Origin of the sequence: Bradyrhizobium sp. 199, assembly GCF_023073355.1 — a bacterium.
Lineage (GTDB): Bacteria > Pseudomonadota > Alphaproteobacteria > Rhizobiales > Xanthobacteraceae > Bradyrhizobium.
In genome coordinates, this window is record NZ_JADPJI010000002.1 from 285,919 (window position 1) to 400,661 (window position 114,743).

Consider the following 114,743-nt stretch of genomic DNA (forward strand, 5'->3'; position numbering starts at 1 on the left):
GGTGCGCTGCAACCTTACGGCCTCGACAAGACGCTGCGGGTGCAGGAGCTCGCGCTGGAGAACAAGCTGCCTTATGTCCAGCTGGTCGAAAGCGCCGGCGCCAATCTCTTGCGCTACCGCGTCGAGGACTTTGTCCGCGGCGGCAACATCTTTCGCAATCTCGCGCGGCTCTCGGCGGCAGGCCTGCCTGTCGTCACCGTCACGCATGGCTCTTCGACGGCCGGCGGCGCCTACCAGACCGGCCTGTCCGACTACATCGTCATGGTGCGCGGCCGCACCCGCGCGTTCCTTGCGGGTCCGCCGCTGCTGAAGGCAGCGACCGGCGAGATCGCGACCGAGGAAGAGCTCGGCGGTGCCGAGATGCACACGCAAGTGTCCGGCCTTGGCGACTACCTCGCCGAAGACGATCGGGACGCGCTTCGCATCGCGCGCGAGATCATGGCGGCGATGGAATGGGAGCGGCCGGGCAAGGCGGCTCCGCAATTCAAGCCGCCGCGCTACGACCAGGAGGAGCTGCTTGGCATCATGCCGATGGACCACAAGCGCACCGTGGACATGAAGCAGGTGATCGCGCGCATCGTCGACGGTTCCGATTTCACGGAGATGGCTCCCAATTACGGCCCAGCCACCGTCTGCGGCCATGCCCGCATCGAGGGCCAGGCCATCGGCATCATCACCAATAACGGCCCGCTCGATCCCGCCGGCGCCAACAAGGCGACACATTTCATCCAGGCCTGCTGCCAGACCCGCACGCCGCTGCTCTATCTCAACAACACCACCGGTTACATGGTCGGCAAGGCCTATGAGGAAGCCGGCATGATCAAGCACGGCTCGAAGATGATCCAGGCGGTGACGTCGGCCACCGTGCCTCAGATCACCATCTATTGCGGCGCTTCCTTCGGCGCCGGCAATTACGGCATGTGCGGCCGCGGCTTCCATCCGCGCTTCTGCTTCTCCTGGCCCAACGCCAAGACCGCGGTGATGGGCGGCGAGCAGGCCGCTGAAACCATGGCGATCGTGACCGAGGCCGCTGCCGCGCGGCGCGGCAAGCCGATCGAGCAGGACAAGCTGAATGCCATGAAGGCGCAGATCATCGGCGTGTTCGACGGCCAGATGGACGTGTTCTCCACCAGCGCACGCGTGCTCGACGACGGCGTGATCGACCCGCGCGATACCCGCGGGGTGCTGTCCGAAGTGCTCGCGATCTGCCGTGAGGGCGATGCGCGCGCGCCCCAGCGCATGCAGTTTTCGGTGGCCCGCCCATGAGGAACGGATCAGTGCAGCACCGGCCGTTCTTCAAGGTCCTGGTCGCCAATCGCGGCGAGATCGCATTGCGCGTGATGCGCAGCGCGCGGCAGCTCGGCCTTGGCGTTATCGCGGTCTATTCGGATGCCGATCGCGATGCGATCCACGTCAAGCAGGCCGACCAGGCCGTGCGTATCGGCGAGGCGCTGCCCGCGCAATCCTACCTCAACATCGCCGCGATCATTGCCGCCGCCAAGGCAAGCGGCGCGGACGCCGTCCATCCCGGCTACGGTTTCCTCGCCGAGAACGAAGACTTCGCGCAGGCGTGCAAGGATGCCGGGCTTGTCTTCATCGGTCCGTCGCCGCAGGCGATCGGGGCGATGGGCAACAAGGCCGGCGCCAAGGAGATCATGAAGAAGGCCGGCGTCCTCGTCGTGCCCGGCTATCAAGGCACTGAGCAGGGCGACGAGATCATGCTCACGGAGGCCAGGAAGATCGGCTTCCCCGTGATGATCAAGGCGGTCGCCGGCGGCGGCGGCCGCGGCATGCGGCTCGTCACCGATGCGGCATCGTTTCCCGACGCCCTGCGCAGCGCGCGGTCGGAAGCGAAGGCTGCGTTCGGCGATCCCACGGTGATCCTCGAACGCGCCATCCAGAACCCGCGCCACATCGAGATCCAGGTATTCGGCGATAGCCACGGCAATGCCATTCATCTCGGCGAGCGCGATTGCTCGGTGCAGCGACGTCACCAGAAGCTGATCGAGGAGGCGCCATCTCCGGCGGTCACGCCCGAGCTGCGGGCCAAGATGGGTGACGTCGCGGTCGCCGCTGTCAAGGCGCTGCGCTACGAAGGCGCGGGCACACTGGAATTCCTGCTCGATGCGAGCGGCGAGTTCTACTTCATGGAGATGAACACGCGGCTTCAGGTCGAGCATCCTGTGACCGAGGCGATCACCGGGCTCGATCTCGTCGAGCTGCAGCTGCGCGTCGCGCGCGGCGAGCCGTTGCCGGTGAAGCAGCAGGACATCAGGTTCTCAGGCCATGCCATCGAGGTGCGGCTCTGCTCGGAAGACGCCGAGCACGACTTCATGCCGCAATCGGGCCGCATGGCGCGCTGGCAGGTGCCTGGCAGCATCCGTGTCGAGCACGCGCTGCAATCGGGCTCGGAGATCCCGCCGTTCTACGATTCCATGATCGCCAAAGTGATCAGCCATGGCGCCACGCGCGAGGAGGCGAGGGGACGGCTGATCGTCGGCCTGGAGCAGCTCACCGCTTTCGGCGTGACCACCAATCAGGCGTTCCTGCTGTCGTGTCTGCGTCATCCCGGCTTTGCCAAGGGCGAGGCGACGACGGCCTTCATCGGCGCATACCGCGACGAACTGTTGGCGCCACGTACGGGCGCTGTATTCGATACGGTGCTGGCGGGCCTGCTGCTCTACGTCACAAATCCGCGCGCGCCTTCCTGGCAGAGGGGCCGGAGCCTGTCGGCAACGTTTCCGCTGCCGGCAAGAATCGAGATCGCCGGCCAGACGCGGGAGCTCGAAGTCACGCGCGAACGCGACGGCAGCTACACCGTTGCCTCCGAAGGCCGGCACAACAGGTTTGAGATCGACCAGCTCGATGCCGACGCCATCCGCTTCCGCCATGATGGCGTGATGGACAGCGCAAACTTCCTGCGCGACGGCGATCGGCTCTATCTCCGGCACCGCGGCATCCCGCTCGCCGTCACCGATCTCACCCTTGCCGCGCCGAAGGTCGCCACGTCCAACGGCGGTGACGGCAAGGTCCGCGCTGCCCTGAACGGTCGTGTCGTCGCCGTCCTGGTCAAGCCGGGCGAGCGCGTCACCGCGGGCCAGCCGGTGCTGACGCTGGAGGCGATGAAGATGGAGCACGTCCACAAGGCCGGCATAGACGGCGTCATCGCCGCAATCGACGTTGCCGAGGGCGAGCAGGTGACCACGGGCAGGATCGTGGCGGAGATCGGGGCAGGCTAAGGCGGCGAACGTAGTCTCGTCGGGTGAGCAAAGCGCGAAGCGACGTGTCCACCATCGTGGCATTGCTCCTGAGGTGGGCACGTTCGCTTCGCCCCCTACAACATCTCAAAAAACTAAGCTGTTTCAATAAGTTATGCGTAGCGCGGCTGCGGCTTTCATCCGCATTGAACTTTGTTCATTCTATAGCTACTAATGTTGAACAACGTTCATTTCGACGGAGAGCCCCGCATGTTGCGCGCAAATGATCTCACCGAAGCAGCCAAGGCCACGCCTCCCGCCCTGTCCCGTCGCCTCGCCCCATCGCACCTGCGCGAGAAATATCTGATCGGTGCGCTTTTCGTTCTGATGCTGGTGGCGCTGCTGGCGCCCGCGCTGCCTGCCTCCGCCTGGCACATCCCGCACTTCGTCGACACCCGGACGTGGCTCGGCCTGCCCAATGCCGGCGACGTGTTGAGCAATCTCGCGTTCCTGGTGATGGGCATTTGGGGTCTGGTGCGGTTGCGCGCGCGCCGTGATACGCCCGCGGGTGCGAGCTGCCTCTTCCTGGGATTGATTCTCACGAGCGTAGGGTCGAGCTTCTATCATCTGGACCCGGACGCGCCGCAGCGGCTCGCCGCCGATCGTCTTGGCATGGCGGTGGCATTCGCGGGCTTTCTCGGCATCGCGGCCGGCGAGCGCATCAGCGTGCGCGCCGGTCACGCGGTGGTGGTACTGGTGGCGGCTGCAGGTCTGCTCGCCGCATGGATCGCACGCGAGAACCTCACGCCGTGGGTGGTGGTGCAGTTCGGCGGTATGGCGCTCGCGGTGGGCTTGGCGTTGACCCCGGCCCGGCCTGGTGCGCTCGGCGTGCCGCTCGGCGGCGTGATCTTCTTTTACGTACTGGCCAAGCTTTTCGAACTCGGTGACGAGGCCATCTTCGAAGCGACCGGGCACATCGTCTCTGGCCACACGCTCAAGCATCTTGCCGCCGCGCTCGCGGCTTGGCCGGTGATCCGAATGTTGAGGCCTACTGACTCCGCCCCGTGCCCTCGTTGAGCAGACACGCCACCTGATGCCCGTTGCCGGCATCCAACAGCGCCGGCCGCTCGGTTTTGCACCGCTCCATCGCAAACCGGCAGCGGGTGTGAAACGCGCATCCGGACGGCGGATTCACCGGGCTCGGCACGTCGCCGTCCACCAGCGGTACGAGCTTCTTCGCGAGCGGGTTGGCGACCGGGACGGAGGCGAGCAGGGCCTGGGTATAGGGATGCCGGGGATTGCGGAACAATTCGTCCTTGCCGGCGATCTCGACGATGCGGCCGAGATACATCACGGCGACGCGGTGGCTGATATGGGCGACCACGGCGAGGTCGTGCGCGATGAAGAGATAGGAGAAGCCGTGCTGCCGCTGCAGGTCGATCAGCAGATTGATCACTTGCGCCTGGATCGAGACGTCGAGCGCTGAGACCGGTTCGTCGCAGACGATCAGGCGCGGCCCGAGCGCCAGCGCACGCGCAATGCAGATGCGTTGGCGCTGGCCGCCGGAGAATTGATGCGGGAAATTGCCCATCTGGTCGGGCCGCAAGCCCACCTGCTCGAACAGCTTTGCGACGCGTGCTCCCAGTTCCTTTCCGGTTGCAAGCCCGTGCACGGCGAGCGGCTCACCGACGATGTCGCCGGCGGTCATGCGCGGATTGAGCGAGGCAAACGGGTCCTGGAACACGATCTGCATCGAGCGGCGGTGCGGGCGCAGTGCCGACTTGGACAAATGAGTGATGTCCTCACCATCCAGACGAATCTGGCCCGAAGTCGGCTCCACCAGCCGCAGCACGCTGCGCGCCACCGTCGACTTGCCGCAGCCGGACTCGCCAACGAGCCCAAGCGTCTCGCCGGCACCAACGGAGAACGAGACACCGTCGACCGAGTGCACGGTGCCGACCTGACGCCGCAGCAGGCCGGCGCGCACCGGGTAATGCTTTTTGAGATCGGTGACCTCGAGCAGTGCCTTGGTCATGCCACCTCCGCGACTTCTTCCGCACGCCAGCAGGCGGCGAGATGGCCGCCACCCCAATCGGCAAGCGGCGGATATTCGGCCTCGCAGCGCTTGATCGCGAGCTTGCAGCGCGGCGCGAAGGCGCAGCCCCTGGGCAACCGGACCAGCGACGGCACGGTGCCGGGAATTTCGTTCAGCCGCGCCTGCGCGGGAGCGCCGGAGGCGGGCACGGCCGGGATCGAGGCCATCAGGCCCCGCGTGTAGGGATGCTTTGGCGAGGCGAACAGCGCCTCGACGCTGGCTTCCTCGACCTTCCGTCCCGCGTACATCACGATCACGCGCTGCGCCGTTTGCGCGACCACGCCGAGATCATGCGTGATCAGCAAGAGCCCGGTGCCGAGCTCCTTCTGAAGGTCGAGGATCAACGCGAGGATCTGCGCCTGGATGGTGACGTCGAGCGCGGTGGTCGGCTCGTCCGCAATCAGCAGCGCCGGCCGGCACGCCAGCGCCATCGCGATCATCGCGCGCTGACGCATGCCGCCGGACAGTTGATGCGGATACTCGCGCGCACGTCGCGCCGGCTCGGGGATACGCACCAGGCGCAGCATCTCGACGGCGATATCCCGGGCTTCTTTGGCCGAGATGTTCCGGTGCAGTCGCACGGCCTCGACGATCTGGTCGCCGATCCGCATCACCGGATTGAGCGAGGTCATCGGCTCCTGGAAGATCATGGAGATGCGATTGCCCCTGACAGCGCGCATGTCCGCTTCATCCAGCGCCAGCAGGTCGGTGCCTTCGAGCGCGACGGAGCCGCCCACGATGCGGCCGGGCGGATCCGGCACCAGCCGCATCAGCGAGAGCGCGGTGACGCTCTTGCCGCAGCCGGATTCGCCGACGATCGCCAGCGTCTCGCCCCGCTTCACTTTGAACGAGAGATCGTCCACGGCCTTGAACAGGCCGGAATTGGTGAAGAACACCGTCTTCAGGTTCTTCACCTCGAGCACGAGATCAGAGTTTTGCGTCATCAGCCGCGTTGCCTCGGGTCGAGGATGTCGCGCAGGGCGTCACCGAACAGATTGGCGCCGAACACTGCGAGGCTGATGGCGATGCCCGGGAAGATCACGAGCCAGGGCGCGGTGCGAACATATTCGGCGGCGGACTCCGAGAGCATGCGGCCCCATGACGGATAAGGCTCGGGGATGCCGAGGCCGAGAAAGGACAGCGAGGCTTCGGTGAGGATGGTCGAGCCGAGCTGGGCGGTGGCGAGCACGATCAACGGCGCCAGCGTGTTCGGCAGCACATGGCGGAGCGCGATGCGGACCTCGCTCATGCCGATCGACTTGGCCGCTTCGACGAAGGGCTGTTCGCGCAGAGCCAGCGTGTTGGCGCGGGTGACGCGCGACACGGTCGGGATCAGCGGAATGGCGATGGCGATGATCACGTTCGGCAAGGACGGGCCGAGAGCTGCCGTCATGATCAGGGCGAGGACCAGCAGCGGCAGCGCCTGAAGAACGTCGGAGACACGCTGGATGACGAGATCGACCCAGCCGGACAGATAGCCTGATGTCAGCCCGACGATGACGCCGATGCTGCCGCCGAGCGCGGTCGAGCCGATGCCGACGGCCAGCGATATGCGTGCGCCGTGGATGATGCGGCTGAACACGTCGCGGCCGAATGAATCCGTTCCCATCCAGTGCGTCAGGCTCGGCCGGGCCAGCGCGCGCGCGGAATCGACCGTCAGGGGATCATAGCGCGCGATGAAGTCGGCAAAGATCGCGGTGAGCACGAACACCGTCATGATGGCGAGCCCGGCGGCGCCGAGCACGTGCCGCTGCGCCAAAAACAGCACGCGCCGCCAGCCGCCGGTGGCATGCGCGCCGGCCCGCCGTAGCTCGAGATCGTAGTCGATTGCTGCCAAGCTGGTCTCCTAGTCCGTGTACCTGATCCGCGGGTCGAACACCGCGTAGAGCATGTCGACGACGAAATTCGCGACCACCACGACCACGGCGATCAGCATCACGAGATTTTGCACGATCGGATAATCGCGCCAGCGGATCGCCTCCACCAGGAAGCGGGCGACGCCAGGGATGTTGAACACCGTCTCGGTGACGATCAGGCCGCCGATCAGGAACGCCGCCTCGATGCCGATCACGGTGATGACGGGCAGGACCGCGTTCTTCAGCGCGTGGTGATAGTTCACCGCGGCCTCGGAGGCACCCTTGGCACGCGCCGTGCGGATGTAGTCCTGCCGCAGCACTTCCAGCATCGAGGAGCGGGTGATGCGCATGGTCAGCGCCGCGCTGCGGAAGCCGACGGCGGCGGCCGGCACGGCGTAGGTTGCGAACGCCTCGAGCCAGGTCTGCGGATTCGGATTGAAGATCGGCATCTGGCCGAACATTGCCACCGACGCGGTGAGGATCAAAAGCCCGAGCCAGAACGAGGGCAGCGACAATCCGCTGAGGCTGACGACGCGCAAGAAGTAGTCGAGCCGCGTGCCCTGTTTCACGGCGCTGATGACACCTAAGGGAATGCCGATCGAGGCCGAGAACAACAAGGCAAGGCCAGCGAGCCGCGCCGTGATCGGGATCCGCGGCAATATCTCCTGCAGCGCCGGCTTCTCGGAGACGTAGGAGTAGCCGAAGTCGCCGCGCAGGAAACCGCTGATCCAGTGCCAATATTGCACGATCAGCGGTCGGTCGATGCCGAGCTCCTTCTCCAGATTGGCCTTGTCGGCGGGATCGACATAGCCGGCGGCGGCGAACAGGATGTCGACGATATTGCCGGGCACGATGCGCAGCAGGAGGAAGATGACGATTGAGATCCCGAACAGGGTCACGAGCATCAGGAACAGGCGTCGCACCAGATAGGCAAACATGCTTCGCCCTCCGCGAGCCGCTAGAGCATGATCCGGAAAAGTGCGTAGCGGTTTTCCGAGAAGATCATGCTCAAAACCGAAAAGTCCTCAGCCAGGCGGGTTACTTGTCGAGCCACAAATCCTCGTAGCGAAAGCCGTTATAGGAGCTGTTCGACATGATCGTGACGCCCTTGACATAGGGCTGCCAACACGTGCCGGCCCGTGCATGGAAGATGATCGGGCGGGCGACGTCCTCCTGCAACTTCTTGTCGATGTCCCACACCAGCGGCCTGCGCTTGGCGAGGTCGGTCTCCTGCGACTGTATGTCGAACAGCTTCTCGATCTCCTTGTTGCAGTAATTGGTGTAGTTCCGTTCCGAGCCGCAGGAATAGTTCTCGTAGAACGACTGGTCGGGATCGTCGACCGAATTGCCGGTCAGATTGAGGCCGAGCATGTAGTCCTTGCGCGCGACTTTTGGGAACCAGTTCGCGGTTTCCACGACGTCGAGTTCGCCGTCGATATAGATGCTCTTGAGCTGGTCGATCAGGATCACGGCGGGATCGCGATATTCGGCGATGTTCCGTGTCGAGACTTTCACCGCAAGATGCTTGTCGGGTCCGTAGCCCGCCTTCTGCATCAGCTTCTTCGCTTCCTCCCGGTTTGCGTTCAGGTCGCGGCCATAGCCCGGAATGGTCTCCAGCTTGTCTTTGGGCATGCCCCAGATGCCCTGGGGCGGCGGCAGCATGGTGCCGCCGATATCCCCCTGGCCTTCGAACAGGATGTCGATGAAGGCTTTGCGGTCGAGTGCAAGTGCTACCGCCCGGCGAATATCGACATTGTCGAACGGCGCGGAGCTCGAATTGACGATGATGTTGGTCGAAACGTTGGTCGGCTCGACGACGCAAGTTGCGTTCGGCGCCTGCGACTTGATGTCCTTCAGGAGCGGGATCGTGATGTGGGTCGGGAAGGTCATGTCGAACTTGCCGGCGACGAAAGCGAGAATCGCGGTCGAGCGGTTCGGGATGATCGTGTACTCGATGCCGTCCAGGTGGGGCAGGCCCTTCTTCCAGTAGTCCGGATTCCGCGTCAGCTTGATCGATTCATTGGCCTTGAACTCGACGAATTTGAACGGTCCGGTCCCGATCGGATGGGTGCGCATATCCGCCGGCGAGACGTGGCAGGGATAGACCGGCGTATAGCCGGACGCGAGCATCGCCAGCAGCGAGGGTTGCGGTCGCTTCAGGTCGAAGGAGACCTCGAAATCGCCGCTGGTCGTGATCTCGTTGACTTCGCTGTACCAGGCCTTGCGCGGATTCTGCCGCAGCTTCTGCTGCGATTTGCCCATCAGCAGATCGAAGCTGCATTTGACGTCGGCCGATGTGAACGGCTTGCCGTCGTGCCATTTCACGGCCTGGCGCAGTTTGAACGTCAGTTTCTTGTTGTCGCTGCTCCAGGACCAGCTTTCGGCGAGCTCAGGCCTGAGGGTGTCGGGACTGTTCTGCGCGATGTGCTGGTCATAAATGACGAGATTGTTGAAGACCCCCATGAACGGCACGTTGACCGAATAGGTCGCGCCTTCGAGAATGGATGCGTTGGCCGGGCTGTCCCGGTGATACATCCGCAAGGTCCCGCCCTGCTTGGGCTCGCCTGCGAGCGTGGTGGTTGAGGCCGTCAGCACAGATAGCGCCGCCATTGCGGCGAGCGCCCACACGCTCCGCATGCTCATCCTCCCTGGACATCGGCCTTTTGCAGCCTGTTGAGCTGACGATAGCACGCAAGTCGAGGGAGGCAACCCGTAACGCCGCATGCCGCCTCGACAATTCGGATGACGCAAGGCCGAAAGGATTTCATAGCCTCACAATGTGAGTGCAGGTGCGAAGAGATGGTTGCCGTGCTGCTGTTGTGCAGATGTTGCGCGCAACGGCAGCGCCAACCTCCGCTGTCGTCCCGGTGCGCGACGAAGTCACGAACCGGGGGCATAACCACGGAAAGACGTTGTGGCGTGCGCTCGCAACTCCGAATTGTCGCCGAACTCCTCCCTATGGCTATGGTCCAGGATCTGCGCTTCGCTTGTCCGGGACGACAGTGGGGTTTGTAGACGCCGCGCCGCTCACACGATCCGCGACGCCTTGTTCCCCCAATACCGATCCCGCAACAGGCGCTTGTACAGCTTCCCGGTCGGCAGACGCGGCAATTCCTTCTCGAAATCGACCGAGCGCGGCACTTTCTGTCGCGACAGCGATTTTGCGCAGAATGCGATCAGCTCTTCGGCGAGCGCCTCGCCCGGCATCACGCCCGGCATCGGCTGCACCACTGCCTTCACCTCTTCGCCGAGATCTGGATTGGGCACGCCGAACACTGCGGCATCGGCGACCTTCGGATGGGTGATCAGGAGATTTTCGCACTCCTGCGGATAGATGTTCACCCCGCCGGAGATGATCATGAAGGTCGCGCGGTCGGTCAGGTACAGGAAGCGGTCGGCGTCGACATAGCCGACATCACCGACCGTGCTCATGCTGCCGTCGGCCGAACGCGCCTCCCTGGTCTTCTCGGGGTCGTTGAAATATTCGAACGGCGAGGCGGTCTTGAACCAGACTTGACCCGGCGTGCCGGTCGGGCACGCCCGCATGTTCTCGTCGAGAATGTGGAGGTCGCCGAGCAGCACCTTGCCAACAGTGCCGCGGTGGCTAAGCCATTCCTCGCTGTTGCAGGCGGTGAAGCCGAGGCCTTCGGTCGCGCCGTAATATTCGTGGATAATCGGCCCCCACCATTTGATCATGTCGTCCTTGACCAGCGCCGGGCAGGGGGCAGCGGCGTGGATCGCGATCTCCAGCGACGACAGATCATAGCGGCTGCGCACCTCCTCCGGCAACTTCAGCATGCGCGAGAACATCGTCGGCACCAGCTGGGTATGAGTGATGCCCCACCGCTCGACCAACTCGAGGTAACGCTCGGGATCGAAACTCTCCATGATGATCACGGTGCCGCCCATGCGGATCGTGAGGTTCACGGCAGCTTGCGGCGCCGAGTGATAGAGCGGGGCAGGAGAGAGGTAGACCATGCCTTCACGGTAGTGCCAGAGCTTGGTCAGAAAATCGAACAGCGGCAGATTGTGCCTCGGTGGTTCCTCCGGTAGCGGCCGCAAGATGCCTTTCGGCCGTCCCGTCGTGCCGGACGAATAGAGCATGGCCGTGCCGAGCCACTCATCCGCGATCGGTGTGGTCGGCATGTTCGCGGTCACCTCCGCAAGACCAACGATGCGCTCGCTCTCGCCCGGACCGTCGGCGACGATGCAGAGCTTGATGTCGGGGCAGGCCTTGATCGCCTCACGGGCGATATCGAGTTTCGCCACCGACGTGATCAGAATCCGGGACTGGCTGTTGACGAGCAGATAGGCGAGCTCGCCCGGCGTCAGGAAGGAGTTGATGCAGGTGTAGTAGAGACCGGCGCGTTCGCCGGCGCCGCAGGCCTCAAGATAGCGCGAATTGTTCTCCATGAAGATCGAATAGTGGTCGAGCCGCTTCAAGCCGTGCTTGCGGAACAGATGGGCCAGCCCGTTGCTGCGCGCATCGAGCTCGCGATAGGTGACGGCCTCGCCCGTCCCCGCCACGATGAAGGCGGGCTGCAGCGGACGTAGGCGGGCATGCTGACCTGGATACATCTATCCTCCGGCTTTAATTTATCCGGCGAGAAGCAGGATTTCGCGCACCTGCGCCGGAGCTTCGATCTTGCGCGGATTGCGCGGCACCCAGGGCGTGCGCATCGCCTGTTCGGCGATGGCGTCGAAATGCTCGGGCAACACCTGCACTTCGGTGAGGCTGCGTGGCATGCCGAGCGAGCGAATGAATGCATCGAGCACATCGGCGGCGTCGTGGCCGGGGAAGCCCATCGCGGCTGCGACGATCATCTGCCGCTCGGCATTGTCGCGGGCATTCCAGCGCATCACCGCCGGCAGCATGATGCAGGAGGTGTAGCCGTGCGGCACGTCGAAGGCTGCTCCCAGCACATAGCCGATGCCGTGGCTCGCGCCCATCGGTACGCCGGCGGCGAGCGCACCCATCGACAGCCATGTGCCGATCTGCGCGTCCATCCGCGCGTCAAGATCGGACGGATCGGCCTTCACCCGCGGCAGCGCGTCGGCGAGCATGGCAAGGCCCTTCACCGATTGCGCATCGGCGTAGGGGTGCGTCTCGCGCGAGCAGATCGCCTCGACGCAATGATCGATAGCGCGGATGCCGGTCGACAGGAACAGCCATTCCGGCGTGTGTACGGTGATGGCAGGATCGAGGATGGTCGCGCGCGGGACCGTGAGCGGGTGGCGCAGCATCTGCTTCACATGCGCAGATCGGTCGGTCACGCCGGCGATCGCGCTGAACTCGCCGCCTGCGATCGTGGTCGGCACGCTGATCTGCCGCACGTGAGGGGCGGTCATCTCGGGCGCCACGCCCTTGTGGACGCGGATGCGTTCGATGCCGTCGATATCCTCGATGTCGTTGGCGAGGCAGAGCTGCACCGCCTTGGCGCCGTCAGTGATCGAGCCGCCGCCGACGGTGACGATCAGGTCGGCACCCGCTTCGCGTGCGGCATGGGTGGCGGCGATCACCGCCTCGCGCGGTGTATGCGCCGGCATGGCATCGAACAGGCCGGCGCAGCGCGAGCCCAAAGCTTGCTTGATCTTTTCGATCTCGTCGGTCTGCCGGTTGAGCGTGCCCGAAACCATCAGGAAGGCACGATTTGCTCCCAGCCGGTCCATCTGCGCGACGATGGCATCGGCCGCAGGATGCCCGAACACGACCTCCTCGATCGCGCCGAAAACGACACGTCCCTGGTGCACGCCTGTCCTCCCGGACCATTCGTCTTGTTCTTGTAAGGATAATCTAACCGAGCCCCGCGCGCCCGTCATGTGCGAAGACGCTGGGGGCTTCTTATCCTCCCTCTCTTGGGCAGGGTGAGCAGAACCGTTGCATCGTTCCGCCCAATTCATGAGCACGGCGAATAACTCGATTCGCAATTCGCCCGCTAATCACCTCATGCGAAGCCAGGTATTTGACTGTCAACCCGCCATTCGGTCGGGCCATGCATCGAAGCATTGCGCGTGCGGCGGTCTTGAAGAGTTCATCTTTGCCACCCATCTTGTGCCGCCCGCAGGTAGAGGCGTACCCTGCCTTTTCCGCGGCTTTTAGCGAGGACCTGGGATGAGCGGACCGGACGGAAGCGAGCAATTTGTCAAAAAGCACGATTTCGTTTTGGCTCGACTGGGCGCAATCGCCGCGCTAGTCGGCGCGACATTCACGCTCACCGGTTGCGGGCAGCCGACCTCGCAGGCAGCCGCCCCGCCGCCCGCGCCCGTGACAGTCGCCCAGCCGGTCAAGCGCACCGTCACCGATTGGGACGAATTCACCGGCCGCTTCGAGGCAGTGGAGGAGGTGCAGGTGCGCCCCCGCGTCGGCGGCTTCGTCAACTCCGTCGAATTCCAGGACGGCGCCATCGTGCATAAGGGCGATCTGCTCTACGTGATCGACGCGCGTCCGTTTGAGGCCGTGGCCGCGCAGGCGGAAGGCCAATTGTCGGATGCCCGTGCCAAGGTGGAGCTTGCCAAGCGCGAGCTCGATCGCGGCCTCAGCCTGGTGCAGACCAGCGCGGTCTCCGAGCAGGTCGTCGATCAGCGCCGTCAGGCCTTGCAGGCCGCGCACGCCGCCGAGGTGCAGGCCGAAGGCGCGCTCAAGGCTGCCAGGCTCAACATTGAATTCACCCACGTGACGGCGCCGTTGACGGGCCGCGTCAGCCGCCATCTCGTCAGTCCCGGCAATCTCGTGCAAGGCAGCGACAATGGTTCTTCAACCCTGCTGACATCGATCGTGACCCTCGACCCGATCTACGTCTATTTCGACATGGATGAGGCGACCTTCATCAAATACAGCAAGCTGTGGTTCGAAGGCCGGCGCCCGAGCTCGCGTGACACGGCGAACCCGGTGCAGGTGACTCTTGCCGGCGAGACCAAGCCGTCGCATGAAGGCACCATCAACTTCCTCGACAATCGCCTCGACGTCTCCACCGGCACTCTGCGCAGCCGCGCCGTCGTCAAGAACACCGATCTGTCGATCCTGCCCGGCCAGTTCGGCCGCGTCCGCCTGGTCGGCAGCGCGCCCTACGAGGCCCTGCTGATTCCGGATGCTGCCGTCGCGACCGACCAATCCCGCAAGATCGTGTTCGTGGTCAAACCTGACGACACGGTCGAGGCACGTCCCGTCGTGCTCGGGCCACTGGACGAGGGCCTGCGCGTGATCCGCGAAGGATTGAAGGCGGAGGACCGCGTCGTCGTCAACGGCATCCAGCGTGCGCGTGTCGGCGCCAAGGTCGCCCCGCAGACTGCGCCAGCGCCGGCCGGTGGCAAGCCGGGTGACAAGTCATGAATCTCGGCCGTCTCTCCATCAACCAGCCCATCCTCGCGATGGTGCTGTCGATCGTGCTCCTGATCGTCGGCGCGCTCGCCTACACCACGCTGCCGGTCTCCGAATATCCGCAAGTGGTCCCGCCGACCGTGGTCGTCACCACGCAATATCCCGGCGCTTCCGCGCAGACCGTGTCCGACACGGTCGCAGCTCCCATCGAGCAGGAGATCAACGGCGTCGAGGACATGCTGTATCTCTACAGCCAGGCGACCTCGAACGGCCAGCTCACCATCACCGTCACCTTCAAGCTCGGCACCGATCTCGACAAGGCCCAGGTGCTGGTGCAGAACCGCGTCGCGATCGCGCAGCCGCGCCTACCGGAGGAAGTTCAGCGCAACGGCGTCACAACGCGCAAGAACTCGCCCGACATCCTGATGGTCGTGTTCATGCTGTCGCCCGACGACACGTTCGACCAGCTCTACATCTCCAATTACGCGTTGCTTCAGGTCCGCGACCAATTGCTGCGCCTCGACGGCGTCGGCGACATCCAGATCTTTGGCGCGCGCGATTACTCAATGAGGCTGTGGCTCGATCCTGACCGCATCGCCAATCTCGGCCTGACCGCGGCCGAGGTGCTGGCGGCGATCCGTGCCCAGAACGTGCAGATCGCGGGTGGCCAGATTGCCGAGCCGCCGATCTCCGACCGCGCCTTCCAGCCGAACCTCACCTTCACGGGCCGCCTGAAGGACCAGAAGCAGTTCGAGGACATCCTGATCAAGGCCGGCTCCGACGGCCGCGTCGTTCGTCTGCGCGATGTTGCCCGCATCGAGCTCGGTGCGCTGGCGTACTCCACGAACAGCTTCTTGCTGCGCAAATCCGCGGTCGCGATGCTGGTGACGCAGCGGCCGGGATCGAACGCGCTCGCCACGGCAAAGAACATCAACGATACCATGACGAAGCTGAAAGAAAGCTTCCCGAAGGGCCTCGATTACAATATCGGCTACAACCCGACGGAATTCATCGCGCAGTCCGTCCACGAGTTGATCAAGACCATCTATGAGGCCATGCTGCTCGTGGTCCTCGTGGTGCTGGTGTTCCTGCAGGGATGGCGGCCTGCGATCATTCCGATCATCGCGATCCCGGTATCGCTGGTCGGCACTTTCGCGGTGATGGCGGCGCTGGGCTTCTCCATCAACAATCTCACCCTGTTCGGCCTTGTCCTCGCTGTCGGTATCGTGGTCGACGACGCGATCGTGGTGGTCGAGAATGTCGAGCGGCATCTCGAGCACGGCATGAGCCGGCGCGACGCCGCGCTCAAGACCATGGAGGAGGTCGGCGGCGCGCTGGTCTCGATCGCGCTGGTGCTATGCGCGGTGTTCGTCCCGACGGCCTTCATCGGCGGCATTTCCGGGCAGTTCTTCCAGCAGTTTGCCGTGACCATCGCGGTCGCAACCGCGATCTCCTGCTTCTGCTCGCTGACGCTGTCGCCGGCGCTGGCCTCGCAGATTCTCACGCCGCACGAAGAGAAACGTCCGCCGGCAAGCTGGAACGTCATCGCGCGGGCGTGGGGTGGCTTCACCGGGGTCTTCAACCTCGTTTTCGACCGGCTGGCGCACGGATATGCCGGCCTTGCCGATTTCGTGATCCGGCATTCGGTGCTGATGATCCTGATCTACGTCGTGCTGATCGGGAGCGCCGGCTGGCTGCTCGTGACCACGCCGCAAGGCTTCATCCCGGCGCAGGATCGCGGCTACGTCATCGTATCCGTGCAATTGCCAGGTGCGGCCTCGCTGGCGCGCACCACGGAGGTCGTGCGCGAGATCGAGCGGATCTCGCTGGATACGCCGGGTATCGTCCGCGTCGCCGCCTTTGCCGGCTTCTCCGGTGCCACGAGAACGCAGGCCGGCAATGCCGCGGCGCTCTTCCCGGTGTTCGACGAGCCCGAGGCGCGGATGAAGAAGGGATTGTCCGCGAACGCCATCACGGTCGAGCTGCGCAAGCGCCTGTCGGCGATCCAGGGCGCTTTCATCATCGTGATTCCGCCGCCGGCCGTGCCCGGCATCGGCACCGGCGGCGGCTTCACCATCCGCATCCAGGACCGCCAGGGCCGCGGGCCTGAGATGCTCGCGGCCGCCACCGACGAGCTTGTCGCCGCGGCGCGCAAATCGCCACTGCTGCTCGGCCCCTCGGTGTTCTCGCCGTTCACCGCCAACACGCCGCAGCTCTTCGTCGACATCGACCGCACCAAGGCGCAGAAGCTCGGCGTTCCCATCGCCAACATCAACGATACGATCCAGAGCTATTTCGGGTCGACCTATGTCAACGACTTCAACCTGTTCGGCCGCACCTATCACGTCACCGCCCAGGCCGACTTTCCGTTCCGGAAAGAACCCAGCGATCTAGCGCGCCTGCGCACGCGCAATGCCTCCGGCGATATGGTGATGCTCGGCAGCGTGGTCGAGTTCAAGGATGTCTCCGGCCCCGACCGCGTCGCGCGCTACAATCTCTATGCTGCGTCCGAGCTTCAGGGCGAGCCGGCGCCGGGCACCAGCTCGACCACCGCGCTCGACGCCATCAAGCAGCTCGCGAATGACACCTTGCCGAGCGGCTTTACCTTCGAATGGACGGACCTGTCCTATCAGCAGGTCACCGGCGGAAACGCCGGGCTCTACGTGTTCCCGATCTGCGTGCTGTTCGTCTACCTCGTGCTCGCCGCGCAATATGGCAGCTGGACCCTGCCGTTCGCGGTAATCCTGATCGTGCCGATGTGCCTGCTTGCCGCCACCATCGGTGTGCGCATCATGGGGCAGGACGTCAACATCCTCACGCAAATCGGCTTCGTTGTGCTGGTGGGACTGGCGGCCAAGAACGCGATCCTGATCGTCGAGTTCGCGCGCGACATCGAGAACGAAGGCAGACCGCGGCTGGAGGCCGTGATCGAGGCCTGCCGCCTGCGGCTGCGGCCGATCCTGATGACCTCCTTCGCCTTCATTCTCGGCGTGCTGCCGCTGGTGATCTCTACCGGCTCCGGCTCCGAGATGCGGCAGGCAGTCGGCGTCGCCGTGTTCTTTGGCATGATCGGTGTCACCCTGTTCGGCCTGTTGTTCACGCCGATCTTCTACGTGGTGGTGCGGAACCTGGCGGAAGGACGGAACGAGGGGAAGAAGCCGGAGGTCGTGGCCTGACGCTGCCTCTATGGCCATCGGCGCCTTCACACCCTCCGCTGTCATCCCCGCGAACGCGGGGATCCATACCCCCGGGAGAAGTTGCGAGCGAGCTGGTAGCTCCGAGTCTTCGCCAACCGCTCCCTGTGGTTATGGATCCCGGATCTTCGCTTCGCTCGTCCGGGACGACAGCCCATTTGTCGCGCCGCCCACAGGGCCAATTGGCCCACGCCCATACTAACGTCCAACATGCAATGGATGGGCAGGCGCGGGGTTCTTCACTACCATCCGGGCGATTTCAAAACAGAAACTACTGGGAGCTAACAGATGAAATCAGCACTTTTGGCCGCCGTCGCAACTTCTGCTTTGGTGCTGGCGGCGCCGGCCACCGCGCAAGGCGTCAAGATCGGCATCCTCAACGACCAGTCCGGCGTCTATGCCGATTACGGCGGCAAATGGTCGGTCGAGGCGGCCAAGATGGCGATCGAGGACTTTGGCGGCGAGGTGCTGGGTCAGAAGATCGAGCTCGTCACCGCGGATCACCAGAACAAGCCCGACCTCGCGGCCTCGATCGCGCGGCGCTGGTACGACGTCGAGAACGTCGACATGATCACGGAGCTGACGACCTCCTCGGTCGCGCTCGCGATCCACGAGCTGTCCAAGGAGAAGAAGAAGATCGACATCGTCGTCGGTGCCGCGACCTCGCGACTGACAGGCGATGCCTGCCAACCCTACGGCTTCCACTGGGCCTACGACACCCGCGCGCTCGGCGTCGGCACCGGCGGTGCGCTGACCAAGGCCGGCGGCGACACCTGGTTCTTCCTCACCGCCGACTACGCCTTCGGCTATGCGCTGGAGAAGGACACCAGCGAGATCGTCGCCGCCAATGGCGGCAAGGTGGTCGGCTCGGTGCGCGTGCCGCTCAACTCCTCGGACTTCTCGTCCTTCCTGCTGCAGGCGCAGAGTTCGAAAGCGAAGATCGTCGGCCTCGCCAATGCCGGCCTCGACACCACCAACTCAATCAAGCAGGCCTCCGAGTTCGGCATCGTCGCCAGTGGCCAGAAGCTCGCCGGCCTCTTGATGACGCTGGCGGAAGTGAACGGCCTCGGCCTCCAGGCCGCGCAGGGCCTGGTGCTGACCGAGGGCTACTACTGGGATGTCAACGACAAGTCGCGCAATCTCGGCGAACGCTTCCTCAAGCGGACCGGCCGGATGCCGAACATGATTCAGGCCGGCACCTATTCGGCGACGCTGAGCTATCTCAAGGCGGTCAAGGCCGCCGGCACCAAGGATTCGGATGCGGTCGCCAAGAAGCTGAAGGAGCTGCCGGTCGACGACGACTTCGCCCAAGGCGGCAAGGTGCTCGAGAACGGCCGCATGGTCCACGACATGTATCTGTTCGAGGTCAAGAAGCCGTCGGAATCGAAGAAGCCCTGGGACTATTACAAGCTGCTCGCCACCGTCCCCGGCGACAAGGCGTTCTTCACTGCCAAGGACAGCGGCTGCCCGCTGACGAAGTGATGCTCTTCTGTCCCGGACGCCCTGCAGCGTGAAAGGCTGATGCGCAGAGCCGGGACCCACATTTCTCCACGGAGTGAAACCAGATTGGGTCCCGGTTCAGCGGCGCAGCGTGACACGCTGCACCGCGCCCGGGACACGAGCGCGCGCGATGTGGCCCTCACACCAGCCGCAACACCACCGCGCCCAACGCTCCCGCCCACAGCGCAATCGCGGCGATGCCCTGGATCATGAAGCCCGGGCCACGCTTTGCGGCCGCCTTCGAATAGCCGATGAAGTAGACGATGCGGCCGATGATCCAGATCGCGCCGAGGCCGGCTGCGATGCCGTCGCTGATATAGATCGCGAACAGCCACAGCGCCGGCAGGAAAATCGGCATCCATTCCAGCGTGTTCATCTGGATGCGGAAGGCGCGTTCGAAATCCGGATGTCCCGACATCGCAGGCACCTTGACGCCGGTCTTGGTGCGCGAGCGCGAGACATTGATGCTGGCGAAGAAATAAAATGCGATCGCCAGCAGCGTGACGAGGGCGGTGAGATGGTACATCGCGGCATCCCTTTGAAGAGGTTGCGCTTCAATAGCCGGTCAGCTCGAGATAGCCAACGCCATCATGCGTGCCGGCAAAGCTGATCGGTCCCTCCCAATAGGAGAAGCCGGTCCCCATCCAGGCCCTGGGATTGAGCGGCTTGCAAGCAATCGAGAACGAGCGCGAGGGGATCACGATCTGCCATTCCACCGGCAGCTTGCGTCCGGCGACCTCGGTCGTCGCCTTCGGGATCATCTGGATATCGCCACCCGCAATCATCTGCGTCTCGCCGGCGGCGCTGATCCAGTTGCCGAACGGATCATCCTTTCCGTCCTTCTGCCGCAGCCGGTACAGCATCAGCTTGTCGCCGGACGACAGATGCAGCGACAGCCAATCCCAGCCGGTCTGATCGGCATCGAGCGGCTGGCTGCTCCATTCGCGGTCCATCCAGGCCTGGCCGGAGACATCGACGGACTTGTCGTCGATGGTGAGGGTGCCGCGGGCACGGTAGAACGGCTGGCTGTAATAATAGGACGCCTGGCCGCGCTCCGACTTGCGGCTGTAGCCGCCATCGCCCTGCAGCACCACAGGCCGATCGGCCTCCAGTGTCAGTGCGTAGCTGAAATCGGTGCTGGACGCCTTCAGCGTCAGCGGTGCCAAAGTGCGATCGTCCGTGCGCTCGAGACCCTTCACCTCCCAATCGTCGATCCAGGCCGCAAACGGTGTTGCGGCGACGCTGGCCTGCCCGATGCCACCGCGTGAAAAGATTTCGTTGAAGCGGTGGGTGTCGACGCGCGTCACCGCGGCATGCGCCATCCACACCTGCTGATTGGCCCAGCCTTCGCCCTGCGGGCCCGGCTGCGCCGCCTGTCGGAACAGAGTCCATTGCAGGCCGCAGGCCGCGCCGCTGCCGTCGACGAGATTTGCCGTGAGATACCACCACTCGATGCGAAACTCCGGATGCGGCCCGTGATCGGCCGGAAAGGCGAACAGCTTTCCCGGCGTGACCTTCGCAAAGCCATCCGCTTTCTCGCCGAGTCCGGCATAGCCCTGCGCACTGGCGCGGCTTGCGAGCGCCAGCGCAGCGATGCCGCCGGCAAAGGCACGGCGAGATATCCGGTCAGCGCTCATTGGCGAACACCTTGACGAGATTTGCCGGTTGCATCCGGGCCAGCCGTGCCACCGGCAACAGAGCCGCAAGCACCGACGCAAACAGCGCCACCGCGACCAGCTCGACCAGTTGCAGCGGAAACACATGGAACGGCAGCCGCCAGCCGAACGCCTTCACGTTCACGATCGCAATCAGGCACCAGGCCACCAGCAGCCCGAGTGGCACGGCGAGCAGAGACGTGAACATTGCCATTGACAGTGTCTTGGTCAATTCGATCGCGGCGAGGCGCGGCCTTGCGATGCCGATCGCCCACAGCGGCGCAAGTTGCGGCAGACGGGAATTTGCCAGCGTCAACAGGCTAGTGAACAGCGCGATTCCGGCGACGCCGAGCGTGAACGCATTCAGGGCCGAGGTCACCGCAAAGGTGCGGTTGAAGATGCGGATCGATTCCGCCTTCACTGTCGCCTGATCCGCGACACTGCGGTCGCCGAGCGCAAACTGTTTTTGCAGGGCCGAGATCAGGCCGGAGATATTCTCGCTGGCGACGATCAGGCCGGTCCGGGTCTGCGGCGTCTGCGGGAACTGCCGCATCAGGGCCGCGACGTTGACGGCGAGCTGCCCCTTGGGATTGCCGTAATCGGCATAGACACCGACGATGTCGAGCTCCCACGTTCCGCCCGGCGCCGGCACCTCGATGACGTCGCCGATGCGGACGTTCAGGCGGCGGCTCAATTGCTCGCTGATGAAGGCGGCATTACCAGGAACGAGCCGGTTCCAGGCGCGTGGCGCGGCATCCAGCAGCGGCCAGCGTTCGCGATAGAGCGTGTGGTCGGGCAGGCCCAGCAATTCCACCGGCTGGCCCTGAACCTGCGCATCGGCGCGGCCGCCCGACAGGATCGCCTGCACCTCGCTGCGCTCCTTCAGCCAATTCCGGATCGCGACGCCTTGCGCGTTGTCGGAGGCGCTGATGTAGACGTCGGCTGCGAGCCGTCCGTTCAGCCAACCGATGAAGGTGCGGCTGAACGTCTCCACCATGGTGGAGACGCCGACATTGACGGCGAGGGCGAGCAGCAGCGCCATCAGCGCCAGCGACAAGCCGGAGAGCTGCTGCCGGCTGTCCGCCCAGAACCACAGCGCAAGCGGTCTTCGCGCGGCGCGCTGACCTGCGAGCAGGATGATCTCGAGCAACGCCGGCAGGATCAGGGCCGCACCCAGCATCAGCGCCGCCAGCAAGCCAAAGCCCGCGATCAGCGATTCGCCATAGCGAAGCAACAGCAGTGCGACCGCGAACACGGCGCAGGCGGCCAGGCTCTGCAGCATCAGCCAGCGGCGCTGCCGCTGCTGCCACGCGCGCGGCTGCGCCGTCGCCAGCACCGGCATCCTGACCGCCTTGATCAGGCTGGTCGCCGCCGCCACTAGCGCGCCCGCAATGCTGATGCCGACGCCGGCGAGCCACCATTCAGGCCGTAAGGAGAGCTGCCCCGGGATCTGTGCGCCATAGAGCCCGCGCAGTGACGCCGCGACGTCGGGCAGGAGCACTGCCGCGATGAAATAGCCGCAGACGAGCCCGATCACCCCGGCGATGAGGGCCAGCGCCACGAGCTCGACCACCAGCACGGTATTGACCAGCCGCGCCGAGGCGCCGCAGGCTCGCAAGGTTCGCAGCATCGGCATCCGCTGCTCGAAAGCCAGGCCGACGGCCGAATTGACGATGAACAGACCGACGAAGAACGACAACAGGCCGAACGCCGTGAGGTTGAGATGGAAGCTGTCGGTGAGGCGCTCCAGCTCGGTCTCTGCAGTCGGTTCGATCAGCTGCAACTGATCGCCGACGACGCTTGCCAGCGGCGCAGGCTTGCCCTTCGGCTTGCCGACCAGAAGCCGCGACACCTGATCCGGCTTGTTCAGCAGGCGCTGCGCCACGCCGATATCAACCACGAGCACGTCGGGCGCGAGCTGCGGCAGCACGCGCAGCGGCGGCAATGTTGCGCCGTCGCTGGTCGGGGGCGCCGCGCCCTCCTGCACCTGCAGATCGCTCAGCGTTTCCCGCGCCGCCAATGTCTGGCCCGGCGGTGCAACAAAACTGCTCAAATCCACAGCACCAAGGCGCGGTGCGTTGCCGATTTCGATCGGCAGTGTCACGGGCTCGATCCCGAGCAGCCGGACCGAGCGCCCGTTGATCTGAACCCGGCCCTCCAGCGCCGGCGACACCGGCCAGCCGGCACGACGGAGTTTGACGAACAACTCCTGGGGGAAGGTCGCGCTCGCAGGCGCAACCAGCATCGCCGTGCGGGCACCGCCGAACGTCGCGGCGGCGCGGTCATAGGCGTTGCGGGCCTGCTGGTTGATGGCCTGCACGCCGCTCCACAATGCGGTCGCCGCGATCAGCCCGACCAGCAGCGTCGCGAACTGCATCTTGTGACGCCGCCAATGGCTGAGCAGCACGGCAAGGACCCACAGCGCGCGCCTCATGCGATCCGCCCCGCATGCAGGGTGACGTGGCGATCGAGCGTCGCTGCCAGATGCAGGCTGTGCGTCACCATCAGGAAACCGCAGCCGGTGCGCGCGACGAGATCGCGCGTCAGCGCCAGCACGTTCTCGGCGGTGGCTTCGTCCAGATTGCCGGTCGGCTCGTCCGCCAGCAGCAGCAACGGCTTCGTCGCCAGCGCACGGCCGATTGCGACCCGTTGCTGCTGTCCGCCGGATAATTGTTCTGGATAGCGCTTGAGCAGGCTGCCGAGCCCGAGCCGCTCGATCAGCTCCCTGGACCAGGCCGCATCATGCCGGCCGGCGATCCGCGCCTGGAAGGCGAGATTGTCCGCGACCGACAGGCTCGGGATCAGGTTGTACTGCTGAAAAACCAGGCCGATCCGGTCGCGCCGAAGACCCGCGCGTCCCGCATCGGACAGCTTGGTGAGCTCGGTGTCTTCCAGCCGGATGGTGCCACCATCGGCCGCATCGAGCCCTGCGATCAGGTGCAACAGCGTGCTCTTGCCGCTGCCGGACTCGCCGGTCAACGCGACGCGTTCGCCGTTCCTGAGGTCGAGGTCAACGCCGCGCAGCACATGGACCGGTTCGCCGGCCGACGAGAAGGTCTTGGAGAGGTTTCGGATGCTCAGCACGATCGATGGCGCCGGACGAAATTAACGGAATTGCTGCGTAGCACACCCGCCGGGGAAATGCTGGTTGCGTTGGTCTTGAAGCCGTTGTTAGCTTCCAGGACGGCCAAATCACAAAAGTGCCAAAAGACCGAAAAGACAAAGACGGGGAGATTCATGAGCGCTCAGGGAACGCCAGAGGTGGCGGGCAAATCGGCGACGGTGTCAAGCGCGACGCCGAAGGGCGCCTGGACCGTCACCTTTCTCCTCTTCCTCTTCATGCTTGTGAACTTCGCCGACAAGATCGTCGTCGGTCTTGCCGGCGTTCCGATCATGACCGAGCTGAAGCTCGAGCCGGAGCAGTTCGGGCTGCTCGGCTCGTCGTTCTTCTTCCTGTTCTCGATCTCGGCAATCGTGGTCGGCTTCATCGTCAACAAGGTGCCGACCCGCTGGGTGCTGTTGACGCTCGCGGTGATCTGGGCGCTGACGCAGTTTCCGATGGTCGGCACCGTCTCTTTCACCACACTCCTGATCTGCCGCATCGTGCTCGGCGCCGGCGAAGGCCCGGCGGCCGCGGTGGCGATGCATGCGATCTACAAATGGTTCCCCGACGAGAAGCGCACGATGCCGACCGCGATCCTGTCGCAGGGTTCGGCCTTTGGTGTCATCCTGGCGGTCCCGGCGCTGAACTGGGTCATCGTCAATCATTCCTGGCATTATGCGTTCGGCGCCCTCGGAATCGTCGGCCTGGTCTGGGTCGCCGCCTGGCTCATACTCGGCAAGGAAGGCCCGCTGGACACCCACGCATCGGCCGTGATCGAACCGAAAATACCCTATCTCCAGCTCCTGACATCGCGCACCTTCATCGGCTGTGTGACCGCGACCTTCGGTGCCTATTGGGCGCTGTCGCTCGGGCTCACCTGGTTCACGCCCTTCATCGTCAAGGGCCTCGGCTTCTCGCAATCTCAGGCGGGCTTCGTCTCGATCCTGCCCTGGGTGTTCGGGGCAACCATCGTCATTCTCACGGGCTGGATCTCGCAGGTGATGTTGGCGCGCGGCTACACGTCGCGGATCTCCCGCGGCGTCCTCGGCTCGGTGCCGTTGATCGTCGGCGGCCTGATCCTCGCGATGATGCCGCACGTCCAAGGCGCGGGCCTCCAGATCGCGCTGCTCGTGGTCGGCTCCGGGCTGTGCGGCGCGATCTACGTGGTCTGCCCGCCCATGCTCGGCGAGTTCACGCCGACGTCGCAGCGCGGCGCGGTCCTCGCGATCTACGGTGCGCTCTATACGCTTTCGGGCATCATCGCGCCGCTGGTGATGGGCAGCGTGATCCAGCGCGCCGGCAACATGCTCGACGGCTACATGACCGGCTTCACCATCAACGCCGCGATCATGGTCGGCTCCGGTCTGCTCGGGCTGCTTCTGCTCTGGCCGAACACGGAAAAGGCCAGGCTGATTGGTGGTGCTGCTTCCCAAGCCGCGCCGCTGAAGAGCGCGGTGTCGCCGACGTAAGGGGCCATTTCCGCCAACCCAATCACAATCGTCGTCCGGGCCTGTGCGCGATTGCGATCCAGGCCGGGCTACGACTAGGTTTGTGGCCGCGGCTTCCGCTCGGTGAACGGCGACAACACCACGGTGGCGACCATGAAGATCACGGACGCGCCGAACACCCAGTGCGGCGCGTGCTGGTCCATGATCCAGCCGAACAGCAGCGGTGAGACGATGCCGCCGAGATTAAAGCCGGTTGAGACGATGCCGAAGGCGCGGCCGGCTGCGCCCGCCGGCGCGGCATTGCGCACCAGCATGTCGCGCGAGGGGGCAATCACGCCGGAGAGGAAGCCTGCGAGCGTCATGGCGGCGGTCAGCGCCCAACCCGGCAACATCACGAGCGCAATCAGCAGCACGATCGCCGCGTTCACGGCAAAGCAGGCCGCGGCGACATAGCCGTGGCGTTCGGTGTGATCGGCGAGGAAACCGCCTGCCAGCACGCCGGCGGCGCTGGCGCCAAGGAATGCCGTCAACATGACGTTGGCGGCCGAGTAGGACGTCCCATACCCGCTCATCAGCGCGACGACGCCGAAATTGTTGATGCCGGCGACCGACAGGCTGAGCAGCATGAATAGCGCCGTCAGCACGATCAGCGCCGGCGTGATGACGGCCTGCTTCGGCGCGCTCTCCGCGCCCGGCTTCTTCTTGCTGGCGCCGGCGTCGGGAATGTTCATGACGAGCAGCAGCAGCGCCACGAGAACGCCGATCACGCCGGATGCGATCAGCGCGCCGGCGCCTCCGGACAAGGTGACGAGCGCAGCCACGATCGCCGGCGCCACGGCTCCGCCGAGAAAACCGGCAAAGGTGTGGATCGAGAAGGCGCGGCCCATCCGCGCCTCGTCCATGTGCTCGGCCAGGATGGCATAATCGGCGGGATGATAGACGCTGTTGGCGAGGCCCAGCAGCACGGCGCAGGCGATCAGCGAGACGTAGCTGAGATGCAGGCCGAGCAGGATCAGCGCGAAGCCGCCGAGCGTGAGTCCAGCCAGCAGAATTCGCCGCGCGCCAAAATGGTCGACGAGATAGCCGGTCGGCGCCTGTGTCAGTCCGGACACCACCGCGAACACGGTGAGCGCGAAGCCGAGCTCGATGTAGCCGACGCCGAGCTGGCCCTTGAGGAACGGGAACAGCATCGGCAGCACCAGCAGATGGAAATGGCTGACCCAATGCGCGATCGAAATTCCCGTCAGCGTGCGCAGCGCGCTGTCTGCCTTGCCTTGCTGCGGTGCGGCGAGAACATCGACCATTGCAGTTCCGTTTCACTCCTGGAAGCGTGGAAACTATCGGGGAGAGCGGTTATTTGTCCATGAACGCAGCCGCATGGCAGGTAGCGCGGCCCATCTGTCGTCCCTGCGAACGCACGCCCATACCGCGCGATGTCTCGATCGTGGTCGGTCCCAGTACCGAACGGCGATCCCCGCCAAACTACTCCCTGTGGCTATGGGTCCCTGCTTCGCAGGGACGACAGCGGAGTTTGGGTCGCTAAAGCGCGATGCGATTAGGAGGAATCGCAATCGCGCTTTAGGTTGTTGTTTAAGCGTGATCTTTTCGGAAAACCGCTGCGCACTTTTCCGGATCATGCTTTAGCACGTGATCAAAATCAGCCCACCTTCACAACGGCTCGTCGTCCGAACCGTAGCGGTCGCGTTTGGGCGTTGCGATGTCGCCGTCTTCGTAACCGTCATCATCGCGCGGCGGAGGCGGCTTCTTCGCCTTGTTGTCCGTCCTCTGATTCTCGGCGATTTTTGGCGGCGCGCTCGGCTTTCCGATCTTTGCCATGGCTGTTCCCGGATGGTGCCGCATCCGTCCTTGCCTGAATATATGGGCCCTTCCTGATCTATCTCAAGAACGGCGACGAGGCCGTCAATGCACCAGCGGTCCGCCCGCCTTCTTCCAGGCATCAATGCCGCCCGCGAGATGAGCGGTGTTGGAGAGGCCGGCCTCCTTGGCGGCGGCCACGGCCATCGCCGAGCGCTCGCCGAAGGCGCAGAAGAACACGATGCGGCGGCCGGTGGCAGCGGCGACCTCGCGCAGCATGCCGCCGGGCTTGAGGCTCTCCTCGACGGACGGATAGGGCGTGTGCAGCGCGCCTTCGAGCATGCCGTGCTTCATCCGCTCGTTGGTCTCGCGCAGATCGACCAGCAGCATGTCCGGCCGGCCAAGGCTCCGGATCGCCTCGGCCGCGCTGAGCGCGCGGCCCTCCTTCTCCAGCGCTTCCTGATGCAGGCCGACATGCATGTTGGCAGGCACCGCCACATCCATCATCTTCGGATTGGGCAGCTTCAGGTTGGCCATCAGCTCGATATATTCGTCGACCGAGCGCACCTGAAGCCTGGGATTGTAGCGCTTCTCCTCGCCGATGGTGGAGACGGTATCGCCCTTGTAGTCGTGCGCCGGGAAGACCATCGTCTCGTCGGGCAGCTTCAAAAGCCGGTTGAAGATCGAATCATACTGTGCGCGCGAAGAACCGTTCTGGAAATCGGTGCGGCCGGTGCCACGGATCAGCAGCGTGTCGCCGGTGAAGACGCGATCGCCCATCAAATAGGAATAGGAATCGTCGGTGTGGCCGGGCGTGTACATCACGTCGAGCGACAGGCCCTCGATCGTCACCTTGTCGCCGTCGGCGACCCGCATCGCCACCACGTCGGCCTTGGTCTGGTCGCCCATCACGGTCATGCAATGGGTGCGGTCGCGCAACTCGCCGAGGCCGGTGACGTGGTCGGCATGCAGATGGGTGTCGACCGCCTTGACCAGCTTGAGGTCGAGCTCGCGCAGCAACTGGCAGTAGCGGTCGACCTTCTCCAGCACAGGATCGAGAATCAGCGCCTCACCGCCGGGACGGCTGGCGAGGACGTAGCTGTAGGTGCCTGAAACGCTGTCGAAGAGCTGGCGGAAGATCATGGCAGGACCCGGCATGGAACTGATTTCGAGAATTCTACTACGCCCGGGGCCCGGAAGAGAAGTAATTGACTGTATGAATGGGAATATTTGGAAGATTTTTATTTCGATGCCAGCTGTAATTCCGTAGTTCGATGCTTCGCATCGCACCGGAATGATAGCGAAGCCCTACGGCCGCACAACCGTGTACCGGTTCTCCGCCAGGAACAGGATCTGCCCGACCCCGACCTGCACCGGTGTGGCGGCCTGGGTGAACTCCGGCCGTTTGCCCGTCTCGCGCTCGATCGTATCCACCGTGTTGAGGCAAATGTCGAAACGCACGCCCTGCGCGATCAGGCTTTCGACCTGCTTGCGACGCTCGCTGCCCGACAGCAGCAGGTCGATGCCGGGACCGAACGCCACCACTTCGATCGCGATCTTGTCGGGGTCGTAGGCTTTCAGCAGATTATTGGCAACGCTCAGCACCAGTGCCTGCTTCCTGGCGTCGGCGTCGGAGAGTTGCAGCACGACCTTGTGCTCGGCGAACGGCTTGTCCTGGAGCGGCACCTGTTGCGCCGAGGCCGGCAGGATCACGGCGAAGGCGAGCAGTGCCAGCAAAAGCACAGATAGGATCTGCGCCCGCGTCATCCTTGTCCCGCAATTCCTGGATTATCGTCGACGCCCCTTAGCGTGACACCGGAGCCAAGCCGCTCCTGAAACATCCGGCCCGAGCGCAGATATTTGCCGACGACGTCCCACACCGGCGCGCCTTGCTGGCCGTTGATCGAAGCCCAGCCTGCGACCTTGTAGCGGTGGCTGGCACTGAGCGCCTTGCCGCTATTGAGCTTCAGCTCCGAAATGCGGCTGCCGATCGCGGCGGTCGGCGTGCAGGTGTAGCTGAGCCCGCCGGCGCGCACCATATCGCCGCCCTGCTGGTAATAGGGATCGGTGTTGAAGAGATTGTCGCAGATGTCCTCCAGCACGTCCTTGATCTGGGCTCCCGTCATCTCCTGCACATAGGTCTCGGGATAGGTGATCGCGGTCTCCGCGAGCAGATCCTCCACGGTCAGCGCCTGGCCCGACAGCGCGGTGACGCCCCAGCGAAAGCCCGGCGACAGCGCGATCTCGGCATCGAGCTCGGTGCGGAGCGCGGTGCAGATCAGTTCGTCGACGGGCCCGGAGAAATTGCCACGCCGATAGAGCAGGCGGTCGGGCGTTGCGATCTTCGCCGACCAGTCGGTCACATGCGGCGCGCGCAGCCGGCCGATCAGCTCGGCCATTCCAGGATCGGGCTTCAGCAACTCGGAATAAACAGGCAGCAGATGATAACGAACGTCGCCGACCTTGCCCTTGTCGATCGCGAGATCGACTACGGCGAGGAATTTTCCGTTGGAGCCGGCATTGGTGACCAGCGTGATCCCGCCGGCGTTCTTCACGGGAATCGGCTGCGGCACCGCGTCGTGGGTATGACCGCCCAGAATGACGTCGATGCCGGTGACGCGGCTCGCGAGCTTGAGGTCGACATCCATGCCGTTGTGCGACAGCAGGATGACCGCATCGACCTTGTCGGTCCCGCGCAAGGCATCGACGTGCTTCTGCAATTCCTCCTCGCGGATGCCGAAGGTCCAGTTCGGCGTGAACCGCTTGGGATGGGCGATCGGCACGTAGGGGAAGGCCTGGCCGATGATCGCGACCCGATGACCGCCGATCTCCTTGATGACAGAAGGCTTGAACACGCGCCCCGTGCCCTTGTCGAATGCGGGGGCATCGTTGAACGCTGCTTCCTCGGTCAGGAAAACGTTCTGGGCCAGGAACTCGCCCTTGAAGCGCTCGAGATTGTCGCGCAGCGTCTGCTCACCATAGGTGAACTCCCAATGCCCGGTCATCGCTTCGATACCGAGCAGATTGGCGACCTCGACCATGTCGCGGCCCTGCATGACATGGGCAAGCCCGGTGCCCTGCCAGAGATCGCCGCCGTCGAGGAGCAGCGAACGTTTCTCGCCGACATCGCCACGCAAGCGGTCGACCAGCGTCTTCAGATGGGAAAAACCGCCGAGCTTGCCGAAGCGGCCCGCGGACTTTTCGAACTCGAGGCAGGTGAAGGCATAGGCATCGGCGCTGTCGGAACGGATGCCGAAACGTTCGAGGAAGGCGCGGCCGACCAGATGCGGCGGCCGTCCGGCCATCTCGCCGACGCCGATATTGACGCTGGGCTCGCGAAAATAAACCGGGTTGAGCTGCGCATGGGTGTCGGTGATGTGCAGGATTCGCGCGTTGCCGAACCGCTCGAGGTCGTAAATGCTCGCGGTGTCAGTGCCCCGGGCAAGCCGGGGCAGGCTGAGCGATGCGGCGGCAAGGCCTGCAGATTTCAGGAAATCGCGGCGGCGGATCGCCATTCAAAATTCTCCGCGCCTCTCGTGATCGCTGGCCATTCCACCATGAAACAGTCTAGCGGATTTCCATCGCCTTCCAGGCTTCTTTTTCAGACGTCGCCTGGAAGATCGACGCCTTTGCCAGCGCCTTGGCCTCTTTGGCTGCGGCGGTGGCGCGGTCGAAATCGCCGCCATCCGCCGCCTTCTTCGCCGTTGCGAGCGTGGAAATGGTGGTGGTCCATTGGTGACGCAGGCTGGCCGCCTCCTTGGCCGCGGCTTCCGCGGCGGCATAGGCCGCCTTGTAGTCTGCTTCATTTGCCGCGCGCGCCGCTGGCGCGAGGCCGAGGGCGAGCAGCATGGCGAGAGGAATTGCCCGCTTCATGGCCGCGCTCCCGGGCCTGAGATCGGCAGGCCATTGGCAACGTAGGACAGGAAATATTCGACGTCGCGATACTCGTCCGCCTGAGGCTCCAGCGGAACCGCGCGGGTCTGGCTGTTGCAAGTGACGAAGCGGCGGCTGGTCGTGCCCATGCCGCTCCATTCGGAGCGGTAGATCGGCATCGCGTTCACGATGCCCAGCGCCGGCGCCAGGATTTCGGCGCGGATGCGCTCGCCCGGGCTCTGCACATGGCAGCTCGCGCAGGAGAAGTTCATCTGGCCGCGCCGGGTGTAGAAGTAGCGCTTGCCGTTTTCGAACGCCGCGAGCGCACGCGGATCGTCTGGAATCTTGATGTCCATCGGCTTGCCGCGCGAGGTGAAGGCCATGTAGGCGGTGAGCGAGGCCATCTCGTCCTTGACGTAGGAATAGGGCGCCTCGCCATTGGCCTCGCGGCAGCGGTTGAGCGCGAGCTCCAGCGTGACGACCCTGCCTTCCTTCTCGTCGAAATAGGGATAGTTCTGGCGGATGCCGATGCCGCCGTTCGGGAAGCAGTCGGCATAGGTCTTGCCGTTCTTGAACGGGGTCGCGAACATCTCCTTGCCGGCATCGAGCGCGAACTCGTAAGGCGGGAATTCCTCCTTCTCCTGCCACTGCCGCTTCAGATCCTCGTTCATGGAATAGGGACCGTTGACGAAGTCCTCGTGCTTCACGTTCGGAAACTTCTGGAAGAAGAAATTCTGGAACGCCTTGGCGTCGGCGACAGGATCGACCTTGTCGGCCGCGACGACGTGCGCAGAGGTGAGGGCGAACGCGACGAGTGCCGCGCTGATCGCGCCGAGCAGGAGGGAGAGGCGGGCCCTCATCACGCGATCTTCGCGGTGGTGGTATCCGACGCACCCTTGTTGTCGGTCCAGGAGATCTTGAGCTCGTCGCCCTTCTTGGCGCCCTTGAAGCTGAACTTGACGTAAGGGTCCTTGGAGACCGCGGTGCCCCAATTGGCGACGAAGACGTCCTTGCCGTTACATTCGAACTTCAGCTCCTGGATGAAATGCGCCGGGATCAGCTCGCCCTTGGAATCCTTGACGAGGCCGGTGTCCATGGGGTGCTGGATCAGTGCCTGCACCTCGGTGATGTCGCCGTTGGCGTTGGCGCGGACGCGAATGCTGGATGCCATCTGTTTCTCCCTCGCCGTTAGCCGCCGCAGCCGCCGACGGTGACCTTCACGTCTTTGGTCGCGCTGTAGAGCTTGCCGTCGGCTTCGACGATCGCGACCAATTTGGTGGACTTGGCCATCTTCAGCCTGTTGGCGACTCCCGGAATCGTGCCGTCGGCGATCTTGTAGGACGCTGCGAGCGCAAACGGGTTCTCGGCCACGAGGAACGAGATCGAGGTTACCTTGTCGAGTGTTGTCGTCACCGAGACCGGCACCACGCCGCCGTTCTCGGCAATCTCCGGCGCATCGAGCTTGACCTTGTCGGAGGGCTCGGCGTTCCTGCCATAGAGCGCCTTGATCGCGTCGGCCTCGCTCTTCTGCTTGAAGGCCTCTTCCGGATATTTGTCGTTGGCCGCGGCATGCGCAGCTGCGAACGGGAGATTGCCAAGGCCGATCAGCGCGACCGAGGCCGCGCCCTGAAGGATCAGGCGCCTTGTCGGGTGAGGGCCGGTGGTCGTGGTCATCGGAGGTCTCCTGGCGTGCCGGCCGTTACAGGGTGTGCAGGAAATCAACGATCGCGCTGATCTCCTGCTCGGTCAAAATCCGGTTCCGGCCGAACGGCGGCATCATGGTCTGCGGATTGCGCTTGGTCTCGTCGAAGATGATCGCGGTAAGCTCGTTGCGATCGGGATACTTGGTCTTGAGGTCCTTCAGTTCCGGCCCGATCGTTCCCGGCAGGTCGCCGCCTTTGATGGCGTGGCAGGTCAGGCAATTGCCCTTGCCACGGTCGAAAGCGAGCTTCTGGCCGTCGGCGACGGCGGATTGCGCCTGTGCCGCGCGGGCGAGGCCGGCGGCAATGGCCAGCAGGAGGAACAGCACGGGCATCCGGGATAAGGCGGTCAAGGCGTCATTCCGAGGCGTTGTGGCGATGGTCGCGATCGCGGAAACAGGAGCGTTCCAAAGCACAAAGGACATCGCCTGACAATCAGGACTATGTACGCGCCAAAATGGACTTAATATCTTCCGCATTGCAACTCACGGGACTATTTATTCGGCTGCCTTGGCCCAAAGAGAAAGAGTAAGGGCCATGGGCGCGGGCCGGCTGTTTCCAAGGCGTTTGGGCGCTCATCCTGTTTTCATCGTGTTCTCGTTTTTTCAAGGGGACCTCACTTGGCTGAATATGTCGTCGAATTTGGCAGGGACGGCGGACGGGTCGAGCCCGATGGGCGGCTCGATGCGCCGGCCTTCCATCGCAATCACGCGCCGCTCTGGGCGGCTCTGGAAAAGCATCTCACCGGCTGGACCGGCAACGTGGTCGAGCTCGGCAGCGGAACCGGCCAGCACGTGGTCCATTTCGCCCGCCACACGCCCGGCCTGATCTGGTGGCCGAGCGACCTCAATCAACGCCATCTCAGGAGCATCGAGGCCTGGCGCGTGCATGCGGGCCTGCCGAACATCCGCTCACCCCTGCGGATTGACCTCACCGATCCCGACTGGTGTCCGGAGATGAAAAGTGGGCAGGCGCCGGCAAGTCTTGCCGCCGTGTTCTGCGCCAATGTCATTCACATCGCGCCATGGGCCGTGGCCGAGGGCCTGTTCGCCGGCGCCGGCCGATACTTGCGCCCCGACGGCAAGCTGTTCCTCTATGGCCCCTTCAAGCGCGAGGGCAAGCACACCGCGCTCAGCAACGCGGTGTTCGATACCTCCTTGCGTGAAGGCAATCCCGATTGGGGCGTGCGCGACATCGGCGACGTCGAGGCGCTGGCGAAAGCTGCGGGTCTTCGGTTGATCGATACGATCGACATGCCCGCGAACAATCTGACGCTGGTGTTTGCGCGAGCTTGAATTGATGCTGGCTTGAGCCAGGTGCACGCTGCGCAGTCGGTGCGCTCCCTCTCCGCAAGGCTCGCAAGGGCGGAGGGAATGAGAGAACGGTGCCGGCTTCACGTGATGCGATCAAGAGCTCGAAGCGGGCGCTGCTACAGTTCGCGGTCCCGCCACCCGATCTTCTCCTTCAAGAACCGGAAGCCGAGCACCTCGAAGCCGGCGCGTTCCTTGTTGTCCTTGCCGTAGCCGTGACCGCCGGCTGCCGGCTCGTAGAACCAGGCCTCATAGCCCATCGCCTGCAGCTTGGCCGCCATCTTGCGCGCATGCCCGGGATGGACGCGGTCATCGCGCCGCGTGGTGGCGATCAGGATCGGCGGATAGGTCTGGCCAGCCTTCACATTGTGATAGGCCGAGTAGGTCTTCAGCCATTCCCATTCATCGGGCTTGTCGGGGTCGCCATATTCGGCGATCCAGCTCGCGCCTGCCAGCAGCTTGGTGTAGCGGCGCATGTCGATCAGTGGGATGGTGCAGAACAGCGCGCCGAAGCGTTCCGGGTAGCGCACCAGCATGTTGGTGATGAGGATACCGCCGTTCGATCCACCCTGGGCCGCGATGCGCTTCGGCTGCGTCACGCCGCGGCGCACGAGATCGGCCGCGACCGCGGCGAAGTCGTCATGCGAGAGCTTCTTGCCGGCGAGCCGTCCCGCGTCGTGCCAGCGCGTGCCGAACTCGCCGCCGCCGCGCAAATTCGCCTGCACCGTGGTGCCGCCGCGCTCCAGCCAGAGCTTGCCCAGCGATGAATTGTAATACGGCTTCACCGCAAGAGCGAAGCCGCCATAGGCGCTCATATAGACCGGCGCATCGCCGGTCTCGTTCGCCGGGCCGGTCTGGACGTAGGGAATGCGCTCGCCGTCGATCGAGACCGCCTCGTGCTGGGTCACTTTGAGGCCGTCGGCGGTGAACGTCTTTGGTGCCTGCTTCAGCACGACCGGGCTTGCGACGCCGCGTTCGAGCAGCAGCAGCGAGGGCGGCGTCAGCGGATCCTGCACATTGGCGAGCAGATCGCCATTGCTCTCGGATGGGTGACGGTCGAGCGGCCAGACGTCGACGACACCGATCTCAGGCAGGCCGCGAAGCGTCTCGCGGCTCCAGCCGGCGGCGGACGGCGTGCAGACCTCAAAGTGCGGCCTGAGCTCGTCCAGGATCGACAGCACGAGCTTGCCGGCGGTCCAGAAAAAGCCCTGGACCGCCCGACGAGGTGCCGGCTCGAACAGAACGGCGAATTCGCGGCGGCCCGCCAGCAAGTCCGAGAGCCGGATGCCGAGCACGGTGTCCGCCTTGTGCATCTGCCCGGCCACGGACCAATCCTCGCGCGGCTTGATCGCGAGCCAGTCGCCATGGGCCTGCAGCTCGATGGCGGTGGGAATGTCAATCGTCGAGACGGGGCCGGTCTCGTCTCCGATCGAAACACTGTAATTGAAGAAGTCGAGCATCCGGCCGAACCAGATCGTGCGGTTTGGCGTCATGCGATCAATATGGCCATACGCGGCCATGTCGTTCACGGAAGCTTCGAACAGCACGGCCGCTTGTTCAATAGATTGGCCGCGCCGCCACAGCCGCACGGTCCGTGCGTAGCCCGAGTTCGTGGCCATGCCCTCGCCATGGGCGCTCAACAGCAGCAGCGTGTCGGCGTCGATCCAGTCTGCGCCGCCCTTTGCTTCCGGCAGCGTAAAACCATCCGCCACAAAACTCTTCGTAGCGAGGTCGAACTCGCGCAACGTCACGGCATCGCTGCCGCCGCGCGATAGGCTCAGCATGGCGCGTGAGCTTCCCGGCATCGTAGCGATCCCGCTGAGCAGCCAATCCTCACCTTCGCTCGCGGCGAGCTTGTCGATGTCCAGCATGGTCTCCCACGCAGGAGCAGCTTTGCGAAACTCCGTCAGCGTCGTCCGCCGCCACAGGCCGCGCGGGTTGGCGGCATCCTTCCAGAGATTATGCAGATCGGCGCCGCGCCGGCTGACATAGGGAATGTTGTCGGGGCGGTCGTAGATCGCGGCGAGTATGTCGCGGTCGTGCTCGAAGGCTTTGCCTCCGAACGCCTGCAGCGTCAGTTGATTCTGACGCTCGACGAAGTCGAGCGCTTGCGTGCCCTCGATTTCCTCCAGCCAGCGCCAGGGATCGTCGTCGGGAGCGTTGAGCGTGGGCCTGTCGTCGACGGTCATGAACGAAACTCCTTCAAATCGCGGCGGATAGGATTTGATCGAGCGCAAGCCGTCAAGAGCGCGGCCCGCCATGATCCCTCCGATTGCGTCAGAGGCATGGCCTGCGCCCGTTTGCGCCGGTTGCCCGCCCTCCCGCACGCCTTCATAGTGCCGGGAATCAACAGGCCCTCGTGAGCCCCATGAAATTCCCTTCGGGCGGAAATGCCGATGCTTGACGTGACTTCAGCCCATGAGATCGCCGACGACGCACGCGCGCGTGCCAACGTGGTGCGCCTTGCTGCGGCGCAGGCGCTGACCGGCGCCAACTCGGCGGTGATTTTCGCCACCGGCTCGATCGTCGGCGCGACGCTCGCGCCCGACATGTCGCTCGCGACGGTGCCGCTGTCGATGTATGTCGTCGGGCTTGCTGCCGGCACGCTGCCGACCGGCGCGATCTCGCGTCGCTTCGGCCGTCGCTGGGCTTTCGTCATCGGCACCGGCTGCGGCGTCATCACCGGCGTGCTCGGCTCGTTCGCGATCCTGCACGGCTCGTTCGCGCTGTTCTGCATCGCGACCTTCCTCGGCGGCCTCTACGGCTCCGTGGCGCAGTCCTATCGCTTCGCCGCCGCCGACGGCGCCAGCGCGGCCTACCGGCCCAAGGCGGTATCCTGGGTGATGGCGGGCGGCGTGTTCGCCGGCGTGCTCGGTCCGCAGCTCGTGCAGTGGACCATGGATGTCTGGCAGCCCTACCTGTTCGCCTTCAGCTTCCTGGTCCAGGCCGCCGTGGCGCTGGTCGCCATGGGCATCGTCGCTGGCGTCGATATGCCGAGGCCCGCGCCGGCCGATCTGCATGGCGGACGTCCCTTGCTCACCATCGTGACGCAGCCGCGCTTCATCGCCGCGGCGCTGTGCGGCATCATCTCCTATCCCATGATGAATCTGGTGATGACTTCGGCGCCGCTCGCCATGAAGATGTGCGGTCTGTCCGTGTCCGATTCCAATTTCGGTATTCAATGGCACATCGTCGCGATGTATGGGCCGAGCTTCTTCACAGGCGCGCTGATCGCCCGCTTCGGTGCGCCGAAGATCGTGGCGGCCGGCCTGCTGCTGGAAGCCGGCGCCGCCGGCATCGGCCTCTCCGGTCTCACGGCAATGCATTTCTGGGCGACGCTGGTCGTGCTCGGTGTCGGCTGGAATTTCTCCTTCATCGGCGCCTCCGCGCTGGTGCTGGAGACGCATCGGCCGCAGGAGCGCAACAAGGTTCAGGCCTTCAACGATTTCCTGGTGTTCGGGATGATGGCGATCGGCTCGTTCTCCTCGGGCCAGTTGCTCGCCAATTACGGCTGGTCGGCGGTGAACCTTGTGGTGTTCCCGCCGGTGCTGCTGGGCCTCGCCGTGCTCTCGCTCGTCTCCTGGGCCCGCCGCCGCAAGGCGCGGCCGGATGCGGCCCTGGGTGAGTTCCCGGACGCGGTCTAACCGCATGATCCCGAAAAGTGCGAAGCGGTTTTCGGGAAAGATCATGCGCATAAGTGGCAGGAGGCTGTCAGCAACGTTGATGCTTCGATCGCCGTCGAAGTGATTTTCTGGTGAGGGCCAGTTAGATGTCGTCAAGGCCGGGCTTGTCCCGGCCAGCCACGTCCTGGCGGCGTTGGTGGAATAACGTGGATGCCCGGGACATAGGCGAGCGGAAGTGACGCCGTCCTTCAAACGGCTATGCCAGGCATGACGGTTGGTCGAACAAGAGAAAAGCAGAAAATGCTCGACAATCCTCAACATGCCCCGATCGACGAATCCTCCCTCGGCTACCAAGGCTGGCGCATCGTCGCGGTCTGCTTCCTGCTTGCGACCTTCGGCTGGGGGCTGGGCTTCTATGGCCAGAGCGTCTATGTCGCCGAACTCCAGCGCGCGCGGGGCTGGCCGGCCTCGCTGATCTCCGCAGGGACCACGTTCTTCTATCTGTTCGGCGCGCTGCTCGTCGTCTTCGTCGGCGAGGCCGTGCGAAAATATGGTCCGCGGCTCTGTCTGATTGCCGGCACGCTGGCGATGGCGGCAGCTAGCGTCGCGATCGGCGCGGTGCGCGAGCCGTGGCAGCTTTATCTCGCCAATGCGGTGCTCGCCTTCGGCTGGGCCGGCACCAGCCTCGCGATGATTACCAACACCATCAGCCTGTGGTTCGACCACAAGCGCGGCATGGCGATCAGCCTCGCGCTGAACGGCGCCAGCTTTGGCGGCATCGTCGGCGTCCCGCTGCTGGTCATGCTGATCGGCCATATCGGCTTTGCCAGCGCGATGTATGCCGCCGCCGGCGCCATGCTGGTGCTGCTGGTGCCGGTGATCCTGCTTCTGGTCGGCCGGCCGCCGGATCATCACGGCTGGCACGCGTCGTCAAAGGCCAAACCGCAATCATCGACGGAAATTCGCGCGCAGGCGCTGCGCGATGTCGGCTTCCTCACGGTGACGATCGCGTTCGCACTGGTGCTGTTCGCGCAGGTCGGCTTCATCGTGCATCTGATCTCGTTCCTTGATCCTGTGATCGGCCGCGAGCGCGCCGCGGTTGCGGTCGCGGTACTGACGGCGATGGCGGTGGCCGGCCGCGTGCTGTTCTCGCTGGTGATCGACCGTCTCAACCAGCGGCTGGCATCCGCGCTGTCGTTCCTCAGCCAGGCGGCCGCGCTTCTCGTCGTCATCAATCTGCACAACGACTATGTGTTGATCGCGGCCTGCGCGGTGTTCGGCTTCTCGGTCGGCAATCTCATCACGCTGCCGTCACTGATCGTGCAGCAGGAGTTCGACAGCACCTCGTTCGGCGTGCTGATCAGCCTGAACACCGCGATCAACCAGGTGACGTATGCGTTCGGCCCCGGCGTCGTCGGAGCCTTGCGCGATTGGTCCGGCGGCTATTCGCTGCCGTTCTATCTCTGCATCGCGCTGGAGCTGGCGGCCGCGGCACTGATCATGGTGCGGGGGAGGCCGCGAACGAAGGTCTCGTAGGGTGAGATCACCCTTGCCGCTGCTTCAGCAACGCCTCCACATCCAGCCGCTTGGTGAACATCGCCAGCTTCCCATCCGGCCCGAACGGCCATTGCTCCCGTGGCTTGTCCCAATACAGCTCCACACCGTTCTGGTCGGGATCGGTTAAGTAAAGCGCCTCGCTGACACCGTGATCGCTGGCGCCATCCAGCGTAATGCCGGCCGTGAGCACCCGGTGCAGCGCGTCCGCCAGCGCTGGCCTGGTCGGATAGAGGATCGCGGTGTGATAGAGCCCGGTCGTTCCTGGCGGCGGCGGCGAGCCGCCCTTGCTCTCCCAGGTGTTGAGCCCGATGTGGTGATGATAGCCGCCGGCCGAGATGAAGGCCGCACCTGAGCCCATCTTCTGCATCAGCTCGAAGCCGAGCACGCCGCAATAGAATCCGAGCGCGCGATCGAGATCGGCGACCTTGAGGTGGACGTGGCCGATCCTCGTGCCGGCGGCGACGGCAGGGTTTTGCGACATGGTGGTGCTCCGTTGATGAACTCCACATAGGGCGGGCCTTGGGACAGTGCTATGGCCTGTCCCGAAACCCTGGGTTTCCTGATGCGCAATTGCGCATCAGGATGAGACACTAAGCCAGCTCCCGCACCTCGCCTTCGGGCAGCTCGAACTCAAAGGTGTTCAGCGTCATCGAGACCATAGTGTAATAGCCGCAGAGCCCGATCACCTCGACCACGCCGCGCTCGCCGAGCAGCCTCACCGCCTCATCATAAAGGCCCTTCTCGACGCCGTGGCCCTCATGCAGCGATTTGGCGAGATCGTAGATCATCTTGCCTTTGGAATCGTCGAAGTCAGGCGTGCGGCGGTCGCGGATCGCGTCGATGATTTTAGGATCCATCCCGCCGGCAAGCGCGAGGCGCTTATGCGCGTACCATTCGTAATGCGCGGTCCAGTGCCGCGCCGTCACCAGGATCGCGATCTCCGAAAGCTTTGCCGGGAAGATCGTGTCATAACGCATGACCTCGCCGAGCCGCGTGGCGTGGCGCGCCATATCCGGGCTGTTGAGCCAGGCCATCATCGGCGCGGGCGGCTTGCCGCGCTTGCCCGCAATCGACTCGTCATAGGTCTGGCGCTGGCTCTCGTTCATTTCGCCAGGCGAAAGAAGTTTCAGGCGCATGGTCGTTTCCTCTTTGTTTTCAAGCTCGCCATGGCGCCGACTATAGCCGAATGCGGGCTCGCGGAAGTGGTTGAATTCCACGGGGCAATGGCCCAGAGTCGCGCCCAACAAGCCGATTTTGATTGATGGAAACGACCGATGTCTGAATCCAAAACCAGCGAGACTGAAACCGCCGATCTCGAAACATTCCGCAACGAGACGCGCGCTTGGCTGGAAGCCAATTGCCCGCCGGAGATGCGCAAGCCCGCGATCTCGGACGCCGACGTGTTCTGGGGCGGGCGCAACGCCAAATTCTCGTCCGAGCCGCAGCGCATCTGGTTCGAGCGCATGCGCGACAAGGGCTGGACCGTGCCTGATTGGCCGAAGGAATATGGCGGCGGCCGCCTCAGCGCGGCCGAGCACAAGGTGCTGCGCGCCGAGATGGGAAGAATCGGCGCGCGTCCGCCGCTGTCGAGCTTCGGCATCTGGATGCTCGGGCCGGCGCTGCTGAAATACGGCAACGACGCCCAGAAGAAGGAGCATCTACCGAAAATCGCCGCGGGCGAGATCCGCTGGTGCCAGGGCTATTCCGAGCCGAATGCCGGCTCGGATCTCGCCTCGCTCCAGACCCGCGCCGAGAGCGATGGCGATGATTTCATCATCACCGGCCAGAAGATCTGGACGTCCTACGCCAATTACGCCGACTGGATCTTCTGCCTGGTGCGCACCGATCCGGCTGCCAAGAAGCACGACGGCATCAGCTTCATCCTGTTCGACATGACGTCAAAGGGCGTCTCGACCAAGCCGATCCTCTTGATCTCCGGCTATTCGCCGTTCTGCGAGACCTTTTTCGACGGAGTCCGCGTGCCGAAATCGCATGTGGTCGGCACTGTAAACCGCGGCTGGGACGTCGCGAAATATCTGCTCCAGCACGAGCGCGCGATGATCTCCGGCATGGGCGAGCGCGGCGTCGGCCGGCCGCTCGGCCAGATCGCTGCGGACTCCGTCGGCACCGATACGCTGGGGCGGCTCGACGATGCGATGCTGCGCGGCAAGATCGCCAGCTTCGACGTGGATGAGGCCGCGCTCGCGGCCTGCGCGGAGCGTGCGGTCGATCTCGCCAAAGCGGGGCAGGCGCATCCGGCATTTTCTTCGGCGATGAAATATTACGGCACCGAGCTCAACAAGCGCCGCTACGAGATCCTGATGTCGGCCGGCGGCGTCGATGCGCTGGAATGGGAGAGCGAACGCTCCAGGCACGGCGCCCGCCCGCGCGCCTGGCTGCGCACCAAGGCCAACTCGATCGAGGGCGGCACCACGGAGGTGATGCTCGGCATCGTCGCCAAGCGCATCCTGGATTTGCCGGGGGCTTAACTCACCGTCGTTCCGGGGCGGTCCGCAGGACCGAACCCGGAACCTCGAGATTCCGGGTTCACGCTTCGCGTGCCCCGGAATGACAACAACAGACATGCATTCCGTCAGTTAGAGACCTTGCACCATGGCCCTCGTCCTCACCGAAGAACAATCGATGCTCCGCGACAGCGCGCGCGGGCTGATCAGCGACAAGGCGCCGGTGTCGCACCTGCGCCATTTGCGCGACAGCAAAGACCCCATCGGCTTCTCCAGAGAGTTTTGGCACTCCTTCGCCGAGATGGGCTTTGCCGGCCTGCTCGTGCCTGAGGAGTTCGGCGGCAGCGGGCTCGGCTATGTCGAAGCCGGTGTCGTCATGGAGGAGATCGGCCGCACCTTAATGCCGTCGCCTTTTCTTGCCACGTCAGTGGTCGCCGCTTCCGCGCTGAACCGAGGCGGCAATGCCGCGCAGAAATCGGAGTATCTGCCGAAGATCGCGAGCGGCTCGTTGCTCGCGACGCTGGCGGTCGACGAAGGCGCAAAGCATCGCCCGCTGCAGACCAGCTTGCAGGCCGTGCGCGCCGGCAACGGCTTCAAGCTCTCGGGCGCCAAGGCCCTGGTGGTGGACGGTCACGTCGCCGATCTCGTGATCGTTGCCGCGCGCACTGCCGGCTCGGCGGGGGAGCGCGACGGCTTGACGCTGTTCCTGGTCAACCCCAAGGCCAAGGGCGTCGCGATCGAACGCACCATCATGGTCGACGCACACAATGCGGCGCGGATCGAGCTCGCCAATGTGGAAGTCAATGCCGACAGTGTGCTCGGCGAAGTCGATCAGGGCGCCGCTCTGCTCGACGGCGTGCTCGACATCGGCCGCGGCGCGGTCGCCGCCGAAATGGTCGGCCTCAGCGAAGAAGTCTTCAATCGCACCGTCGAATACCTCAAGAACAGAAAGCAGTTCGGCAAGCTGATCGGCGAATTCCAGGCGCTGCAGCACCGCGCCGCCGAGCTCTATGTCGACATCGAGATCACCCGCGCCGCCACCATGAAGGCGCTGCAGGCGCTGGATGCGGACGTCACCAAGGCCGCCTCAAGCATCGCCGTGGCAAAGGCGCGCGCCGGCACCACCGCCACGCGCGCCGTGCAAGAAGGCGTGCAGATGCATGGCGGCATGGGCATGACCGACCAGTTCGACATCGGCTTCTTCATGAAGCGCGCACGGGTGTGCGAGGAACTGTTCGGCGATGCGAACTACCACACCGAGCAGCTGGCAAGGGCGCGGGGGTATTGAGCAGTAACGCGAGCCGTCACGGCCGGGCTCGTCCCGGCCATCCACGTCCTCACGGTGCTCCATAAACGTGGATGCCCGGGACAAGCCCGGGCATGACGGATTGAGAACGTGGCGCGGGCCTAAGCTCGCAATGACGCCGGTGGGACCGTCTTACCTCATCGGCGGTGCATACTGCACGCCACCGGCGTTCCACAGCTGGTTCATGCCGCGCGGGATCTTCAGCTTCGACTTCTCGCCGATATTGCGTTCGTACATCTCGCCGTAATTGCCGACGTGGCGGATGATGCGGACGGCCCAGTCCTTGGTGAGGCCGAGCTGCTCGCCGTAATTGCCCTCGGTGCCGACAAGGCGCATCACTTCCGGCTTCTTCGACTTCAGGGCCTCGTCGATGTTCTCCGAGGTGACCCCGAGCTCTTCGGCGTTGATCATCGCATACAGCGTCCACTTCACGATCATCATCCAGTCGTCGTCGCGCTGGCGCACCACGGGGGCGAGCGGCTCCTTGGAGATCATGTCCGGCAGGATCATGTGGTCGCCGGGCTTCGACAGGTTTATCCGCAGGGCGTAGAGCTGCGAGACGTCGGCGGAGAACGTGTCGCACTTGCCGGTGTCGTAGGCCTTCACGACGTCGTTGAGGTTGTCGAACTTCACCTCTTCATACTTCATGTTGTTGGCGCGGAAGTAGTCGGCGACGTTGAGCGCCGTCGTGGTGCCAGCCTGCACGCAGACCTTGCTGCCATCAAGGTCCAGCGAGGTCTCCTTGTTGCGCGAACGCGGCAGCATGAAGCCGGCGCCGTCGTAATAGGCGACCGCGGGGAAATAGAGGTCGTAATCGAGCTCGCGCGCCATGCTCCAGGTCGTGTTGCGCGAGAGGATGTCCACCTTCCGGCTCTGCAATTCCTTGAAGCGCTCGTTGGCATCGAGCGGGATCATCTTCGCCTTGCCCGGGTCGTTGAAGATCGCCGCCGCCACCGCGCGGCAGAAATCGACGTCGAAGCCGCTCCAGTTCTTGTTGTCCTCGGAGAACGAGAAGCCCGGCAGGCCCTTGTTGACGCCGCACAGCACCTCGCCGCGGCGCACGGTGCGCTTCAGCGTACGGGTGTCGTAGAACTCGTAGATGATGGCCAGAACGGCGACCAGCACGGCGACGGCAAGCCCGATCAGCAGGCCGCCTCGAAAACTGCGCATCATGTTGCTCTCTCGAAAAATCGGGAAAAGAAAAGGAGTGTGGACGAAGAGGGGGATATTTACAGTTCAGGCTTCTGTCGGATGACCACCTTGGTGCCAACAGGGACGCGTTCGTAGAGGTCGGCGACGTCGTTGTTGACGAGACGGAAGCAGCCCGAGGACACCTTGGTGCCGATCGTGTCGGGGCGGTTGGTGCCGTGGATGCGGTAGACCGTGGTGCCCAAATACATGGCGCGGGCGCCGAGCGGATTGCCGGGTCCGCCGGCCATGAAACGCGGCAGATAGGGCTGGCGCTGGATCATCTCCGGCGGCGGCGTCCAGTCCGGCCATTCCTTCTTGTTGGTGATGGTCACCAGCCCCTGCCACTGGAAGCCGTCGCGGCCGACGCCGATGCCGTAGCGGATTGCGCGCCCGCCCGGCTGCACCAGGTAGAGGTGCCGCTCGGCGGTCGAGACGATGATCGTGCCCGGCGGCTCGGTGGTGCGGAAGTAAACCACCTGCTTCTGCCATTCCGGATCGAGCTGGTAGGCCTCGTCGGCGACCAGGCCCGGCTCGTCGCCGCGGTCGGGCTGCTGGGCGGAGGCTTGCGGGACGGACAGAATAAGCCCTACCGCGGCCATGAACATCCCGGTCAGGCGACGAAAATCCGTCATTTCAAGCTCTCCCCGCTGCCACCAGCGCAAATCAATCAGAAGCATCAGACCTGAGGGGCAGGTTCATGGCAAGTTGATGGCGCGCCGCTCCGGCATGTCCCGAGAATGCCTATGGTTTTAGACGGAGCTAGGCAATGCCACAAACAGGGGATGGCGCGAAAAGCAGTGTGCGCGACATCCTCGCCGGGCGAGCGGCCGAAATTAGGATCGTCATGCCCGGGCTTGTCCCGGGCATCCACGTTCTTCGTGCCGCGGGCAAGGCGTGGATGGCCGGACAAGCCCGGCCATGACGATGTGGATGCAGTCGGCGCTAAATCTTGTTGCTCCCCGCCGCGATCCCCAGCCGCCTCACGATCTCCGTCCCCACCGCGCGCGCCTCCACCCGCGAGCCGATGCGGGGGCTGCGAAACCTTTGTCTGGAGTGCAATCGGATCACGACGATGCAGTGCTCGTCCTCGGACCGGCCGCGGCGCTCGACCGTGATCGTTTTCACTTCCGGTCCTGCGATATGGTCGGCGCGCAGGCTGCCGTCGCCCCATAGGCGTTCGACACGGATATCGCTCTCGCGAATGATCCAGAACGCGCCAGTGACCAGGTTGGCGTATCGGTACACGGCGAATGCGGCGATCACACCGAGCGGCAGCAGCAGGATGTCGACATGGCTGGGCGGCCATCCGCGCCAGAGCTTGTAGGCGTAGGGCACGGCGGACAATGCGATGGCGATCAACGCGACGATGCGGATGTCCCGCGCGGAAAACGCCTCGAGCGGCTCGCCGAGCCGCATCTCGGGGTTGCTGGCATCGAGCGGATTGACGGGCTCCTCGACATTGGGAACGCCGAACTGCGTGGCGATCCGGGCCACGGTGTCGCGTACATGGGTGACGTCGGAGATCGGCGGCGACGTCAGGCGCTCCCCCGAGGCCAGCGTGAAGACGAGCTGAAAGCGGGCCTTCACCCGCTTGCTGCCGGGAACCTGTAATCCGCTGATGTCGTCCTTCGGAACGATCCGCGTGCGAAGCTTCCCGAACGGACTTTGTCGTCCGATCAGGATCTCGTCCGGCGTGATGATCCACACCACCGCCGGCGCCAGCATGATGCCGCCGACGAATCCCGCTCCCAAAAGCAGCGCGACCACGGAGATGATGATCTCCAGCGTGTCATGTGTGAACAGGCCGGGCGTGAAGCACAGCGCAACGGCCGCAGCAAAAGCGGACATCACCAGCCGCTGCGCGATCGAGGCGCCTTCACGAAGGCGGATGTCGTTATTGATGGGCGTGTCGTCCATTGCGGGCGGCTGATTGCGTTCGCGCGAAACTCCACGGACGGGTCCGTGGAGTCAAGCAACAAGGGCGAGACTCGCGCCGGTAACGGGACTTAGCGGCGCACCCGTTCGAGAGCGATCCCCAGCCGTCGGGCGATCTCGTCGCTCACCGCCTGCGTCTCTGCTTTCGTTCCGATGCCCTGGCTGAGGAACTTCTGCCCGCTCAAGAGGTCGATCCTGACGACGTAGCGTTCTCCCTCGGCCCTGCTGTCGCACTCCGGCTCAATCGTCGCAACGTCGCTGCCTGTAATCGTATCAACAATTGGCTTGCCGTCACGTGTCAACCGTTCGACGCGCAGTTCACGGTGGCGGACGATCCAGAATGCGCCGGCGGATGTGTGCGCATATCGAAAAGAGAGGAGGAAAATAATGGCGACGATCGGCACGAATATGACTTCGGCGGTCGCGAGAGGCAGGCCGTTCCAGAATTTGAACGCGTAGAAAATGGTGCAGAGGCCCGCGATGATCAGGATGATGATTCGCTGGAAGGTGCCGGGGGCCTTTCGGAGGGGGGCGCCTATCCGCACCTCCATATTGGTGGCGTCAAGCGGGTTCACGGGAGAATCCATATCGAGGACGCCAAGCTGTTCGGCGATCTGTGCTGCGGTTTCACGGACGTGCGTGACCTCCGGGAATGGCGGCGAGATCAGGTGCTCTCCTGACGTCAGCTGCAAAGCGAGGCGGAAGCATGTTGGGTTGGCCCCGTCGCGATTGATCCGAATTCCGGATATCTCCTCTCTCCGAACGAATCGTACGTTCGGCTGGCCGAATGGCCGCGTGCTTTCGACGACGATCATGTCTAAAGCGATGGTCCAAAGCTCATCGGCGCCGAAGGCTGCTTCGCAGAGCATCGCAATGCCGATCACCAGACCGACCAACGCTGCAACGATCTCTGCGTATCCGTTCCGGGCCCAGCTCGCGAGGCCGCAAACAGAAATAACCAACACGATGTTCGCAAAGCCAGCCCCCACAAGGCGACCTTCGGAAGATGTATTTTTGCGGAGCAGAATTTCGCTTCCGGTCGTTGCGTCGTTCATTGCGTGCGTCAAACTCCCCCGCCGCGGCGGAAGCTCCGCGAACGGCTTGGGGGAGTCAAGCAAGAAGAGTGTCTGACCCCTGCAGCAATCTCAGGATGGGCTGCCGTGCTCAGCTGTTCGCGTTGAGCAGCTTTGCCACGGTGCGGTCGATCTCGTCGTAAGCCCCTTCGCCGGCGTGCTGGAACACGATCTTGCCGCTCTGGTCGATGATGTATTGCGCCGGCCAATATTGGTTGCGGTAGGCGTTCCAGGTCTTGGAATCATTGTCCTGCGCCACCGGATAGGTGATGCCGTGACGCTTCAGCGCGGCCTGGACGTTGGAGGCTGAGCGCTCGAACGGGAATTCCGGGGTGTGCACGCCGACCACGACGAGGCCCTTGTCCCTGTATTTCGCGTAGAGCTCGGTGACGTGCGGCAGCGTGTTGACGCAGTTCACGCAGCCATAGGTCCAGAAATCGACCAGCACGACCTTGCCGCGGAGGTCGGCAATATTGAGCGGCTTGGAGTTGAACCAATTGTTGATGCCGGTGAAATCGGGCGCGGTCTGCTGGCTGGCGGCGGCGGTGACGACAGGCGTCGCGCGCGCAGCCTCCTCGCAGAGGCCGGGGATGACGGCGCCGGTGACGGTGAAGCCGATCAGCGCGGCGGCCACGGTGAGCAGTTTGAAAGTCATGGACCCAGTCCTCCGGTGGAATGATGCGATGATCACAGGCCGATCTGGCCGGTGGGATAGAAGCCGGTGAGCCACGCCACGATCAGCGTGTCGTATTGGAAATAGGCGGCGAGCGCGAAGCCGATCACGACGATTCCAAAGCCCTGCTGCAGCCGCGGCGAGATCCGGGCGAGGCTGCGCACCCGCGTCGTCGCGGCCTGGCCGCCATAGGCTATTCCCAGCATCGGGATCGCCGCGCCGATCGCGTAGGCGACCAGCAGCGTGCCGGCCCAGGACAGCTTGTTCGAGGTCGCAACCAGCGTCAGGATCGAGCCGAGCACCGGGCCGGCGCAGGGCGTCCAGACCAGGCCGAGCGTGGTGCCGAGCACGAGCCCGCCGAGCGCGCCCTCGCGCTGCGTGGCGCTGGCATTGCCGAGATCAAGCCAGCCATTGAGCCGGATCGACAGCCATTCGAATGGTGCCGGCCACAGCATCAACAGGCCGAAGCCGAGCAGCAGGATCGAGGCGGCGTCGCGCAGCACGTTCGGATCGAAATCGAACAGGCGTGTGACTGCGCCGAGCAGCAACGCGGTCGCCGAGAACGAGACGACGAAGCCGAGCGCGATCATCGCCGGACGCAGACGTCCCGCGCGCCCGATCGAGGCGCCGAGCAGGATCGGCAGCATCGGCAGCGTACAGGGCGCGGCGATGGTGAGGATGCCGGCGAGGAGAGCGAAGAGCAGTTCGAGCATGGCGCACTCGTGAAGGAGGTCACGAGGGGAGTTCGGGCCCGTTGGGGCGGACGTTACGCGGCGTCACGCCTTCGTGACGGGCGGCAATTGCGCATGTGAGGTGTCAGGGCTCTCTCAACGCCCGCATCACTCGCCCCAAACACAAAACGACCCGGAGGGGGGCATCCCGTCCGGGTCGCTGGAGGTCCTTGGGAGGTTTAACAAAACCGTATGTCAGCTTTATAGCGGGGAAGTTTTTCCGGCTGATGTTGTGCTTTGTTTCAATTGTTTCGTCGGTGGTAACACTTCCGTGTCCTCTGGAAGGGCCTGATATCAGGCCTATCCCTTTGAAATCGTTAAGCGTCAGGCGGCGAAGCGCTCGACGCCGGCGCCCTTAAGCAATTCGGCCAGCTGCTTGCGGGCATAGAACATCCGCGTCTTCACGGTGCTCTGGGGGATGCCGATGATCTGGCCGACCTCTTCCACCGACTTCTCGTGATAGTAGACGAGGGTGATGATCTCGCGATGTGCGGGCGACAGCTTCTGCACGCAGGCGCGCAGGATGGCGCTGGTGTCGCTGCGGTCGAGCGAGGTCTCCGGCGTCTCCGCACCGTCGGGAATCTGGCGCACGTCTTCCTGGTCGATGTCCTCGAAGCGGCGCTGGCGCATCGCGGTCAGGGCCTTGAAGCGGGCGATCGAGAGCAGCCAGGTTGAGACCTGCGAGCGGCCCTGGAACTGGCCGGCGGTCCGCCACACGTCCAAAAACACCTGGCTGACGAGGTCTTCCGCCGTGGTGGCGTCGCGCACGATGCGCAGGATGAAGCGGTACACCCGCACATTGTGCCGGCAATAAAGGATATGCATCGACGTCCGGTTGCCGCCCGCAATGCTTTCGAGAAGCATGTCGTCCGAAGTCGCTTGAGCGGCGATGATGCTCTGGCTGGCCTGGGCGTTGATGGCGATGACATTCCGCATTGACTTGGCTCCCCGTAGCGCCGCAACCGAGCGGCGTTTCCTTGGACCAAAGTGTTAATGAGCCAACGTTTCGGGACGTCTGCACGAAAAGCGGAAAATGGTTTCGTGCGCCGCCAAATTGTTTCGTCACGAGAGGCGCGACGAAACATTCGGGGCAAAAAGTCGTGGAATTTCAACGTACGGAAAATACGAGGCGGAGGTTTGGTGGCGCGTCACGCCGTGACGGAACGTATGTTGGGGGATCGCGTTCGGTCGCGCCGCGCCCATCACTGTCGTCCCGGGTTCACGCTGGGCGCGCCCCGGGAGACAGCGGGAAGCGGGCTGCGCCCTACGCCTTCTCGCCCGCCGGCGAGAACAGATAGCCGCCGCCGCGGATGGTGCGGATCACGGCGGGCTTTGCCGGGTCGGGCTCGATCTTACGGCGGATGCGCATGATGCGCAGGTCCACGGCGCGGTCGAAGGCTTCGGCGTCGCGCGCATTGGCCAATTCCAGCAGGCGCTCGCGCGACAGCACGCGCTTCGGATTGGCCGCGAACACTTTCAGCAGCCCGAACTCGGATGCGGTCAGCGGATGCTCGTTGCCTTCGTCGTCGCGCAAGGCCTGAGCTTCGAGATCGAGCCATTTGGTCCCGAACCGCACCAGCTGCTCCTTGTCGGATTTCGCCGCCGCAGCCTCCGGTGCCGCCGCCTTGGCCGGCGCGCTCCGCCGCAGCACTGAGCGGATGCGCGCCATCAGCTCGCGCAGCTCGCAGGGCTTGGCTACGTAATCGTCGGCGCCGAGCTCGAGCCCCACGACCCGATCGATCGGGCTTGCGGTCGCCGTCAGCATGATGACGGGAACGTTGATGCGGCTCTTGAGGTCGCGGATGATCGAGAGGCCGTCCTCCTCGGGCATGTTGAGGTCGAGCACGACGAGGTCGGGCATGCTGCCGTCGATCGCGGCGCGCAAGGACTTGCCGCCGTCGCACAGCGTCACGGTGAAGCCGTGCATCTTGAGATAATCGCCGACCATCTCCCGGGCCGGGGCTTCATCGTCGACGATCATGATATGCTGGCTTTGGGTCATGGTCTCTGGATCACGGCATTTCGGTCGCGGGAAGGGTGATGGTGAAAGTCGAGCCCTTGCCGGGCCCTTCGCTGTCGGCGGTCACCTCGCCGCCATGCATGTCGACGATACGCTTGACGATGGACAGGCCAAGTCCCGTCGAGCTCTCGCCGGCGGTCGGCTTTGCCGACAGCCGCTGGAACCGGCCGAACAGGCGGCCGAGATCCTCCGGGGACAGGCCCGCGCCCTCGTCGCTGACGCGGATGATGGTGTCGCCGGCCTCGTGGCTGACGGCGACGTCGATCTTGCCGCCGATCGGTGAGTATTTGATGGCGTTGCTGATGAGGTTGTCGATCGCCTCGCGGATGCGGTCGATGTCGCACATGGTGACGACGTTGGCCGGGGCGGTGACGCCGATCGCCTGCTGCTTGTTGACAGCGAGCGGCTGGTTGGCCTCGGCGACCTCCTTGACCAGGGCCGCGACGTCGACCGGTTCGCGGCGGATCGTGATGTCGAAGGCATCAGCCATCGCGTCCGAGATCAGGTGGTCGACCATCGTGGTCAGGCGCTTGGTGGCGTCGCGGATGTGGTCGACCTGGGCGACCACGCCGCTTTCCGAGGCGCCGGTCGAGATCAGCTCCTTCAGCATCTCGGTGCGGCCGAGAATGACGCCGAGCGGGTTCTTCAGATCGTGCGCGACGGTGCCCAAAATCTCGTTCTTGAAGCCGTTGGCGCGCTGCAGCCGCAGCCATTGCGCCGAGAGGCGGCGATTGGCCTGCATCAACGCGCGGGTGCGCTGGGCGACGCGATCTTCCAGCTGCGTGTTGGCGTCCTGGAGCTGCTGGTAGAGGATGACATTGTCGAACGCGATCGAGAGGCGGCTGGAGAAGATCTCGACCAGCGAGCGGTCGGTCTCGGATAGCTCGCGCTCGGCCTGCAGCAGCACCACCACCTCGCGGCCGCTTCCCGTGCGCAAATAGATCACGCTGCGGTGGTCGGCGAATTCGTTCTTGCGGCGCTGGAACGCGGCCTCGACCATCTGGCGCAATTCGGGGTCGAGCGCTTTCGACGTGGTGGTGCCGATGAAGCGGCTGTAGCAGCCGCTGCCCGCGAGCACCGAGAGCTCGGGGTCGATGCCGCCATTGTCGCGCAGGACCAGTATACCGGCGCAATCGACGTTGAGCAGTGAGGCGAGCTGGGTCAGCACGCCCTCGGCGAGCCGCTGCATCGACTTGAAGTCGTACAGTGTCGAAGCCGCGTCGATGATGATCTCGAGCCCGCGCCGCGTCTGCACCATGCGCTCGAGCTGCTGGTAGGAGCGCAGCGCCGCGGTCAGCGAGGTGAACAGCTTGTCGGCGGTGAGCTCGGTCTTGGCCTTGTAGTCGTTGATGTCGTACTGCACGATCACGCGCCGCTCTGGCGCCTGGCCGGGCTGTCCGGTGCGCAGGATGATGCGCACGGTCTCGTTCCGGATCTCGTTGCGGATGAACTCGACCAGCTCGAGGCCGGCGACGTCGGTCTCCATGATGACGTCGAGCAGCACGGCGGCAATGTCGCCGTGCTCGGCCATCAGCTTGCGGCCTTCCGCCGCGGAATAGGCCGACAGGATCTCGAGGCCCTGGCCGTTGAGACTGTAGTCCGACAGAGCAAATCGCGTGCCGTCATGCACGGCCGGGTCGTCGTCGATGACGGCGATCTTCCATTTTCGGGCGTTGCTATCCTCCGACGCGGTACCGGTATCGTCGATCAGGTGGAGGACATCGTCCTGTTCGGCCATTGAGAAGTCCCGTCACTTTCTGTGCTTTGCGCGCCGCCCTTGGCGACCCGGGGCATGATAATGCGAAAAGTGGTGCCTTGTCCCAGCTTGGATTCCAGCATCATGCGCCCGCCGAGCTGCTGGGTGACGAGGTTATAGACGATATGCAGGCCGAGTCCCGTGCCGCCTTCATTGCGCCGGGTGGTAAAGAAAGGGTCAAAGGCCTGGCGCTGCACGTCCGGGGTCATGCCGGCCCCGTCATCGGTGAAGATGAGCTCGATGTCCTCGGCCCCGCGCGGCCGCGCCGAGATCGTGATCGTGCCGGCGCGCCCGTCGGCGAAGGCGTGGTTGGCGGCATTGAGGAAGAGGTTGGTGAGGATCTGGCCATAGGAGCCCGGATAGCCGTCGAGCAGCAGCCCCTCGGGCACGTCGACCTGGAGCGTGGTCGGCGAGCGCTTCAGCACCGGCCGCAGGCTTGCGATGATCTGGTCGGTGGCCTCGCTGAGCGAGAATTGCCGCCGCTCGGCATGGGAGCGGTCGACCGCGACCTGCTTGAACGACTGGATCAGCTCGCCGGCGCGCTGGAGATTGGCGACGAGCTGCTGCGAGGCATCGCGCGAGGACTGCACGAACTCTTCCAGTTGCGAGCGGCGCAGGCCGCCCTCGCCCTTGAGCTGGGCTTCGAAAATTTCGGTGCGCCGGGCCAAGCTGGAGGCAACGGTCAGGCTGATGCCGATCGGGTTGTTGACCTCGTGCGCGACGCCGGCAACGAGGCCGCCAAGCGCCGCCAGCCGTTCGGCATCGATCAGATTCTGCTGCGCGGCGTTGAGCTCGAGCAGTGCGCTCTCGGCCTTCTCCTTGGACGCGCGCAGCTCGTCCTCGGTCTGGCGCTTCGCGATCGCGTTCTCGCGGAACACTTCCACCGCGCGCGCCATGGCGCCGACCTCGTCACGGGCCTTGGTGCCCTGCACCTCGCGATCGAGGTCGCCGAGCGTGATCGCGCGCATCGCGGCCATGATCTGCTGCAGCGGCAGGCGGATCGACAGCGCGATCATCACGCCGGCGGTAAGGATGATGCCGAGGAAGACCACCGCGATCGACAGCACCCGCCTGGAAATGGCGGCCAGCGTGCGGTCGAACGTCTCCTGCGCCTTCTGCTCGCGCTGGCGCATCTTGCTGGAGAGGTCGTCGATGGCGCCGATCGCCTCGGCCTGGCTGGCGTCGATGGTGTTGCGGAGCAGCTCGGTGCGGCTCGCAAGCTGCTCGGAAAGCTTGGCAAAGCCCTCGCGCAGCGCGGCGGTGCGGACCCCGAGCCGCCGCAGTGCCATGCGCTGCAGGTCGTTGTCGGCGAGATCGATCATCACGGGGATGGTCTTCTCGATCGTCTCGGTGTTGCGCCGCGCGTCGTCGGCCGCGCCCGACGACAGCGACAGATAATAGGAATTGGCCGCCACCAGCATCGCGGTGAAGGCTTCGCGGGATTTTCCCAGCGAGGGCCAGATCAGCGCGTCGCGATGGCCGGTGGCGCCCTCGATGATGGAATAGAGGCCCGCCATGTCCCTGGCCGGGCCCTGCACCTGCTCCTCATAGGTCTTGGCGATGGTGGCCTGCACGCTGCGCAGCTCGCCGAAACCGTTGAGGAAGCGGTCGGTGGTGCGCTCCAGCTCCTCGACCGAGCCCGACAGCATCGGGTCCTTGGCGGCGCGATTGGACAGCGTGCCCAGCACCGCCTCGCGCAGCAGCAGGATCTCGGCGAACAGGTCCGGGCTCGGCTGGTTGATGTAGCGGTGGATCAGATTGTGCAGGCGCCCGGTCTCGCTTTCGAGCAGCGCCAGGATCCGGTCGGATTCGCGCACCTGGCGCACGTCGTCCCAGGCCGAGCCCAGCACCTGCGCGCCGTTCCAGATCATCGCCACCAGCACAACGACCACGGCGGAATTCAGCGCGGCGATCGACAGGATGCGCCAGCGGATCGGCACCGCCCGCAGCAAGCCGACGATGCGCGCGCGCGCCCTCCCGATCGGGCCGGGCAGCCTTTCCGCGGTCTCGCTGTATCCGAGCCCAGCCAGAAGCTCTACTCCACCTTGCGAATGCGTTCGATCAGCGCGGCCGCGGCGGGATCGCGCCCGGCCTTGGCATAGATCGCGGCCATCGCGTCCTCGAACGGCTTGCGGTCGATGTCCCTGACGATGGTGACGCCCGCTTCCTGCGCCTTGCGTTGCGACTGCTCCTCGAGGTCGCGCCATTTCTCGCGCATGAACCGGCTGGAGCGCTGCGCGGCCTCCCGGAAGATGGTCTGGTCGTCGGGCGACAGGCTCTGCCAGGCCTTCAGCGAGATCACCAGCACTTCGGGACTCATTGTGTGCTCGGTGAGGGTGTAGTAGCCGGCATGCTTGTAATGGTCCGTCGTCACGAAAGATGGCCAGTTGTTTTCGGCGCCGTCGATCAGGTGGTTGGAGAGCCCGGCCAGCACCTGCCCGTACGGAAGTGCGACCGGGTCGGCGCCGAGCGAACGGATCATCTGGCTCATCAACTCCGACTGCTGCACCCGGATCCGCAATCCCTTGAGGTCCGCGATATTCTTCACCGGCCGGACACCATTGTAGATCGACCGCGCGCCGGAATCGTAAAAAGCGAGCCCGACGAAGCCATAGGGCTCGAAACTGTTCAGGATCTCGCTGCCAACAGGTCCGTCCAGCACCTTCTGCATGTGCTCGATGGACCGGAACAGGAAGGGCATGGCGAGCACGTTCATGGCCGGAACGAAATTGCCGATCAACGCCACGTTGGTCCGGTTGAGGTCGATCGCGCCGGCCCGGGTCTGCTCGATGGTCTCCTTTTCCTCGCCGAGCTGGCGGGAGTGGAACACCTTGATCTCGTGGCGGCCGCCGCTGCGCTCGGCAATCAGGGCGCCCATGTAGCGCAGCGCCTGGACGGTCGGGTAATCCTCGGCCTGGGTGTCGGCGGCGCGAAACTCGCGCGCAACGGCGCCCGTCGCGCGCAGGCCTATCGAGACTGCGGCGAGCAGAAGCGCGACGAAGATCACCCCGGTCCGCGAGAGTTCGGCACGGTTCAGCACTGGCACACTCAACCCCTCAGTGGTGGAGTCTATGGCGGGAGCAAAAGGTTCAATGCAATCTAAAGCGTTTTCAAGCGAAGTGGATACCGGTTCGCGTGAAGAAAACGCCTCGAATTAAGATCTGGAGCCCCGTTCCGATCGGAGCCGGGCTCCAGCAGATGGCTAGGGGAAGACTATCCCGCCCCGCATCAGGTTGCGATTGTGCGGCGCGGCCGGCGCGCATTCCCGGTTGAAACCGCAAAGGCCGGGCCTTATGCAGGGGCGGTCGCCGTTTGCCGCGCCAGGTGGGAAAAAGCCATCGTGATTTCAGCACTGCGCCTTTTGCCTGTCGTCGCCACTGTCGCGGCTCTCACATTCATATCGAAAGCGCAGGCGGCCACCGAGATCGCGTGGTGGCACGCCATGTCCGGCGAGCTCGGGCGGCAGCTCGAGAAACTGGCCTCGGACTTCAACGCCACGCAGTCCGACTACCGCATCGTGCCTGCTTACAAGGGCAATTACACCGAGACGGTGACCGCCGCGATCTTCGCCTTCCGCTCGCGCAGCCAGCCCGCCATCGTCCAGGTCAACGAGGTCGCCACCGCCACCATGACCGCGGCCAAGGGCGCGATCTATCCGGTGTTCAGCCTGATGCGGGACCAGGGCGAGCCGTTCTCGCTGGCCGATTACCTGCCCGCGGTCTCCGGCTACTACACCGATGCGGCCGGCAATCTGCTGTCGTTCCCGTTCAATACCTCGACGCCGATCCTGTACTACAACAAGACCATGTTCCGCGACGCCGGCCTCGATCCGGAGGTGCCGCCGAAGACCTGGCCGGAATTGGGCGAGGCCGCAAAGCGCCTGCGCGACCGCGGCGCGGCTTGCGGCTTCACCACGTCCTGGCCGTCCTGGATCCATGTCGAGAATTTCTCCGCCTTCCACAATTTGCCGCTGGCGAGCCGGGCGAACGGCTTAGCCGGGCTGGATGCGGAGCTGACCATCAACAATCCCTCGCTGGTGCATCACATCGCAGCACTGAGCGAGTGGCAGAAGACCAAGCTGTTCGACTATAGCGGCCGCGGCCAGTCGGCCGAGCCACGGTTCCAGAAGGGCGAATGCGGCATCTTCATCGGCTCCTCGGCCACGCGCGCCGACATCAGAGCGAATTCGAAGTTCGAGATCGGCTACGGCATGATGCCGTACTGGCCGGACATGAAGGGCGCGCCGCAGAATTCGATCATTGGCGGCGCCACGCTGTGGGTGCTGCGCGACCGGCCGCGCGAGGAATACAAGGGCGTGGCGCGGTTCTTCTCTTATCTGTCGCAGCCCGGCGTGCAGGCCGCCTGGCATCAGAACACCGGCTATCTACCCGTGACCCGTGCCGCTTTCGAGCTGACGCGGTCGCAAGGGTTTTACGAGCGCAACCCGGGATCCGCGATTTCGTTCGAGGAGATCACGCTCAATCCGCCGACGGAGAATTCAAAAGGCATCCGGCTCGGCTCCTTCGTCCTGATCCGCGGCGCGATCGAGGACGAGCTGGAGCAGGCCTTTGCCGGCCACAAGAGCGCGCAAGGAGCGCTCGATGCAGCGGTCGAGCGCGGCAACAAGATCTTGCGCCAGTTCGAGCGTGCCAGTCCGGATAGGTAGCGTGGAGCGATTGAACACCGCTGCAGCCGCGCGGGCCGTGCGCTCCCTCCCCCGCCTGCGGGGGAGGGCTGGCGAGAGGGTGTCTCCGCAACGGGACAATCCCCCAGAGGAAAGAACCCTCACCCGGCACTACGTGCCGACCTCTCCCGCAAGCAAGCGGGAGAGGTGCACCGCCTCTCAGCTTGCACCGAGTGAACCAAAGCGAATGCCGCTTTCGATGCGCAAGTACCAATGACAATTACATCATCGCAACAGCTGCCGGCCTTCACCGACGCCGAAAGCTTTCGCGCCTTTCGCTCCAACCCCGCGCAATGGCTGCCGATCGCGCTCGACATCGCGCGCGGCCACGGCCTCGACGCCAGCTCGCCGCATGTGTTTGCGACCGGCACCAATCTGGTGGTCGGGCTCGGCGACAAGCTGATCCTGAAAATCTTCCCGCCGATGCTCGAGGCGCAGTTCGTCTCCGAGCGCGGCTCGCTGACCCAACTGAACGGCCATCTCGATCTGCCGATCCCGGAGATCGCCGTGGAAGGGAGGCGCGACGGCTGGCACTATCTCGTCATCACGCGCCTCGCCGGCACGCTCGGCTCGGAGGTCTGGCCGGATCTGCCGGAAGACCAGAAGGAGCGCCTGTTGCGCCAGATCGGCGAGACCATCGCGTCCGTGCAGCGCGCCCCGCTCGGGCCGCTCGCGCAAATTGAGCCGCGCTGGGACGATTTCATGCGCCAGCAGATGCAAGGCTGCCGCGCCAGGCACGAGCGTCTCGGCCTTGCACCGAAATTCCTCGCCGGCCTCGACGATCTCCTGCGTGACGCGGCACAGCTCATCCCGATGGATGCGCCGCCGGTGATCCTGGTCGGCGAATACATTCCGGAGAACTTTCTGCTCGCCTGCGCTAACGGCCAATGGTCGCTCACCGGCTTGTTCGACTTCGGCGACGTGCTGGCGGGATGGCGAGACTACGACCTGCTCGGCCCCGGCGCGTTCATGGCGGCGGGCCGGCCGGGGAGGGTGCGCAGTCTGCTCCAAGGGTTTGGCTATGCGAAGCCGGACTACGCGCTCAAACGCCGGCTGATGGCCCTGATGCTGCTGCACCGCGCCAGCGACCTCAACAGCCACGTCTGCATCGAGGGCTGGCAGGACAAAGCGGCGGATCTGGTCGAACTGCAGGAGCTGATCTGGGCGGGCTGAGCACCGGCCGAGATCTCCGTCATTCCAGGCTCGATGCTGCGCATCGCCCCGGAATGGCGGCGTTGCTTATTAGGCGAGCGACCGTTTCTCGGTCGCCCAACAAATAGGCAAATCTACCTCTTTGTATGCAATGCCCACAGTGAGCGGGTAGGCCGCGCGCGGGCCGGAAGCTACATTGTTGCATCAGTTCAATTGCTTAGCGCCGTCGTAAGCGACTATTAAGCCTTGGCACGAACCTTGCGAATCCAGTTCCAACCAAAAACGTTGTGTTGGAGCCATTTCATGAAGCGCCGCGATTTTCTCAAGTCAGTTTCCGGATTGGCCGCGGGAGCGGCGCTTCCGGCCATGCCGCAGGTCATCTCCTCGGCCTATGCCGACGCCCGTTCGGAGACGCTGCTGATCGTCTCGGAAGGCGGCCCGAACAATCTCGACATCCACGGCATCGGCACCAACGTGCCCGGCTATGAGGTGTCCTGGAATTGCTACGATCGGCTGATCAGCCACGAGATGAAGACCGGCCCCGGCGGGGTGCCCTATTACGACCGCGACAAGTTCAAGGGTGAGCTTGCCGAGGACTTCAAGATCGACGACATGTCGGTCACCTTCAAGCTGCGCAAGAACGCCAAATTCCACGACGGCACGCCCGTCACCGCGAAGGACGTGAAGTGGTCGCTCGACCGCGCCGTCAGCGTCGGCGGCTTTCCGACCTTTCAGATGAGCGCGGGCTCTCTCACAAAACCCGAGCAGTTCGTCGTGATCGACGACCACACCGTGCGCGTCGACTTCCTGAAGAAGGACAGGCTGACGATCCCCGATCTCGCCGTCATCGTGCCCTGCATCGTCAACTCCGAGCTGGTGAAGAAGAACGCCAGCGAGAAGGACCCCTGGGGTCTCGAGTTCACCAAACAGCAGACCGCTGGCTCCGGCGCCTACAAGGTGACCAAGTGGACCGCCGGCACCGAAGTCATCATGGAGCGCAACGATGACTGGGTCTGCGGTCCGCTGCCGAAGATCAAGCGCGTGATCTGGCGCATGGTGCCGCAGGCCGGCAACCGCCGTGCGCTGCTGGAGCGCGGCGATGCCGACATCTCCTACGAGCTGCCGAACAAGGACTTTCAGGAGATGAAGGCGAACGGCAAGCTCAACGTGGTGTCGCTGCCGTTCTCCAACGGCATCCAGTATATCGGCATGAACGTCACCAAGCCGCCGTTCGACAATCCCAAGGTGCGTCAGGCGGTCGCCTACGCGCTGCCCTATCAGAAGATCATGGACGCGGTGATGTTCGGCCTAGCCAACCCGATGTTCGGTGCGGCGAAGGACAAGGCGACCGAGGTCGCCTGGCCGCAGCCGCACAAATACAACACCGACATGGAGAAGGCGAAGGCGCTGCTGACGGAGGCCGGCTACGCCAACGGCTTCGAGACCACGATCTCGTTCGACCTGAATTTCGCTGGGGTCAACGAGCCGCTTTGCGTGCTGGTGCAGGAAAGCCTGGCTCAGATCGGCATCAAGACCACCATCAACAAGGTGCCCGGCGCCAACTGGCGCACCGAATTGAACAAGAAGGAGATGCCGCTGTTCACCAACGTGTTCTCGGGCTGGCTCGATTACCCCGAGTACTTCTTCTACTGGTGCTATCACGGCAACAATTCCGTCTTCAACACCATGAGCTACAAGTCGGCGGAGATGGACAGGCTGATCGACGGCGCGCGCACGGCCGCTGCGAGCGGAGATACCGCGACCTACGACGCCGACGTGAAGGGGTTTGTCGACCTCGCCTACAGCGACATCCCGCGCATCCCGCTGTACCAGCCCTTCGTCAACGTCGCGATGCAGAAGAACATCAGCGGCTACCAATATTGGTTCCACCGGCGGCTGGACTATCGCGCGTTGGCGAAGGGGTGAGGGGGCGTGGCTACGTCTCCGGTCGTCTTTCGGAGTGAGGTGAGCACGGCTGTCTCATTCCCTCCCCCCTTGCGGGGGAGGGGCAGGGAGAGGGGTAGCCATGAACTCCGACCTCTCCCGGAGCCACCCCCCTCCCTAGCCCTCCCCCGCAAGGGCGGAGGGAACGCAGCGGAGCGTGCCGCGCGAGCGTCCTCACAAGCGCAGCGCAGAAGGAGCGCCCCATGCTGACCATGATCGGCAAGCGCCTGATGTTCGCGATTCCGTCGCTGATCGGCGTCGTCATCGTCACCTTCCTGCTGACGCGCGCGCTGCCCGGTGATCCCGCGGCGTATTTCGCAGGGCCCGCCGCGACGAAAGAAGCCGTCGAGCAGATCCGCAAAAAACTCGGGCTCGACAAGCCGCTGATCGAGCAGTTCTTCCGCTACACCAACGATCTCGCCCACGGCGATTTCGGTAGTTCGCTCACCACGGGACAGCCGGTCGCGGCCGAGATTCGCAACCGGCTGCCGGCCTCCGCCGAGCTGACGCTGCTCGGCCTCGTCGTTTCGGTTGTGATCGCCATCCCGCTCGGCGTGCTCGCGGCGACCCGGCCAGGATCATGGGTTGATCACCTCTGTCGCATCACGACGACAGCCGGCGTCTCGCTGCCGGTGTTCTTCACCGGCCTCGTGCTGGTCTATGTCTTCTACTTCAGGCTCGGCTGGTCGCCCGCGCCGCTCGGCCGTCTCGATGTGTTCTACAGCGCGCCGCCGACGGTGACAGGCTTCTATCTGATCGACACGCTGCTCGCGCGCGACCTCGAGGCGTTCCGCTCCGCGTTGAGCCAGTTGATCCTTCCCGCGACGACGCTCGCCATCTTCTCGCTTGCACCGATCGCGCGCATGACGCGGGCCTCGATGCTTGCGGTGCTGTCGAGCGAATTCGTCCGCACCGCGCGCGCCAGCGGCCTGTCGCCGGCAACCGTCATCGTCACCTACGCGTTCCGCAACGCCATGCTGCCCGTCATCACCACGCTGAGCATGGTGTTCTCGTTCCTGTTAGGGGCCAACGTGCTGGTCGAAAAAGTGTTCGCCTGGCCCGGTATCGGCTCCTATGCGGTCGAAGCGCTGATCTCGTCGGACTTCGCGCCGGTGCAGGGTTTCGTGCTGACCATGGCGGTGATGTACGTGCTGCTGAATCTCGTGATCGACATTTTGTACGGCGTGATCGATCCGCGCGTCAGGCTGGAAGGGTAGGGGTGAGAGATGAGCTCCGTTGCGCCTGCTGTTGAACCCATCGGTCCCGCGCGGACGTCAGGGCTCGTCGCGCTGCTCGACCAGACCCGCTATGTCCTCGGCGAGAACAAGGTCACGGGCTTCGCCTTCGCGCTGCTGATCCTGATCCTGGTTGCCGCGATCTTCGGCCCTTATGTGGTGCCCTATGATCCGCTGGCGTCCGACACCGCCGCGTCGTTGAAGCCGCCCTCGGCCGCGCACTGGTTCGGCACCGACCAGTTAGGGCGGGACATTTTCAGCCGCGTCATCGTCGCGACCCGGCTCGACACGTTCATCGCGGTCGCCTCGGTCGCGCTGGTGTTCCTGATGGGCGGCCTTGCCGGCATCGCGGCGGGCTATTTCGGCGGCTGGACCGACCGCATCGTCGGCCGCATCGCCGACACCATCATGGCCTTTCCACTGTTCGTGCTGGCGATGGGCATCGTCGCCGCGCTCGGCAACACCGTGCAGAATATCATCCTGGCCACCGCCATCGTGAACTTCCCGCTCTATGCCCGCGTCGCGCGCGCCGAGGCCAATGTCCGCCGCAACGCCGGCTTCGTGCAGGCCGCGCGGCTGTCGGGCAACGGCGAGTTCCGCATCCTGCTGGTGCATATCCTGCCGAACATCATGCCGATCATGATCGTGCAGATGTCGCTGACCATGGGCTACGCCATTCTCAATGCCGCCGGCCTCTCCTTCATCGGCCTTGGCGTCCGCCCGCCGACCGCCGAATGGGGCATCATGGTCGCCGAAGGCGCCGGCTTCATGGTGTCGGGCGAATGGTGGATCGCACTCTTCCCGGGCCTGGCCCTGATGATCGCGGTGTTCTGCTTCAATCTCCTCGGCGACGGCCTGCGTGACATCGTCGACCCCCAGCGGAGGACGTGATGGGTGGTTCCGAACTCCAGCAGCGCGGATGTGAGGAGGGCAGTGCTCTCTTATTCCCTCCCCCCTTGTGGGGGAGGGGCAGGGAGGGGGGTAGCCACGAACTCCGACCTCTCCCGGGGCTACCCCCCTCCCCAACCCTCCCCCGCAAGGGGGGAGGGAGCGAGAAGCCTGTGCCTCCCTTACAGGCAAAAATCCGCCAGAAATTTCCCAACGATTCCAACGACATTCTACTGTGCATGGGGTTGTTTTCGACGTTTTTGATGGGGAGGCACGCTTGACCGCCCAGCCCCTGCTCAACGTTCAGGACCTCACCGTCGAATTCACCACCCGCCGCGGCATCGTGAAAGCCGTGCAGCACGTCAACATCTCCGTCGCCAAGGGCGAGACGCTGGCGATCGTCGGCGAGTCCGGCTCCGGCAAGTCGGTGACGTCCTATGCGGTGATGCGCATCCTCGACCGCGCGGGGCGGATCGCCGACGGTTCGGTGATGTTCTCCGGCATCGACGTCAAGGCCGCGACCGAAGACCAGATGCGCGACCTGCGCGGCCGCGAGGTCTCGATGATCTTCCAGAACCCGCGCGCCGCGCTGAACCCGATCCGCAAAGTCGGCGACCAGATCGAGGACGTGCTGCGCACCCATGTGCAGCAGGCCCAGGTCAGAGATCACGGCGAGAAGGCCATCGAGGCGCTGGAGCAGGTCAAGATCGCCCGGCCGCGCGAGCGCTATCACGCCTATCCGTTCGAGTTGTCAGGCGGCATGTGTCAGCGCGTCGTCATCGCGCTGGCGCTAGCCTGCAATCCGCAGCTGCTGATCGCGGACGAGCCGACCACCGGCCTCGACGTCACCACGCAGAAGGCGGTGATGGACCTGATCGTCGAGCTGACCAAGCGCAAGGCGATGTCGACCATCCTGATCACGCACGATCTCGGCCTTGCGGCGGCCTATTGCGATCGCGTCGTCGTGATGGAGAAGGGCCGGGTGGTCGAGACCGCGAAAGCCGCCGACATCTTCGCAAACCCGCAGCACCCCTACACCAAGAAGCTGATGCGCGCGACGCCGCGGCTCGGTGTGAGCTTGCGGGATTTGTTGCCGGAGGATGAGGGCGCTTCTCAATCAGCGGCCGTCGTGGCCGGGCCCGACCCCGTCATTCAGACATCGCAAGATGGCGTGAAGAGCAAGCAGCCCATTCTCCTCATCGAAAAGCTGGTCAAGGAATATCCCCGCCAGGGCGCCACAGCGACGCTGGGAAAACTGTTCGGCCGCAAGCCTCCCGTCGAACCCGACGTGTTCCGCGCCGTCGACGGCATCAGCTTCTCGATCAGCCATGGCGAGAGCGTCGGCCTTGTCGGCGAATCCGGCTGCGGCAAATCGACGACGTCGATGATGGTGATGCGGCTCTTGGACCAGACCTCCGGCCTGATCCAGTTCGACGGCGAAGACATCTCCGGCATCGCGCCCTCAGCCTTCGCCCGGATGCCGCAGCGCAGCCGCATCCAGATGGTGTTCCAGGATCCGACCGATAGCCTCAACCCGCGCTTCACCGCCGCGCGCGCCATCGTGGACCCGATCATGCAGCTGGGGGATATCAAGGGACGCGACGCGCTCCGCGCCCGCTGCGAGGACCTCGCCACCATGGTCGGCCTGCCGCACAATCTGCTCGACCGCTTCCCGCATCAATTGTCCGGGGGCCAGAAGGCCCGCGTCGGCATCGCGCGCGCGATCGCGCTGCATCCAAAGCTCGTCATTCTCGACGAGCCGACGGCGGCGCTGGACGTCTCGGTGCAGGCCGTGGTGCTCAATCTGCTTCAGGACCTGAAGCAGCGGCTAGGCATGAGCTATCTGTTCGTCTCGCATGATTTGAATGTGGTGCGCTTGTTGTGCGATCGTGTCATTGTGATGCGGACGGGACGGATCGTCGAGGAGGGCTCTTCCGAGCAGGTCCTCGGCGATCCCCAGGACGACTACACCAAGGAACTGCTGACGGCGATCCCGCATCCGCCGTTGCAGGTCCACTGAGAGTGCATTGATTGTTGGGAAGCGTGATGGCCGAACCCCTGGACGACTATATCGACGCCGTATCGAAGGCGCTGGCGCTGCCGGTCGAAGAGGCCTGGAGGCCCGCGGTGCGCGCGAACCTCGAAGTCTCGCTGCGCCTGTCCCGCCTGGTCGACGAATTCGCGCTGCCGGACGAGACCGAGCCGGCGCCGATCTTCACGGTGTGACGCTGTCATGACCACCAAGCCCGAAATGACGGCCGCCGAGATCGCAAGCGCGGTCGCGGCCCGCAAAATGTCCGCGTTCGATGCCACTGAAGCCGCGCTCGCGCGCATCAAGCAGCACGACGGCATTCTCAATTCCTTCACCGACGTCACCGCCGATCGCGCCCGCGCGAAGGCCCGCGCAATCGACGCCGAGATCGCGGCTGGAAAGGAAATCGGCCCGCTCGCCGGCGTGCCCTTCGCGGTGAAGAATCTGTTCGATGTCGCGGGCCTTCCCACGCGTGCCGGCTCGAAGATCAACCGCGACCGCGCACCGGCCAAGCGTGACGCCACGCTGATCGAGCGCATGGAAGCGGCCGGAGCCGTGCTGGTCGGCGCGCTCAACATGGGCGAATACGCCTATGACTTCACCGGCGAGAACGTCCATGACGGTCCCTCGCGCAATCCGCATGATACGACGCGCATGACCGGCGGCTCCTCCGGTGGTTCGGGCAGCGCCGTCGGCGGCGCGCTGGTGCCGATCGCGCTCGGATCGGACACCAACGGTTCGATCCGCGTGCCGTCCTCCTTCTGCGGCATCTTCGGTTTGAAGCCGACCTATGGCCGGCTCTCGCGCGCGCGCTCGTTCCCGTTCGTCGCAAGCCTCGATCATCTCGGCCCGTTCGCGCGCTCGGTCACCGATCTCGCGCTCGCCTATGACGTAATGCAAGGCCCGGATGCGGAGGACAGCGCCTGCACGACGCGCGGGCTGGAGCCGACGCTGCCGCTGCTGGCCAATCCGGTCTCGGGTCTGCGGATCGCGATCGCGGGCGGGTATTTCCAGAACAACGTGTTCCCGGAAGCCGTCGAGGCCGTCGGCCGCGTTGCCAAGGCGCTTGGCGCAACGCAAGTCGTGGACATGCCCGAGGCCGCGCGCGCCCGCGCGGCGGCCTATGTCATCACCACCACCGAAGGCGCTTCGCTCCACCTCGATCGCTTGCGCAAGCGCCCCAACGATTTCGATCCCGCGGTGCGCGACCGGCTGATCGCGGGGGCGATGGTGCCCGCTTCAATGGTCGACCGCGCGCAAAAATTCCGCCGCTGGTATCGTGCCCAGCTTGCCGAGATCTTCAAGTCGGTCGACGTGCTGCTGGCGCCGGCAACGCCCTGCACCGCGCCGAAGCTCGGCCAGGTCAATTTCAATCTCGACGGCGTCGAGCTGCCGGTGCGCGCCAATATCGGCATCCACACCCAGCCGATCTCGTTCATCGGCTTGCCGGTGGTCGCGGTGCCGGTGCCGCTCGAGCCGCTGCCGATCGGCGTGCAGATCATCGCCGCGCCGTGGCGCGAGGACATTGCGCTTCGCGTCGCCTACGCGTTGGAAAAGCTGGGCGTGGCGTCGGCGCCCACCCCAAGGGGCCTTTGAGAGGAATTTGAGATGGAGATCGATCTCCCCGACGTGATCGCGGAAGTCAAAGCCGCGTTCGAGCGCTATGAGCAGGCGCTGATCACAAACGACGTCGCGGTGCTCGGCGAGCTCTTCCGCAACGATCCACGCACATTGCGCTACGGCATCGGCGAGAACCTCTACGGCTATGAGGCGATCGCCGGCTTTCGTGCCGGGCGCTCACCGGTGGGCCTCGACCGCCGGACCGCGAAAACCGTGATCACCAGCTATGGCCGCGACACGGCCGTGGCCTCTACCTTGTTCTATCGCGACACGATGCCGGGTAGGGTCGGCCGGCAGATGCAGACTTGGTTAAAATTCCCGGAAGGCTGGCGCGTCGTCGCTGCCCATGTCAGCATCATCGACGCGCCGAAAGAGACCGCATGACGCTCGACGAGTTTCCGCGCGGGACATTGCCCACTGAGCCGGTGGTGCCGCGCGTCGATCGTCCCTCGGCATTGGTGCAGAAGGTCACGCGCGCCGAAGAGCTGCGCCTGCAGCTCGCGGACGAGATCGTGCGTGGTGCCCTGGCCCCCGGCGCGCCTCTGGACGAGACCGATATTGCGCGCCGTTTCAGCGTCTCGCGGACGCCGGTGCGCGAGGCGCTGCGCCAGCTTGTGGCAAGTGGCCTCATCGAAGCGCGTGCCCATCGCGGCGCGGTGGTGGCGCAGCCCTCTATCGAGCGGCTGACGGGCATGTTCGAAGCAATGGCCGAGCTCGAGGCGCTGTGCGCGGGGCTCGCCGCCGAGCGCATGTCCGCGGCCGAGCGCCACGGCCTCGAGGCCATCCACGAGGAGCTGCGGGTGCTGAGCTACACCGGCAATCCCGATCGCTTCCACGAGGTCAACGAGCGCTTTCACAACGCGATCTATGCCGGATCGCAGAACGGCTACATCGCCGAGATCACGCTGGCGACCCGCGTGCGCGTGCAGCCGTTCCGCCGCGCCCAGTTTCGCAACCTCGGACGTCTTGCCAAATCCCAAGCCGAGCACGACCGCGTCGTCGTCGCCATCATGCGCGGCGACAAGCAGGGCGCCGCTGCCGCGATGCGCGCGCATATCGAGCTGGTGCGCGGGGAATACGAGATTTACGCGGTTTCGGTTTAGGTCCTCATCCTGAGGAGCGGCTGAAGGCCGCGTCTCGAAGGATGAAAGGCCGAGATGCGGCCGCGTGGCCTTCATGGTTCGAGACGGCGCTTGCGCGCCTCCTCACCATGAGGAGATGCACCTACCCCGTTGTCTTCTCCGCCATATACTTCCGCCATCCGCCATACGCGGTGATGTCGCGCGCGTCGCCCAGCACCTCGGGCTCGACCAGAAATCCCTTCACGCTGCGGCCGTCTGCAAGGCGCACGGTGCCGATCGCCATCGGTGCGGGGATCGCGTTGACGAACCTGCCGAAGGCGGACGACGACAGGGACCAGATCTCCAGCTCGATTGCGGCGCCCTTGCCCGCCTCGACGCGAAGCAGGCCCGGCTTGGGCGGCGTGGTCTTGAGCGCGTAGAGCTTGTAGTCCGGCGCCGTCATTGTCGCCTCGACCAGATGGCCGTTCAGCGCCTTCAATTCGCCGTTCAGCACCATGCCGGACAGATGCGCGCCAACGACGGCGATTGGAATCTCGTCGATGCCGCTTGCAGCAAGCGGCGCCAGCGCAGGTTGTGCCACGCCTTTTGCGCCGAGCGTCAACTTGGTGTCTGCGTGAAACACGCGCCCGATGCTCGCGAGCATCGCATCACGCCCTGCCGGTGCGAGCAGCGTGATGCCGAACGGAATGCCGTCGGCGCGCATCGACGCGGGAACGGCGAGGCCGCAGAGGTCGAGCAGATTGACGAAATTGGTATAGGTGCCGAGGCGGCTATTGAGCTCGATCGGATTGGCGAGCACGTGTGCGGTCGTATAGGCCGTCGGGGCCGTCGGCAGCACCAGCGCGTCGATATTGGCAAACGTGCGCTCGGCGATCTTGCGCAAGCCCTGCAGGCGGTAGAGCGCCGAAAAGGTCTCGGCGGCCGTCAGCCGCGCGCCGGCCGCGGTGATCTCGCGCGTCACGGGGTGGATCGCATCCGGCGCGGACGCGAGCAGATCCTTGATCACGAGATAGCGCTCGGCGACCCACGGGCCCTCATAGAGCAGCCGGGCCGTCTCGTAGAACGGCTCGAGATCGAACTCGACCAGCGTTGCGCCGAGCGCGGTCCAACGCTTCAGCGCGTCGGCGTAAGCGGTTTCCGATGTCTTGTCGCCGAAGAAGATCAGCTGCCCGTTGCGCGGCACGCCGAGGCGCAAGCTTGCTGGCAACGGCGTGAGCGCGCCCAGCGGCCGGTCGCGCGAGAACGGGTCGGCCGGGTCTGGTCCCGCCATCACGGACAGGGCGAGGGCCGCGTCGTCCACGGTCAGCGCGAAGATCGAGATGCAATCGAGCGTACGGCAGGCCGGCACGAGGCCCGCATTCGAGATCATGCCCAGGCTCGGTTTCAGTCCGACGATGTTGTTGAGCATCGCCGGCACGCGGCCCGAGCCGGCGGTGTCGGTGCCCAGTGACAACGGCACGAGCCCGGCGCCGACGGCGACGGCGGAGCCCGAACTCGATCCGCCGGGAATGAGATCGTCACGGACTGAATTTCTGGGAATGCCGTAGGGCGAGCGCACGCCGACGAGGCCGGTTGCGAACTGGTCGAGATTGGTCTTGCCGATGATGATGGCGCCGGCGGCACGCAGGCGCGCCACCGCGGTCGAATCGTGTGCCGGCGTGGTGGAAAATGCCGGGCAGGCCGCAGTGGTCGGAAATCCCAGCGCGTCGATATTGTCCTTCACCGCGACCGGCACGCCATAAAGCGGCAGGTCGGCGGCGTCCTTCCGCGCGGCGAGCTTCTCGGCCTCCGCGATGGCGTCCGTCTCCTCCCGCAGGCTGATGAAGATGGCGGGATCGTTGTGGTCGCGGATGCGCTGATAGGTCCGCGCGACCGTCTGCGCCGGCGTCAGCGTCCCCGCGCGGTGCGCGGCCACAATCGCGGCGATCGTTTCAGGCTGCTCAGCCCCCATGGCGACAAAACTCCGGCAATTCGTCCTCGCCCGGAGCGAAGCAAGCGATGTGCCATTGTGTACAATATCCGGGGCAGGGCGATTGCTCCGGATATTGCCGCCTGATCAGTGGCTTGGGAGATATTTCGACCGGCGGGCTGCGGCCGCAGCGGCGCCCTGTGACGGGTAGCTGCCTAAATGATGAGCAGTTGAGGTCAGGTGAAGCCAGCAAGGATCCGAAGCAGCTGCGCTCGATTTTCCTTGCCGATCTTCGCCTCGACGTTCCGCTCGTGCGCGGCTGCGAGCCGCTTGAACTTGGCCAGCGCGGTCTCGCCCTGCGCGGTGAGATGCAGCGCATGCGAGCGCCGGTCCGCCTTCGACTTGATCCGCTTCACCAGCTTGCGCTGTTCAAGGCTGTCCAGCAGATGCACCAGCCGGGCGCGCTCGATGCCGAGGCGCTTGGCCACGGCCATCTGCGACAGGCCCGGACTGGCCCCGATCACCGCCAGTACCGAATGTTGCGTCGGCCGTCGACGGCGGCGAGATCACCGACAAGGGTTACATCAAGCAGCGCGCCATGCTGACGCGTCGCGCCGAGGCGGTGGGCGGTTGAATGACGATGCGTCGGGTGTGGATCGGTTGTAGCGCATAAGGGGTGCCGCCAGTTGCTCTCCTGGGCCCATTTATCCTAATGCAGCGCGAGGGCCTGGGTCCCGGCCCTGCGCAGCAGCGTTCACGCTGCAGCGCGTCCGGGACACGACAGGTGAGGCCGCAAACTACGCCAGCAACACTGCCGCATCATCTTGCCGATTCTTTTGTTGCTTAAGCAACTAATCTGTGCGAACCGTTCCAGACAAGGATGACGGCGGGCAAACCGCTGCGGTTTTCTGGAGGAGACGATGCGCGGCAGAACTGGTGTCGCCGGGGAAAGCTGGCGCATACCTGAAGGCGGCGGGACAGCGCGCCGCGCGCGCGATCCGTCAGGCCTCAGTGCCGCCGGTGACCGCGCCGAGATTTTCATGCAGCCGACGCAAGAGATCGACCAGCACCTCGCGCTCGTCCTTGCTCAGGCACGACAACAGCCGCCGCTCGCGCTCGAGCGCTGCGACGATCACCTTGTCATGGGTGGCGCGGCCTTTCGCGGTCAGCGAAATCGAATGGGTGCGGCCGTCGTCCGGGTCGGTGCGGATCGAGATCAGCCCGCGCTTCTCGAGGCCCGCCAGCGTCCGGCTCACCGGCCCCTTGTCGAAGCCGATGACGTGGCAGATGCGCGAAGCTGGAATGCCGGGTTCGATCGCCAGCAGCGACATGATTCGCCATTCGGTGACATTGACGCCGAACTGCCGTTGATAGAACGCGGTCGCGCTGTTCGAGAGCTTGTTGGCGATGAAGGTGATGAACGCGGGGACGTAACGGTCCAGGTCGAGCGTCGGCCCCGCCTCGTTAAGCGCTGGCTTTTGGCGGGCTCTGGTCGAGGGCGCAGGCATATTGGGATTCTATCTCGCAGCGGGCTCGCTGACCTAAGGGCATGCGCCGCTCTTTCACAAGATCAAAATGAGAGAGGTCTTCCATGACCGTATCCGGCTCGCCTGCGGGATCGGCGTCCGTCCCGCATCTCGACATCGACCCCTTCGACATCAAGTTTTTTGCCGACCCTTATCCCACGCACCAGCGGTTGCGGGAGGCCGGGCCGGTGGTCTATCTCGACAAATGGGACGTCTATGGCGTGGCGCGCTATGCCGAGGTCCACGCCGTGCTGAACGATCCCGCGACCTTCTGCTCCAGCCGCGGCGTCGGCCTGTCCGACTTCAAGAAGGAGACGCCGTGGCGGCCGCCGAGCCTGATCCTCGAAGCCGATCCGCCCGCGCACACCCGCACCCGCGCCGTGTTGTCCAAGGTGCTGTCGCCGACCGTGATGAAGGGGCTGCGCGACCGCTTCGCCGCGGCGGCCGAGAGGCTCGTCGACGAATTGTTGGAGAAACGCAGCTTTGACGCGATCACGGATCTGGCGGAGGCCTATCCGCTCTCGATCTTTCCGGATGCGCTCGGGCTGAAGCCGGAGGGCCGCGAACATCTTATTCCCTACGCGAGCGTCGTCTTCAACGCGTTCGGGCCGCCCAACGAATTGCGCCAGGAAGCGATCGCGCGTTCGACGCCGCACCAGGCTTACGTCACCGCGCAGTGCCAGCGGGACAATCTTACCCCCGGCGGCATCGGCGCCTGCATTCACGCCCACGTCGACGAGGGCGCGATCACCGCGACTGAAGCACCGCTTCTGGTACGCTCGCTACTCTCGGCCGGCCTCGACACCACCGTCAACGGCATCGGTGCCGCGGTTTATTGCCTGGCGCGTTTCCCCGACCAGTGGCAGCGCCTGCGCAGCGATCTCACCCTCGCGCGCAATGCGTTCGAGGAAGCGGTACGCTTCGAGAGCCCGGTGCAGACGTTCTTCCGCACCACCACTCGCGATGTCGAGCTGTCCGGAGCAACCATCGGCGAGGGCGAAAAGGTCCTGATGTTCCTCGCGGCCGCCAACCGCGATCCGCGGCGCTGGGACGAGCCCGACAGCTACGACATCACCCGCCGCACATCCGGCCATGTTGGCTACGGCTCCGGCATCCACATGTGCGTCGGCCAGCTCGTGGCGCGGCTCGAAGGGGAGACGATGCTCTCGGCGCTGGCCCGCCGTGTCGCCGGCATCGAGATCGTCGGCGAGCCGAGGCGACGTTTCAACAACACACTGCGCGGGCTCGACAGCCTGCCGGTGACCATCACGCCGGCCTGACGCCGCCCGTGACGCAAACAACACATGCAAAAGGGGAGGGAGCATTGAAGAACTTGAAGTGGGCGCTCGCACTGGCCGCGAGCCTGGCGGGCGGCGCGGCGAGCGCCGAGATATCCGACAATGTCGTGCGCGTCGGCGTGCTCAACGACATCTCCGGCATCTTCCAGGACACCAATGGCATGGGCTCGGTGGAAGCCGCGCGCATGGCGGCGGAGGATTTCAATGGCGGCGGCAAAGGCATCAAGGTCGAGATCGTCTATGCCGACCATCAGAACAAGGCTGACGTCGGCAACGCCATTGCGCGCAAATGGCTCGACGTCGAAGGCGTCGATGCCATCGTCGACGTGCCGAATTCGGCCGTCGGTCTGTCCATCAACACGCTGCTGCGCGACAGCCGCATGACCTTCCTGGCCTCCTCGACCGCAAGCTCCGACCTGACCGGCAAGGCCTGCTCACCCAACACCATCCAGTGGGTCAACGACGCCTGGGCGACCGGCAACACCACAGCAGCCGCGATGATGTCACGCGGGGGCAAGGACTGGTATTTCCTGACGGTCGATTACGCGCTGGGCAAGGGTATCGAGGCGGAGGCGCAGAAATACATCGAAGGACACGGCGGCAAAGTGCTGGGCTCCTCCAAGCACCCGCTCGGCACTTCCGACTTCGCCTCCTTCCTGTTGCAGGCGCAGGGTTCGAAGGCACAGGTGATCGGTCTTGCCAATGCCGGCGGTGACACCATCAACGCCGTGAAGCAGGCCGCCGAGTTCGGCATCCAGCAGAACGGACAGAGGCTCGTCGCCTTCCTGCTCTTCATCAACGACATTCACGGCATGGGCATCAAGGTCGCGCAGGGCCTCCAGCTCATGGAAGCCTTCTACTGGGACATGAATGACGACACCCGCGCCTTTGCCAAGCGGTTCGCCGCCCGGCCCGGCATGAACGGCAAGATGCCGAGCGGCAACCAGGCCGGCGTCTATGCCTCGACCCTCGCTTATCTCAACGCGGTTGCCGCCACCGGCAGCGACAATGCCAAGGACGCCGTGCCAGAGATGAAGAAGTTCAAAGGCAAGGACAAGCTGTTCGGCGACACCACCATCCGCCAGGACGGCCGCGTCGTGCATCCGATGTATTTGTTCGAGGTGAAGAAGCCGGAGGAGTCGAAATATCCGTACGACTATTACAAGCTGGTCTCGACGATCCCCGCGGAGCAGGCGTTTCGCCCGCTGGCGGAGGGCGGGTGTGAGCTGGTGAAGTAGAGGGCAGCGAGCGCCGCTGAACCCTCTCCCCTTGTGGGAGAGGGTGGCTTCGCAAAGCGAAGCCAGGTGAGGGGTTCTCTCCTCACGGACAATCTTGCGAGCGGAGAGAACCCCTCATCCGGCGCCTCGCGCCACCTTCTCCCACAAGGGGAGAAGGAAGAAGGCTACACCACCTTGCTACTTCCTTGCGTAATCAGCCGCGCCGCGCGCTGATCTCGCGCATAGATCCAGAGCCAGCTCAAGGCAACGCTGAGGCGGTGGCGGAGGCCGATCAGGAAGTAGATGTGGGCAATGCCCCAGATCCACCACGCGATCGTGCCGCGCAGCTTGAAGCGGCCGAAATCGATGACGGCGAGCCGCTTGCCGATCTGGGCGAGGCTGCCGGCGTGCTTGTAGCGGAAAGGGCCGGTCGCAGCACCGCGCAGGCGGGCCTTGATGGTCTCGGCGACGTGACGGCCCTGCTGCTTAGCCGCCGGCGCGATGCCCGGCACCGGCTTGCCCTCCCACGCGTTGATGCTGACGGTATCGCCGATCGCAAAAATCTCGGGATGGCAGGGGATCGTCAGATCGGCCTCGACCTGCACGCGGCCGGCGCGATCGGCTGGTGCACCCAGCCATTCGGCAGCGGGCGAGGCGCGGACGCCGGCGGCCCAGATCTTGGTTTTGGCGTCGAGCCGCTTGCCGCCGAACACCACGCCGTCGCGGTCGATCTCGGTGACGGCTTGGCCAAGCACGACCTCCACGCCGATCTTTTCCAGCGAGGCCTGCGCATAGGCCGAGAGGTCGTCGGCGAAACCTGCGAGCACGCGCGACCCTGCCTCGATCAGCACCACGCGGGCTTTGTTCGTGTCGATGTTGCGGAAATCCTGCGGCAGGGTCTGGTGCGCCATTTCGGCGATGGTGCCCGCGAGTTCGACGCCGGTCGGGCCGGCGCCGACGATGACGAAGGTCAGCCGAGCCGCGCGCTTTGCCGGATCGGTCTCGCGCTCGGCGCGTTCGAACGCCACCAGGATGTGACGGCGCAGGGTGGTGCCATCCTCCAGCGTCTTCAGGCCGGGCGCCCATTGCTCCCATTCATCGTGGCCGAAATAGGCATGCCGCGCGCCGGTCGCGAGCACCAGCGTGTCGTAAGGCACCTCGCTGCCGTCGTCGATCAGCACGCAGCGCCTGTCGGCATCGACGCCGCTAACGGTCGCAAACAGAGTGGTCACGTCGCGCCGGTCGCGCATCAGGTGCCGGATGGGCCATGCGATCTCGCTGGTGGAAAGCGAGGCGGTGGCGACCTGGTAGAGCAGCGGCTGGAACAAATGATGGTTGCGGCGATCGATCAGCGTGATCTCGACCGGTGTGCCCGCGAGCCGGTAGGTCGTCTCCAGCCCGCCGAAGCCGGCGCCGACGATGACGACGCGATGCGGTGTCGTGGTCATGATGTATCCTCGAATCTCGCTGCTGCGCACTCCCATTTAAGTGCGGATTGGACGCTGCGGTCCAATAGCTGTCATCAATCGCCGCATAGGCGGAATCTATCGATCAGGCGCGAAAAAGCGCCGCGGCCTTGCCGGTGCCTTGGTCGAAGTAAGTAGAATTATATTTCTTGCCATCCGCGATGGGAGGGAAATATGGTGCAGGGGCAGGCGCTGAGCCATTGGCGGCTCGACAGATTTTGCGTTCAATAGAGAAGGCCCGGGGCGGCGATCACCCCGCTCGCGGGCTCAATCATAAGGAGGGGAGTGATTATGAGAACGGCATTCTGGCTGGCGGGCGCAGCGGCGCTGGTGTTGGCGAGTCCGGCATCCGCCGGCGACACCATCAAGATCGGTTTCGTTTCGACCTTCAGCGGCCCGACCGCCGTGATCGGCAACGACATGCGCAACTCCTTCGAGCTCGCGCTGGATCACATGGGCCGCAAGATGGACGGCAAGCCGGTCGAGGTCATCTACGAGGATGACGGGCAGAAGCCCGATGTCGGCAAGCAGAAAACCGAGAAGCTGGTGCAGTCGGACAAGGTCGATTTCATCGTCGGCTATATCTGGTCGAACGTGCTGCTGGCCTCGCTCAAGACCGCGGTGGATTCGCAGACCTTCCTGATCTCGGCCAATGCCGGTCCCTCGCAGCTCGCGGGCGATCTTTGCTCGCCTTACGTGTTCTCGACCTCCTGGCAGAACGACCAGACGCCGGCCGCCATGGGCCTCTACATGAACCAGAAGGGCGTCAAGAGCGTGTTCCTGATCGGCCCGAACTATGCCGCCGGCAAGGACATGCTCGCGGGCTTGAAGAGCACGTTCAAGGGCGAGGTCAAAGGCGAGGAATACACCGTCTGGCCGAGCCAGCTGGACTTCTCTGCCGAGCTCTCCAAGGCGCGCGCCTCGGGCGCCGAGTCGATCTTCGTGTTCTATCCCGGCGCCGCCGGCGTGCAGTTCCTCAATCAATATGCGCAGGCGGGCCTCAAGAGCACGATGCCGCTCTACACCGCCTTCACCGTCGACGAGCTTTCGCTGCCGCTGCAGAAGGAGAACGCGCTCGGGGTGCCCGGCGCGCAGGAATGGGTCAACGACCTCCCCAACGAGCAGAACAAGCGCTTCGTTGCCGACTACCGCAAGAAGTACACCGGCCTGCGTCCGACCTATTACGGCGCGCAATCCTACGACGCCGCCCAGCTCATCAACAGCGCGGTGATCGCAGTGAAGGGCGACACCAGCAAGAAGGACGCGATGAAGGCCGAGATGGAGAAGGCCAACTTCAAGTCGCTGCGCGGCGCGTTCAAATACGGCAACAACCACATCCCGGTGCAGAGCTTCTATCTGCAGGACGTCGTGAAGGACGCCGAAGGCCAGCTCGCGCTGAAGACGGTCGCGACCATCGTCGAGAACGACCAGGATCGCTTCCACGACAAATGCAAGATGAAGTGAGGGCTGCTTTCCCCCTCCCCGCTCGCGGGGAGAGGGGCTCTCAGCTCTCTCCCCGTCATTGCGAGCGCAGCGAAGCAATCCAGAATCTCTCGGCGGAAGGATGCTGGATTGCTTCGTCGCAAGGGCTCCTCGCAATGACGGCGCGGAGAGAATCTACACCCTCGGCATGCTCGCGGGGCGCACCTCGCGGGCTTGCGCCGCCAGCCTGATCCCGGCATTGGCCGCGCCAAAGCCGCGATAGTCCCGCCGCTCGACGATCTCGAAGAAGAAGCGCTCGTCGAAGATGTGGGTGTAGACCTGGAAGAACTCGCCGTCGCCTTCGCGATCGTAGAGAATGTGGTTGGCGCGCAGCTGCGCCATCAGCTCGGGGGCGAGGTCGTATTTGGCTTCGAGGTCGTCGTAGTAATTATCAGGGATATCCAGGAAATCCGCGCCGTGCCTGCGCATCTCCGCGACCGCCGCAAAAATGTCCCGGCATGTGAAGGCGACATGCTGCACGCCTGAGCCGAAGAATTCCGAGATGAAACGGGCCGGCAGCGTGCGGTTGGCGGATGAGCCGTTGAGCACGAAGCGCAGGCTCTGGTCGGCGTTGATGATGGCCTGGCTCTGCACCAGACCTCTGGGGTCGGCGATCTCCATCTGCGGCAGCCGCTTGAGGTCGAGGATGCCGGTGTAGAACAGCAGCCAGGACAGCATCTCGTCATAGGGCATCGATTGCGCGATGTGATCGACCGCGAGCAGCGCGTCCGCACTGGCGTCACTCGCAACCGGCTCGAAATCCGTGTCCCAGTTCTTGCCCGCCTGATCGAGGAAATAGAGCAGGCTGCCGCCGACACCGTGGATCGCCGGGATTTCAAGCTCGCCCGGCCCGACCGGCTGATAAAAGGTCCGCGTCTTCAGCGTCTCCGCACGCTGCATGGCAAGGCCCGCATTGTCGACATCGAGCGCAATAGCGCAAACGCCGGGGCCGTGCGTGACATAGTGGGAATGGGCAAACCCGTCGGTCTCGCTGTTGATGACGAGCTCGACCTTGCCCTGCGACCAGCGCTCCACCGCCTTGCTGCGATGCGCGCCGGTCTTGCGGAAGCCGAGCTGCGCGAAGAGGCCGGCGAGCTCGCCGGCCTTGGTCTCGTTCACCGCAAATTCGATGAACCCGGTGCCGCGGCTCTTCGCCTTCGGCGCCAGCGGCTCGGCGGCGAATCTCGGCCAGTCCGGCGCCAGCTGGTCCTCCAGCAGGATCAGCGAGCGCAGGCCGTCCACCGCAGTCTGCGCGGCCGAGCCGGCGCGGAACTGATCGTTGAAGATCTCCAGCGACAGCGGCCCGGCATAGCCGGTCGCCGCGACCGCCGCCATGAACTCGCCGACCGGCAGATCGCCCTGGCCGGGGAAGGACCGGAAGTGCCGACTCCAGGACAGGATGTCGAGCTCGAGCTTCGGCGCGTCCGCAAGCTGCACCAGAAAGATCTTGTCGCCAGGGATCGAGGCCATCGCGCGAACCGGAAAGCCGGGGGCCAGCGCGTGAAAGCTGTCGAGGATGACGCCGATCGCGGGGTGATCGGCGCGCCGCACGATTTCCCAGGCGTCGCGATAGTCGTTGACGTGGCGTCCCCAGGCCAACGCCTCGTAGCCAACGCGCAAGGAGCGCTTGGCCGCGCGTTCGCCAAGCTCGCGAAAATCATTCGCGGCGCGGTCGATGCCGCCGAGCGAGCTGGGGGACACGTTCGAGCAGATCAGCAGCAGATCGGTGCCGAGCTCCTGCATCAGGTCGAACTTCCGCTCGGCGCGCGCAAAGTTGCGCGAACGCTGCGGCTCCGGCATGCCTTCAAAATCGCGGAACGGCTGAAACGCACAGATCTCGAGATTGAGGTCCTTGCAGAGCTGCGCCACCTGGCGCGGGCTTGCGCCGAACGACAGCAGATCGTTCTCGAAAATCTCGACCGCGTCGAAGCCCGCGGCCGCGATGGCGCGGAGCTTTTCGTCGAGGGCGCCGGAGAGGGAAACCGTTGCGATCGAGCGTTTGTTCATGCTGCCTGCTCCATGATCCGCCCGGGTGACACCTTTTGGCCCGTGCGCGCGGCTTCGCTGACGGCTTCGACGACGGCGAGCGTGCCCATCGCATCCTCGGCCGTGATCAGCGGCCGCTCGCGACCAGCGATCACGGCGAGGAAGTGACGAAGCTGCTCGGCGAGCGGATCGTAAGCCGAGACTGCGACGGGATCGCGCACCAGCGGGGCATGCCAGCCGGGATTCTGCAGATACGACCACAGCTCCATGGCCGGCACCGACAGCGAGCCGTTGGTGCCGGCGAAGACGTAACAGGGCTGGTCCTGCCTGGGATAGACAGCGTTCTCGCCCGAAGTGAGTTCCCAGCTCCACGGCGCCGGCGTCGCATCCGACACCGTGACGGTTCCGAGTGCGCCATTGGCGAAGCGCAGCAGCAGGGCGGCGGTGTCCTCGACCACGAAGCCGCGCGCCTTGTTCGAGGTCAGCGCCTGGACCTCGACGATCTCGCCGCAGATGAAGCGGAGATTGTCAATGTCGTGGATGAGATTGATCAGCAGCGGACCGCCACCCTGCTCGCGCCGCCAAGCGACCTCGAAATAATCGTCAGGCTTCTTCAGCAGCCAGAGTCCGGCCACTGCGGTGAGCTGGCCGAGCTTGCCGGCCGCCACGGTCTCGCGCGCCGCCTTGATGATCGGATTGTGCCGCCGGTGATGGCCGACCAGCATCGGCACGCCGCTGTGTTTCACCGCGGCGCACAGGCGCTGCGCGGTGGCAACCGTCTCGGTCACCGGCTTCTCGATCAAGGCCGGCACGCCCGCCTTAATGCAGTCGAGCGCCATCGGCAGGTGTAACGTGTTGGGCGAGGCGATGACGAGGCCGTCGGGCTTTTCTTGTGCGAGCAGCGCGCGGTGGTCTGCATAACTGGCTAAGTTGCGAGCTCGTGCGTAGTCTCTCGCGGCGGGTGAGGGATCGGCGATGCCGGCGAGCACGCAATCCGTCGATGCTTCGATCAGTTCGACATGGCGGCGGCCGATCAGGCCGGCGCCGGCAACGGCGATGCGCATTTTCGCGTTCATGCCGCACTCTCCTCCATGGCGCCGCCCAAGAACAATTGCCCAATCCGCGGATCGTTCAGGATGCGCTTGGCGTCGTCGACCATGCGGGTCTGGCCGAGCTCGAGCACGATGCCGATGTCGGAGATTTCCAGCGCCGACCGCGCGTTCTGCTCGATCATCAGGATGGTGACGCCGCGGTCGCGCAAGCTCTTGAGGATGTCGAAGGTCTGCTGCACCATCAGCGGCGACAGACCGATCGAAGGTTCGTCGATCAGCACCAGCTTTGGCTCGAGCAGCAGCGAGCGGGCGATCTCGAGCTGCTTCTGCTCGCCGCCCGAGAGCGTCGAGGCCTGCTGGGTCGATTTGCGCCGCAGTGCCGGGAAGAGGTCGAGTGCCGCTTCGATCCGTCCGGGCAGGTCGAGGCCCTTCCCGGCGGCGACGCCGCCGAGCTCGATATTGTGGTGCACCGACAGTTCCGGAAAGATGTTGCGGCCCTGCGGCACGTAGCAGATGCCGGCGTTGAGCAGCGCGCGCTGGCTCTTATTGGTGACGTCACGGCCGGCAAAGCTGACCTTGCCCTCGCGCAACTTCAACAGGCCGAAGATCGCCTTGAACACGGTGGACTTGCCGGCGCCGTTCGGGCCGATGATGGTGGTGATGGTCGCCCGCGGCACGGCGAAATTCGTGCCGTTCAGGATCGTCATCTTGCCGTAGCCGCCGACGAGATTGTGAACCGAGAGGATCGGGTCGCTCATGAATCGCTCTCCTAGTGCCCGAGATAGGCTTCGATCACGGCGGGGTTCTTGCGCACTTCGTCCGGCCGTCCCATCGCCAGCACCTTGCCTTCCGCCATCACCATCACGCGCGAGCACAGCGACATCACGAACTCCATGTTGTGCTCGATCACGACGAAGGTGGCATTCTTCTCGCGATTAATCGCGACCAGGCGCTCCTTGAGGTCCGCCAGCATCGATGGGTTGACGCCGCCTGCCGGCTCGTCGAGCAGCACGAGGCGCGGTCCGCCCATGAAGGCCATGGCGGCATCGAGCAGCTTCTGTTGGCCATAGGAGAGGCCACCCGCCGGCTCGTCCGCGAGATGGTCGAGCTTGAAGAAGCCGATCATCTGGTCGGCGGCGTCGGTCAGTCCGGCATCGGAGCGGCCGACGAGGCGCGAGGCCATGTTGCCCTGGTGCTCCTGTCCAGCGAGAATCAAATTCTCGCGCACCGAGAGTTTTGGGAACACCTGCAGCAGCTGGAAGGTGCGGCTGACGCCGAGCTTGTTGAGCTCGGCGGGACGCAAGCCGGTGACGAGCTTGCCGTCGAGCTTGACCTCGCCGCCTGACGGCGTGAGCTGGCCGAGGATGCAGTTGAACAGGGTCGACTTGCCGCAGCCGTTCGGTCCGATCAGGCCGAGGATCTCGCCCTCGCGTACGTCGAAGGAAACGCCGTCGACGGCGCTGATGCCGCCAAAGTTCTTCTTGATGTCGGTGACCTCGAGGACCGCACTCATTGCGCCGTCTCCAGGCGGGATTTTGCGACGGCGTGCAGCGCCGAGGCCGCCTTGGTGCGGCGTTCGGCGAGATAACGATCGAGGATCCCCAAAATGCCGGTCGGCGACCAGATCAGCAGCACCATCACCGCGGCCGCGTACAGCATCAGATAATAGCCTTCGGTGAAGCGCAGCCATTCCGGCAGCAGCACCGCGATCATCGCCCCTAAGAACGGGCCGAAATAGAAGCCTGCGCCGCCGACGATCACCATCATCAGAAGGTCGAGCGAGAGCGACAGGTTGAACGGCACCGGATCGATATATTGCGTCAGCGGCGCGTAGAGCGCGCCAGCGACGCCGCCGAGCGCAGAGCCAATCGCGAACGCCATCAGCGTGTAGCGGCGCGTGTCGATGCCGAGCGATTGCGCGCGCAACGGATTTTCGCGTAGCGCCATGAAGGCGCGGCCCCAGGGCGAGCGGATCAGCCACCACACCGCCAGCGACACGACCGCGAGCGAGCCGAGGCAGACATAGTAGAACGGCAGCGGCTTGTTGGTCGCGAACCCCAGGATGTGCGGGCGTGGGATGTTGGAGATGCCGTAGATGCCGCCGGTGAGCCAGCTTTCGTTGCGAAACACCAGGAAGGCCAATGTCGAGAAGGCGAGCGTAACGAAAGCGAGGTAGTGGTGCTGCACGCGCAGCGCGGGATAGCCGAGCACCCAGCCTACCGCGAAGCTCAAGGCGATCGCGACCAGGATCGCCGCTGGCAGTGGCCAGCCATGCGTGGTCATGATCGCCGCCGCATAAGCGCCGATGCCGACGAACGCGCCCTGCGCCAGCGAGACCTGGCCGGCATAGCCGAGCGTGAGATTCAGCCCCATCGCGGCGATGCTCATCACGGCCCATTGGCTCAGGATGAACAGTCCATAGCGGTTGAAGTTCATGGGAACGATGATCAGCGCGGCGATGGCGGCGAGGCCGAGCGCGATCTTCAGGGGTTTGGCAAAGCCGCTCATACGGTGCGCTCCTCGGCGCGGCCCAGCAAGCCCTGCGGCCGGAACAGGATGACGACGATCAGGAAGATCATCGGCACGGCGGCGCGGTACTGCGTCGAGACATAGGCGGCCGCGAGATTGTCGAGCACGCCGATCAACAGACCGCCGACGATCGCGCCGCGCACTTGGTTGAAGCCGCCCACGATCGCGGCGATGAAGGCGGCTTGGCCCAGCACCTCGCCGGATGAGAACTTCGCGAGATAGATCGGCGTGATCAGCAGCGAGGCCAGCGCCACCAGGAAGGCGTTGATCAGGAACGTCAGCAGGATCATGCGCTCGACCGGGACGCCGATGATGCGCGCCACTGTCGGGTTTTGCGCCGCTGCCTGCATCTGGTGGCCGAGCGAGGTGCGGTTGAGCAGCATGGTCAGGCTGCCCACGGCAAGGATGGCGAGGACGAGCACGCCGATACTTTGCAGCGAAACGGAATAGCCGAGAATGGAGATGTCACCCGTCGGCACGATCGACGGGAATGGCGAGGCTTCCGCGCTGAAGAACTGCTTCACGGCCTCTTTGAGGCCGATCGCCAGCGCCATGGTCGCAATCGCGAGCGGTAGCACGCCGTGCCGCATCATCGGGTCGACCAGCAGCAGTTTGAAGGCAAGGCCGAGCAGGATCATCGACAAGAGGATGCCGAGGATGATTGCGAGCCAAAACGGCGCGCCGGCATGCATCGCCGCCAGCATCAGGAACGCCGGCAGCATCACGAACTCGCCTTGCGCGAAATTGATGGTCTGCGAGGTCTGCCACAGCAGCGTGAAGCCGACTGCGACCAGCGCATAGATCGCGCCGGTGGCAAGCCCCGCGATCACTAGATCGAACAGATTGGACATGGGTTCTCTTTTATCGTTAGAGCCCGATGATCGAGTCGACACGAACTCAGCTCCATCTCTCCCTCTCCCCGCGAAGGGCGGGGCGAGGGAGAAGGAGAGACCTCAGTTCACTTTCGGCAGCACCTGCTTCACCACCTGCTTGCCTTCGACCACCTCGACCAGAAAGCTCTGGCGGTCGATGTCGCCGGTGTCGCTGAAGGTGACATCCATCAGAATGCCCGGCTCCTCCGCGGCCTTGATGGTGAGGCCGTGCAGCGTGTCGGCGAACTTCTTCGGATCCACCTTGCCCATCTTCTCGGTGGTGGCCTTCACCATGTAGACGGCGAGATAGCCCTTCAACCCATTATGGTCGGGGACGTAATTGTACTTCTTGGAAAACTTCTCGCGGAACGCCTTGATCAGATCGACCGGCGCGTCGGTGGTGAGGCCGACATGGCCGCGCGCGCCGTTGGCGGCGTCGCCTGCGAGCTCGATCACCTTCTGGCCGATCAGCGTGGTCTCGCCCATCAGCGGTGCGGTGACGCCCTGGCGCTTCAATTCTTTCAGGATGCGCGCGCTCTCTTCCTCGTTCAGGTAGACGAAGACGGCATCGGGATTGGCAGCCTTGATCTTGCCGACGTCCGCGGCGAAATCGGCCTGGCCCGCTTCGGTGGAGAGATCGGCGACCACCTTGGAGCCGAGCCGGTCGAGCTCCTTCACCACCACATCGCGCCCGCCACGGCCGAAGTCGTTGTTGACCCACACCACCGCGACCGTCTTCGCCTTCATCTCGTCGTGGATGTACTTTGCGACTTTCGGCATCGAGGATTGCTGACCGAACGAGGTCCGGAACAAAAACTTGTTTCCGGCCTGCGTCAGCTCGGCGGCTTCGCCGCCCATGATCTGCGCGATGCCGGCTTCGGCTGCGAGTGGGGCTGTGACCTTCACCGAGCCGGAATAGCCGGGCCCCAGCAGCACATAAGGCTCGGCGTCGAGCGCCTTCTGGACCTGGGCGCGGGCCACGCCTGGGTTGGACTGCGAGTCGGCATGGGTGACCTCGAGCTTGCGCCCGAGCACGCCGCCCTTGGCGTTGATCTCCTCGATCGCGAGGTCGATGCCGTTCTTCCAATTGGTGCCCACGGTGGCGCCGCCACCCGAGAGCTCGGCGACATCGGCTAGCTTGATCGCCTGGGCAAGGGCGCTCGTTGCCGTCACGGCGGCGAGCAGCGCGCCCATCAGTAGCGTTGATTTCATCGTCGTCTCCTCACGTTTCAAATTTTGCAAGCGGCCTTGTACCGGCCGCTTCGTCTCAAGCTGTCTGATAGGCGGCGCTGCGCGCCGCCATCACGGCATCAAAAACCTCTCCCATGACTTCCGTCGATGGGGCAAGGCCGGTGAACAGTTCGAAGGCGTCCGCGGCCTGGTAGATTGCGAGCTCGCGGCCGGTCATGATCCGAGCGGCTTTCTCGCGCGCTGCGGCAAGCAGCGGCGTGATCAGCGGGGAATAGACGGCGTCGGCGACCCATAAGTCAGGCCTGAGCAGCACCGCCGGCACAGGGGTGTCTCGGTTCGGCAGCATGCCGACCGGGGTGCCGTTGACGAGGCCGGTTGCGCCTTGCAGCGCCTCCTCGATGCTGGCGGCAACGCGGGCGCCGCCGCGCGGGACGAGCAGGCCCGCCAGCTTCTCGGCGCGCGCGGGCTCGTTGTCGAAGATGCGGATGTCGGTCACGCCGAGGCTCGCCAGCGCAAAGGCGATCGCCTTGCCGACACCGCCGGCGCCGATTACGGCCACTGCGTTGCCCGCGGGCGCCAGCAGCGGCGCCACCGCGCGCGCAAAGCCGGTCGTGTCGGTGTTATGGCCGGTCAGCAGACCGTCCCTGACGACGACGGTGTTGACCGCACCCATGGCGGCAGCGCCCGGCGCCAGCGCGTCGAGCAGCGGGACCACCGCTTCCTTGTAGGGGTAAGTGACGTTGACGCCGGCAAAGCCGAGGCGCCGCACGCCCTCGAGCATCATGCGCAGCCCGGCCGCGTCGGCGCCGGCGACTTCGATGAGCTGGTAGTGGCCGCGCAGGCCAAGCGCCTCGGCGGCGCGCTCGTGCATGGCAGGTGACGCGGAATGGGCGATCGGCGCGCCGATCAGGCCGGTGAGGAGCTTCTTGCTGGCGGCGTATCCGCGCTTCGACATGGTTCGCTATCGTCTCGTTGGGAGCGTTCGGTCCCGATCATTAGCGGGGAAATCCGCGCAATTCCAAGGGGGCTTCCAACTGCGACGATAGCCCTTCCGCCGCCTAACACAATTACCCTTTTATCCGGCAAACCTAACATCATGTTATTTCTTTCGGCCGCGCCCCGGCACGGCCTTGCCGTTGCCGCCCGACGCGGCTTTGCCGTTGCCGCCCGGCACGGCTTTGCCGTTGCCGCGGGACGGCTCGACCGCGCGCATCTCGGCGCGCAGCGACTCGATGAAATACTCAGCATGAAGCGACAGCGGCGCGCCGCGCTTGGCCGCAATGTAGGTGTCGAACCGCGTCGGCTCGGCGATCTTCAACAGCTCGATCCCGGGATAGCCGCCATGAGCCACGGTGAACTGGTCGATGATGGCGATACCGAGCCCGGCTTTCACCAGCGCGCAGACCGTGGTGCCGAAGCGCGCGCGGATGGTGATGTTGTAGTCGAGCCGGTTGCGCGCGAAGATCTCGGCCATGATCCGGCCGTAGGGATCGTTGGGATCGATGCCGATCAACGGATAGCGGGTGATCTCGGCGGCCGAGACCTGCTTGCGGCCGGCGAGCTCGTGGCCGGGCGGCACGATGCAGTAAAGCTCGCCCGAGGCGAGCGGCATGAAGTCGAGCGCGGAGTGCTCCAGCCGGTAACTCATCGCCACGCACTCGCCGCGGCCGAGCATGAGATAATCGATGGCCTCCTCGAGCTTGAGGATGTTGATGTCGATGCCGAGATCGGGATAGCGGCGCCGGACGCGCTCGATCGCGCGCGGCACCATCACCTGCGAGATGCTGGGCACCGAGCCGATCCGCAGTTCGGACAACCCGCCACGGCCGATCTTGGAGATGATCTCGGAGAGATCGTCGACCTTCTTGTAGACGCCGTTGATCTGCTCGAAGATGTTCTCCGCTTCCGGGGTCGGGAAGTAACGCCCGTTCTGACGCTGGAAAAAGCGGATGCCGAGCGAGCGCTCGGTGTATTTGACGAGGCGGCTGATCCCCGGCGCCGAGACGTTGAGCAGCTTCGCCGCACCGCCGATGGTGCCCGTCACCATCACCGCGCGGATCACTTCAACCTGGCGTAGCGTCATCATGTTCTTTGCGTCCGAAAGACGATCATGGCGGCGATCATCTCACGAGAGCCGTGATGTCATCCAGCGGCAAGTGTCCGATAATGTGGACGGAGCCGGCAAGCCTCTCTCGTGCTCCGGACGCGCTGCAACGCGTCTGGCGTTGCGGCGCAGAGCCGCGATCCAGAAAGCCGGAGAGGACGTTGCGGATGGATGGGCGCCGGCTCTGCAGCGCAGCGTCGAAGCGACGCTGCGCTGCGTCCGGGGCACGCGGGTGCAGCCGATGCCCTCAAGCTTCCCGTTCCGGAAGCGGGAGAAGGGAAGGTCACGGTCAGATTGTTTCGACTAAAATCGGCGCGGTCGAATGGAAGGGCGTCGCAGAGCGCGCAACGCCGCAACCGCGCTTCAGCTCGCCGGGCCCTCGGGCGAGACGCTGTCGGCCAACGGCTCACGCTCGCTTTGCAGCACTTCGCGCGCGAACTCGATGATCTTCTGCTTGTTTGCCGTTTCGTGGACTGCAAAAAACACGCGGTTCAATTCCAGGCCGAGCACGCTGTTGAGGGCAATGTCCTCGTCTTCCATTTCGGTTTCCCGCTGCGGATCGTTCAGGTGTAACTTGACCTCTATTCTGCCACAAGTAGTTTAAATCTTCAGAGCAGATGAGTACCGGGAACTACGGCCGCGGCGCATTTGAGGCAGCTCCCGAATACGTGCTATATGAAAGGCGAGGGTCAGGAAACGCACCGATGTCCGCCGCAGATGCCGTTGACTATGGCCGGGAGGCGCTCGACTTCATCGAAGGGCTTGGAGCCTACACCAAGGTTCCGGACGCCATGGACGCGCTTGCAACCGCGTTCGGCCGGTACGGTTTTGAACATATCATCGTGACGGGCCTGCCCAATCCCGAGCAGCGCTTTTCCCAGATGGTGCTCGCGAAGAAGTGGCCGGCGGAATGGTTCAGCCTCTACACCCAAAAGAGCTACGACCGTGTCGACCCCGTGATCCGCAAATGCCGGCAGACGGTGAACCCGTTCGAATGGTCGGAAGCGCCGTACGATCCGGAACTGGAGCCGGGTGCGGTGGAGGTCATGCGCCGCGCCGCCGATTTTCGCATGTCGCGCGGCTTCGTCGTGCCGATCCACGGCTTGACCGGCTACGAGGCCGGCGTCTCGCTCGCTGGCGTCCATCTGGACCTCAATGCGCGCAGCAAACCGGCGCTGCACCTGATCGGGATGTACGGCTTCGACCACATTCGCCGTCTGCTCGATCCGGCGCCGCATCCGTCGACGCGCCTCACCCCCCGCGAGCGCGAGGTGATCGCCTGGGCCTCGCAAGGCAAGTCGGCGTGGGAGATCGGCGAGATCCTGCACATCACGCAACGCACGGCGGAAGAGCATCTTGCAGCCGCCGCACGCAAGCTCGGCGCAGTCAACCGGACGCATGCGGTCGCGATCGCGATCCGCCACAGAATCATCAATCCCTGAAATCCTCGCCTATTGGGAAATTTCCCAATAGTCGGGTTTGTCTTTTTCGCTGAGGCTCCCCCTCATTTCGAGCCATGGGGGAGTTCATGATTCATGTTATTTCCGCCGTCAATCGGCACCTGTACGAGGACGTCCTCGAACAGCATTTTCGGGTTCGTCACGAGATTTTCGTCGAGGAGCGGAAATGGGAGGCGCTGCGCAAGCCCGATGGCCGCGAGATCGATACCTACGACAATGAGCACGCAGTCTACCTGCTGGCTCTCGAGAACCGCCGGGTGCTCGGCGGCTCGCGCCTGTATCCGACCACCGGGCCGACGATGATGAGCGAGGTCTTCCCGTATCTCGCCACGGTACGGGGTTGCCCCGCGAACCCGCTGGTGTGGGAGTGGTCGCGCTTCTTCGTCTCGCGCGAGCGCCGCGACGGCGCGTTCAATCTGCAACTGATGGCGAGTGCGCAGGAATTCTGTCTCGACCAGGGCATCGAGCGGCTTTGTCTTGTCATGGAGACTTGGTGGCTGCCGCGCTTCCACGACATCGGATTCGTCGTGACACCGCTGGGATTGCCCGCGCTGGTGGAGAATTCCTGGACCATGGCGGCAACGATCGAGATCCGTCAGGAGTCGCTCGACGTCGTGCGTGACCGTATCGGAATGACGAGTGTCGTCCAGCAGGACGGCCCGCGGATCGATTGCTTTGCCCGTGCCAACCTCTGCGGCGTTGCTGCCGCACAACGAAAGAGCGCCTGAGATGTCGAACATGATGCGGGACAGCCAGATCATGGCGCAGACCAGGGACGAGAATCTCGGCTACATGTCCGACATGGCCCTCGAGCTGGCGCAGATGGCGGAAGACACTGGACTGGCGACGCTCGCCTTTCTGTTCCGGATGGCGGCGCTGGAGGCCTCGACCGCCGACAGCGTGCTCGCCGAACCGGATGACCTTCCCCGGCAACTGACGTCGCACTAAAGCGCGATTTGGATGAATCGCCATCGCGCTTTAGATTGTTGTTTAAGCATGATCTTTTCGGAAAACCGCTGCGCACTTTTCCGGATCATGCTTTAGACGCTCATATTCCGACGAACGTCGCACCCTCTCTCCGGCCCGAGAGAGGGTGTTCTTTTGGGTGCGGCAGGTTGCCCCATGCTGCACGGCAGTTTTCTTGCATCGCGAGACGAGTGTCGGGTCGCATGCACCGGCATGCAACAAAGTGCATGTTTGATGTCGAATCGCTCTTGCCTCGGAACGATACTGCCATTACCCATTTTTCCGCCTTGAACAGGCAGGGGGAGCTCTTTCACTGATGGCGACTGTGTTCGAACATCGGCGCGACACCGCGTGCGCCTGAAAGAGACTTGATGCTGCTCGTTGTCGAACAGTTCCTGAACGGTTTGCAGTTCGGCCTGCTGCTGTTCCTGCTCGCCGCCGGCCTGACGCTGGTGTTCGGGATCATGGATTTCGTCAACCTCGCGCATGGCTCGCTCTACATGATGGGCGCCTATTTCGCCGCGACCTTTGCGGCCTGGACCGGCAGCTTCCTGCTCGGCGCGCTGTTGGCGCTCGGCGCCACGCTGGTGCTCGGCATCGTGCTCGAGATGAGCGCGCTCCGGCATCTCTATGGCCGCGACCATCTCGACCACGTGCTCGCGACGTTCGGTCTGATCCTGTTCTTCAACGAAGCGGTGCGGCTGATCTGGGGCCCGGCGGGCCTCGCGCTGCCGCTGCCGGCCTGGCTCACCGTGCCGGTGCCGATCCTGCCCGGCATCCACTATCCCGCCTATCGGCTCGCCATCATCGCCGTCGCGTTGCTGGTGGCACTGCTGCTCTATCTCGGCGTGATGCGCACCCGCATCGGCATGCTGATCCGGGCCGGCGCCTCCAACCGCGAGATGATCGGCGCGCTCGGCATCAACATCAAGCTGCTCTACACGCTGGTGTTTGGCCTGGGTGCCGCGCTCGCCGGCCTTGCCGGGCTGATGCAGGCGCCGATCCTCACCGTGCAGATCGGCATGGGCGAGAACATCCTGATCCTCGCCTTCGTCATCATCGTGATCGGCGGCATCGGCTCGATCCGCGGCGCGTTCCTCGCCGCGATCTTCGTCGGCATGATCGACACGCTCGGCCGCGCCTTCCTGCCCAATTTGCTGCGGCAGGTGCTGAGCGGCGCCGCCGCCTCTACCGCCGCGCCCGCGCTATCGTCCATGCTGATCTACCTCCTGATGGCGATCGTGCTGGTGGTGCGGCCGGAGGGGCTGTTTCCGGCCAATCGTCGATGAAGGCTTTCACGGTGAGCAAGGCCGTCACGGCCCTGATGCTGGCGGGCCTCGTGCTGCTGCCGCTCTACTCGCAGCTGTCCGGCAACATCTTCATCCTGACGCTGCTCACCCGCATCGTCATCCTGGCGCTGGCGGCCGCGAGCCTCAACCTCATCATGGGCTTTGGCGGCATGATGAGCTTTGGCCACGCGGCCTATCTCGGCATCGGCGGCTACGCCGTGGGTATGCTGGCGCAGGAAGGCATTGGGAGCGGCTTCATCCAGTTTCCGGTCGCGCTCGCGGCGTCCGCGATCTACGGCCTCGTGATCGGTGCGCTGAGCTTACGCACCCGCGGCGTCTATTTCATCATGATCACGCTGGCCTTCGCCCAGATGGCCTATTACGTCGCCTCGGGCCTGGCGCGCTACGGCGGCGACGACGGCCTCACTGTCTACAAGCGCAGCGACTTCTCCGGGCTGATCGATTTGGGCAACCGCACGCAGTTCTATTATCTCTGCCTCGCCTGCTTGTTCGGTGTCATCTTCCTGATCTGGCGCATCGTCAATTCGCGCTTCGGCCTCGTCGTGCAGGGCCTGCGCTCCAACGAGCAGCGCATGCAGGCGATCGGCTTCCCCGCCAAGCGTTACCAGCTGGTCTGCTTCGTCATCTCCGGCACCATGTGCGGGCTTGCCGGCGCACTGCTCGCCAACAATACCGATTTCGTCAGCCCGGCCATGATGTACTGGACGCGCTCGGGCGACCTCATGGTGATGGTGATCCTGGGCGGCATGGGTACGCTGTTCGGCCCCGTCATGGGTGCAGTGGTGTTTCTGCTGCTGGAAGAGTTCCTGTCGCAGATCACCGAATATTGGGCGCTGATCATGGGGCCGCTGCTGCTGCTGATCGTGCTGTTCGGCCGCGGCGGCATCATGGGCATGCTGGGGAGGGCTGGCCGTGGCTGAACCCCTGCTCCGCGTCGAAAAGCTGGTGCGGCGCTTCGGCGGCATCATCGCAACCGACAACGTCTCGCTCGACGTCGCAAGCGGCGAGCTGCATGCCATCATCGGCCCGAACGGGGCCGGCAAGACCACGTTGATCAGCCAGCTCACCGGGCATCTCGAGCCGCATTCCGGCAGCGTCTTGCTGGCCGGGCGGGACATCACTTATTTGCCGGCCTATCGGCGCTGCGCGTTGGGGCTTGCGCGTTCGTTCCAGATCACTTCGCTGCTGCTCGACTTCACCGCCGCGGACAACGTCGCGCTGGCGGCGCAGGCCCATGCCGGCACCTCCTTCCGCTTCTTCGCCAATGCGCGCAAGGAAAAGGGTCTACGCGATGCCGCGCATGCCGCGCTCGATCGGGTCGGGCTGGCTCACCGCGCCGATGTTCTGGTGTCGAAGCTCAGCCATGGCGAGCGACGCCAGATCGAGCTTGCGGTTGCGCTCGCGAGCAAGCCGAAATTGCTGCTGCTCGACGAGCCTATGGCCGGTCTTGGCGTCACCGAATCGCAGGGAATGGTGAAGCTACTCCAGGAGCTGCGCAAGGAAGTCTCGATCGTGCTGGTCGAGCACGACATGCCGGCGGTGTTCGCGCTTGCCGACCGAATCTCGGTGCTGGTCTATGGCCGCGTCATCGCCTCCGGCGTTCCGGCCGCGATCCGAGCCAACGAAGACGTCAAACGCGCCTATCTCGGCGATCAGCATGTGGTGACGCATCATGGCTGACACGCTGCTCGACGTCGACGGCATCGAGACCTGCTACGGCCTGTCCCAGGTGCTGTTCGGCCTGTCGCTGTCGATCAAGCCGGGCGAGATGGTCTCCTTGATGGGCCGCAACGGCATGGGCAAGACCACCACCATCCGCTCGATCATGGGCCTGACGCCGGCGCGCGCCGGCAGCATTCGGTTCGCGGGCGCCGAGGTGCGGCAGCTTCCATCCTACAGAATTGCAAAACTCGGCGTCGGCCTGGTGCCCGAGGGACGTCAGATCTTCCCCAACCTCACCGTGCGCGAAAATCTGGTCGCGGCCGCGGCCGACCGTTTCGGCAGCCCCAATCCCTGGACGCTGGCCGCGATCTACGTGCTGTTTCCGCGGCTCGCTGAACGCGCCGCCAACATGGGCAACCAGCTCTCCGGCGGCGAGCAGCAGATGCTCGCGATCGGCCGCGCGCTGATGACCAACCCGAAGCTGCTGATTCTGGATGAAGCCACCGAGGGCCTCGCGCCGCTGATCCGCGAAGAGATCTGGAACTGCCTGTCCCTGCTCAAGAGCCGGGGACAGTCGATCCTGGTCGTCGACAAGAACGTCGACCACCTCGCCCGCATCTGCGATCGCCACACCATCATCGAGCGCGGCAGGACGGTGTGGAGCGGCACCTCTGACGAGCTGATGGCGGAGCCGGAACTCCAGCACAAATATCTGGGCATCTGACGCAGGAGGGCCGTGCGCTCTCACCAATAAATCCCGTGCCGGTCCAGTTCGCGGACCACGCGGGACTCGAGCGAGGGGCGGCGCTTGGGCTTCGCGGGCTCAGTCGCCCTGGTCGCGGGAGCAACTGTGGATTGCACGGGCGCTGTGGGGCTCGGAGCCATTGCGGCCGGAGCAGCCGTTGGAGTGGTAGTCGCCGTGTGGAGAGCCGTTGAAGGCGTTGCCGCCGGAGCTTGCGCCGACGGCGGTGTGACTGCTGCACTTGTCGGCTGGCTGCTGGTTCGCAGGGCTTGCAGCCAGGCTCAGGCTACGTGATCCGCCGGCAAGGGCCTCGGTTGCGAGCAGCGCCATCGCGCCGATCAGAATCAGTCTGCGCATGAAAGTCCCCGTTATCTGGTCAACTCGCCTCACCAAAATCGCACCCGGCAGTGATTTAACGGCCTAGGCGCTGCTTGCCGATTGCCATCAGGGTCGCCCTGCAGGATAGGCGATAGATCAGGCTGAACAATTGATCCCACATGACCGAACTCCGTTGTTGATCAGTGTGCGATAATCTAGGCCCCATGCCTTTCCGGCGCTCTTCGCGACGCTCGGAAAATGGCTTCGTCGGGCGGGCCGACGTTTCATCGGAACAGGACCCCGCGAAGTCGTCTCACGGACGTGTGAGATATTGGTTTCTGCGGCACCCTCGGACTGTCTTGCGAGTCAACGATGCTCGTTGCCGCCAGCCTGTATCAGAGGTAGTAAGGGCGGGGATCTTCGCGGAAGATCATTTGGGGACTGTCGCCCGCGCAGCAATGACACTGCAACCTGACGGAAATTCTCATCGTCGGCGCTGGAGAGCGATCCTGTTGGTATTCGTTCTGCTCCCCTTTGTGCCGGAATTGGCGATCCTGCTCACGTCTCTCTTTGCGGCCGTCTCAGGATGCCAGCCTGGCAGTGATACCGGCTGTCCTATCGGGTCGTCCGCCGCGGAAATAATCCGTCATGCGCTGGAGGCGGGCTTGCTGGTCGGCTCCCGCTTTGGCGACGGACTCGCGGCATTGTGGCTGGCCTGCTGCTGCTGGCTGATCGCGCTGGGATGGTCTCGGCTCTGGATCCGATTGCTGCTGGCGTTAGCGGTCAGTCTCATCTGCGCATTCGTCCCCTATTTCGGCCCGATGCTCTCGATCAGCCATCTCGTCAACCCCAAATGTTCCCCCAACGAGGGAGGCGTCGGCGATTGCATTGTCTACGGCGGCGAGGTCGGCGGTGTGGCTCACAAGGTGGTCAGCCTGGGCTGGAGAATCATCGAGGGCGCTCCGATCGCGATAGGAATATTCGTTGTCTACGCGATCGTCGCGGCGATCATCGAGTTGCGGTCGCGGCGGCAGGCTCTCCGTCCACTGGGCTGATTCTCTTTTCCGGCGCTCGCCGCCGACCCAACTATCGATATTGTCAAGAAGAGGCAGCTATGGTCTCATGCAGCCATAGATTGTCGTTCATATTTGGAGATGTTGCCATGCGGTTTCGTTTTGCAGCATTCCGGGTCATTTTCGCCGCGGCAGCCGTTTTCTGGCTTTCGGCCGCTCAGACCGCCGCGGCTCAGTCCAACAATGATCCCGATATCCTGGCGGCCTATGTCTACAGATATGCTGACTACTACCTGCCTTATGCCATCCAGTCGTCCACGGCCTACAAGCCGGTCGGCACACTGAACACGATGCGGGATACCGGTCTCGGCGACGAAGTCGATTACGCGGTGCAGAACGCGATCCCTGCCTCACAGGAGGACCTCAGGGGACACGCGCGAAAAATCTTCAAGCCCTGGCGCTATCAATTTGGCAGCGACGCGTATCTCGATTGCCTCGATTGGGCGGATGAAGCCTGTAAGACGGCTTACGCGAGGCGCGGCTGGAATTTCGGCAGCGGCCCGACTTACCATGTGTGGGCGCGGACACGCGCGACAGCGCGTGCAGCCTGCAGCGAAGTGAGCATTGCGTTTCGCGGCACCGTAGGGCTCTCCGGAGGTGATTGGTACTCGAACCTCAGCCGGTTCGGTTCGCCTTACGACGATTACTACAAGCAGCTGCAGCGCAACGTCGATACGATTATGCGGCAGATCCAGAACCTGGACTGCTACAGGCGCGCGGTCCGGAAGCCGCAGATCGTTTCGACGGGCCATTCCCTCGGCGCTGGCTTGGCCCAATTCGTCGCGCTTGCGACCAAGTCGGGCGGCCCGCGGGTCGCCAAGGTGATTGCTTTCGATCCGTCTCCGGTGACAGGCGCGCACCTTGTCAACAAGGCTCTTCTGGCCGAGAACGTCCAGCGCCTCGTCATTGATCGCGTGTATGAGAGTGGGGAGGTGCTGTCATATGCGCGCGCGGCCGTTCAGGAATTCCCTCAGGCGAAGTCGCGCTGCAATCCGCAGGTGCGAACCGTCGAGGTCAAGGCTGCACGAGGCTCGATGATGGGGCTGCACGGAATTGAGTTACTTGCAACCAACCTTGCAGATCTCACATACAATGAGGGTAATCCCTTGGGTTACCGCGCGCCGGCCACGCTGGTCGGTAGTTGCGACGTCATCTATCGGCCTGATTCCGACGAGCAGCTGATCGCGCGCAGTGGAAGCCAGCGGCTCGCCGCACTTCGCCGCGTTTACGCGCGCAGTGGCAGCCGGCGCCTCGTTTCGAACCCTGCAAATCCGGCGGCACGCGCGGCAGTGACATGGGTGGGCTCGCGCTCGTCGAACGGCGGGCCGGATCCCCGCCTGGCGGCCGGCCCGGCCTCGAACGCCTTTGCCCTCGTGGCCGGAGGCGCATTCGGCTTCACGCCGTTACCTCGTGCAGAATGAACGGGCCGATTGCCGCTTAAAACACCTCGAAATATTCGCGGTGCTCCCAGTCGGTCACCTCTGACAGGAAGCGGTCGATCTCGGCGTTCTTGATGTGGGTGTAATAGTCGACGAACTCAGGTCCGAACTTCTCGCGGAAGAAGGGATCGTCCTTCAGCGCGCTGACCGCATCGCGCAAGCTCTTCGGCAGCGGCGGAGCCTCGGTCTCGTAGGGCGTGTCGGCGGACGGGCCGGGATCGAGCTTGCGATCGACGCCGTCGAGGCCCGAGAGGATCTGCGAGGCCATGTAGAGGTACGGATTGGCGGCGGGCTCGCCGATGCGATTCTCCAGGCGCGTTGCGGCATCATTGGCGCCGCCGAGCACGCGGATCATCACGCCGCGATTGTCGCGGCCCCAGATCGCGCGGTCCGGTGCCAGCGAATAGGATCGGTAGCGCTTGTAGCCGTTGATGGTCGGCGTGGTGAACACGGTGGAGGCGCGGGCGTGGTCGAGCAGCCCGGCGAGGTACGCCTTGCCGAACGCGCTGAGCGGCTCGCCGTCGTGCTTGGCCGACTCCTTGGCCATGAACTGGTTCTCGCCGCTGGCGCGCGACACGATCGACTGATGCAGGTGCCAGCCGCTCGCAAACAGGTTCGGCAGTTTTGGCCGACACATGAAGGTGGCGTGATAGCCGTGGCGACGCGCGATCTGCTTTACGGCGCTCCGAAACAGCACCATGTTGTCGGCGGGCTCGAGCCCCTTCTTTGGTGCGAAGGTGAATTCGCACTGGCTCGGTCCGAACTCGACCTCGACCGAGCGCAGGGGCAGGCCGAGCGCGACGATGTCGCGGCGGAGAATCTCCAGCACCGGCTCCATCTGATCGAAGCGCTGCTCGGTCAGGTATTGATAGCCATGGCTGAGCAGGCTCACCGACGGCGGCGTGCCGGGCTGGCCGGCATCCTCGGCGCGCAAATGCGGATCGTCGAGCTTAAAGATGTGGAATTCGACCTCGAGGCCGGCGACGAAGTCGTGTCCGCGGCTGGCGAGCTCGTCGAGTGCCTTGCGATAGAGCGAGCGCGTCGCGAACGGCACCGGGCGGCCATCATTGAAGTAGAGGTCGCACAGCACCCAGCCCGTGGTCGGCGCCCACGGCAAGACGCGAAACGTGGTGGTATCGGGCACCATCAGCACGTCGGCCGCGCCCTCCATCTCCTTCATGCCGAAGCCGCCGCCCGCAGTGAACACCGGAAACACCGTGCGGTGCGAGGTATCCTTGGCAAGCATGGTGGTGGTGATGGAGCAACCACTCTCCAGCGAGGCGATCGCCTCGGAGGCAATGATGGTCTTGCCGCGCAAGATACCGTGCTGGTCGGGGAAGGCGAGGCGGATGACCTCGAGATTCTTTTCGGTGGCGATGCGGCGCATGCGCGCCGCCGCGTCCTTCTGCTCATCCGACCACAGCGCATGACGCGCGACGAAAGTCACTTTGGTTGCTCCTTGCCATCCTGTCATTCCGGGGCTCGCATGCGAGAACCCGGAATCTCGACATTCCGGGTTCGATGCTATCGCATCGCCTCGGAACGACGGTGCTCAAAATCACTCCGCCGCAGTCAGCTTGTGCACGTTATCAGCGATCTCCTTCGGCACCGGCGCGGTCCACGGCGCGCCGCGGCGGCGCTTGACGTCGACTTCCATCCAGTAGGTCTCCCAGCCCCGGGTCGGCCCGATGCCGTCCATGGTCGCCGGACCCTGGATGCTGCGCGCATGGGCTTCGTCCAGGAACAGCATCGGCTTCTCGCCGCCCGAGACCTTCTCGATCTCCTGTCGCAGCAGGCGGCGGTACTGCACGATCGCCTTGTCGCTCGAGCCGAGATGCTCCTTGGTGCGGTCCTGGATCGCGCCCATCGATTCCACCGCCCACTGGTCGTGGACGTTGATGTCGGTGCCCATGCCGGTATAGGTCGCGGTCTGCTGCTCGTGCGGATCGAAGCCGTAATCGTTAGCTCTGTTCTTGCGTGACTTGTAGTCGGGCAGCTCATAGAGCTCGAGCCGCTGGTCGCGCATCTTCTTCTTGTCGACCGGGTTCGAATAGCTGGTGAAGATCGCGTACCAGTAGCAGTTCTCGTCATCGACAGGCACGTGCCACTGCGTGATCGTCATATCCGTGCTCATGGGAATGACGAAGCCGTTCGGGAAGAGCTGGTTGGTGACGCGCACATGGGTGCGCTCCTCGTCAATCTCGCGCAGCGCGATCAGCCGCAGGCCGTATTCGGTGTGCTCGACATTGATGATCGGGCGATCGTATTCGCGCAAAATCTTCGTCATCGGCAGGTCGGAGCCGGCCGAGGCGCCGCGAAACTGCTTGCCATAGGCGGTGGAGGTGTCCTCGTCCTCGAAGAAGCGGTGCAGATAGGAGGCGTGCGCGGGATCGATGCCGACTTCGAGCGCCTGCAGCCAGTTGCAGGCCATGTGACCCTTGAACGCAAATGTGTGAGTATCAGGGGCGACGAAGCAATCGAGCTCCGGGAATGCGGGCGGGGTGCCCTCGCCAAGATAGGCCCAGAGGATGCCGCTCTTCTCGACCACGGGATAGGAGCGCTGGCGGATGTTCTGGCAGAGCTTCGAATCCGTCGGCTCCGCCGGCGTCTCGATGCACTGGCCGGTGGCATCGAACAGCCAGCCGTGGAAGGCGCAGCGCAGGCCGCCATGCTCGAGCCGCCCGAAGGCGAGGTCGGCGCCGCGGTGGGCGCAGTGGCGGTCGATCAGGCCGTAGCGTCCGGTCTCGTCGCGGAACAGCACCAAATTCTCGCCGAGCAGCTTGAGGGGCCGGATCGGCCGCGCGCCCTCCAGCTCATCCACCAGCGCCGCCGGCTGCCAATAGCTCCGCATCAGCTTGCCGCAAGGGTCGTTCGGGCCGGTGCGGGTGATCAGGTCGTTCTGCTCCTGGCTCATCATCGCGCGTGCATCCTCGTGGAGAGGCGATTGTTCGCCTATTGAACGAACGGGCGAATTATGACATGCCTTGCATCGGCAGCAAGCACTATTTTGCAGGATTAGCCATGCCCAAGCTGAAGCGCAGCGAGAGCGACGAGCGCGCGACGGATTTCGTCGAGAGCCTCGATCGCGGCCTGCGTCTGCTGCAATGCTTCGGCGCCACCCCCGGCCCGATGACGCTGAGCGATCTCGCCCGGGCCACCGATCTGCCGCGCGCGACGGCGCGGCGCATGCTGTTCACGCTGCAGCGCGGCGGCTACGTCTCCGGCGATGGAAAGCTGTTCTCGCTGACACCGCATGTGCTGACGCTGGCGGCGTCCTATCTGCGCTCCAATCAGCTCGTCGCCGTGCTTCAGCCCGTGCTCGATCGCGTCGCGACCGCCGCCAACGAAATCTCATCGCTCGCCGTGCTCGACGGCGAGGGCGTCGTGTTCATTGCCCGGGGGAGCCCGGCGCGGGTGTTCTCGGGCGGGCTAGAGATCGGCTACCGCCTGCCTTCATTCTGCACCTCGGTCGGCCGCGCCATGCTGGGCCAGCTCGACGACGCCGATCTTGCCGCACGCATCGCAGCGATGAAGCGCGAGGCGCTGACGCCGCAGACGATGACGAATCCGAAGGCACTGCTCGCGCGCATCACAGCCGATCGTACCCAGGGCTATTCTCTGGTCGACCGCGAGGCCGAGCCGCATTTCCGCTCGATCTCCGTTCCGGTGCGCCGCTATGACGGCGTGATCGTCGCCGCTATCAACATGGGCGCGCATATCGATCGCGTGCCGGCGCAGGAATTGATCGAGAGATTTCTGCCGCTGTTGCGGGAAGGTGCGGAGTCCGTGAGCTCGCGGCTGCTGTAGCCCGGGTGAGCGAAGCCATACCCGGCTAATTTCCCGAAGAGTCCCGAATGTCGCTTCGCTCATCCCGGCTACGGCGTCACTGCCGGTTGCGCATCCAGTCGGCGAGGCCGGACAGCGCCTTGTCGAGATCCTGGCGCGCGGTGGCATCGCTCACCGTCTCCGCCAGCGCGCCGCGCATGCAGAGCATCCACGCGTCGCGTTCGGCATCGCCGATGGCAAAGCCGATGTGTCGCTGCCGGAGCCGCGGATGGCCCTTCTCCGGAGTATAGAGTCTTGGTCCGCCGGTCCATTCGGTGAGATAGCGCTTCAAGACGTCCCTGATCAGGCCGAGATCGCCCGCATGCATGGCGCGGATGATCTGTGCTTCCGGCATCGTGTCCATGCGCTCGTAGAAACGGTCGACGAGACGGTCGATCGTGGCGCTGCCGCCGATCCGCTCGAACATGGAGATTGCGACGTCGCTATCGGACATCTCTACAGCGCCAGGCTGCGCAGGCCGAAGCTGCGGGCCTCGTTCTGCAGCACCGGGCGGACCGCATCGATCAACCGTGCGGCCGCCGCATCGACCGACAACCCCGCGGTATCCACCACCGCCGCCGCGCGCGAGTACAGCGGCTCGCGGCTCAGCAAAATGTTGCGCAGCTCCGCCATTGCGGAGCGGTCATCCGCCATCGGACGCAGATCGCCCTGGCGGCGCACGCGAGCCATGTGTTCCTCGGGCTCCGCCTTCAGCCAGATCGTGTAGAACGAGGTCAGGATCTGGTCGAACGTCAGCGGCTCGGAGACGATACCGCCGCCGGTTGCGAGCACCATCAGTTCGTTGCGCGCGAGCAGCTGCTGCAGCGCCGCCTGCTCCATGCGGCGAAAACCTTCCTGGCCGTAGAGCGCGATGATCTCGGCGACCGAGAGTCCGTTCTGCTGCTCGACCTCCTTGTTGAGCTCGACAAAGCTCCAGCCGATCTTCTTCGCCAGCGTCCGCCCCAGCGTCGATTTGCCGGCGCCGCGCAGGCCGATCAGCGCGATGCCGCAGAACGGCGCGCGACGCGGCGCGGTTGCGCTGCCCCCAGTGAGCAGATCTTTTGCTTGTGCGATCTGCGCAGGTGTCGCCTTGCGCAGGAGATCGCGAAACATCTGCCAGTCCGGCGTCGGATCGGCGCCAGGAAGGAGATCCTCGAGATGCGCGCCCATCGCGTCGGAGACGCGGCGGAGCAGCACGATCGAGACGTTGCCCTTGCCGCTCTCGAGCTGCGCGATGTAGCGCTCCGAGATTCCTGATACCTTGGCGAGCACTTTGCGTGACATGCCGCGCAGTGCGCGCATGGTGCGCACGCGCTGGCCGAGCTGTTCGAGGAAGCGGGATTCCGCGTCGGGACTGTCGGTCATGAGCCTTCTTTTGGAGATGTCTTCTTGAAGCAGGTCCTGCGGCGCATTTAATGAAACATAGTGCCTGCTGGCATTGACAGCAAGCCGAGGCGGTGTCTTTCTATGAATTATAATTCTAAATTCGGGGGAGAAGTCCGTGAGCGAGGGATCCTATAACGCGGTGACCTGGCTGCTCGACCGGAACGTCGAGGAAGGGCGCGGCAACAAGCTGGCCTTCGACGACACCGTCTCGCGGCTCAACTATGGCGAGCTGCAGCGCGATAGCCGCCGCGCCGGCAACATGCTGCGCCGGCTCGGCGTCCGGCGCGAGGAGCGCGTGGCGATGATCATGCTGGACACCGTCGATTTCCCGATCGTGTTTCTGGGGGCGATCCGCGCCGGCATCGTGCCGGTGCCGCTGAACACGCTGCTGACCGCGGATCAATATGCCTACATCCTCGCAGACTGCCGTGCCCGCGTGCTGTTCGTCTCGGAAGCGCTGTATCCTGTTATCAAGGACGTTGTCGGCCGCATGCCCGATCTCGAGCATGTCGTGGTCTCCGGCGCCAAGCAGAACGGCCACAAGCAGCTCGCCGAAGAACTCGCCGGCGAGAGCGACCAATTCACCACCGCCGTGACCCATCCGGATGAGCCGGCGTTCTGGCTCTATTCGTCGGGGTCAACAGGCATGCCCAAGGGCGTGCGCCATATCCATTCCAATTTGCAGGCGACCGCCGACACCTATGCCAAGCAGGTGCTCGGCATCCGCGAGAGCGATGTGTGCCTCTCCGCGGCAAAGCTGTTCTTCGCTTATGGGCTCGGCAACGCGCTGACCTTCCCGATGTCGGTCGGCGCCAGCGTGATCCTCAACAGCGAGCGCCCAACGCCGGCGCGCATGTTCGATTTGATGAACCGCTACAATCCCTCGATCTTCTACGGCGTGCCGACGCTGTTCGCGGCCATGCTCAACGACGAGGCCATGAAGAGCGAGCGCGGTGGCAAGGCCCTGCGCATCTGCACCTCGGCCGGAGAGGCGTTGCCGGAATCCGTCGGCAATAGCTGGAAGGCGCGTTTCGGCGTCGACATTCTCGACGGCGTCGGTTCGACCGAGCTGCTGCACATCTTCCTGTCGAACGCGCCCGGCGACATCAAATACGGCTCGTCAGGCAAACCGGTGCCTGGCTATGCGGTGCGGCTCGTCAACGAAGCCGGCCAGGACGTCGCGGACGGCGAGGTCGGCGAACTCCTGGTGGATGCGCCCTCGGCCGGCGAAGGCTACTGGAACCAGCGCCACAAGAGCCGCCGCACTTTCGAGGGGCCGTGGACCCGCACCGGCGATAAATATGTCCGCGATGCCGAGGGCCGCTACACCTTCTGCGGCCGGGCCGACGACATGTTCAAGGTCTCCGGCATCTGGGTCTCGCCGTTCGAGGTCGAGAGCGCGCTGATCACGCATCCGGCCGTACTGGAAGCCGCCGTCGTGCCCGAGGCCGATCCGGAAGGATTGCTGAAGCCAAAGGCCTTCGTCGTGCTGCGCCCCGGCGCGACAACGACGGAGTTGCAGGAGATGCTCAAGGAGCACGTCAAGCAGAAGATCGGCCCGTGGAAATATCCGCGCTGGATCGACGTGGTGGACTCGCTGCCGAAAACGGCCACCGGAAAGATCCAGCGGTTCAAGTTGCGCGAGGGCGCGAACTAATCTCTCGTCGTTCCGGGGCGATGCGAAGCATCGAACCCGGAATCTCGAGCCGCAAAAACAATCTCGAGACTCCGGATCAGCTCGCGTTGCGATCTGTCCAGGATGACGGAATGAACGGAAACGACAGCATGACCAACCTCACCCCCACCGGCTTCCTCAGCATCGGCAGCGCCAGCCTCGAATACAAATGGCTCGCGCCGCAATCCGCCGACGCACCCACCATCGTCATGCTGCACGAAGGCCTCGGCTCGGTCGGGCTCTGGGGCGACTTTCCGGAAAAGATCCAGGCTGCCACCGGCGCCGGCATCTTCCTGTATTCGCGTGCGGGCTACGGCCAGTCCAGCCCGGTCGCGCTGCCGCGACCGCTGGATTACATGCAGCGCGAGGCGCTGGACGTGCTGCCGAAGCTGCTCGACGCGATCGGCTTCAGGCGCGGCCTGCTGCTCGGCCATTCCGACGGCGCCTCGATTGCGACGATCTATGCCGGCGCGCATCAGGATCATCGCTTGAGCGGTCTCGTGCTGATAGCGCCGCATTTCATCGTCGAGGACATCTCGGTGCAATCCATCGCCGCGATCAAGACCAGCTTCGAGACCACGGACCTCAAGGCAAAACTGGCGCGCTGGCACAAGGACGTCGACAACGCCTTCTACGGCTGGAACAGCGCCTGGCTCGATCCCGAATTCCGCGATTGGGACATCTCCGAATACCTCGCTTATATCCGCGTACCCGTCATGGTCCTGCAAGGTGCCAGCGACCAATATGGCACCCTGCGCCAGGTCGAGATTGCGCAGGAAGAGTGCTACTGCCCGGTTGAACTGAAGATCATTTCAGGCGCCGGACATTCTCCCTATCGTGAAGCGCCCGCGCCAACACTTGGCGCGATCGAACAATTTGCAAGAGCAGCTCTCCGCGACGATCAGGACCTGCAGGGGCGCGCCGCATGATGGCAGCCACAACGATCGCCATGAAACAAAGTGCATCTTGCAGCCGTTAAGGGCTAGACTCCTCCGAAAAGATGCATTATTGTGCATCTAACGCTACGGCGAAAATGCATAATCAAGCTCAGGGATGACCCATGGCCGGGGAAGATCGGCGCCTCGCAGGCGGCGCGACATTCATCGATTTCCAGACCGAACCTTCCCGCTACCGGCACTGGAAGCTCGCGGTTGAGGGCGACGTCGCGACGCTGACCATGGACGTCGACGAGAACGGCGGCCTGTTCGAAGGCTATCTGCTCAAGCTCAATTCCTATGATCTCGGCGTCGACATCGAGCTTGCGGATGCAGTGCAGCGGCTGCGCTTCGAACATCCCGAGGTCAAGGTCGTGGTGATGCGCTCGGCCAAGAACCGCGTGTTCTGCGCCGGCGCCAACATCCGCATGCTCGCGGGCTCCACGCATGCCCACAAGGTCAATTTCTGCAAGTTCACCAACGAGACCCGCAACGGCATGGAAGACTCCTCGGAGAATTCCGGCCAGCGCTTCATCACCGTGGTGAACGGCTCCGCCGCCGGCGGCGGCTACGAGCTGGCGCTTGCGACCGACCACATCATTCTCGCCGACGACGGCTCTTCTGCGGTTGCGCTGCCCGAAGTGCCGCTGCTCGCGGTGCTGCCGGGCACCGGCGGTCTCACCCGCGTCGTCGACAAGCGCAAGGTGCGCCGTGATCACGCCGATTTCTTCTGCACCATCGAGGAGGGCGTGAAGGGCAAGCGCGCCGTGCAATGGCGCCTCGTCGACGAGATAGCGCCGAACTCGAAGCTCGAGGCCAAGGTCGCCGAGCGCGCCAGGGAGTTTGCAGCTCAATCGAAGCGTAAGGGCAGTGGCAAAGGCATCGCGCTGACGCCGCTCAAGCGCCTGATCGACCAGACCAGCATCCGTTATGGTTTTGTCACGGTCGAGATCGATCGCACTGCCCGCATCGCCACCATCTCGATCAAGGCACCCGAGGCGGCGCCGCCGGCCGACATCGATGGCATGATGGCGCTGGGCGCCTCGTTCTGGCCGCTCCAGGTTGCGCGCGAGATCGACGACGCCATCCTGCATCTGCGTATCAACGAGCTCGAGATCGCCATGCTGGTGTTCAAGAGCCATGGCGACCGCGCCCATGTGCTGGCCTGCGACGCCTTCCTCGAAGCCAACAAGGCGCACTGGCTGGTCAACGAGATCAGGCATTACTGGAAGCGCGTGCTGAAGCGCATCGACGTCACCTCGCGCACGCTGGTCACCCTGGTCGAGCCCGGCTCCTGCTTTGCCGGCACGCTCGCCGAGTTCGTCTTCGCCGCCGACCGTTCCTACATGCTGATCGGCACGCGCCAGGGCGACAATCGCCCGCCGCCGTCGATCGAGCTCTCCGCCATGAATTTCGGCCCCTATCCGATGAGCCATGGCCTGACGCGGCTTCAGTCACGCTTCCAGGCCGATCCGGCCGATGTGGAGCGGGCGGAAGCCACGCTCGGTACCTCGCTCGACGCCGAGCAGGCGGAAGAGCTTGGCCTCGTCACCTTCGCGCTCGACGACATCGACTGGGATGATGAGGTCCGCGTCTTCTTGGAGGAGCGCGCCAGCTTCTCGCCCGACAGTCTCACCGGCATGGAAGCGAGCCTGCGCTTCGTCGGCCCCGAGACGATGGAATCAAAGATCTTCTCGCGCCTCACCGCCTGGCAGAACTGGATCTTCCAGCGCCCCAACGCCGTCGGCGAAGAGGGCGCGTTGCGCCGCTACGGCAGCGGCCAGAAGCCGAAATTCGATATGACGCGGGTGTAACGATTTTCATGTCCCGGGCGCGCTGCGGCACGCAGTGACGCTGCGCAGAACCGGGACCCGGACGGACCAGACATAGGTCCTGGCTCAGCAGTGCAGCACTTCGCGCCGCACTGCATCCGGGACACGAAACCGATCAAGGAGCACGGCCATGAACATGAACATCATGAACGTCGACTACTCGACCAAGATTCCCAACAACGTAAACCTCGCCGAGGACCGCCAGGTACTGAAGGCACTCGAAGGCTGGCATCCCGGCTACATGGATTGGTGGAGCGACATGGGGCCGGAAGGTTTCCAGGAATCGCTGGTCTATCTTCGCACTGCTTATTCCGTCGATCCGCGCGGCTGGGCCAAGTTCGACTATGTCCGCATGCCCGACTATCGCTGGGGCATCCTGCTTGCTCCCCAGGAAGAGAACCGCGTCGTGCCGTTCGGCGAGCATTTTGGCGAGCCGGCCTGGCAGGAAGTCCCCGGCGAGTACCGCGCCATGCTACGCCGTCTGATCGTGATCCAGGGCGACACCGAGCCGGCCTCAGTCGAGCAGCAGCGCCATCTCGGCAAGACCGCGCCTTCGCTCTACGACATGCGCAACCTGTTCCAGGTCAATGTCGAGGAAGGCCGCCACCTCTGGGCGATGGTCTATCTGCTGCAGAAATACTTTGGCCGTGACGGCCGCGAGGAAGCCGACGATTTGCTGCGCCGCCGCTCGGGCGATGCCGACGCCCCGCGCATGCTCGGCGCCTTCAACGAGGCGACGCCGGACTGGCTGTCCTTTTTCATGTTCACTTATTTCACCGATCGCGACGGCAAGATGCAGCTGCACTCGCTGGCGCAATCCGGCTTCGATCCGCTGTCGCGCACCTGCCGCTTTATGCTGACGGAAGAAGCGCACCACATGTTCGTCGGCGAGACCGGCATCACCCGCGTCGTGCAGCGCACCTGCGATGCGATGCGCGAGGCCGGCATCACCGATCCCACCGACATCGCAAAAGTTCGCGCGCTCGGCGTGATCGATCTGCCGACCATCCAGAAGAAGCTGAACCTGCACTACACGCTGTCGCTCGATCTGTTCGGCTCGGAGGTCTCGACCAACGCGGCCAACGCCTTCAACACCGGCATCAAGGGCCGCTATCACGAGACCCAGATCGACGACGATCACCAGCTCAAGAACGCCACCTATCCGGTGCTGAAGTTCATCGACGGCGAGATCAAGCTGGTCGACGAGCCGGCGCTGACCGCGCTCAACATGCGCCTGCGCGACGATTACAGCCGGGATTGCGTCAAGGGCATGCTGCGCTGGAACAAGGTGATCTCGACCGCCGGCTATCAGTTCCAGCTCAAGCTGCCCAACGTCGCCTTCCATCGCCACATCGGCGAGTTCAAGGACGTGCATGCGACGCCGGACGGCATTTTGATCGATGACGCCAGCTGGGCCAAGCGCAAGGACGAGTGGCTGCCCTCGACTGCCGACGGCGATTTCATCTCCTCCCTGATGCAGCCCGTCACCGAAAGCGGCAAGTTCGCCTCCTGGATCTCGCCGCCGAAAGTCGGCATCGACAACAAGCCCGGCGATTTCGAGTACGTGAAGATCGAGTCGTAAGGGAGTTGGCGAATAGTGGATGGCGAGTAGCAATTAGGCAAGCTACTCGCCATTTGCTACGCACCATTCGCATGCACTGCTACCCCGCGATCTCCAGCCCGGCATTGGCGTAGACCACGCCGCCGTCCACCGCGATGGTGTTGCCGATGACGTAATCACCCGCACGCGAGGCGAGATAGATCGCGAGCCCAGCCATATCCTCGTCGGTCCCGATGCGCTTCGCCGGAATGCGCTTGGCGACCTCGTCCGAATGGTCGCGTGCCGCCCGGTTCATGTCCGACTTGAACGCGCCCGGCGCGATCGCGGTAACGTTGATGTTGTCCTTGATCAGTTTCGTCGCCATGCGCCGCGTCAGATGGATCACGGCCGCCTTGCTCGCGGCGTAGGAATAGGTCTCGCCCGGATTGACGAAGATGCCGTCGACCGAGGCGATGTTGATCACCTTCGCGGGACGTTCTGCGCTTGCGGCCGTGCGCAGCGGTTTCGCCAGAGCCTTTGTCAGGAAGAACAGCGACTTGACGTTGAGGTCCATCACCTTGTCCCAGCCGCTTTCAGGGAATTCGTCGAACTCCGCGCCCCAGGCGGCTCCGGCATTGTTGACGAGGATGTCGAGCTTCGGCTCCAGCTTGATGATTTCGGAGGCGAGCCTGTCGCAACCTTCGACGGTGGAGATGTCGATCGGCAGCGCGATGCATTCGCCGTCATATTGTGCGGTGAGCTCCTTGGCGGTCGCCTCGCACGGTCCGGCCTTGCGGGCGGTGATGTAGACCTTTGCGGCGCCCGCGCTGAGAAATCCCGATGCAATCATCTTGCCGATGCCGCGCGAGCCGCCGGTCACCAGCGCGACGCGGCCATTGAGCGAGAACAGGTCGTTGAACATGAGGCCTCCCTTGGTTTGGGGCTGTTTTGGGCGGGGAGGGGAGGGGAGTCAAGGAAGGCGCTAATGTAGCGCGACAGCGGAGGTTGGAGCGGCTACGCCGCCGCGATCCGGCGGAAACCGTTCCACATCGCGGTCGCGGCGCCCGAGGTCAACACCGGCAGGATCCGCGCGTCCTGGTAGTTGCCGTTGAGTGAGACGCGCGGCAGTGCCGTCATCTGATCGGCATTCTCGGCGAAAAGCATGCCGGGCCGCGTCGTCACCGCGGTCTTGAAGCCGGCCGTCGCAGCGAGGCCGAATTCGCGCATCCCCGCCGCCTCGCGGTCGCCATAGGGATAGGCGAGATGCAACACGGGGCGCTCCAGCGCCTGCTCGATCCGCGCGCGGCTCGTGGCCAACTCCTGCGCGGCGATGTCTTCCGCCGCCTTGGCGAGATTGCAATGGCTGACGCTATGCGCGCCGATCGTGACCAGCGGATCGGCGGCGAACGTCTTCACCTCGGCCCAGGACAGGCAGAGACTGCGGCACAGCGCCGCCATGTCGACGTCGTACGTCGTGCAGAGCGCCTCGATTTCTCGCTTGAGGTCGTGCTCGCCCGGCAGCGCGCGCAGCCAGTCGTGCAGGCGGTCGAACGCTGCCTGCTTGGCCGCGGGCGTCGTGGCATCCAGCCGCAGCGCGGAATGGCCGATTCTGAGGTCGATCTGCTCGGCCTTGGCGATCACGGCCTCCAGCGCCGCCCACCACAGCCGTCCGGTGCCTTCGGCAAAGTCGCTCGCGACATAGACCGAGAAAGGAGCGTCGAATTCGCGCAGCACGGGCAGGGCATGGTCCAGATTGTCGCGATAGCCGTCGTCGAAGGTGAAGGCAGCGAAGCGGCGGTCGAACCGGCCCTGCACCAAGCGCTCATGCAGCTCGTCCATGCTGACGATGTCGATGTCGCGGGAGCGCAAATGGCACAGCGTCGCGCGCAGGAATTCGGGGGTGACTTCGAGATGCCGGTTCGGCTGGAACGCGGCCTCACGGGCCGGTCGGACGTGGTGCAGCATGAAAATGGCGCCGACGCCCGATAAAAGCGGGCGCAGCAGGTGGTGCGCCCCGCTGAAGTAAAGTGCTTCCAGCCCGGCGCGGATGACGTTGTTACGCAGTTGTTTCATGACCGGCCGGCGGACTCTGGCATTCCGCTTTCAACTTACGGAAGAACCCTTGAAGAAAAAGTTATTCCGATTGTCCAGGCGGTGCCTTCGGAAGGGCGCCATTTCCGGTTTGACAGCCCGCCAAGGGTTTGTTTTGTCTCCGGTTCCAGAGTTCGGGTCGTCGAATGCAGAAGCTTTTCAGGTGGGCCAGCAAATGGTGGCCGGGGTTGATTCCCCTGGTCGTCATGTGGGGATTTGCGGCCTGGAATAATACCTTACCGGTCGAAGCCGACCTGTCGGCCCGTAGCACAGCCGCGCTCAAGGGCACCGTTCTGGACAAGACCCGGATCGCGGTCGACGGCCGCGACGTCAGCCTGGCCGCGGACGCCTTCTCCGAGGAGGGGCGCCGCGACGCCGTGACGGCGGTCGAGACCGTCCCCGGCGTGCGCCTGGTGGACGACCGCACCCGCCTTGTTCCCGAGGCCAGGCCCTTCGTCTGGAACGCCGAGCGCGACGTGGTGCGGGTGACGCTGTCAGGCTCCGCGCCCTTGCCCTCGATGAAGGGCCGGCTGACCGAGGCGGCCCGCAAGGAGGTCGGCGGCGCCGAGGTGGCCGACCAGATGGGGCTGGCGCGCGGCGCGCCGCCGCGGTTCGAAGCCGCCGCCATGCTGCTGCTGGACCAGATCGGCAAGCTGAAGGACGGCAAGATCACGATCTCGGATACCCAGGTCAATCTGTCGGGCATGGCGCGCGACCTCGGCGGCCGTGAAGCGATCGCAGCTGCGCTGAAGAACCTGCCGGAGGGCTTTTCGGTCGCCGCCAACGACGTCAAGGCGCCGCCTTATATCTTCCAGGCGTACAAGGATCCGGTTGCCGCCGCGGTGACGCTGACCGGCTACGTTCCGGACAACAATGTGCATACGGCGATCGCAACCAGCGCCTCGCGAAAATTCTTCACCGAAAAGGTGGTCGACAATCTCAAGGCCAGCATCGGCGCGCCCGGCTCCTTCAGCACGGCCGTGATCGCAGCGCTCGGCGCGCTGTCGCGACTGTCGACCGGCACGCTCGTCGTCTCCGACCGCGAGGTGAAGCTGTCGGGCGATGCACTCTACGAGGGGGCTGCCAACGACATCCGCGCAGGTCTTGGCAAGGACTTCCCGAAGAACTGGCAGTACAAGCCGGAGATCACCGTGAAGCCTGCGGCAGGGCCGGTCGACGGCACCGTGTGCCAGCAATTGTTCACGGACATCCTGGCCAAAGGCAAGATCCGCTTCGCCGCCAAGCGCGCCGACATCGATCCGGACTCCACCGCCATCCTCGATCAACTGATCGAGACGGCGCTGCGCTGCCCCACGACAAACGTCGAGGTCGCCGGACATACCGATGCGGACGGCGAGGAAGGCTTCAATCGGGCTCTCTCGGAGAAGCGCGCGCAGGCGGTGATCGACTATCTGGTCAAGGCAGGGCTGCCCGCCGGCCGTTTCACCGCGGTCGGCCATGGCAGCACGCAGCCCCTCGCTGGCAACGACACCGACGACGGCAAGGCGAAGAACCGCCGCATCGAATTTCTGGTGAGGTGACGATGCCCTATCTCGTCTCGTTTCATCTGGGTTGGCTGATGGGTTCGCTGCTGCTGGGTTTTTGCATGGGCTGGATCTCGGTGGTCCAGCGCGGCAACGGCACCTCGAAGGTGACGGCGCGCTGGCTTGCCGCGCTTGCCGTCGCACTGGTCGCAACCTCGTTCGCCCATGTGGTCCCCGGCCGCTTCGGCTACTGGCTCGACCTCGGCCTGATCTTGTTCGCCTGCTACCTCGTCGGCTGCACCATCGGTGCATGGCTGCGTGACCGCGTGGTCTCGCGCAGCCAGCCTGCGGCCTGAGCCTTCGGCTCGCGACGATCGGGCCGGCGCAGCGGTCTGGCCGCTCCCGGGCCCGCCTTTCGCGCCCGTGACCTTCCGGCGGATCCGCCCCCCCTTTCAACAGGCAGGCATGCCCCATAGATTGACGTCGGCTTAAGGCGTGACGGAACATTGTACGGCCGAAATCATCAAACCTTCACGGCGCCTGCGCAGGATCGCCATGGAGATTCGCCTCAAGTCTGCCGCCGAAGGCGCCAAACCGTGCATCAGGAGCCCCACCCTGCCTAAAATATTGAATGCACGAGTTTTTGTTCGAATTGGCGAATTCCACTCGGCCCGAAAACGCGCTAGTGGAGGGACAGGGGGCATGCGCGATGCCGGAGCCGGCGGCGAGGGTTCGTTGAGTGCCTGTGCGTCGTCCGCCCGTTCGCCGGCCACCCTAGCCGCTGAAGCGTTGTTCGAGGTCTAGATGCTGGAAGCCATACGCAGGGCGATGACGTTTCTGCGCCAGAAGCAAATCCTGCATAAGCTTGGAGTTGTGATCAGCGTCGCGGTCATCGGCATCGCTTGCTATGTGCTCTACCACATGCTGCGAGGCATCGATTTCAACGAGGTCTTCGAAGCGATCAAGAGCACCGAGCCGAGCCAGATTGCGATGGCGGCGCTGTTCGTCGCCGCGGGCTATTTCACCCTGACCTTCTACGACCTGTTCGCCGTGCGCGCGATCGGCCACGCCCACGTGCCCTACCGCATCAATGCGCTCGCGGCCTTCACCAGCTATTCGATCGGCCACAATGTCGGTGCATCCGTCTTCACCGGCGGCGCGGTGCGCTATCGCATCTATTCGGCTTACGGGCTGAACGCGATCGACGTCGCAAAGATCTGCTTCCTCGCCGGCCTGACCTTCTGGCTCGGCAACGCCGCCGTGCTCGGCCTCGGCATCGCCTATCATCCGGAGGCCGCCGCCTCAATCGACCAGCTTCCGCCGTGGCTGAACCGGACGCTGGCGCTGATGATCATCGTGGGGCTGGTCGGCTACGTGGTCTGGGTCGCGACCCAGCCGCGCGTGGTCGGCCGCGGCCCCTGGACCGTGGTGCTGCCAGGCGGCCCGCTGACGCTGCTCCAGATCGCGATCGGCATCATCGATCTCGGCTTCTGCGCGCTCGCGATGTACGTGCTGGTCCCGGACGAGCCCAATCTCGGCTTTGTGGTGGTCGCGGTGATCTTCGTCTCGGCGACGCTGCTCGGGTTCGCCAGCCACTCGCCCGGCGGGCTGGGGGTGTTCGACGCCGCCATGCTGGTCGGCCTGTGGCAGATGGACCGCGAGGAGCTTCTGGGCGGCATGTTGCTGTTCCGCGTGCTCTATTATCTGTCCCCCTTCGTCATATCTGTAATCTTGCTGACGTTTCGCGAAGTTATGATCGGCGCACGATCGAAGCGCTTGCAGCAGGCGGCGCTCAAGCTCGACCCCGGTCCTGCGCGTGAAGCCGCCTATGTGAGAGAGCGTAGCGACGGCGCCAAGCCTTAGGACAAGCCTCAGGAGAAGTCCGCCCCGATGGCGATCGACGCCCCATCTTCTCCCTCCGCCCAGCCTTGGTCCGACCGGCTGCGGCACTCGACCATCATCCTGATCGCTGCAGCCCTGGCGCTGTCCGTTGTCGTCTCGCTCGGTGAATTGTCGGCGCTGCACGCCGGGGTCGTGTTCCTCTGTATCGCGGCCGCTGCACTGATCCCGTGGCGCCTGCACGATCCCGCCGCTTCGCGCGACGACGTCAGGCGCATCAACCCGGTCGAGAGCGCGGCGGTGGCCGCGGTCGTCGCCGGCATGCCGGATCCGGCGGTGCTGCTCGACCGCGCCGGCCGCGTCATCCACCTCAATGCCGCCGCCGCCCAGCTCGCGCCGGCGCTCCGGCGGAACGAGCTCGCCCAGTTCGCGCTGCGCTCGCCGGAGATCATCACGGCGCTGCGCGAAGCGATCGCAACCACCGAGCCGCGGCGCGCGACCTATCTTGATCATGTCCCGGTGGACCGCTGGATGGAGCTCATGATCACGCCGGTGCCGGTGCCGACCAGCTTCGGCGGCGCCGACAAATGCATGCTGATGACCTTTCACGACCAGACGCCGCTGCGGCGGGTCGAGGAGATGCGCGCCGACTTCGTGGCCAATGCCAGCCACGAGCTGCGCACGCCGCTCGCCGCGCTGTCGGGCTTCATCGACACGCTCCAGGGTCAGGCCAAGGACGACCCCAAGGCGCGCGAGCGCTTCCTCGGCATCATGCACAATCAGGCTACCCGCATGGCCCGCCTTATCGACGATCTGTTGTCGCTGTCGCGGGTCGAGCTGTCGGCCCATGTCCGGCCGGACACCCTGGTCGACCTGCTGCCGATCATCCGCCAAGTCGCCGACGGGCTGGAGCCGCTTGCGCGCGAGCGGCAGGTCGAGGTCGAGATCCATTTGCCTGATAGTCCGGTGATGATCGCGGGCGACCGCGAGGAGCTGCTCCGGCTGTTCGAGAATTTGATCGAGAACGCGCTCAAATACGGCGCCTCCGGCGGACGCGTCATCGTGTCGCTGACCTCGGGCGCGGCCACTGACGGAACTCAGGAAATCCGGATCGTGGTTCGCGATTTCGGCCCCGGAATCGCGCCCGAGCACCTGCCACGGCTGACCGAGCGGTTCTACCGGGTCGATGTCGGCGACAGTCGCTCGCAGGGCGGGACCGGGCTCGGATTATCGCTGGTGAAACATATTCTTAATCGCCATCGCGGCCGGCTTTTGATCGAAAGCGTGCCCAAACAGGGCGCCACTTTCACCGCCTGCTTTCCTCGGGCCAAGACTTTAGGTTAGGCTCCAAATCCAAGCGATTTCAATCGCTTGATGGCGTCATTCGACTGTCACGAAACCTTCGTAAAAGTACAGCCGACCGCTCCTAAAGGGGCGGCGTGGGGAGCGCGATCGGGCGCGGATGGCGCTTCGCTCCCCTGTATGGAGACCAGCATGAATTTCCTTAAAACAATCGTCGCTGCCGGCTTGGTCGCCGCATCGGCAACGGTGGCCTCTGCCGCCGATATCACCGGCGCAGGTGCGACGTTCCCGTTCCCGATCTATTCGAAGTGGGCGGACGCCTACAAGAAGGAGACGGGCAACGGTCTGAACTACCAGTCGATCGGCTCTGGCGGCGGCATCAAGCAGATCCAGGCCAAGACCGTGACCTTCGGCGCCAGCGACGCGCCGCTCAAGGCCGAGCAGCTCGAGAAGGACGGTCTCGTCCAGTGGCCGATGGTGATGGGTGCCATCGTTCCCGTCGTCAACCTCGAGGGCGTGAAGCCCGGCGAACTGGTGTTCGATGGCGAGACCCTGGCCAGCATCTATCTCGGCAAGATCACCAAGTGGGATGACGCGGCGATCAAGAAGCTCAATCCGAACGTGAAGCTGCCCTCGGAGGCGATCACCGTGGTCCGCCGTTCGGACGGTTCGGGCACCACCTTCAATTTCACCAACTACCTCGCCAAGGCCAGCCCGGACTGGAAGAGCAAGGTCGGTGAGGGCACCGCGGTCGAGTGGCCGGTCGGCGTCGGCGCCAAGGGCAATGAAGGCGTGTCGGGAAACATCAGCCAGACCAAGAACTCGATCGGTTACGTCGAGTACGCCTATGCCAAGCAGAACAAGCTGACCTACGCCGGTCTCGTCAACAAGGCCGGCAAAGCCGTGCAGCCGACCGTCGAAGCGTTCCAGGCCGCTGCTTCCAACGCCGACTGGGCCAAGGCGCCCGGCTACTATGTCATCCTGACCGATCAGCCCGGCGAGAAGTCCTGGCCGATCACCGCGGCGACGTTCATCCTGATGCACAAGTCCGCGACCGACAAAGCGGCCTCGCAGGAAGCCATCAAGTTCTTCCGCTGGGCCTTCAAGAGCGGCAGCAAGGCGGCCGAGGATCTCGATTACATCCCCATGCCGGACAGCGTCGTCCAGCAGATCGAGAAGACCTGGGCTGCCGAGATCAAGAGCTAAGCTCTCCTCTCGTGTCCCGGACGCGGCGCAGCACGCAAGTGCTGCTCCGCAGAGCCGGGGCCTACAAGAACTGGGCCCCGGATCAGCGTCGCAGCGCTTCGCGCTGCGTCGCATCCGGGGCAAGAGGATAACAAAAAGCGTATTAGTCTTGGTACAGGGGATCGGCGTGGCAGAAATGTCCGTTCAGAGCGATATCATCGACGACGCCGGACCGTATGACCGCGCCAAGGCCTTGAGCGCGTTCAAGTTCGGCGACGTCACCTTTTACTGGATCACGCGGCTGTCCGCGATCTCGGTGCTGCTGATCCTCGGCGGGATCATCATCTCGCTGATCGTCGGCGCGTTTCCCGCGATCAGGGAATACGGCCTCTCCTTCCTCTGGACGCAGCGCTGGGCGCCGTCGGCAGATCCGCCCGTGCTCGGCGCGCTTGGGCCGATGTACGGCACGCTCGTCACCTCCTTCATCGCGATGCTGATCGCCATTCCGGTCGGCCTCGGCATTGCGATCTTTCTCACCGAGCTCTGCCCGCAATGGCTGCGCCGCCCGATCGGCATGGCGATCGAGCTGCTTGCCGGCATTCCCTCGATCATCTACGGCATGTGGGGCTTCTTCGTGCTGGGCCCGTTCCTGGCCAACACCTTCCAGCCCTTGATGATCAGGATCTTCGACGGCGTGCCGGTGCTGGGCGCGATCTTCGCGGGTCCCCCGTCCTATCTCAGCACGTTCAACGCCGCGCTGATCCTCGCCATCATGGTGCTGCCCTTCATCACCTCGATCTCGGTCGACGTGTTCAAGACGGTGCCGCCGGTCCTGAAGGAAGCCGCCTACGGCGTCGGCTGCACCACCTGGGAAGTCGTGCGCAGCGTGGTCATTCCCTACACCCGCGTCGGCATCATCGGCGGCGTCATGCTGGCGCTGGGCCGTGCGCTCGGCGAGACCATGGCGGTGACCTTCATCATCGGCAACTCGTTCCGCATCTCCTCCTCGATCTTCG

Annotated in this window: 101 protein-coding genes (2 of these 101 only partly in view); 45 read left to right on the top strand and 56 right to left on the bottom strand. The window is 64.5% G+C overall.

All coding sequences use genetic code 11. The features are described 5' to 3' along the window. The 3 genes from IVB28_RS01285 to IVB28_RS01295 all read left to right on the top strand — a co-directional run. Positions 1-1,266: the 3' portion of an acyl-CoA carboxylase subunit beta gene (locus tag IVB28_RS01285; RefSeq protein ID WP_247524259.1), read on the top strand. 351 nt of this gene lie to the left of the window's left edge; 1,266 of the gene's 1,617 nt are visible here — the last part of the coding sequence; its start codon lies off the left edge, out of view; its stop codon occupies positions 1,264-1,266. After that, positions 1,263-3,239, top strand: a complete 1,977-nt coding sequence (locus tag IVB28_RS01290) for an acetyl-CoA carboxylase biotin carboxylase subunit (protein WP_247524260.1) — start codon at positions 1,263-1,265, stop codon at positions 3,237-3,239. Before IVB28_RS01285 ends, IVB28_RS01290 begins: the two co-directional genes overlap by 4 nt. 228 nt (positions 3,240-3,467) lie before the next feature. Next, entirely contained in the window at positions 3,468-4,274 is an 807-nt protein-coding gene (locus IVB28_RS01295) for a hypothetical protein (RefSeq protein WP_247524261.1), read from the top strand. On the opposite strand, the gene IVB28_RS01300 is transcribed toward IVB28_RS01295, so the two are convergent. From IVB28_RS01300 to IVB28_RS01330, 7 genes are all read right to left on the bottom strand, one after another. Further along, entirely contained in the window at positions 4,246-5,232 is a 987-nt protein-coding gene (locus IVB28_RS01300) for a dipeptide ABC transporter ATP-binding protein (RefSeq protein ID WP_247524262.1), read from the bottom strand. The genes IVB28_RS01295 and IVB28_RS01300 overlap by 29 nt on opposite strands. Further along, positions 5,229-6,236, bottom strand: a complete 1,008-nt coding sequence (locus IVB28_RS01305; protein WP_247524263.1) for an ABC transporter ATP-binding protein — start codon at positions 6,234-6,236, stop codon at positions 5,229-5,231. The genes IVB28_RS01300 and IVB28_RS01305 overlap by 4 nt, the downstream gene beginning before the upstream one ends. After that, the gene (locus IVB28_RS01310) at positions 6,236-7,129 is read right to left on the bottom strand and encodes an ABC transporter permease (RefSeq protein ID WP_247524264.1); all 894 of its coding nucleotides are present in this window, start codon (positions 7,127-7,129) and stop codon (positions 6,236-6,238) included. Before IVB28_RS01310 ends, IVB28_RS01305 begins: the two co-directional genes overlap by 1 nt. Positions 7,130-7,138: 9 nt before the next feature. Then, a complete protein-coding gene (locus tag IVB28_RS01315) occupies positions 7,139-8,086 on the bottom strand; it encodes an ABC transporter permease (RefSeq protein ID WP_247524265.1) in 948 nt (315 codons plus the stop codon). A gap of 100 nt (positions 8,087-8,186) precedes the next feature. Next, a complete protein-coding gene (locus IVB28_RS01320) occupies positions 8,187-9,785 on the bottom strand; it encodes an ABC transporter substrate-binding protein (protein WP_247524266.1) in 1,599 nt (532 codons plus the stop codon). Positions 9,786-10,175: 390 nt separating this feature from the next. Continuing rightward, positions 10,176-11,726 (bottom strand): AMP-binding protein, encoded by a 1,551-nt coding sequence (locus IVB28_RS01325; RefSeq protein ID WP_247524267.1) that lies wholly within the window; start codon positions 11,724-11,726, stop codon positions 10,176-10,178. Positions 11,727-11,744: 18 nt separating this feature from the next. Continuing rightward, the gene (locus IVB28_RS01330) at positions 11,745-12,899 is read right to left on the bottom strand and encodes an iron-containing alcohol dehydrogenase (protein WP_247524268.1); all 1,155 of its coding nucleotides are present in this window, start codon (positions 12,897-12,899) and stop codon (positions 11,745-11,747) included. A gap of 361 nt (positions 12,900-13,260) precedes the next feature. Here IVB28_RS01330 and IVB28_RS01335 point away from each other — a divergent pair, with 361 nt between their 5' ends. From IVB28_RS01335 to IVB28_RS01345, 3 genes are all read left to right on the top strand, one after another. Beyond that, positions 13,261-14,478 carry an efflux RND transporter periplasmic adaptor subunit gene (locus IVB28_RS01335; protein WP_247524269.1) on the top strand — a complete coding sequence of 406 codons (1,218 nt, stop codon included), beginning with the start codon at positions 13,261-13,263 and terminating at the stop codon, positions 14,476-14,478. After that, the gene (locus IVB28_RS01340; protein ID WP_247524270.1) at positions 14,475-17,642 is read left to right on the top strand and encodes a multidrug efflux RND transporter permease subunit; all 3,168 of its coding nucleotides are present in this window, start codon (positions 14,475-14,477) and stop codon (positions 17,640-17,642) included. The genes IVB28_RS01335 and IVB28_RS01340 overlap by 4 nt, the downstream gene beginning before the upstream one ends. 306 nt (positions 17,643-17,948) lie before the next feature. Continuing rightward, entirely contained in the window at positions 17,949-19,142 is a 1,194-nt protein-coding gene (locus tag IVB28_RS01345) for an ABC transporter substrate-binding protein (protein WP_247524271.1), read from the top strand. Positions 19,143-19,299: 157 nt separating this feature from the next. Here IVB28_RS01345 and IVB28_RS01350 read toward each other — a convergent pair whose 3' ends face one another. From IVB28_RS01350 to IVB28_RS01365, 4 genes are read right to left on the bottom strand one after another with little or no spacing between them, the layout of a single operon-like run. Beyond that, positions 19,300-19,686, bottom strand: a complete 387-nt coding sequence (locus IVB28_RS01350) for an MAPEG family protein (protein WP_247524272.1) — start codon at positions 19,684-19,686, stop codon at positions 19,300-19,302. Between the two features lie 28 nt (positions 19,687-19,714). Then, on the bottom strand, positions 19,715-20,797 hold the full coding sequence (locus IVB28_RS01355; RefSeq protein WP_247524273.1) for a lipocalin-like domain-containing protein: 1,083 nt from the start codon (positions 20,795-20,797) through the stop codon (positions 19,715-19,717). Beyond that, positions 20,787-23,249, bottom strand: a complete 2,463-nt coding sequence (locus IVB28_RS01360) for an ABC transporter permease (RefSeq protein WP_247524274.1) — start codon at positions 23,247-23,249, stop codon at positions 20,787-20,789. Before IVB28_RS01360 ends, IVB28_RS01355 begins: the two co-directional genes overlap by 11 nt. Beyond that, entirely contained in the window at positions 23,246-23,899 is a 654-nt protein-coding gene (locus tag IVB28_RS01365; protein WP_247524275.1) for an ABC transporter ATP-binding protein, read from the bottom strand. Before IVB28_RS01365 ends, IVB28_RS01360 begins: the two co-directional genes overlap by 4 nt. Before the next feature lie 153 nt (positions 23,900-24,052). Between IVB28_RS01365 and IVB28_RS01370 the strand changes: the two genes are divergently transcribed. Beyond that, the gene (locus IVB28_RS01370) at positions 24,053-25,387 is read left to right on the top strand and encodes an MFS transporter (RefSeq protein WP_247524276.1); all 1,335 of its coding nucleotides are present in this window, start codon (positions 24,053-24,055) and stop codon (positions 25,385-25,387) included. 74 nt (positions 25,388-25,461) lie between these two features. On the opposite strand, the gene IVB28_RS01375 is transcribed toward IVB28_RS01370, so the two are convergent. From IVB28_RS01375 to soxX, 10 genes are all read right to left on the bottom strand, one after another. After that, positions 25,462-26,670: an MFS transporter gene (locus IVB28_RS01375; RefSeq protein ID WP_247524277.1), complete on the bottom strand. Its 1,209-nt coding sequence runs from the start codon at positions 26,668-26,670 to the stop codon at positions 25,462-25,464. Positions 26,671-27,034: 364 nt separating this feature from the next. Continuing rightward, positions 27,035-27,202, bottom strand: a complete 168-nt coding sequence (locus IVB28_RS01380) for a hypothetical protein (RefSeq protein ID WP_247524278.1) — start codon at positions 27,200-27,202, stop codon at positions 27,035-27,037. Between the two features lie 84 nt (positions 27,203-27,286). Continuing rightward, positions 27,287-28,324 (bottom strand): MBL fold metallo-hydrolase, encoded by a 1,038-nt coding sequence (locus IVB28_RS01385; protein ID WP_247525313.1) that lies wholly within the window; start codon positions 28,322-28,324, stop codon positions 27,287-27,289. 165 nt (positions 28,325-28,489) lie between these two features. Then, positions 28,490-28,948 (bottom strand): hypothetical protein, encoded by a 459-nt coding sequence (locus IVB28_RS01390; RefSeq protein ID WP_247524279.1) that lies wholly within the window; start codon positions 28,946-28,948, stop codon positions 28,490-28,492. Further along, positions 28,945-30,696, bottom strand: coding sequence for a thiosulfohydrolase SoxB (gene soxB, locus IVB28_RS01395; RefSeq protein ID WP_247524280.1), 1,752 nt, complete (start codon positions 30,694-30,696; stop codon positions 28,945-28,947). Before soxB ends, IVB28_RS01390 begins: the two co-directional genes overlap by 4 nt. A 52-nt stretch (positions 30,697-30,748) precedes the next feature. After that, a complete protein-coding gene (locus tag IVB28_RS01400) occupies positions 30,749-31,054 on the bottom strand; it encodes a hypothetical protein (RefSeq protein WP_247524281.1) in 306 nt (101 codons plus the stop codon). Further along, positions 31,051-31,914: a sulfur oxidation c-type cytochrome SoxA gene (gene soxA / locus IVB28_RS01405; RefSeq protein ID WP_247524282.1), complete on the bottom strand. Its 864-nt coding sequence runs from the start codon at positions 31,912-31,914 to the stop codon at positions 31,051-31,053. The genes IVB28_RS01400 and soxA overlap by 4 nt, the downstream gene beginning before the upstream one ends. After that, a complete protein-coding gene (gene soxZ, locus IVB28_RS01410) occupies positions 31,914-32,225 on the bottom strand; it encodes a thiosulfate oxidation carrier complex protein SoxZ (protein WP_247324490.1) in 312 nt (103 codons plus the stop codon). Before soxZ ends, soxA begins: the two co-directional genes overlap by 1 nt. 17 nt (positions 32,226-32,242) lie before the next feature. Beyond that, the gene (soxY, locus tag IVB28_RS01415; protein WP_247524283.1) at positions 32,243-32,728 is read right to left on the bottom strand and encodes a thiosulfate oxidation carrier protein SoxY; all 486 of its coding nucleotides are present in this window, start codon (positions 32,726-32,728) and stop codon (positions 32,243-32,245) included. A 25-nt stretch (positions 32,729-32,753) separates the two neighbouring features. Beyond that, the gene (gene soxX / locus IVB28_RS01420; RefSeq protein ID WP_247524284.1) at positions 32,754-33,107 is read right to left on the bottom strand and encodes a sulfur oxidation c-type cytochrome SoxX; all 354 of its coding nucleotides are present in this window, start codon (positions 33,105-33,107) and stop codon (positions 32,754-32,756) included. A gap of 267 nt (positions 33,108-33,374) precedes the next feature. Here soxX and IVB28_RS01425 point away from each other — a divergent pair, with 267 nt between their 5' ends. Beyond that, entirely contained in the window at positions 33,375-34,049 is a 675-nt protein-coding gene (locus tag IVB28_RS01425) for a DUF938 domain-containing protein (protein WP_247524285.1), read from the top strand. 134 nt (positions 34,050-34,183) lie between these two features. On the opposite strand, the gene IVB28_RS01430 is transcribed toward IVB28_RS01425, so the two are convergent. Then, the gene (locus tag IVB28_RS01430) at positions 34,184-36,253 is read right to left on the bottom strand and encodes a prolyl oligopeptidase family serine peptidase (RefSeq protein WP_247524286.1); all 2,070 of its coding nucleotides are present in this window, start codon (positions 36,251-36,253) and stop codon (positions 34,184-34,186) included. Between the two features lie 207 nt (positions 36,254-36,460). Between IVB28_RS01430 and IVB28_RS01435 the strand changes: the two genes are divergently transcribed. Together IVB28_RS01435 and IVB28_RS01440 are read left to right on the top strand one after the other, a co-directional pair. Then, the gene (locus tag IVB28_RS01435; RefSeq protein ID WP_247524287.1) at positions 36,461-37,708 is read left to right on the top strand and encodes an MFS transporter; all 1,248 of its coding nucleotides are present in this window, start codon (positions 36,461-36,463) and stop codon (positions 37,706-37,708) included. A gap of 279 nt (positions 37,709-37,987) precedes the next feature. After that, complete coding sequence (locus tag IVB28_RS01440; protein WP_247524288.1) at positions 37,988-39,223, top strand: MFS transporter; 1,236 nt, start codon at positions 37,988-37,990, stop codon at positions 39,221-39,223. A gap of 7 nt (positions 39,224-39,230) precedes the next feature. Here IVB28_RS01440 and IVB28_RS01445 read toward each other — a convergent pair whose 3' ends face one another. Continuing rightward, complete coding sequence (locus IVB28_RS01445) at positions 39,231-39,725, bottom strand: VOC family protein (protein WP_247524289.1); 495 nt, start codon at positions 39,723-39,725, stop codon at positions 39,231-39,233. A 109-nt stretch (positions 39,726-39,834) separates the two neighbouring features. Then, complete coding sequence (locus IVB28_RS01450) at positions 39,835-40,380, bottom strand: carboxymuconolactone decarboxylase family protein (RefSeq protein WP_247524290.1); 546 nt, start codon at positions 40,378-40,380, stop codon at positions 39,835-39,837. A gap of 138 nt (positions 40,381-40,518) precedes the next feature. Here IVB28_RS01450 and IVB28_RS01455 point away from each other — a divergent pair, with 138 nt between their 5' ends. Together IVB28_RS01455 and IVB28_RS01460 are read left to right on the top strand one after the other, a co-directional pair. Beyond that, complete coding sequence (locus IVB28_RS01455; RefSeq protein WP_247524291.1) at positions 40,519-41,733, top strand: acyl-CoA dehydrogenase family protein; 1,215 nt, start codon at positions 40,519-40,521, stop codon at positions 41,731-41,733. A gap of 124 nt (positions 41,734-41,857) precedes the next feature. Further along, positions 41,858-42,997 carry an acyl-CoA dehydrogenase family protein gene (locus IVB28_RS01460; protein WP_247524292.1) on the top strand — a complete coding sequence of 380 codons (1,140 nt, stop codon included), beginning with the start codon at positions 41,858-41,860 and terminating at the stop codon, positions 42,995-42,997. Between the two features lie 150 nt (positions 42,998-43,147). Here the strand turns inward: IVB28_RS01460 and IVB28_RS01465 are convergent, their stop codons facing one another. From IVB28_RS01465 to IVB28_RS01515, 11 genes are all read right to left on the bottom strand, one after another. Continuing rightward, a complete protein-coding gene (locus IVB28_RS01465) occupies positions 43,148-44,185 on the bottom strand; it encodes an amino acid ABC transporter substrate-binding protein (protein ID WP_247525314.1) in 1,038 nt (345 codons plus the stop codon). Between the two features lie 59 nt (positions 44,186-44,244). Further along, complete coding sequence (locus tag IVB28_RS01470) at positions 44,245-44,838, bottom strand: L,D-transpeptidase (protein ID WP_247524293.1); 594 nt, start codon at positions 44,836-44,838, stop codon at positions 44,245-44,247. A 310-nt stretch (positions 44,839-45,148) separates the two neighbouring features. After that, positions 45,149-46,123: a hypothetical protein gene (locus IVB28_RS01475; protein WP_247524294.1), complete on the bottom strand. Its 975-nt coding sequence runs from the start codon at positions 46,121-46,123 to the stop codon at positions 45,149-45,151. An 89-nt stretch (positions 46,124-46,212) separates the two neighbouring features. Continuing rightward, positions 46,213-47,196, bottom strand: a complete 984-nt coding sequence (locus tag IVB28_RS01480; protein ID WP_247524295.1) for a hypothetical protein — start codon at positions 47,194-47,196, stop codon at positions 46,213-46,215. Between the two features lie 109 nt (positions 47,197-47,305). Next, positions 47,306-47,869, bottom strand: coding sequence for a thioredoxin family protein (locus IVB28_RS01485; RefSeq protein WP_247524296.1), 564 nt, complete (start codon positions 47,867-47,869; stop codon positions 47,306-47,308). Between the two features lie 32 nt (positions 47,870-47,901). Beyond that, positions 47,902-48,600, bottom strand: a complete 699-nt coding sequence (locus IVB28_RS01490; protein ID WP_247524297.1) for a cytochrome c biogenesis CcdA family protein — start codon at positions 48,598-48,600, stop codon at positions 47,902-47,904. A gap of 342 nt (positions 48,601-48,942) precedes the next feature. Further along, positions 48,943-49,554, bottom strand: coding sequence for a sigma-70 family RNA polymerase sigma factor (locus IVB28_RS01495; protein WP_247524298.1), 612 nt, complete (start codon positions 49,552-49,554; stop codon positions 48,943-48,945). 328 nt (positions 49,555-49,882) lie between these two features. Continuing rightward, entirely contained in the window at positions 49,883-50,620 is a 738-nt protein-coding gene (locus IVB28_RS01500) for a response regulator (protein WP_247524299.1), read from the bottom strand. Between the two features lie 10 nt (positions 50,621-50,630). Beyond that, positions 50,631-52,376, bottom strand: coding sequence for a DUF3369 domain-containing protein (locus IVB28_RS01505; RefSeq protein WP_247524300.1), 1,746 nt, complete (start codon positions 52,374-52,376; stop codon positions 50,631-50,633). Further along, positions 52,346-54,376: an ATP-binding protein gene (locus IVB28_RS01510; RefSeq protein ID WP_247525315.1), complete on the bottom strand. Its 2,031-nt coding sequence runs from the start codon at positions 54,374-54,376 to the stop codon at positions 52,346-52,348. The genes IVB28_RS01505 and IVB28_RS01510 overlap by 31 nt, the downstream gene beginning before the upstream one ends. Positions 54,377-54,429: 53 nt before the next feature. Next, positions 54,430-55,440: a TRAP transporter substrate-binding protein gene (locus tag IVB28_RS01515; protein ID WP_346730705.1), complete on the bottom strand. Its 1,011-nt coding sequence runs from the start codon at positions 55,438-55,440 to the stop codon at positions 54,430-54,432. Positions 55,441-55,755: 315 nt separating this feature from the next. On the opposite strand from IVB28_RS01515, the gene ugpB reads away from it, so the two are divergent. The 10 genes from ugpB to IVB28_RS01565 all read left to right on the top strand — a co-directional run bounded on the left by ugpB (position 55,756) and on the right by IVB28_RS01565 (position 67,052). Further along, complete coding sequence (ugpB, locus tag IVB28_RS01520; protein ID WP_247525316.1) at positions 55,756-57,060, top strand: sn-glycerol-3-phosphate ABC transporter substrate-binding protein UgpB; 1,305 nt, start codon at positions 55,756-55,758, stop codon at positions 57,058-57,060. A gap of 231 nt (positions 57,061-57,291) precedes the next feature. Further along, positions 57,292-58,251, top strand: a complete 960-nt coding sequence (locus tag IVB28_RS01525; protein ID WP_247524302.1) for an aminoglycoside 3'-phosphotransferase/choline kinase family protein — start codon at positions 57,292-57,294, stop codon at positions 58,249-58,251. A 282-nt stretch (positions 58,252-58,533) separates the two neighbouring features. Beyond that, entirely contained in the window at positions 58,534-60,156 is a 1,623-nt protein-coding gene (locus tag IVB28_RS01530) for an ABC transporter substrate-binding protein (protein ID WP_247524303.1), read from the top strand. Between the two features lie 221 nt (positions 60,157-60,377). After that, on the top strand, positions 60,378-61,391 hold the full coding sequence (locus tag IVB28_RS01535) for an ABC transporter permease (protein ID WP_247524304.1): 1,014 nt from the start codon (positions 60,378-60,380) through the stop codon (positions 61,389-61,391). A 9-nt stretch (positions 61,392-61,400) separates the two neighbouring features. Continuing rightward, positions 61,401-62,300: an ABC transporter permease gene (locus IVB28_RS01540; RefSeq protein ID WP_247524305.1), complete on the top strand. Its 900-nt coding sequence runs from the start codon at positions 61,401-61,403 to the stop codon at positions 62,298-62,300. 274 nt (positions 62,301-62,574) lie between these two features. Beyond that, the gene (locus IVB28_RS01545; protein WP_247524306.1) at positions 62,575-64,317 is read left to right on the top strand and encodes an ABC transporter ATP-binding protein; all 1,743 of its coding nucleotides are present in this window, start codon (positions 62,575-62,577) and stop codon (positions 64,315-64,317) included. Positions 64,318-64,343: 26 nt separating this feature from the next. Then, positions 64,344-64,523 (top strand): DUF4089 domain-containing protein, encoded by a 180-nt coding sequence (locus IVB28_RS01550; protein ID WP_246925989.1) that lies wholly within the window; start codon positions 64,344-64,346, stop codon positions 64,521-64,523. Positions 64,524-64,530: 7 nt separating this feature from the next. Further along, on the top strand, positions 64,531-65,925 hold the full coding sequence (locus tag IVB28_RS01555) for an AtzE family amidohydrolase (protein ID WP_247524307.1): 1,395 nt from the start codon (positions 64,531-64,533) through the stop codon (positions 65,923-65,925). A 12-nt stretch (positions 65,926-65,937) separates the two neighbouring features. Further along, complete coding sequence (gene hpxZ / locus IVB28_RS01560; protein WP_247524308.1) at positions 65,938-66,333, top strand: oxalurate catabolism protein HpxZ; 396 nt, start codon at positions 65,938-65,940, stop codon at positions 66,331-66,333. Next, positions 66,330-67,052 carry a GntR family transcriptional regulator gene (locus IVB28_RS01565; protein ID WP_247524309.1) on the top strand — a complete coding sequence of 241 codons (723 nt, stop codon included), beginning with the start codon at positions 66,330-66,332 and terminating at the stop codon, positions 67,050-67,052. The genes hpxZ and IVB28_RS01565 overlap by 4 nt, the downstream gene beginning before the upstream one ends. 121 nt (positions 67,053-67,173) lie before the next feature. On the opposite strand, the gene atzF is transcribed toward IVB28_RS01565, so the two are convergent. The 3 genes from atzF to IVB28_RS01580 all read right to left on the bottom strand — a co-directional run bounded on the left by atzF (position 67,174) and on the right by IVB28_RS01580 (position 70,448). After that, entirely contained in the window at positions 67,174-68,982 is a 1,809-nt protein-coding gene (gene atzF, locus IVB28_RS01570; RefSeq protein ID WP_247524310.1) for an allophanate hydrolase, read from the bottom strand. 194 nt (positions 68,983-69,176) lie between these two features. Beyond that, complete coding sequence (locus IVB28_RS01575; RefSeq protein ID WP_247524311.1) at positions 69,177-69,464, bottom strand: MarR family transcriptional regulator; 288 nt, start codon at positions 69,462-69,464, stop codon at positions 69,177-69,179. A 477-nt stretch (positions 69,465-69,941) separates the two neighbouring features. Beyond that, positions 69,942-70,448: a MarR family transcriptional regulator gene (locus IVB28_RS01580; RefSeq protein ID WP_247524312.1), complete on the bottom strand. Its 507-nt coding sequence runs from the start codon at positions 70,446-70,448 to the stop codon at positions 69,942-69,944. An 83-nt stretch (positions 70,449-70,531) separates the two neighbouring features. Between IVB28_RS01580 and IVB28_RS01585 the strand changes: the two genes are divergently transcribed. Continuing rightward, positions 70,532-71,746: a cytochrome P450 gene (locus IVB28_RS01585; RefSeq protein ID WP_247524313.1), complete on the top strand. Its 1,215-nt coding sequence runs from the start codon at positions 70,532-70,534 to the stop codon at positions 71,744-71,746. A 44-nt stretch (positions 71,747-71,790) separates the two neighbouring features. Beyond that, positions 71,791-73,002, top strand: coding sequence for an ABC transporter substrate-binding protein (locus tag IVB28_RS01590; RefSeq protein ID WP_247524314.1), 1,212 nt, complete (start codon positions 71,791-71,793; stop codon positions 73,000-73,002). A 164-nt stretch (positions 73,003-73,166) separates the two neighbouring features. Here IVB28_RS01590 and IVB28_RS01595 read toward each other — a convergent pair whose 3' ends face one another. Further along, on the bottom strand, positions 73,167-74,429 hold the full coding sequence (locus IVB28_RS01595; RefSeq protein ID WP_247524315.1) for an NAD(P)/FAD-dependent oxidoreductase: 1,263 nt from the start codon (positions 74,427-74,429) through the stop codon (positions 73,167-73,169). A 309-nt stretch (positions 74,430-74,738) separates the two neighbouring features. On the opposite strand from IVB28_RS01595, the gene IVB28_RS01600 reads away from it, so the two are divergent. Beyond that, positions 74,739-75,911, top strand: a complete 1,173-nt coding sequence (locus tag IVB28_RS01600; protein WP_247524316.1) for an ABC transporter substrate-binding protein — start codon at positions 74,739-74,741, stop codon at positions 75,909-75,911. Positions 75,912-76,064: 153 nt separating this feature from the next. Here the strand turns inward: IVB28_RS01600 and IVB28_RS01605 are convergent, their stop codons facing one another. The 10 genes from IVB28_RS01605 to IVB28_RS01650 all read right to left on the bottom strand — a co-directional run bounded on the left by IVB28_RS01605 (position 76,065) and on the right by IVB28_RS01650 (position 86,203). Then, the gene (locus IVB28_RS01605; RefSeq protein ID WP_247524317.1) at positions 76,065-77,936 is read right to left on the bottom strand and encodes a sugar phosphate isomerase/epimerase and 4-hydroxyphenylpyruvate domain-containing protein; all 1,872 of its coding nucleotides are present in this window, start codon (positions 77,934-77,936) and stop codon (positions 76,065-76,067) included. Continuing rightward, the gene (locus IVB28_RS01610; protein WP_247524318.1) at positions 77,933-78,991 is read right to left on the bottom strand and encodes a Gfo/Idh/MocA family oxidoreductase; all 1,059 of its coding nucleotides are present in this window, start codon (positions 78,989-78,991) and stop codon (positions 77,933-77,935) included. Before IVB28_RS01610 ends, IVB28_RS01605 begins: the two co-directional genes overlap by 4 nt. Beyond that, on the bottom strand, positions 78,988-79,725 hold the full coding sequence (locus tag IVB28_RS01615) for an ABC transporter ATP-binding protein (protein WP_247524319.1): 738 nt from the start codon (positions 79,723-79,725) through the stop codon (positions 78,988-78,990). Before IVB28_RS01615 ends, IVB28_RS01610 begins: the two co-directional genes overlap by 4 nt. A gap of 11 nt (positions 79,726-79,736) precedes the next feature. Next, a complete protein-coding gene (locus IVB28_RS01620) occupies positions 79,737-80,480 on the bottom strand; it encodes an ABC transporter ATP-binding protein (protein WP_247524320.1) in 744 nt (247 codons plus the stop codon). After that, positions 80,477-81,475 (bottom strand): branched-chain amino acid ABC transporter permease, encoded by a 999-nt coding sequence (locus tag IVB28_RS01625; RefSeq protein WP_247524321.1) that lies wholly within the window; start codon positions 81,473-81,475, stop codon positions 80,477-80,479. Before IVB28_RS01625 ends, IVB28_RS01620 begins: the two co-directional genes overlap by 4 nt. Continuing rightward, entirely contained in the window at positions 81,472-82,347 is an 876-nt protein-coding gene (locus IVB28_RS01630; RefSeq protein WP_247524322.1) for a branched-chain amino acid ABC transporter permease, read from the bottom strand. Before IVB28_RS01630 ends, IVB28_RS01625 begins: the two co-directional genes overlap by 4 nt. Positions 82,348-82,449: 102 nt before the next feature. Further along, positions 82,450-83,580 carry an ABC transporter substrate-binding protein gene (locus IVB28_RS01635; protein ID WP_247524323.1) on the bottom strand — a complete coding sequence of 377 codons (1,131 nt, stop codon included), beginning with the start codon at positions 83,578-83,580 and terminating at the stop codon, positions 82,450-82,452. A gap of 55 nt (positions 83,581-83,635) precedes the next feature. Beyond that, the gene (locus IVB28_RS01640) at positions 83,636-84,514 is read right to left on the bottom strand and encodes a shikimate dehydrogenase (protein ID WP_247524324.1); all 879 of its coding nucleotides are present in this window, start codon (positions 84,512-84,514) and stop codon (positions 83,636-83,638) included. 144 nt (positions 84,515-84,658) lie between these two features. Continuing rightward, a complete protein-coding gene (locus IVB28_RS01645) occupies positions 84,659-85,645 on the bottom strand; it encodes a LysR family transcriptional regulator (protein WP_247524325.1) in 987 nt (328 codons plus the stop codon). A gap of 381 nt (positions 85,646-86,026) precedes the next feature. Beyond that, the gene (locus tag IVB28_RS01650; RefSeq protein ID WP_247524326.1) at positions 86,027-86,203 is read right to left on the bottom strand and encodes a hypothetical protein; all 177 of its coding nucleotides are present in this window, start codon (positions 86,201-86,203) and stop codon (positions 86,027-86,029) included. Positions 86,204-86,367: 164 nt separating this feature from the next. On the opposite strand from IVB28_RS01650, the gene IVB28_RS01655 reads away from it, so the two are divergent. The 7 genes from IVB28_RS01655 (at position 86,368) to IVB28_RS01685 (ending at position 91,785) form a co-directional block, all read left to right on the top strand. Continuing rightward, complete coding sequence (locus tag IVB28_RS01655; protein WP_247524327.1) at positions 86,368-87,105, top strand: LuxR family transcriptional regulator; 738 nt, start codon at positions 86,368-86,370, stop codon at positions 87,103-87,105. Between the two features lie 86 nt (positions 87,106-87,191). Beyond that, a complete protein-coding gene (locus tag IVB28_RS01660) occupies positions 87,192-87,851 on the top strand; it encodes an acyl-homoserine-lactone synthase (RefSeq protein WP_247524328.1) in 660 nt (219 codons plus the stop codon). A gap of 1 nt (position 87,852) precedes the next feature. Continuing rightward, positions 87,853-88,071, top strand: coding sequence for a hypothetical protein (locus tag IVB28_RS01665; protein ID WP_247524329.1), 219 nt, complete (start codon positions 87,853-87,855; stop codon positions 88,069-88,071). 389 nt (positions 88,072-88,460) lie between these two features. Continuing rightward, positions 88,461-89,378 (top strand): branched-chain amino acid ABC transporter permease, encoded by a 918-nt coding sequence (locus IVB28_RS01670; protein WP_247524330.1) that lies wholly within the window; start codon positions 88,461-88,463, stop codon positions 89,376-89,378. Further along, complete coding sequence (locus IVB28_RS01675; protein WP_247524331.1) at positions 89,375-90,319, top strand: branched-chain amino acid ABC transporter permease; 945 nt, start codon at positions 89,375-89,377, stop codon at positions 90,317-90,319. Before IVB28_RS01670 ends, IVB28_RS01675 begins: the two co-directional genes overlap by 4 nt. Next, positions 90,312-91,079 carry an ABC transporter ATP-binding protein gene (locus tag IVB28_RS01680; RefSeq protein WP_247524332.1) on the top strand — a complete coding sequence of 256 codons (768 nt, stop codon included), beginning with the start codon at positions 90,312-90,314 and terminating at the stop codon, positions 91,077-91,079. The genes IVB28_RS01675 and IVB28_RS01680 overlap by 8 nt, the downstream gene beginning before the upstream one ends. Then, positions 91,072-91,785 carry an ABC transporter ATP-binding protein gene (locus IVB28_RS01685; RefSeq protein ID WP_247524333.1) on the top strand — a complete coding sequence of 238 codons (714 nt, stop codon included), beginning with the start codon at positions 91,072-91,074 and terminating at the stop codon, positions 91,783-91,785. Before IVB28_RS01680 ends, IVB28_RS01685 begins: the two co-directional genes overlap by 8 nt. A gap of 99 nt (positions 91,786-91,884) precedes the next feature. Here the strand turns inward: IVB28_RS01685 and IVB28_RS01690 are convergent, their stop codons facing one another. After that, on the bottom strand, positions 91,885-92,160 hold the full coding sequence (locus IVB28_RS01690) for a hypothetical protein (protein WP_346730706.1): 276 nt from the start codon (positions 92,158-92,160) through the stop codon (positions 91,885-91,887). 473 nt (positions 92,161-92,633) lie between these two features. Between IVB28_RS01690 and IVB28_RS01695 the strand changes: the two genes are divergently transcribed. Continuing rightward, positions 92,634-93,176 carry a hypothetical protein gene (locus IVB28_RS01695; RefSeq protein ID WP_247524334.1) on the top strand — a complete coding sequence of 181 codons (543 nt, stop codon included), beginning with the start codon at positions 92,634-92,636 and terminating at the stop codon, positions 93,174-93,176. A gap of 107 nt (positions 93,177-93,283) precedes the next feature. Then, positions 93,284-94,615 carry a hypothetical protein gene (locus IVB28_RS01700; RefSeq protein ID WP_247524335.1) on the top strand — a complete coding sequence of 444 codons (1,332 nt, stop codon included), beginning with the start codon at positions 93,284-93,286 and terminating at the stop codon, positions 94,613-94,615. A 16-nt stretch (positions 94,616-94,631) separates the two neighbouring features. Here IVB28_RS01700 and IVB28_RS01705 read toward each other — a convergent pair whose 3' ends face one another. Then, positions 94,632-96,080 (bottom strand): glutamine synthetase family protein, encoded by a 1,449-nt coding sequence (locus tag IVB28_RS01705; RefSeq protein ID WP_247524336.1) that lies wholly within the window; start codon positions 96,078-96,080, stop codon positions 94,632-94,634. A 111-nt stretch (positions 96,081-96,191) separates the two neighbouring features. Beyond that, a complete protein-coding gene (locus IVB28_RS01710) occupies positions 96,192-97,550 on the bottom strand; it encodes an aromatic ring-hydroxylating dioxygenase subunit alpha (protein ID WP_247524337.1) in 1,359 nt (452 codons plus the stop codon). A gap of 104 nt (positions 97,551-97,654) precedes the next feature. Between IVB28_RS01710 and IVB28_RS01715 the strand changes: the two genes are divergently transcribed. After that, positions 97,655-98,440 carry an IclR family transcriptional regulator C-terminal domain-containing protein gene (locus IVB28_RS01715; RefSeq protein WP_247524338.1) on the top strand — a complete coding sequence of 262 codons (786 nt, stop codon included), beginning with the start codon at positions 97,655-97,657 and terminating at the stop codon, positions 98,438-98,440. A gap of 76 nt (positions 98,441-98,516) precedes the next feature. Here IVB28_RS01715 and IVB28_RS01720 read toward each other — a convergent pair whose 3' ends face one another. Then, positions 98,517-98,912 carry a group II truncated hemoglobin gene (locus IVB28_RS01720; RefSeq protein WP_247524339.1) on the bottom strand — a complete coding sequence of 132 codons (396 nt, stop codon included), beginning with the start codon at positions 98,910-98,912 and terminating at the stop codon, positions 98,517-98,519. A gap of 2 nt (positions 98,913-98,914) precedes the next feature. After that, entirely contained in the window at positions 98,915-99,841 is a 927-nt protein-coding gene (locus tag IVB28_RS01725; RefSeq protein ID WP_346730717.1) for a helix-turn-helix transcriptional regulator, read from the bottom strand. 118 nt (positions 99,842-99,959) lie between these two features. Between IVB28_RS01725 and IVB28_RS01730 the strand changes: the two genes are divergently transcribed. The 4 genes from IVB28_RS01730 (at position 99,960) to boxB (ending at position 105,868) form a co-directional block, all read left to right on the top strand. Continuing rightward, positions 99,960-101,501, top strand: a complete 1,542-nt coding sequence (locus IVB28_RS01730) for a benzoate-CoA ligase family protein (protein WP_247524341.1) — start codon at positions 99,960-99,962, stop codon at positions 101,499-101,501. Between the two features lie 110 nt (positions 101,502-101,611). Then, positions 101,612-102,448 (top strand): alpha/beta hydrolase, encoded by an 837-nt coding sequence (locus tag IVB28_RS01735; protein WP_247524342.1) that lies wholly within the window; start codon positions 101,612-101,614, stop codon positions 102,446-102,448. A 131-nt stretch (positions 102,449-102,579) separates the two neighbouring features. Next, positions 102,580-104,268 carry a 2,3-epoxybenzoyl-CoA dihydrolase gene (gene boxC, locus IVB28_RS01740; protein WP_247524343.1) on the top strand — a complete coding sequence of 563 codons (1,689 nt, stop codon included), beginning with the start codon at positions 102,580-102,582 and terminating at the stop codon, positions 104,266-104,268. 148 nt (positions 104,269-104,416) lie between these two features. Next, positions 104,417-105,868, top strand: a complete 1,452-nt coding sequence (gene boxB / locus IVB28_RS01745; RefSeq protein ID WP_247524344.1) for a benzoyl-CoA 2,3-epoxidase subunit BoxB — start codon at positions 104,417-104,419, stop codon at positions 105,866-105,868. A gap of 79 nt (positions 105,869-105,947) precedes the next feature. Here boxB and IVB28_RS01750 read toward each other — a convergent pair whose 3' ends face one another. Together IVB28_RS01750 and IVB28_RS01755 are read right to left on the bottom strand one after the other, a co-directional pair. After that, the gene (locus IVB28_RS01750; RefSeq protein ID WP_247524345.1) at positions 105,948-106,748 is read right to left on the bottom strand and encodes an SDR family oxidoreductase; all 801 of its coding nucleotides are present in this window, start codon (positions 106,746-106,748) and stop codon (positions 105,948-105,950) included. Positions 106,749-106,840: 92 nt separating this feature from the next. Then, positions 106,841-107,899: a polysaccharide deacetylase family protein gene (locus IVB28_RS01755; protein WP_247524346.1), complete on the bottom strand. Its 1,059-nt coding sequence runs from the start codon at positions 107,897-107,899 to the stop codon at positions 106,841-106,843. Positions 107,900-108,063: 164 nt separating this feature from the next. Between IVB28_RS01755 and IVB28_RS01760 the strand changes: the two genes are divergently transcribed. The 6 genes from IVB28_RS01760 to pstC all read left to right on the top strand — a co-directional run. After that, entirely contained in the window at positions 108,064-109,458 is a 1,395-nt protein-coding gene (locus IVB28_RS01760; protein WP_247524347.1) for an OmpA family protein, read from the top strand. Positions 109,459-109,460: 2 nt separating this feature from the next. Further along, on the top strand, positions 109,461-109,757 hold the full coding sequence (locus IVB28_RS01765) for a hypothetical protein (RefSeq protein WP_247524348.1): 297 nt from the start codon (positions 109,461-109,463) through the stop codon (positions 109,755-109,757). 448 nt (positions 109,758-110,205) lie between these two features. Further along, positions 110,206-111,264, top strand: coding sequence for a lysylphosphatidylglycerol synthase domain-containing protein (locus tag IVB28_RS01770; RefSeq protein WP_247524349.1), 1,059 nt, complete (start codon positions 110,206-110,208; stop codon positions 111,262-111,264). A gap of 27 nt (positions 111,265-111,291) precedes the next feature. Further along, a complete protein-coding gene (locus IVB28_RS01775; protein WP_247524350.1) occupies positions 111,292-112,584 on the top strand; it encodes an ATP-binding protein in 1,293 nt (430 codons plus the stop codon). A 150-nt stretch (positions 112,585-112,734) separates the two neighbouring features. Next, positions 112,735-113,748, top strand: a complete 1,014-nt coding sequence (pstS, locus tag IVB28_RS01780) for a phosphate ABC transporter substrate-binding protein PstS (RefSeq protein WP_247524351.1) — start codon at positions 112,735-112,737, stop codon at positions 113,746-113,748. Between the two features lie 175 nt (positions 113,749-113,923). Further along, a protein-coding gene (pstC, locus tag IVB28_RS01785) for a phosphate ABC transporter permease subunit PstC (protein WP_247525317.1) crosses the window boundary here: on the top strand, positions 113,924-114,743 show its 5' portion. Its footprint extends 170 nt past the window's final position; the window shows 820 of its 990 coding nt (coding positions 1-820); its start codon is at positions 113,924-113,926; its stop codon lies off the right edge, out of view.

Excerpts from the sequence above, each read along its gene's own strand:
- IVB28_RS01290 (WP_247524260.1), top strand. The coding sequence starts at position 1,263 with ATGAGGAACGGATCAGTGCAGCACCGGCCGTTCTTCAAGGTCCTGGTC.
- IVB28_RS01295 (WP_247524261.1), top strand. The coding sequence starts at position 3,468 with ATGTTGCGCGCAAATGATCTCACCGAAGCAGCCAAGGCCACGCCTCCC.
- IVB28_RS01300 (WP_247524262.1), bottom strand. The coding sequence starts at position 5,232 with ATGACCAAGGCACTGCTCGAGGTCACCGATCTCAAAAAGCATTACCCG.
- IVB28_RS01305 (WP_247524263.1), bottom strand. The coding sequence starts at position 6,236 with ATGACGCAAAACTCTGATCTCGTGCTCGAGGTGAAGAACCTGAAGACG.
- IVB28_RS01315 (WP_247524265.1), bottom strand. The coding sequence starts at position 8,086 with ATGTTTGCCTATCTGGTGCGACGCCTGTTCCTGATGCTCGTGACCCTG.
- IVB28_RS01320 (WP_247524266.1), bottom strand. The coding sequence starts at position 9,785 with ATGCGGAGCGTGTGGGCGCTCGCCGCAATGGCGGCGCTATCTGTGCTG.
- IVB28_RS01325 (WP_247524267.1), bottom strand. The coding sequence starts at position 11,726 with ATGTATCCAGGTCAGCATGCCCGCCTACGTCCGCTGCAGCCCGCCTTC.
- IVB28_RS01335 (WP_247524269.1), top strand. The coding sequence starts at position 13,261 with ATGAGCGGACCGGACGGAAGCGAGCAATTTGTCAAAAAGCACGATTTC.
- IVB28_RS01340 (WP_247524270.1), top strand. The coding sequence starts at position 14,475 with ATGAATCTCGGCCGTCTCTCCATCAACCAGCCCATCCTCGCGATGGTG.
- IVB28_RS01345 (WP_247524271.1), top strand. The coding sequence starts at position 17,949 with ATGAAATCAGCACTTTTGGCCGCCGTCGCAACTTCTGCTTTGGTGCTG.
- IVB28_RS01350 (WP_247524272.1), bottom strand. The coding sequence starts at position 19,686 with ATGTACCATCTCACCGCCCTCGTCACGCTGCTGGCGATCGCATTTTAT.
- IVB28_RS01355 (WP_247524273.1), bottom strand. The coding sequence starts at position 20,797 with ATGAGCGCTGACCGGATATCTCGCCGTGCCTTTGCCGGCGGCATCGCT.
- IVB28_RS01360 (WP_247524274.1), bottom strand. The coding sequence starts at position 23,249 with ATGAGGCGCGCGCTGTGGGTCCTTGCCGTGCTGCTCAGCCATTGGCGG.
- IVB28_RS01370 (WP_247524276.1), top strand. The coding sequence starts at position 24,053 with ATGAGCGCTCAGGGAACGCCAGAGGTGGCGGGCAAATCGGCGACGGTG.
- IVB28_RS01375 (WP_247524277.1), bottom strand. The coding sequence starts at position 26,670 with ATGGTCGATGTTCTCGCCGCACCGCAGCAAGGCAAGGCAGACAGCGCG.
- IVB28_RS01380 (WP_247524278.1), bottom strand. The coding sequence starts at position 27,202 with ATGGCAAAGATCGGAAAGCCGAGCGCGCCGCCAAAAATCGCCGAGAAT.
- IVB28_RS01385 (WP_247525313.1), bottom strand. The coding sequence starts at position 28,324 with ATGATCTTCCGCCAGCTCTTCGACAGCGTTTCAGGCACCTACAGCTAC.
- IVB28_RS01390 (WP_247524279.1), bottom strand. The coding sequence starts at position 28,948 with ATGACGCGGGCGCAGATCCTATCTGTGCTTTTGCTGGCACTGCTCGCC.
- soxB (WP_247524280.1), bottom strand. The coding sequence starts at position 30,696 with ATGGCGATCCGCCGCCGCGATTTCCTGAAATCTGCAGGCCTTGCCGCC.
- IVB28_RS01400 (WP_247524281.1), bottom strand. The coding sequence starts at position 31,054 with ATGAAGCGGGCAATTCCTCTCGCCATGCTGCTCGCCCTCGGCCTCGCG.
- soxA (WP_247524282.1), bottom strand. The coding sequence starts at position 31,914 with ATGAGGGCCCGCCTCTCCCTCCTGCTCGGCGCGATCAGCGCGGCACTC.
- soxZ (WP_247324490.1), bottom strand. The coding sequence starts at position 32,225 with ATGGCATCCAGCATTCGCGTCCGCGCCAACGCCAACGGCGACATCACC.
- soxY (WP_247524283.1), bottom strand. The coding sequence starts at position 32,728 with ATGACCACGACCACCGGCCCTCACCCGACAAGGCGCCTGATCCTTCAG.
- IVB28_RS01430 (WP_247524286.1), bottom strand. The coding sequence starts at position 36,253 with ATGACCGTCGACGACAGGCCCACGCTCAACGCTCCCGACGACGATCCC.
- IVB28_RS01435 (WP_247524287.1), top strand. The coding sequence starts at position 36,461 with ATGCTTGACGTGACTTCAGCCCATGAGATCGCCGACGACGCACGCGCG.
- IVB28_RS01440 (WP_247524288.1), top strand. The coding sequence starts at position 37,988 with ATGCTCGACAATCCTCAACATGCCCCGATCGACGAATCCTCCCTCGGC.
- IVB28_RS01445 (WP_247524289.1), bottom strand. The coding sequence starts at position 39,725 with ATGTCGCAAAACCCTGCCGTCGCCGCCGGCACGAGGATCGGCCACGTC.
- IVB28_RS01450 (WP_247524290.1), bottom strand. The coding sequence starts at position 40,380 with ATGCGCCTGAAACTTCTTTCGCCTGGCGAAATGAACGAGAGCCAGCGC.
- IVB28_RS01455 (WP_247524291.1), top strand. The coding sequence starts at position 40,519 with ATGTCTGAATCCAAAACCAGCGAGACTGAAACCGCCGATCTCGAAACA.
- IVB28_RS01460 (WP_247524292.1), top strand. The coding sequence starts at position 41,858 with ATGGCCCTCGTCCTCACCGAAGAACAATCGATGCTCCGCGACAGCGCG.
- IVB28_RS01465 (WP_247525314.1), bottom strand. The coding sequence starts at position 44,185 with ATGCGCAGTTTTCGAGGCGGCCTGCTGATCGGGCTTGCCGTCGCCGTG.
- IVB28_RS01470 (WP_247524293.1), bottom strand. The coding sequence starts at position 44,838 with ATGACGGATTTTCGTCGCCTGACCGGGATGTTCATGGCCGCGGTAGGG.
- IVB28_RS01475 (WP_247524294.1), bottom strand. The coding sequence starts at position 46,123 with ATGGACGACACGCCCATCAATAACGACATCCGCCTTCGTGAAGGCGCC.
- IVB28_RS01480 (WP_247524295.1), bottom strand. The coding sequence starts at position 47,196 with ATGAACGACGCAACGACCGGAAGCGAAATTCTGCTCCGCAAAAATACA.
- IVB28_RS01485 (WP_247524296.1), bottom strand. The coding sequence starts at position 47,869 with ATGACTTTCAAACTGCTCACCGTGGCCGCCGCGCTGATCGGCTTCACC.
- IVB28_RS01490 (WP_247524297.1), bottom strand. The coding sequence starts at position 48,600 with ATGCTCGAACTGCTCTTCGCTCTCCTCGCCGGCATCCTCACCATCGCC.
- IVB28_RS01495 (WP_247524298.1), bottom strand. The coding sequence starts at position 49,554 with ATGCGGAATGTCATCGCCATCAACGCCCAGGCCAGCCAGAGCATCATC.
- IVB28_RS01500 (WP_247524299.1), bottom strand. The coding sequence starts at position 50,620 with ATGACCCAAAGCCAGCATATCATGATCGTCGACGATGAAGCCCCGGCC.
- IVB28_RS01505 (WP_247524300.1), bottom strand. The coding sequence starts at position 52,376 with ATGGCCGAACAGGACGATGTCCTCCACCTGATCGACGATACCGGTACC.
- IVB28_RS01525 (WP_247524302.1), top strand. The coding sequence starts at position 57,292 with ATGACAATTACATCATCGCAACAGCTGCCGGCCTTCACCGACGCCGAA.
- IVB28_RS01530 (WP_247524303.1), top strand. The coding sequence starts at position 58,534 with ATGAAGCGCCGCGATTTTCTCAAGTCAGTTTCCGGATTGGCCGCGGGA.
- IVB28_RS01535 (WP_247524304.1), top strand. The coding sequence starts at position 60,378 with ATGCTGACCATGATCGGCAAGCGCCTGATGTTCGCGATTCCGTCGCTG.
- IVB28_RS01540 (WP_247524305.1), top strand. The coding sequence starts at position 61,401 with ATGAGCTCCGTTGCGCCTGCTGTTGAACCCATCGGTCCCGCGCGGACG.
- IVB28_RS01550 (WP_246925989.1), top strand. The coding sequence starts at position 64,344 with ATGGCCGAACCCCTGGACGACTATATCGACGCCGTATCGAAGGCGCTG.
- IVB28_RS01555 (WP_247524307.1), top strand. The coding sequence starts at position 64,531 with ATGACCACCAAGCCCGAAATGACGGCCGCCGAGATCGCAAGCGCGGTC.
- hpxZ (WP_247524308.1), top strand. The coding sequence starts at position 65,938 with ATGGAGATCGATCTCCCCGACGTGATCGCGGAAGTCAAAGCCGCGTTC.
- IVB28_RS01565 (WP_247524309.1), top strand. The coding sequence starts at position 66,330 with ATGACGCTCGACGAGTTTCCGCGCGGGACATTGCCCACTGAGCCGGTG.
- atzF (WP_247524310.1), bottom strand. The coding sequence starts at position 68,982 with ATGGGGGCTGAGCAGCCTGAAACGATCGCCGCGATTGTGGCCGCGCAC.
- IVB28_RS01580 (WP_247524312.1), bottom strand. The coding sequence starts at position 70,448 with ATGCCTGCGCCCTCGACCAGAGCCCGCCAAAAGCCAGCGCTTAACGAG.
- IVB28_RS01585 (WP_247524313.1), top strand. The coding sequence starts at position 70,532 with ATGACCGTATCCGGCTCGCCTGCGGGATCGGCGTCCGTCCCGCATCTC.
- IVB28_RS01595 (WP_247524315.1), bottom strand. The coding sequence starts at position 74,429 with ATGACCACGACACCGCATCGCGTCGTCATCGTCGGCGCCGGCTTCGGC.
- IVB28_RS01600 (WP_247524316.1), top strand. The coding sequence starts at position 74,739 with ATGAGAACGGCATTCTGGCTGGCGGGCGCAGCGGCGCTGGTGTTGGCG.
- IVB28_RS01605 (WP_247524317.1), bottom strand. The coding sequence starts at position 77,936 with ATGAACAAACGCTCGATCGCAACGGTTTCCCTCTCCGGCGCCCTCGAC.
- IVB28_RS01610 (WP_247524318.1), bottom strand. The coding sequence starts at position 78,991 with ATGAACGCGAAAATGCGCATCGCCGTTGCCGGCGCCGGCCTGATCGGC.
- IVB28_RS01615 (WP_247524319.1), bottom strand. The coding sequence starts at position 79,725 with ATGAGCGACCCGATCCTCTCGGTTCACAATCTCGTCGGCGGCTACGGC.
- IVB28_RS01620 (WP_247524320.1), bottom strand. The coding sequence starts at position 80,480 with ATGAGTGCGGTCCTCGAGGTCACCGACATCAAGAAGAACTTTGGCGGC.
- IVB28_RS01625 (WP_247524321.1), bottom strand. The coding sequence starts at position 81,475 with ATGAGCGGCTTTGCCAAACCCCTGAAGATCGCGCTCGGCCTCGCCGCC.
- IVB28_RS01630 (WP_247524322.1), bottom strand. The coding sequence starts at position 82,347 with ATGTCCAATCTGTTCGATCTAGTGATCGCGGGGCTTGCCACCGGCGCG.
- IVB28_RS01635 (WP_247524323.1), bottom strand. The coding sequence starts at position 83,580 with ATGAAATCAACGCTACTGATGGGCGCGCTGCTCGCCGCCGTGACGGCA.
- IVB28_RS01640 (WP_247524324.1), bottom strand. The coding sequence starts at position 84,514 with ATGTCGAAGCGCGGATACGCCGCCAGCAAGAAGCTCCTCACCGGCCTG.
- IVB28_RS01645 (WP_247524325.1), bottom strand. The coding sequence starts at position 85,645 with ATGATGACGCTACGCCAGGTTGAAGTGATCCGCGCGGTGATGGTGACG.
- IVB28_RS01650 (WP_247524326.1), bottom strand. The coding sequence starts at position 86,203 with ATGGAAGACGAGGACATTGCCCTCAACAGCGTGCTCGGCCTGGAATTG.
- IVB28_RS01655 (WP_247524327.1), top strand. The coding sequence starts at position 86,368 with ATGTCCGCCGCAGATGCCGTTGACTATGGCCGGGAGGCGCTCGACTTC.
- IVB28_RS01660 (WP_247524328.1), top strand. The coding sequence starts at position 87,192 with ATGATTCATGTTATTTCCGCCGTCAATCGGCACCTGTACGAGGACGTC.
- IVB28_RS01665 (WP_247524329.1), top strand. The coding sequence starts at position 87,853 with ATGTCGAACATGATGCGGGACAGCCAGATCATGGCGCAGACCAGGGAC.
- IVB28_RS01670 (WP_247524330.1), top strand. The coding sequence starts at position 88,461 with ATGCTGCTCGTTGTCGAACAGTTCCTGAACGGTTTGCAGTTCGGCCTG.
- IVB28_RS01675 (WP_247524331.1), top strand. The coding sequence starts at position 89,375 with ATGAAGGCTTTCACGGTGAGCAAGGCCGTCACGGCCCTGATGCTGGCG.
- IVB28_RS01685 (WP_247524333.1), top strand. The coding sequence starts at position 91,072 with ATGGCTGACACGCTGCTCGACGTCGACGGCATCGAGACCTGCTACGGC.
- IVB28_RS01690 (WP_346730706.1), bottom strand. The coding sequence starts at position 92,160 with ATGCGCAGACTGATTCTGATCGGCGCGATGGCGCTGCTCGCAACCGAG.
- IVB28_RS01700 (WP_247524335.1), top strand. The coding sequence starts at position 93,284 with ATGCGGTTTCGTTTTGCAGCATTCCGGGTCATTTTCGCCGCGGCAGCC.
- IVB28_RS01710 (WP_247524337.1), bottom strand. The coding sequence starts at position 97,550 with ATGATGAGCCAGGAGCAGAACGACCTGATCACCCGCACCGGCCCGAAC.
- IVB28_RS01715 (WP_247524338.1), top strand. The coding sequence starts at position 97,655 with ATGCCCAAGCTGAAGCGCAGCGAGAGCGACGAGCGCGCGACGGATTTC.
- IVB28_RS01720 (WP_247524339.1), bottom strand. The coding sequence starts at position 98,912 with ATGTCCGATAGCGACGTCGCAATCTCCATGTTCGAGCGGATCGGCGGC.
- IVB28_RS01735 (WP_247524342.1), top strand. The coding sequence starts at position 101,612 with ATGAACGGAAACGACAGCATGACCAACCTCACCCCCACCGGCTTCCTC.
- boxC (WP_247524343.1), top strand. The coding sequence starts at position 102,580 with ATGGCCGGGGAAGATCGGCGCCTCGCAGGCGGCGCGACATTCATCGAT.
- boxB (WP_247524344.1), top strand. The coding sequence starts at position 104,417 with ATGAACATGAACATCATGAACGTCGACTACTCGACCAAGATTCCCAAC.
- IVB28_RS01750 (WP_247524345.1), bottom strand. The coding sequence starts at position 106,748 with ATGTTCAACGACCTGTTCTCGCTCAATGGCCGCGTCGCGCTGGTGACC.
- IVB28_RS01755 (WP_247524346.1), bottom strand. The coding sequence starts at position 107,899 with ATGAAACAACTGCGTAACAACGTCATCCGCGCCGGGCTGGAAGCACTT.
- IVB28_RS01760 (WP_247524347.1), top strand. The coding sequence starts at position 108,064 with ATGCAGAAGCTTTTCAGGTGGGCCAGCAAATGGTGGCCGGGGTTGATT.
- IVB28_RS01765 (WP_247524348.1), top strand. The coding sequence starts at position 109,461 with ATGCCCTATCTCGTCTCGTTTCATCTGGGTTGGCTGATGGGTTCGCTG.
- IVB28_RS01770 (WP_247524349.1), top strand. The coding sequence starts at position 110,206 with ATGCTGGAAGCCATACGCAGGGCGATGACGTTTCTGCGCCAGAAGCAA.
- IVB28_RS01775 (WP_247524350.1), top strand. The coding sequence starts at position 111,292 with ATGGCGATCGACGCCCCATCTTCTCCCTCCGCCCAGCCTTGGTCCGAC.
- pstS (WP_247524351.1), top strand. The coding sequence starts at position 112,735 with ATGAATTTCCTTAAAACAATCGTCGCTGCCGGCTTGGTCGCCGCATCG.